96 protein-coding genes and 2 pseudogenes (2 of these 98 running past the window's edge) are annotated in these 115,343 nt (G+C 62.1%); 47 read left to right on the forward strand and 51 right to left on the reverse strand.

Annotated features, from left to right (window positions below; all coding sequences use genetic code 11):
• On the reverse strand, positions 1–97 hold the 5' portion of the coding sequence (locus AAA989_RS01965) for a hypothetical protein (protein WP_338240790.1). The gene continues 440 nt to the left of window position 1, outside the view; 97 of the gene's 537 nt are visible here — the first part of the coding sequence; its start codon is at positions 95–97; its stop codon lies off the left edge, out of view.
• Between the two features lie 370 nt (positions 98–467).
• Here AAA989_RS01965 and AAA989_RS01970 point away from each other — a divergent pair, with 370 nt between their 5' ends.
• The 4 genes from AAA989_RS01970 to AAA989_RS01985 all read left to right on the forward strand — a co-directional run bounded on the left by AAA989_RS01970 (position 468) and on the right by AAA989_RS01985 (position 5,123).
• Positions 468–2,420, forward strand: coding sequence for an outer membrane protein assembly factor BamB family protein (locus AAA989_RS01970; RefSeq protein WP_338240791.1), 1,953 nt, complete (start codon positions 468–470; stop codon positions 2,418–2,420).
• Between the two features lie 128 nt (positions 2,421–2,548).
• The gene (locus tag AAA989_RS01975; protein ID WP_338240793.1) at positions 2,549–3,310 is read left to right on the forward strand and encodes a hypothetical protein; all 762 of its coding nucleotides are present in this window, start codon (positions 2,549–2,551) and stop codon (positions 3,308–3,310) included.
• Between the two features lie 82 nt (positions 3,311–3,392).
• On the forward strand, positions 3,393–3,818 hold the full coding sequence (locus AAA989_RS01980; RefSeq protein WP_338240794.1) for a DUF6152 family protein: 426 nt from the start codon (positions 3,393–3,395) through the stop codon (positions 3,816–3,818).
• 123 nt (positions 3,819–3,941) lie between these two features.
• Positions 3,942–5,123 carry an esterase gene (locus AAA989_RS01985; protein ID WP_338240795.1) on the forward strand — a complete coding sequence of 394 codons (1,182 nt, stop codon included), beginning with the start codon at positions 3,942–3,944 and terminating at the stop codon, positions 5,121–5,123.
• A 176-nt stretch (positions 5,124–5,299) separates the two neighbouring features.
• Here the strand turns inward: AAA989_RS01985 and AAA989_RS01990 are convergent, their stop codons facing one another.
• Positions 5,300–5,911: a LuxR C-terminal-related transcriptional regulator gene (locus tag AAA989_RS01990; RefSeq protein WP_338240796.1), complete on the reverse strand. Its 612-nt coding sequence runs from the start codon at positions 5,909–5,911 to the stop codon at positions 5,300–5,302.
• 198 nt (positions 5,912–6,109) lie between these two features.
• Here AAA989_RS01990 and AAA989_RS01995 point away from each other — a divergent pair, with 198 nt between their 5' ends.
• Positions 6,110–6,976 carry an HpcH/HpaI aldolase/citrate lyase family protein gene (locus tag AAA989_RS01995; protein WP_338240797.1) on the forward strand — a complete coding sequence of 289 codons (867 nt, stop codon included), beginning with the start codon at positions 6,110–6,112 and terminating at the stop codon, positions 6,974–6,976.
• 9 nt (positions 6,977–6,985) lie between these two features.
• Here AAA989_RS01995 and AAA989_RS02000 read toward each other — a convergent pair whose 3' ends face one another.
• Genes AAA989_RS02000 through AAA989_RS02010 form a run of 3 tightly spaced genes read right to left on the reverse strand, consistent with a single transcriptional unit; the run spans position 6,986 to position 11,486 of the window.
• Complete coding sequence (locus tag AAA989_RS02000; RefSeq protein ID WP_338240798.1) at positions 6,986–8,263, reverse strand: spinster family MFS transporter; 1,278 nt, start codon at positions 8,261–8,263, stop codon at positions 6,986–6,988.
• The gene (locus tag AAA989_RS02005) at positions 8,260–9,117 is read right to left on the reverse strand and encodes an alpha/beta fold hydrolase (RefSeq protein WP_338240799.1); all 858 of its coding nucleotides are present in this window, start codon (positions 9,115–9,117) and stop codon (positions 8,260–8,262) included. The genes AAA989_RS02000 and AAA989_RS02005 overlap by 4 nt, the downstream gene beginning before the upstream one ends.
• Before the next feature lie 26 nt (positions 9,118–9,143).
• The gene (locus AAA989_RS02010; protein ID WP_338240800.1) at positions 9,144–11,486 is read right to left on the reverse strand and encodes a TonB-dependent receptor; all 2,343 of its coding nucleotides are present in this window, start codon (positions 11,484–11,486) and stop codon (positions 9,144–9,146) included.
• A gap of 111 nt (positions 11,487–11,597) precedes the next feature.
• On the opposite strand from AAA989_RS02010, the gene AAA989_RS02015 reads away from it, so the two are divergent.
• Positions 11,598–12,218, forward strand: coding sequence for a TetR/AcrR family transcriptional regulator (locus AAA989_RS02015; protein ID WP_338240802.1), 621 nt, complete (start codon positions 11,598–11,600; stop codon positions 12,216–12,218).
• 22 nt (positions 12,219–12,240) lie between these two features.
• Here the strand turns inward: AAA989_RS02015 and AAA989_RS02020 are convergent, their stop codons facing one another.
• Both AAA989_RS02020 and AAA989_RS02025 read right to left on the reverse strand, forming a co-directional pair.
• A complete protein-coding gene (locus AAA989_RS02020; RefSeq protein WP_338240803.1) occupies positions 12,241–15,462 on the reverse strand; it encodes an amidohydrolase family protein in 3,222 nt (1,073 codons plus the stop codon).
• Positions 15,463–15,539: 77 nt separating this feature from the next.
• Positions 15,540–16,334 carry a citryl-CoA lyase gene (locus AAA989_RS02025; RefSeq protein ID WP_338240804.1) on the reverse strand — a complete coding sequence of 265 codons (795 nt, stop codon included), beginning with the start codon at positions 16,332–16,334 and terminating at the stop codon, positions 15,540–15,542.
• A gap of 70 nt (positions 16,335–16,404) precedes the next feature.
• Between AAA989_RS02025 and AAA989_RS02030 the strand changes: the two genes are divergently transcribed.
• The 4 genes from AAA989_RS02030 to AAA989_RS02045 all read left to right on the forward strand — a co-directional run bounded on the left by AAA989_RS02030 (position 16,405) and on the right by AAA989_RS02045 (position 20,298).
• Complete coding sequence (locus AAA989_RS02030; protein WP_338240805.1) at positions 16,405–17,529, forward strand: CaiB/BaiF CoA transferase family protein; 1,125 nt, start codon at positions 16,405–16,407, stop codon at positions 17,527–17,529.
• Positions 17,530–17,606: 77 nt separating this feature from the next.
• Entirely contained in the window at positions 17,607–18,158 is a 552-nt protein-coding gene (locus AAA989_RS02035; RefSeq protein ID WP_338240807.1) for a VOC family protein, read from the forward strand.
• Complete coding sequence (locus AAA989_RS02040; protein WP_338240808.1) at positions 18,158–19,180, forward strand: 5-methyltetrahydropteroyltriglutamate--homocysteine methyltransferase; 1,023 nt, start codon at positions 18,158–18,160, stop codon at positions 19,178–19,180. Before AAA989_RS02035 ends, AAA989_RS02040 begins: the two co-directional genes overlap by 1 nt.
• Positions 19,177–20,298: a cobalamin-independent methionine synthase II family protein gene (locus AAA989_RS02045; protein WP_338240810.1), complete on the forward strand. Its 1,122-nt coding sequence runs from the start codon at positions 19,177–19,179 to the stop codon at positions 20,296–20,298. Before AAA989_RS02040 ends, AAA989_RS02045 begins: the two co-directional genes overlap by 4 nt.
• A gap of 7 nt (positions 20,299–20,305) precedes the next feature.
• On the opposite strand, the gene AAA989_RS02050 is transcribed toward AAA989_RS02045, so the two are convergent.
• From AAA989_RS02050 to AAA989_RS02060, 3 genes are read right to left on the reverse strand one after another with little or no spacing between them, the layout of a single operon-like run.
• On the reverse strand, positions 20,306–21,292 hold the full coding sequence (locus tag AAA989_RS02050) for an SMP-30/gluconolactonase/LRE family protein (RefSeq protein WP_338240812.1): 987 nt from the start codon (positions 21,290–21,292) through the stop codon (positions 20,306–20,308).
• Positions 21,289–22,080 (reverse strand): hypothetical protein, encoded by a 792-nt coding sequence (locus AAA989_RS02055; protein ID WP_338240814.1) that lies wholly within the window; start codon positions 22,078–22,080, stop codon positions 21,289–21,291. The genes AAA989_RS02050 and AAA989_RS02055 overlap by 4 nt, the downstream gene beginning before the upstream one ends.
• Positions 22,080–22,454: a DUF6152 family protein gene (locus AAA989_RS02060; protein ID WP_338240816.1), complete on the reverse strand. Its 375-nt coding sequence runs from the start codon at positions 22,452–22,454 to the stop codon at positions 22,080–22,082. The genes AAA989_RS02055 and AAA989_RS02060 overlap by 1 nt, the downstream gene beginning before the upstream one ends.
• Before the next feature lie 318 nt (positions 22,455–22,772).
• Here AAA989_RS02060 and AAA989_RS02065 point away from each other — a divergent pair, with 318 nt between their 5' ends.
• Positions 22,773–23,285 carry a PilZ domain-containing protein gene (locus AAA989_RS02065; protein ID WP_338240818.1) on the forward strand — a complete coding sequence of 171 codons (513 nt, stop codon included), beginning with the start codon at positions 22,773–22,775 and terminating at the stop codon, positions 23,283–23,285.
• A 54-nt stretch (positions 23,286–23,339) separates the two neighbouring features.
• Here AAA989_RS02065 and AAA989_RS02070 read toward each other — a convergent pair whose 3' ends face one another.
• The 4 genes from AAA989_RS02070 to AAA989_RS02085 form a co-directional block, all read right to left on the reverse strand.
• Positions 23,340–24,044: a LuxR C-terminal-related transcriptional regulator gene (locus AAA989_RS02070; protein ID WP_338240819.1), complete on the reverse strand. Its 705-nt coding sequence runs from the start codon at positions 24,042–24,044 to the stop codon at positions 23,340–23,342.
• 240 nt (positions 24,045–24,284) lie between these two features.
• Entirely contained in the window at positions 24,285–24,971 is a 687-nt protein-coding gene (locus AAA989_RS02075; protein ID WP_338240821.1) for a PIG-L deacetylase family protein, read from the reverse strand.
• A complete protein-coding gene (locus AAA989_RS02080) occupies positions 24,971–25,870 on the reverse strand; it encodes a methionyl-tRNA formyltransferase (protein WP_338240823.1) in 900 nt (299 codons plus the stop codon). The genes AAA989_RS02075 and AAA989_RS02080 overlap by 1 nt, the downstream gene beginning before the upstream one ends.
• Before the next feature lie 4 nt (positions 25,871–25,874).
• Positions 25,875–27,080 carry a glycosyltransferase family 4 protein gene (locus AAA989_RS02085; RefSeq protein WP_338240824.1) on the reverse strand — a complete coding sequence of 402 codons (1,206 nt, stop codon included), beginning with the start codon at positions 27,078–27,080 and terminating at the stop codon, positions 25,875–25,877.
• 329 nt (positions 27,081–27,409) lie between these two features.
• Here AAA989_RS02085 and AAA989_RS02090 point away from each other — a divergent pair, with 329 nt between their 5' ends.
• The 4 genes from AAA989_RS02090 (at position 27,410) to AAA989_RS02105 (ending at position 32,802) form a co-directional block, all read left to right on the forward strand.
• Complete coding sequence (locus AAA989_RS02090) at positions 27,410–29,539, forward strand: polysaccharide biosynthesis protein (protein WP_338240826.1); 2,130 nt, start codon at positions 27,410–27,412, stop codon at positions 29,537–29,539.
• Positions 29,539–30,771, forward strand: coding sequence for a DegT/DnrJ/EryC1/StrS family aminotransferase (locus AAA989_RS02095; protein ID WP_338240827.1), 1,233 nt, complete (start codon positions 29,539–29,541; stop codon positions 30,769–30,771). The genes AAA989_RS02090 and AAA989_RS02095 overlap by 1 nt, the downstream gene beginning before the upstream one ends.
• Before the next feature lie 220 nt (positions 30,772–30,991).
• Positions 30,992–31,567, forward strand: coding sequence for a polysaccharide biosynthesis/export family protein (locus AAA989_RS02100; protein ID WP_338240828.1), 576 nt, complete (start codon positions 30,992–30,994; stop codon positions 31,565–31,567).
• 98 nt (positions 31,568–31,665) lie between these two features.
• Positions 31,666–32,802 (forward strand): outer membrane beta-barrel protein, encoded by a 1,137-nt coding sequence (locus AAA989_RS02105; protein ID WP_338240830.1) that lies wholly within the window; start codon positions 31,666–31,668, stop codon positions 32,800–32,802.
• Between the two features lie 15 nt (positions 32,803–32,817).
• Here AAA989_RS02105 and AAA989_RS02110 read toward each other — a convergent pair whose 3' ends face one another.
• Both AAA989_RS02110 and AAA989_RS02115 read right to left on the reverse strand, forming a co-directional pair.
• Positions 32,818–34,002: a glycosyltransferase family 4 protein gene (locus AAA989_RS02110; protein ID WP_338240831.1), complete on the reverse strand. Its 1,185-nt coding sequence runs from the start codon at positions 34,000–34,002 to the stop codon at positions 32,818–32,820.
• A 46-nt stretch (positions 34,003–34,048) separates the two neighbouring features.
• On the reverse strand, positions 34,049–35,029 hold the full coding sequence (locus AAA989_RS02115) for a sulfotransferase family protein (RefSeq protein ID WP_338240833.1): 981 nt from the start codon (positions 35,027–35,029) through the stop codon (positions 34,049–34,051).
• Positions 35,030–35,204: 175 nt separating this feature from the next.
• Between AAA989_RS02115 and AAA989_RS02120 the strand changes: the two genes are divergently transcribed.
• The 8 genes from AAA989_RS02120 to AAA989_RS02155 all read left to right on the forward strand — a co-directional run bounded on the left by AAA989_RS02120 (position 35,205) and on the right by AAA989_RS02155 (position 46,328).
• Positions 35,205–36,557, forward strand: a complete 1,353-nt coding sequence (locus AAA989_RS02120) for an O-antigen ligase family protein (protein WP_338240834.1) — start codon at positions 35,205–35,207, stop codon at positions 36,555–36,557.
• Positions 36,554–37,918: a lipopolysaccharide biosynthesis protein gene (locus AAA989_RS02125; protein WP_338240836.1), complete on the forward strand. Its 1,365-nt coding sequence runs from the start codon at positions 36,554–36,556 to the stop codon at positions 37,916–37,918. Before AAA989_RS02120 ends, AAA989_RS02125 begins: the two co-directional genes overlap by 4 nt.
• A 316-nt stretch (positions 37,919–38,234) precedes the next feature.
• Positions 38,235–39,272: a glycosyltransferase gene (locus tag AAA989_RS02130; protein WP_338240838.1), complete on the forward strand. Its 1,038-nt coding sequence runs from the start codon at positions 38,235–38,237 to the stop codon at positions 39,270–39,272.
• Positions 39,273–39,308: 36 nt separating this feature from the next.
• Complete coding sequence (asnB, locus tag AAA989_RS02135) at positions 39,309–41,273, forward strand: asparagine synthase (glutamine-hydrolyzing) (protein WP_338240839.1); 1,965 nt, start codon at positions 39,309–39,311, stop codon at positions 41,271–41,273.
• Between the two features lie 250 nt (positions 41,274–41,523).
• Positions 41,524–43,887: a GumC family protein gene (locus AAA989_RS02140; protein WP_338240841.1), complete on the forward strand. Its 2,364-nt coding sequence runs from the start codon at positions 41,524–41,526 to the stop codon at positions 43,885–43,887.
• Between the two features lie 146 nt (positions 43,888–44,033).
• The gene (locus AAA989_RS02145) at positions 44,034–44,600 is read left to right on the forward strand and encodes a sugar transferase (RefSeq protein ID WP_338240842.1); all 567 of its coding nucleotides are present in this window, start codon (positions 44,034–44,036) and stop codon (positions 44,598–44,600) included.
• An 83-nt stretch (positions 44,601–44,683) separates the two neighbouring features.
• On the forward strand, positions 44,684–45,655 hold the full coding sequence (locus tag AAA989_RS02150) for an ATP-grasp domain-containing protein (protein ID WP_338240844.1): 972 nt from the start codon (positions 44,684–44,686) through the stop codon (positions 45,653–45,655).
• The gene (locus AAA989_RS02155) at positions 45,648–46,328 is read left to right on the forward strand and encodes an HAD family hydrolase (protein WP_338240845.1); all 681 of its coding nucleotides are present in this window, start codon (positions 45,648–45,650) and stop codon (positions 46,326–46,328) included. Before AAA989_RS02150 ends, AAA989_RS02155 begins: the two co-directional genes overlap by 8 nt.
• Positions 46,329–46,359: 31 nt before the next feature.
• Here AAA989_RS02155 and AAA989_RS02160 read toward each other — a convergent pair whose 3' ends face one another.
• The 3 genes from AAA989_RS02160 to AAA989_RS02170 all read right to left on the reverse strand — a co-directional run bounded on the left by AAA989_RS02160 (position 46,360) and on the right by AAA989_RS02170 (position 50,001).
• Complete coding sequence (locus AAA989_RS02160; RefSeq protein WP_338240846.1) at positions 46,360–47,493, reverse strand: nitroreductase family protein; 1,134 nt, start codon at positions 47,491–47,493, stop codon at positions 46,360–46,362.
• A gap of 127 nt (positions 47,494–47,620) precedes the next feature.
• On the reverse strand, positions 47,621–48,838 hold the full coding sequence (locus AAA989_RS02165) for a polysaccharide pyruvyl transferase family protein (protein ID WP_338240850.1): 1,218 nt from the start codon (positions 48,836–48,838) through the stop codon (positions 47,621–47,623).
• A 323-nt stretch (positions 48,839–49,161) separates the two neighbouring features.
• Positions 49,162–50,001, reverse strand: coding sequence for a sulfotransferase family protein (locus tag AAA989_RS02170; protein WP_338240851.1), 840 nt, complete (start codon positions 49,999–50,001; stop codon positions 49,162–49,164).
• A gap of 557 nt (positions 50,002–50,558) precedes the next feature.
• Here AAA989_RS02170 and AAA989_RS02175 point away from each other — a divergent pair.
• Positions 50,559–51,635, forward strand: coding sequence for a glycosyltransferase family 4 protein (locus AAA989_RS02175; protein WP_338240853.1), 1,077 nt, complete (start codon positions 50,559–50,561; stop codon positions 51,633–51,635).
• 26 nt (positions 51,636–51,661) lie between these two features.
• Here AAA989_RS02175 and AAA989_RS02180 read toward each other — a convergent pair whose 3' ends face one another.
• Both AAA989_RS02180 and AAA989_RS02185 read right to left on the reverse strand, forming a co-directional pair.
• On the reverse strand, positions 51,662–53,119 hold the full coding sequence (locus AAA989_RS02180) for a pectate lyase family protein (protein ID WP_338240854.1): 1,458 nt from the start codon (positions 53,117–53,119) through the stop codon (positions 51,662–51,664).
• Positions 53,120–53,194: 75 nt separating this feature from the next.
• Positions 53,195–54,001, reverse strand: coding sequence for a class I SAM-dependent methyltransferase (locus AAA989_RS02185; RefSeq protein WP_338240855.1), 807 nt, complete (start codon positions 53,999–54,001; stop codon positions 53,195–53,197).
• 314 nt (positions 54,002–54,315) lie between these two features.
• Between AAA989_RS02185 and AAA989_RS02190 the strand changes: the two genes are divergently transcribed.
• Positions 54,316–54,723 carry a protocatechuate 4,5-dioxygenase subunit alpha gene (locus AAA989_RS02190; protein ID WP_338240857.1) on the forward strand — a complete coding sequence of 136 codons (408 nt, stop codon included), beginning with the start codon at positions 54,316–54,318 and terminating at the stop codon, positions 54,721–54,723.
• Positions 54,720–55,574 carry a class III extradiol dioxygenase family protein gene (locus AAA989_RS02195; RefSeq protein ID WP_338240858.1) on the forward strand — a complete coding sequence of 285 codons (855 nt, stop codon included), beginning with the start codon at positions 54,720–54,722 and terminating at the stop codon, positions 55,572–55,574. The genes AAA989_RS02190 and AAA989_RS02195 overlap by 4 nt, the downstream gene beginning before the upstream one ends.
• A 97-nt stretch (positions 55,575–55,671) precedes the next feature.
• Here the strand turns inward: AAA989_RS02195 and hemN are convergent, their stop codons facing one another.
• Genes hemN through ccoN form a run of 10 tightly spaced genes read right to left on the reverse strand, consistent with a single transcriptional unit; the run spans position 55,672 to position 64,954 of the window.
• A complete protein-coding gene (gene hemN / locus AAA989_RS02200) occupies positions 55,672–56,985 on the reverse strand; it encodes an oxygen-independent coproporphyrinogen III oxidase (RefSeq protein WP_338240859.1) in 1,314 nt (437 codons plus the stop codon).
• Positions 56,986–57,017: 32 nt separating this feature from the next.
• Positions 57,018–57,251 (reverse strand): hypothetical protein, encoded by a 234-nt coding sequence (locus AAA989_RS02205; protein ID WP_338240860.1) that lies wholly within the window; start codon positions 57,249–57,251, stop codon positions 57,018–57,020.
• Positions 57,248–57,403 carry a cbb3-type cytochrome oxidase assembly protein CcoS gene (gene ccoS, locus AAA989_RS02210; RefSeq protein WP_338240861.1) on the reverse strand — a complete coding sequence of 52 codons (156 nt, stop codon included), beginning with the start codon at positions 57,401–57,403 and terminating at the stop codon, positions 57,248–57,250. Before ccoS ends, AAA989_RS02205 begins: the two co-directional genes overlap by 4 nt.
• Positions 57,400–59,514, reverse strand: coding sequence for a heavy metal translocating P-type ATPase (locus tag AAA989_RS02215; protein ID WP_338240862.1), 2,115 nt, complete (start codon positions 59,512–59,514; stop codon positions 57,400–57,402). Before AAA989_RS02215 ends, ccoS begins: the two co-directional genes overlap by 4 nt.
• Positions 59,511–59,972, reverse strand: a complete 462-nt coding sequence (locus tag AAA989_RS02220) for a FixH family protein (RefSeq protein WP_338240863.1) — start codon at positions 59,970–59,972, stop codon at positions 59,511–59,513. Before AAA989_RS02220 ends, AAA989_RS02215 begins: the two co-directional genes overlap by 4 nt.
• Positions 59,969–61,423, reverse strand: a complete 1,455-nt coding sequence (gene ccoG / locus AAA989_RS02225) for a cytochrome c oxidase accessory protein CcoG (protein WP_338240864.1) — start codon at positions 61,421–61,423, stop codon at positions 59,969–59,971. Before ccoG ends, AAA989_RS02220 begins: the two co-directional genes overlap by 4 nt.
• Positions 61,410–62,321, reverse strand: a complete 912-nt coding sequence (gene ccoP, locus AAA989_RS02230; protein WP_338240865.1) for a cytochrome-c oxidase, cbb3-type subunit III — start codon at positions 62,319–62,321, stop codon at positions 61,410–61,412. The genes ccoG and ccoP overlap by 14 nt, the downstream gene beginning before the upstream one ends.
• A complete protein-coding gene (locus tag AAA989_RS02235) occupies positions 62,314–62,484 on the reverse strand; it encodes a cbb3-type cytochrome c oxidase subunit 3 (RefSeq protein ID WP_338240867.1) in 171 nt (56 codons plus the stop codon). The genes ccoP and AAA989_RS02235 overlap by 8 nt, the downstream gene beginning before the upstream one ends.
• Complete coding sequence (ccoO, locus tag AAA989_RS02240) at positions 62,481–63,287, reverse strand: cytochrome-c oxidase, cbb3-type subunit II (RefSeq protein WP_338240868.1); 807 nt, start codon at positions 63,285–63,287, stop codon at positions 62,481–62,483. The genes AAA989_RS02235 and ccoO overlap by 4 nt, the downstream gene beginning before the upstream one ends.
• A gap of 11 nt (positions 63,288–63,298) precedes the next feature.
• Positions 63,299–64,954, reverse strand: coding sequence for a cytochrome-c oxidase, cbb3-type subunit I (ccoN, locus tag AAA989_RS02245; RefSeq protein WP_338240869.1), 1,656 nt, complete (start codon positions 64,952–64,954; stop codon positions 63,299–63,301).
• 214 nt (positions 64,955–65,168) lie between these two features.
• Between ccoN and AAA989_RS02250 the strand changes: the two genes are divergently transcribed.
• Positions 65,169–65,849 carry an OmpW/AlkL family protein gene (locus tag AAA989_RS02250; RefSeq protein ID WP_338240871.1) on the forward strand — a complete coding sequence of 227 codons (681 nt, stop codon included), beginning with the start codon at positions 65,169–65,171 and terminating at the stop codon, positions 65,847–65,849.
• A 200-nt stretch (positions 65,850–66,049) separates the two neighbouring features.
• Here the strand turns inward: AAA989_RS02250 and AAA989_RS02255 are convergent, their stop codons facing one another.
• A complete protein-coding gene (locus AAA989_RS02255; protein ID WP_338240873.1) occupies positions 66,050–66,871 on the reverse strand; it encodes a DUF6544 family protein in 822 nt (273 codons plus the stop codon).
• Between the two features lie 229 nt (positions 66,872–67,100).
• Positions 67,101–67,619, reverse strand: a complete 519-nt coding sequence (locus AAA989_RS02260) for a MarR family winged helix-turn-helix transcriptional regulator (protein WP_338240874.1) — start codon at positions 67,617–67,619, stop codon at positions 67,101–67,103.
• 175 nt (positions 67,620–67,794) lie between these two features.
• On the opposite strand from AAA989_RS02260, the gene AAA989_RS02265 reads away from it, so the two are divergent.
• The gene (locus tag AAA989_RS02265) at positions 67,795–70,215 is read left to right on the forward strand and encodes a TonB-dependent receptor (RefSeq protein WP_338240877.1); all 2,421 of its coding nucleotides are present in this window, start codon (positions 67,795–67,797) and stop codon (positions 70,213–70,215) included.
• Between the two features lie 718 nt (positions 70,216–70,933).
• Here AAA989_RS02265 and AAA989_RS02270 read toward each other — a convergent pair.
• Entirely contained in the window at positions 70,934–71,872 is a 939-nt protein-coding gene (locus AAA989_RS02270; protein WP_338240879.1) for a hypothetical protein, read from the reverse strand.
• A gap of 162 nt (positions 71,873–72,034) precedes the next feature.
• Between AAA989_RS02270 and AAA989_RS02275 the strand changes: the two genes are divergently transcribed.
• Positions 72,035–74,083 carry a TonB-dependent receptor gene (locus tag AAA989_RS02275; protein WP_338240880.1) on the forward strand — a complete coding sequence of 683 codons (2,049 nt, stop codon included), beginning with the start codon at positions 72,035–72,037 and terminating at the stop codon, positions 74,081–74,083.
• Positions 74,084–74,175: 92 nt separating this feature from the next.
• Positions 74,176–75,681, forward strand: a complete 1,506-nt coding sequence (locus tag AAA989_RS02280; protein WP_338240881.1) for a winged helix-turn-helix domain-containing protein — start codon at positions 74,176–74,178, stop codon at positions 75,679–75,681.
• Between the two features lie 6 nt (positions 75,682–75,687).
• Here AAA989_RS02280 and AAA989_RS02285 read toward each other — a convergent pair whose 3' ends face one another.
• Positions 75,688–77,007 carry a surface lipoprotein assembly modifier gene (locus AAA989_RS02285; protein ID WP_338240882.1) on the reverse strand — a complete coding sequence of 440 codons (1,320 nt, stop codon included), beginning with the start codon at positions 77,005–77,007 and terminating at the stop codon, positions 75,688–75,690.
• A gap of 3 nt (positions 77,008–77,010) precedes the next feature.
• The gene (locus AAA989_RS02290) at positions 77,011–77,772 is read right to left on the reverse strand and encodes a HupA family protein (RefSeq protein WP_338240883.1); all 762 of its coding nucleotides are present in this window, start codon (positions 77,770–77,772) and stop codon (positions 77,011–77,013) included.
• A gap of 757 nt (positions 77,773–78,529) precedes the next feature.
• Between AAA989_RS02290 and AAA989_RS02295 the strand changes: the two genes are divergently transcribed.
• A complete protein-coding gene (locus tag AAA989_RS02295; RefSeq protein ID WP_338240885.1) occupies positions 78,530–79,204 on the forward strand; it encodes a HupA family protein in 675 nt (224 codons plus the stop codon).
• 393 nt (positions 79,205–79,597) lie between these two features.
• Positions 79,598–80,671 carry a CapA family protein gene (locus AAA989_RS02300; RefSeq protein ID WP_338240888.1) on the forward strand — a complete coding sequence of 358 codons (1,074 nt, stop codon included), beginning with the start codon at positions 79,598–79,600 and terminating at the stop codon, positions 80,669–80,671.
• A gap of 3 nt (positions 80,672–80,674) precedes the next feature.
• Here AAA989_RS02300 and AAA989_RS02305 read toward each other — a convergent pair whose 3' ends face one another.
• A complete protein-coding gene (locus tag AAA989_RS02305; RefSeq protein ID WP_338240889.1) occupies positions 80,675–81,556 on the reverse strand; it encodes a dienelactone hydrolase family protein in 882 nt (293 codons plus the stop codon).
• A 363-nt stretch (positions 81,557–81,919) separates the two neighbouring features.
• On the opposite strand from AAA989_RS02305, the gene AAA989_RS02310 reads away from it, so the two are divergent.
• The 6 genes and pseudogenes from AAA989_RS02310 to AAA989_RS02335 form a co-directional block, all read left to right on the forward strand.
• The gene (locus AAA989_RS02310; protein ID WP_338240890.1) at positions 81,920–83,122 is read left to right on the forward strand and encodes a DUF1611 domain-containing protein; all 1,203 of its coding nucleotides are present in this window, start codon (positions 81,920–81,922) and stop codon (positions 83,120–83,122) included.
• On the forward strand, positions 83,122–84,840 hold the full coding sequence (locus tag AAA989_RS02315; RefSeq protein ID WP_338240891.1) for an ABC transporter transmembrane domain-containing protein: 1,719 nt from the start codon (positions 83,122–83,124) through the stop codon (positions 84,838–84,840). Before AAA989_RS02310 ends, AAA989_RS02315 begins: the two co-directional genes overlap by 1 nt.
• Before the next feature lie 88 nt (positions 84,841–84,928).
• Positions 84,929–85,870 (forward strand): DUF481 domain-containing protein, encoded by a 942-nt coding sequence (locus tag AAA989_RS02320; RefSeq protein ID WP_338240892.1) that lies wholly within the window; start codon positions 84,929–84,931, stop codon positions 85,868–85,870.
• 652 nt (positions 85,871–86,522) lie between these two features.
• Complete coding sequence (locus AAA989_RS02325) at positions 86,523–86,873, forward strand: DUF983 domain-containing protein (protein ID WP_338240894.1); 351 nt, start codon at positions 86,523–86,525, stop codon at positions 86,871–86,873.
• On the forward strand, positions 86,854–88,215 hold the full coding sequence (locus AAA989_RS02330; RefSeq protein ID WP_338240896.1) for an aminotransferase-like domain-containing protein: 1,362 nt from the start codon (positions 86,854–86,856) through the stop codon (positions 88,213–88,215). Before AAA989_RS02325 ends, AAA989_RS02330 begins: the two co-directional genes overlap by 20 nt.
• Positions 88,216–88,325: 110 nt before the next feature.
• A pseudogene (locus AAA989_RS02335) lies at positions 88,326–88,956 on the forward strand (tyrosine-type recombinase/integrase); the annotation flags it as partial.
• A 156-nt stretch (positions 88,957–89,112) separates the two neighbouring features.
• Here the strand turns inward: AAA989_RS02335 and AAA989_RS02340 are convergent.
• Genes AAA989_RS02340 through AAA989_RS02350 form a run of 3 tightly spaced genes read right to left on the reverse strand, consistent with a single transcriptional unit; the run spans position 89,113 to position 94,353 of the window.
• On the reverse strand, positions 89,113–90,345 hold the full coding sequence (locus tag AAA989_RS02340) for a TolC family protein (RefSeq protein ID WP_338240898.1): 1,233 nt from the start codon (positions 90,343–90,345) through the stop codon (positions 89,113–89,115).
• Positions 90,342–93,449: an efflux RND transporter permease subunit gene (locus AAA989_RS02345; protein WP_338240900.1), complete on the reverse strand. Its 3,108-nt coding sequence runs from the start codon at positions 93,447–93,449 to the stop codon at positions 90,342–90,344. The genes AAA989_RS02340 and AAA989_RS02345 overlap by 4 nt, the downstream gene beginning before the upstream one ends.
• A gap of 10 nt (positions 93,450–93,459) precedes the next feature.
• Positions 93,460–94,353 carry an efflux RND transporter periplasmic adaptor subunit gene (locus tag AAA989_RS02350; RefSeq protein ID WP_491844620.1) on the reverse strand — a complete coding sequence of 298 codons (894 nt, stop codon included), beginning with the start codon at positions 94,351–94,353 and terminating at the stop codon, positions 93,460–93,462.
• Between the two features lie 302 nt (positions 94,354–94,655).
• Between AAA989_RS02350 and AAA989_RS02355 the strand changes: the two genes are divergently transcribed.
• Both AAA989_RS02355 and AAA989_RS02360 read left to right on the forward strand, forming a co-directional pair.
• Positions 94,656–95,312: a response regulator gene (locus AAA989_RS02355; RefSeq protein WP_338240904.1), complete on the forward strand. Its 657-nt coding sequence runs from the start codon at positions 94,656–94,658 to the stop codon at positions 95,310–95,312.
• Entirely contained in the window at positions 95,309–96,676 is a 1,368-nt protein-coding gene (locus AAA989_RS02360; RefSeq protein ID WP_338240906.1) for a sensor histidine kinase, read from the forward strand. Before AAA989_RS02355 ends, AAA989_RS02360 begins: the two co-directional genes overlap by 4 nt.
• Positions 96,677–96,760: 84 nt before the next feature.
• Here AAA989_RS02360 and AAA989_RS02365 read toward each other — a convergent pair whose 3' ends face one another.
• Together AAA989_RS02365 and AAA989_RS02370 are read right to left on the reverse strand one after the other, a co-directional pair.
• Complete coding sequence (locus tag AAA989_RS02365) at positions 96,761–97,474, reverse strand: CPBP family glutamic-type intramembrane protease (RefSeq protein ID WP_338240907.1); 714 nt, start codon at positions 97,472–97,474, stop codon at positions 96,761–96,763.
• A 248-nt stretch (positions 97,475–97,722) separates the two neighbouring features.
• The gene (locus tag AAA989_RS02370) at positions 97,723–98,673 is read right to left on the reverse strand and encodes a homocysteine S-methyltransferase family protein (protein ID WP_338240909.1); all 951 of its coding nucleotides are present in this window, start codon (positions 98,671–98,673) and stop codon (positions 97,723–97,725) included.
• Between the two features lie 213 nt (positions 98,674–98,886).
• Here AAA989_RS02370 and AAA989_RS02375 point away from each other — a divergent pair, with 213 nt between their 5' ends.
• Both AAA989_RS02375 and AAA989_RS02380 read left to right on the forward strand, forming a co-directional pair.
• Positions 98,887–99,504 carry a TetR/AcrR family transcriptional regulator gene (locus AAA989_RS02375; protein WP_338240911.1) on the forward strand — a complete coding sequence of 206 codons (618 nt, stop codon included), beginning with the start codon at positions 98,887–98,889 and terminating at the stop codon, positions 99,502–99,504.
• Positions 99,505–99,795: 291 nt separating this feature from the next.
• Positions 99,796–100,212: a hypothetical protein gene (locus AAA989_RS02380; protein ID WP_338240913.1), complete on the forward strand. Its 417-nt coding sequence runs from the start codon at positions 99,796–99,798 to the stop codon at positions 100,210–100,212.
• Positions 100,213–100,398: 186 nt separating this feature from the next.
• On the opposite strand, the gene AAA989_RS16400 is transcribed toward AAA989_RS02380, so the two are convergent.
• Complete coding sequence (locus AAA989_RS16400) at positions 100,399–100,779, reverse strand: UrcA family protein (RefSeq protein ID WP_353527001.1); 381 nt, start codon at positions 100,777–100,779, stop codon at positions 100,399–100,401.
• A 464-nt stretch (positions 100,780–101,243) separates the two neighbouring features.
• The gene (locus tag AAA989_RS02385) at positions 101,244–101,411 is read right to left on the reverse strand and encodes a hypothetical protein (RefSeq protein ID WP_338240914.1); all 168 of its coding nucleotides are present in this window, start codon (positions 101,409–101,411) and stop codon (positions 101,244–101,246) included.
• A gap of 7 nt (positions 101,412–101,418) precedes the next feature.
• Between AAA989_RS02385 and AAA989_RS02390 the strand changes: the two genes are divergently transcribed.
• Both AAA989_RS02390 and AAA989_RS02395 read left to right on the forward strand, forming a co-directional pair.
• Entirely contained in the window at positions 101,419–101,721 is a 303-nt protein-coding gene (locus AAA989_RS02390) for a hypothetical protein (RefSeq protein ID WP_338240915.1), read from the forward strand.
• A complete protein-coding gene (locus AAA989_RS02395) occupies positions 101,718–103,652 on the forward strand; it encodes a TIR domain-containing protein (protein ID WP_338240916.1) in 1,935 nt (644 codons plus the stop codon). The genes AAA989_RS02390 and AAA989_RS02395 overlap by 4 nt, the downstream gene beginning before the upstream one ends.
• A 12-nt stretch (positions 103,653–103,664) precedes the next feature.
• Here the strand turns inward: AAA989_RS02395 and AAA989_RS02400 are convergent, their stop codons facing one another.
• Together AAA989_RS02400 and AAA989_RS02405 are read right to left on the reverse strand one after the other, a co-directional pair.
• Positions 103,665–106,145: a CHAT domain-containing protein gene (locus tag AAA989_RS02400; protein ID WP_338240917.1), complete on the reverse strand. Its 2,481-nt coding sequence runs from the start codon at positions 106,143–106,145 to the stop codon at positions 103,665–103,667.
• A gap of 53 nt (positions 106,146–106,198) precedes the next feature.
• On the reverse strand, positions 106,199–106,390 hold the full coding sequence (locus tag AAA989_RS02405; protein ID WP_338240918.1) for a hypothetical protein: 192 nt from the start codon (positions 106,388–106,390) through the stop codon (positions 106,199–106,201).
• 200 nt (positions 106,391–106,590) lie between these two features.
• Here AAA989_RS02405 and AAA989_RS02410 point away from each other — a divergent pair, with 200 nt between their 5' ends.
• Entirely contained in the window at positions 106,591–108,441 is a 1,851-nt protein-coding gene (locus AAA989_RS02410) for a hypothetical protein (protein WP_338240919.1), read from the forward strand.
• A gap of 445 nt (positions 108,442–108,886) precedes the next feature.
• On the opposite strand, the gene AAA989_RS02415 is transcribed toward AAA989_RS02410, so the two are convergent.
• The 3 genes from AAA989_RS02415 to AAA989_RS02425 all read right to left on the reverse strand — a co-directional run bounded on the left by AAA989_RS02415 (position 108,887) and on the right by AAA989_RS02425 (position 111,639).
• On the reverse strand, positions 108,887–109,681 hold the full coding sequence (locus AAA989_RS02415) for an alpha/beta fold hydrolase (RefSeq protein ID WP_338240920.1): 795 nt from the start codon (positions 109,679–109,681) through the stop codon (positions 108,887–108,889).
• A gap of 284 nt (positions 109,682–109,965) precedes the next feature.
• The gene (locus AAA989_RS02420; RefSeq protein WP_338240921.1) at positions 109,966–111,129 is read right to left on the reverse strand and encodes an MFS transporter; all 1,164 of its coding nucleotides are present in this window, start codon (positions 111,127–111,129) and stop codon (positions 109,966–109,968) included.
• Between the two features lie 240 nt (positions 111,130–111,369).
• Positions 111,370–111,639: a hypothetical protein gene (locus tag AAA989_RS02425; protein ID WP_338240922.1), complete on the reverse strand. Its 270-nt coding sequence runs from the start codon at positions 111,637–111,639 to the stop codon at positions 111,370–111,372.
• Here AAA989_RS02425 and AAA989_RS02430 point away from each other — a divergent pair.
• Positions 111,626–112,366 carry a TorF family putative porin gene (locus AAA989_RS02430; protein WP_338240924.1) on the forward strand — a complete coding sequence of 247 codons (741 nt, stop codon included), beginning with the start codon at positions 111,626–111,628 and terminating at the stop codon, positions 112,364–112,366. The genes AAA989_RS02425 and AAA989_RS02430 overlap by 14 nt on opposite strands.
• Positions 112,367–112,408: 42 nt before the next feature.
• On the opposite strand, the gene AAA989_RS02435 is transcribed toward AAA989_RS02430, so the two are convergent.
• Positions 112,409–114,397 (reverse strand): BCCT family transporter, encoded by a 1,989-nt coding sequence (locus AAA989_RS02435; protein WP_338240926.1) that lies wholly within the window; start codon positions 114,395–114,397, stop codon positions 112,409–112,411.
• Positions 114,398–114,804: 407 nt separating this feature from the next.
• Here AAA989_RS02435 and AAA989_RS02440 point away from each other — a divergent pair, with 407 nt between their 5' ends.
• Entirely contained in the window at positions 114,805–115,074 is a 270-nt protein-coding gene (locus AAA989_RS02440) for a hypothetical protein (protein WP_338240927.1), read from the forward strand.
• Between the two features lie 215 nt (positions 115,075–115,289).
• Here the strand turns inward: AAA989_RS02440 and AAA989_RS02445 are convergent.
• A pseudogene (locus tag AAA989_RS02445) lies at positions 115,290–115,343 on the reverse strand (DUF5681 domain-containing protein); its annotated part runs 225 nt beyond the window's last position; the annotation flags it as partial.

Genomic DNA, 115,343 nt, shown 5'->3' on the forward strand with positions numbered 1-115,343 from the left:
GCAGGCGGTTGAGGCCTGTCGTCTCGATCCAGAAGGCTGTTTCGAGCAGAAACGTCGTCCGCAGCCATTCCGTCAATCCGAAAAAGAAATCACCCATTCCCCATAATCCTCATCTCAAACCTCTCTGTGTGGACAGATTGATCCTGTCCGGAGCGTTTCCGCCTTGATCTGGCGCAAATCCGCTAGCGGTCAATTCCTCGTTCGCCAAGTGTTGCAGTCCGTCCGATACCCGTTTCGGGACACCGCCAGCGCGGCTTAATCCCTGTTTTTCCGGCATTTCCGACCTGCAAGGCCCCGCCTTTTCATAGGCTTAGCATCCCCCGGCAATGCCCCTCGCCCGACCCGCCCGATAACGGGTGGCGCGAGGCATTGTCAAAGCCATGCAGGATGTTTAGGACAGAATCAACAAGAGCGATGCCGCCTCATGGTATCGTCATTCAATTGAAGTGATTCGGGAGAGATCGGCGATGCAAGCCAGCGCGGCGTACAAACTGGCCATCCTGCTTGCCTGTACCACGGCCTGCACCACCGTTACCCCCGGCCCGCTGGCAGCGAACGATCACGTCGAAGGTCATGCCATGCCCGATGGCGACTGGCAGACCATTCACCGCGACCTGGCGTCCACCCGCTACTCTCCGCTGGCGGACGTGAACCGGTCCAACGTGGCCGACCTGCAGCAGGCCTGGGCCTATCCCTACCGCGCATTCAATGTCGCCGTTCCGCTGGTGATCGACGGCGTCATGTACTTCCCCGCGCAGAACCGCATCATCGCGCTGGACGGCGCGACCGGCGAGGAAGTGTGGGTCTACGAGCACGAGTTCCCCGCCAGCGACCGGCCCGGACCGCCCCCCAGCTTTGCCGCGCGCGGCCTCGCCTACTGGCCGGGAGACGATACCCACGGCGCGCGCCTGCTGGTGACGGCGGGATCGACGCTGATGGCCTTCGATTTCGAAACCGGGCAGCCGGTCGCCTCGTTCGGCGAGGATGGCGCGGTGGCGATCGATCCCGGCTACAGCGGCACGCCCACTATCACGGGCAACATCGCCATCATCGGCGCGGCCAGCCTGGAAAACCCGCAGGGCCCGGAAGGCAATCCGCGCGCCTTCAACGTGATCACCGGCGAGAAGGTCTGGGAATTCGATACGACGCCGGGTGAAGGCGAACCTTACAACGACACCTGGGGCGGCGGCGCCGAAGGTCGCGGCGGCACGAACATGTGGGGCTTTGCCGCCACCGTCGACGAGAGCACCGGCACGGCCTACCTGCCCATCGCCGGCCCGGCGCACAACTACTGGGGCGGAGATCGTCCCGGTACCAATGTCTTCGGCAACTCCGTGGTGGCGGTGGATGCCGAAACCGGCGAGTACAAGTGGCATTTCCAGACCGTGCACCACGATCTGTGGGATATCGACATGAGCCATGCTGGCACACTGATCCCCGTGCAGGCGCCCGACGGTCAGCAGCACATGGCGCTGGCCAACGTCGGCAAGTCCAGCCTGTTCTACGTGCTCGATGCGCAGGACGGCGAACCGGTGCTGCCGGTGGAGGAGCGCCGCGTTCCTCCCGGTGACGTGCCCGGCGAATACTATCACCCGACGCAGCCCTTCCCCGTCCTCACCCCGCCGCTCAGCCGGGTGGAGATGACCTATCAGGATATCGTCGGGCCGGAGGACACCACGCCCGAACATTCCGAGGCCTGCTATGCCATGTGGGAACGGGCCGGCGGTTTCCTGAACCTGGGGCCGTTCACCCCCTTCATGTACCGAGCCGAAGGCCAGCCGCCGCGCTCCACCATCCAATTGCCGGGCGGCATCGGCGGCGTGAACTGGGGCGGCCCCGCGGCCGATCCCACCACCGGCATGGTCTATGTCAACGCGCTCGACACCTCGCTGGTCGGCTGGGTTGAAAAGGTAGAAGGCGACGAGCCCTATTCCTTCGATACCAGCGCGGAAGGCCCGCTGCCCGAATACGATCGCGCCAGCGTGGACGGCAAGGGTCCGTTCTTCAGTTTCAACGCCCCTCTGTCGGGCGAGTACGACGACAACGGCCGCCCCGTCGGCCCTGCCCTGCCCTGTTACAAGCCGCCCTGGGCGCGGCTGACCGCGGTAAACGCCAACACCGGCGAGATCGCCTGGGCCGTGCCGCTGGGCCAGTACGACGAGCTGCCCGAGGGGCGCCGGGTGCTGGGAAATGCCGGCAGCGCCGGACCCAGCGTGACGGCGGGCGGACTGGTTTTCGTAGGTGCGACCAACGATCGCCGCTTCCGCGCCTTTGACGCGGAGAGCGGAGAGCAGCTATGGGAAGCACAATTGCAAGGTAACGCCAACGCCAACCCGTTCTCGTATCGGGGAAGTGACGGCAGGCAATATGTCGCGATCAATGCCGGTGGGCAGATCGTGTCTTTTGCCCTCGAAGAATAGTAGCAAACAACTGCAAGGTCTGAGGAGAGTATATGCGGGGTCTTAAACATCTGGCGGCTGTGGCTGGTGTAGCCATGGCAATGGCAATGGTTCCGGCGACGTCGTCGCCGGCCCAAGCTCAGGAAGAGATGGAGCGCATTGGCGACCATCCCAACTTCAATGGCGTGTGGCAGGTGATGAACAGCGCCAACTGGAACGTGGAGCCGCACAGCGCGGGCCCCAATCCGCTGGAGGCAGGCGATCGCCTGCTGGGCGCGATCGGTGCCGTTCCGGCCGGGCTCGGCGTCGTGGAAGGCGGGGAAATCCCCTACAACGATGCCGCGCAGGAGCGCCTGCAGTACAACCGCGACAACGTGATCAACTACGATCCCGAAGCCGCGTGCTACCTGCCCGGTATTCCGCGCGCCACCTACATGCCGCATCCCTTCCAGATCGTGCAGGGTGACGGCGACGATATCCTGATGGTCTACGAATATGCTTCGGCCAACCGGGTGATCCACATGGAAGAGGTCGGCATTCCGCCGATCGATACCTGGATGGGCACCAGCTACGGCCAATGGGATGGCGACACGCTCGTCGTCACCACGCTGGCGCAGGGCCCCGGCCTGGTGAAGCTGCCCGAGGGCGAAATGGTGGAAGGCGTGACCTGGCTCGACCGGGCCGGCAACTACCTCACCAACCAGGCTACCGTGACGGAGCGCTTCACGCTGCGTGAGGGCGGAAACCACATCGACTACCACGTCGAGATCGAGGATCCTTCGATCTACAGTCAGCCCTGGGAAATGAACATGGTGCTCTACCGTCACGTAGAGGACGACGCGCAGCTTCTGGAATTCAAGTGCGTGCCGTTTTCCGAGCGCCTGCTCTACGGCGACTTAATCGAAGAGTAATGTAGGATTTGCTATTCGGACAAAGTCAACGTAAGTATTTCCGTCTGACAGCATACAAGTTTTTAAATCGAGGAGTTCAACCATGCAGATCAAGAAGCTCAGCGCTGCCGCAATCGGCGCCGTGCTCGCTGTGACGGGCGTGGGTGCCTATGCGCACCACTCGTTCGCCACCGAGTTCGATCGTAACGCCCCGATCCGGCTGGAAGGCCAGGTCGTGATGTTCGAATGGGTCAACCCCCATAGCTGGATCCACATCGATGTGGAGCGCAACGGACGTACCGAGCGCTGGCGTATCGAAGGCGGCGCACCGTCCGCCCTGCTGCGTCGTGGCTGGAACAGGAATTCGCTGCCCGCGGGCACCGACATCATCGTCGACGCCTTCCAGGCACGCGATGGCGACACCCGCGCCTCGGCTGCGGAAATCCGCTTCCCGAACGGTCGCGAGCTTTCGCTCGGCAACCCGACCACGGAAGCCGTGGCCGCCGCACGCCGCCGCGCAGGCAACTAAGTTCTCCGACACAATCGGAACACGGCAAGGGGGTCCTCGACGAGGGCCCCCTTTCCTTTTGGGAATATTGACTTTTCGCCGCTCATCGCGCCACGTTGTCGGGTGAGAGGAGAATTCACGACCATGCGTTTCGCGTTACTGGCCACTGCCGGCCTCGCCCTGGGTTTCGCCGCCCTGCCCGCCGCTGCACAAGAGGAAACTCCCCAGTCGTGCCTGCCGCAGGGGGCTTTCGCCCAGCCCGACTATACTTCGGTAGAGCCGCTGCCCGATGGCAGGGTCACCTTCCGGCTGTGCGCTCCTGCCGCGGATAACGTGCGCGTCGTCAGCAACGACCTCGACCCCGCCATTCCCGCCGGCTTCGGCGGAGGAGAGCGTGGTCTCCCCCTCACCCGCGATGCCTCCGGCCTGTGGAGCGTCACCACGCAGCTGCCGATCGCGCCCGACACCTATCGCTACAATTTCGAGGTGGACGGCGCCCGCGTGCCGGACCCCATGGCGGTAACCTTCAGCCGCGAACGCAGCGGCATCAATTCGACCTTCGAGATGCCGGGAGAGGAGGGAGCCTTCCAGACCTTCCGCGAAGACGTGCCCCACGGCATCGTCAGCCGCGTGGAATATGTCTCCGGTACGCTGGGCGCAAAGCGCGAGGCTTTCGTCTACACGCCGCCCGGCTACATGGATGGAGACGCGCGCTATCCCGTGCTCTACCTGGTCCACGGCGCGGGGGATTCAGCCGACAGCTGGACCAGCGTGGGCCACGCCCACTACATTCTCGACAACCTGCTGGCGGATGGCCGCGCCAGGGAGATGATCGTGGTCATGCCGTTCGGCCATACCCCGACGCGGGAAGGCGCGGCCATGCTGACCAACACCGACTTCGGCGAAGACCTGCACCAGGATCTCATCCCTTTCATCGACTCCACGTTCCGCACGCTGGCCGACAGCGACAACCGCGCCATGGCCGGGCTTTCGATGGGCGGCGCGCACACGATCCGCTTCGGACTGCCAAGGCCCGACGTCTTCAGCCACATCGGGATATTCTCGATGGGCCTCGGGATGCAGGATGGAGACGTTGCGAACTACACCGCTCAGAATGCAGATGCTCTGCGGCGCGCAGCCGAGGACATGGACCTGGTCTACTACGCGATGGGAACCGACGATTTTCTCTACGGCACCGTCGCGCCGACGCGCGGCATGCTCGACGAACATGGTATCGAGCACGTCTACAACGAGAGCGATGGCGGGCACACGTGGATCAACTGGCGGCGATATCTGCACGATTTCGCGCCGCGCCTGTTCCGCTGAGCGGACGCGCATCCTGGTGAGGCGCATCGTAGCCGGAGATGTGTGGGATGGAGGAGATGCGAGGCGGAGGGGGAAGGAAAGAGAGGCCCCGCTTCCGGCTACGATGCGAGTTCCATCTAGCCCTTCCGCTGGCAAATAAAATACGGGCTTTGGCCCAGCCTGCCCTAAAGGCGGCCCTAGATACCCGCCTCGACAGCTAGCCGGATCATCTCCGCAGAGCTTTGCGCGCCCAGTTTTTCCATCGCTATTCCGCGATGCATCTTGATGGTCTTTTCAGACAGGCCCAGTTCCCAGGCGATCTGCTTGTTGCGCAGGCCGCTGGCGACCATCTGCAGCACTTCCAGCTGGCGCTTGGACAGTTCCTTCACCTTTTCGGTCGCACGGGCCCTGCGCGTCAGGCTGGGGCCCTTGGCGTCTTCTTCCAGTTCCACCTGCGAACCGAAGAAGTAGGTGAGCTCGCCATCGTCATCGAAGATCGGAGCGACCACCACGGCATTGCGGAAAGGCGTGCCGTCCTTCTTGTAGTTGAGAATTTCCACCATGATCGGCTTGCGATCCCGCACACCCTGGCGGATCGTTTCCGTCAGCCACGGTTCCGTTCCCGGCCCTGCCAGGAACCGGCAGTTGCGACCGATGATCTCGTCCTCGCCATAGCCGGTCAGGTCCATGAAGGCCTGATTGCACGCGATGAGCGGATTGTCGGGCAAGCGCGGATCGCTCACCACGGAAGCAATCGGATTGGACTCTATCAGGTCCATGACCGAGGGATCGGATGACTTCATTTTCATTCCCACGACATATCTTTAGCGCGGCAATTCCAGCAAGCAAAGCCATCTGTCGAACTGTTTGGACAGCGCTTTCCCCAGACCGCTTGCTTGCGCGCGGAAATGGTCTTGTCCGCGCAATCCCGTTATAGGATTGCGCAACGCCTATTCCCATTCGATCCGAGAGGCCCTTCATCGATGTCACATCAACCGCAGCGTCGGATGCGTTCCTGGCTGTTTGCCCCCGGCGACAGCGAAAAGAAGATGGGCAAGGCCCACGACAGCGACGCCGACATGGTCATCTTCGACCTGGAGGATGCGGTCGCGCACGAGAACAAGATGCAGGCCCGCGCCCTGGTCCGCGAGTTCCTGGGGCGGGACGAGACGGATCACCAAAAGGTGTTCGTGCGCGTCAATCCGATGGACGGACCGTGGACGCTTGACGATCTTGCCGCCGTAATGCCGGGCAGGCCTGGCGGCATCATGCTGCCCAAGGTCGGCAGCAGGAAGGATGTCGAGGTGCTCGACAACTACCTTTCCGCACTGGAGGCCGCCAACGGCATCGAGCGGGGCAGCACGTCGGTCATGATCCTAGTGACCGAGACGGCCGGAAGCATGTTCCATTGCGGCGACTTTGCCGGTGCCCCGCGCCTCGTGGGAATGACCTGGGGGGCCGAGGACCTGGCCGATTCGATCGGCGCGTCCGGCAATACCGACGAGCATGGCAACTACGGCTTTACCTACGAGCTCGCGCGAAGCCTCTGCCTGCTTGGCGCAAGCACGGCCAATGTCCCGGCCATCGATACGATCCACGGCGATTTCCGCGATCTGGACGGGCTCGAGAAGCGCGCGCGCCGGGTTCGTCGCGAGGGCTTCCGCGGCATGCTGGCCATCCACCCGGCGCAGGTGGAAATCATCAATGCCGCCTTCACTCCCGATGCGGAGGAGATTGCCGAGGCCCGCGAGATCGTCGCCCTGTTCGAAGCCCATCCCGGTGTCGGGGCCATCGGCTACAAGGGCGGAATGGTGGACCGCCCTCACCTCTCGCGCGCCCGGCAATTGCTGGCCCAGGCGGGAAGCGAGGGGTAATCCCCTCGCCTACTCGGCGACCCAGTCCTTTCGCAGCGCGGGGCCAGCCAGGGCCATCAGCAACGCGGCCAGGCCGTAGAGCGCGAGGCCGTAGAGCATCGAATAGCGCAGGGCCTCGTCGCCGTAGATGGGCGTGAGGAAATCCGACAGCGCGCCCAGCGCGTAGATGCCGCCGCCAAGGCCGATCAGGTTGTTGATCAGCAGGAACAGCGCCGAGGCGGTCGATCTCGCGGCAGGCACGACCAGGTGCTGCACGGCCGAAAGCACGGGCCCGAGCCAGATATAGGCCAGAGCCTGCGGCAACAGGAACAGCACGAAAGCCAGCTTCCAGTCGGAGCTCAGGATGCCCGCGGCGAACAGGGGAGCACCCAGGAAGAAGGCGACGCCGGGCACCCAGGCGAAGAAGGCGCGGTCGCGCCCGCCCAGCCGGTCCGCCAGTAGACCGCCCGCCAGCACGCCGATCACGCCGCCCAGCAGCAGGACAGCCCCGAAGAACCGCGAGGCCTCGACCAGATCGAAGCCGAAGCTGCGGATCAGCAGGCTGGGGAGCCAGAACGCGATGCCGTAGCCCAGCATGGATGAACTGGCCGCGCCGAAGGAAAGGAACCAGAAGCTCTTCTTGCGCGACAACAGGGCAGCCGTCTCTCGAAGGGTAGGCGCTTCGGGCAGCGGGCCCGGATTGTCCGCCGCCACCTTCGGCTTGGCCTTGTCGCGAACCAGGAACTTGAAGATCGGCACGATGACGACACCGGCCAGACCGACTGCGAAGAAGGCCGCGCGCCAATCGACGGTCGCGGCGATATAGCCGCCCATCAGGACGCCAAGGCCCGATCCGATGGGGATGCCGAGCGAGTAGATCGAGAGCGCGGTCGCCCGCCTCTCGCTGGGAAAGTAGTCGCCGATCAGGGCGTAGGACGGGGCTACCCCGCCAGCCTCTCCGATGCCGACGCCCAGCCGGGCCAGGAAGATGTGCCAGAAGTTCTGCGCCAGGCCGCACAGCGCGGTAAAGCCGCTCCAGGCGGCGAGCGATACGGCGATCACCCAGCTGCGACTGGTCCTGTCCGCCAGCGCCGCCAGCGGCACCGCCATGGTGGAATAGAGCAGCGCGAAGGCGAGGCCGCCCAGCAGGCCCATCTGGGAATCGTCCAGCTGCAGCTCTGCCTGGATGGGCGCGGCGAGGATCGAAAGGATCTGCCGGTCGACGAAATTGAAGATGTAGACCACCAGCAACATGGCCAGCACCACGTTGCGGTTGGGATCGGGCTTGCTGGCGGTCTGCGTGGTCATTTCACATGCTCGCCCAGGAAATCGTGGATGGCCGCCAGGGCAACCGGCTCGTCAAGCATGGGGGCGTGGCCGCGATTGGGAACATCGACATGAACGAACGGCCCCTGATGGCGCTGGCGCATTTCGCGGACAGTATCGGCAGCGAGCAGGTCCGACAATGCGCCGCGAACGACAAGCACCGGCGTCGTGCCGAGCGCGTCCCACAGGGGCCACAGGTCCGGCTGCGGTTCCTTGCCGATGTCGGCAAATCCATCGGCAATGGCGGGGTCGTAGGCAAAGGCGATGCGGCCATCGGACAGGACGCGGCAGGTGCGCCGCGCCCAAGCCTGCCAGTCGGCATCGGTGAAATCGGGGAAGGCTTCGCGGTTGATCGCCGAACTGGCCTGCGCCGCGGCATTCCAGTCCGCGAAAGGCTCTCCGCCGCCGACGTAGGTGCCGATCCGCGACAGCCCCGCCGGGTCAAGCACGGGCCCCACATCGTTGAATACGATGGCCGGGAAGCTGCCGGGCTTCATGGCATTCATGACCATGGCCATCAGCCCGCCCATCGACGTGCCGATCAGGCCGGGTCGCTCGACGCCAAGGCTGTCGAGCAGCGCGAACATGTCGCCGGCGTATATATCGGGCCGGTAGTTCGATGCATCGGCATCGTCCTGCGAAAGCCCCCTGCCCCGCTGGTCCGGCACGATCAGGCGGTAGTCACCTGCAAGATGCCGTGCCAGCGGCTCGAAATCCCCGCTGTTGCGGGTCAGGCCGTGCATCAGCAGCAGCGGCGGGCCGTCTGCGGGGTAGTCGCGTGCGAACAGCTCAAGCCGTCCGCACGCGCTTTGGTAACGGTGCTCGCGATAGTCCATCGTCATAGTCCGTCCGCAATCGCGGATCAGAACTCGATGGTGCCCGTGAGGTAGATCTGACGCGGATTGCCGTAGAAGGCGGTTAGAGTGCCCTCCGTACCCAGCGTGGGGATCGGCAGGCCGTTGTTCGTGAGAAGTTCGCCCGTCACCGAATCGGCCGCCACGAAGGTATAGCCCGAGGTCTTGTATTCCTTGTCCGTCAGGTTGCGACCGTAGAGGCCGAGGCTCCAGCCTGCATCGCTGTTGTAGACGATGCTGGCATCCCACAGCGCATAGCCGGGCTGGTCGAGGTACGGGTTGGGAACCTCGAACTGCGTCGTCTCGCTGCGATAGGAAACCGTCGTGCCGAGATAGAGATCGCCGGTGCCGACGGGGGTCGTGTAACCCACTGTCGCACTGCCGCTCCATTCCGGCGTGTTCTGCACTTCGCGGAAATCGGAGACGTCGGTCGGCACGCCGCCGATATTGGTGACGTACTCGGTATACTCGGCATCGATCCAGCCCAGCGAGCCCTGGAAGCGAAGCTCGTCGCCGGAGGCGAACATGTCGCGTCCCAGACGGGCATTGGTCTCGAACTCCACGCCCTTGAATTCCGCGGCACCCGCGTTCGACACGATGCCGCAGAAGGTCTGGATACCCCCGACGCTGCAGGCCACCGAACCGGGGATCTGCACGTCGGTGTATTCGGCGTAGAAAGCGGCCAGCGCGACAAAGACTGCATCGTCAAGCAGGCTGCCCTTGTAGCCCACTTCGTAGCTGTCGACCGATTCCGGCTCGAAGCTGAGGAAGTCCGCCACTTCTTCGTCGGTGGGCATGCCCGGTGTCGCCGAGGGCGCGTTCACGCCCACGCCGCGCGGGTCGAAACCGCCGCCCTTGAAGCCCTGCGAATAGCTGGCGTAGAGGTTGTGGTCCGGCGTCGGCTGATAGCTGAGCGAAACGCGCGGGGTGAACTTGTCGAAATCCGCGCTGCCCTGGAAATCGGTGCTGGGTGCGCCGAAGGGGATGCCCGCGCCGCCGAAGACCGGCGAACCGCCACCCAGGTAGTTCTGACGCAGGATATCGGCCTGGCGTTCGTCCCAGGTATAGCGACCACCCAGCGAGAGGCTCAGCTGTTCGGTCAGGTCATAGGTGAAGTCGCCGAAGACCGCGAAAGTCTCGGTATCGACGTTCGCCTCGGTAAACGCGGTGAAGCCGGCGAAGGTGGTGAACAGACGCACGTCGAACTGCGTGTCGGCCTTCGCATCGAGGTAGTAGCCGCCGAGCAGGCCGGTGAACGGGCCGCCATCGTCCCAGATCAGCTGCAGTTCCTGGCTGAACTGCGAGTTGCGGTAGAACGCGGGGACATCGAGGTCGACGGCAGGAAGCGCGTCGAAATCGATGGGCGATGCGCTCTCGTCTTCACGATAGGCGGTGATGGAGCGCAGGGTGAGCGCGGTCGACAGGTCGAAGCGGCCGTTGAGCGCCACGCCGGAGGCTTCCACGTCCTGGTCGGGATCGGTCAGACCGCCACGGGTGTCGAAAACGTCGTCGAGAACGGGTGCACCGGAGGCAGCGCCGGGGATCAGTCGGTGGCCGCCACGAGCGTTGGACTTGTCGCGCGTATAGTCGCCCGAGAAGCGCAGCAGGTAGTCCGCGCCATTGCCGCCCACCTCGATAGTGCCGCGCGCGGCCCAGATATCCTTGTTGTAGTTCTCCTCACCCGTGGTGAGGTTTTCGCCGAAGCCGTCGCGCGAGAGACGCGCGACCGAGGCACCGACGCGCACGACATCGGCGACGGGGGTGGAGGCGGTGACGACGCCTTCCGCCCGGCCATAGGTGCCAACGGTGCCGCGCAGGCGCAGGTTGAGCTCGTCGGGCAGTTCACGCGTGACGTACTTCACCGCGCCGCCGATGGTGTTGCGGCCATAGAGCGTGCCCTGCGGACCGCGCAGAACCTCGATCCGCTCGACGTCGTAGATGTCGAGGACGGCGGCCTGCGGACGGTTGAGATAGACGTCGTCGAGGTAGATGCCCACGCCCTGCTCGAACCCGGAAACCGGATCCTGCTGACCGATGCCGCGGATGAAGGCGGACAGGGTGGAGTTGGTGCCGCGCGATTCCTCCAGCGTCGTGTTGGGGGTCACCTGCGCGATATCGGTGATGTCGACGGAGCCGCGCCGCTGTAGTTCCTGCTCGCCAAACGTCGTGACGGCCACAGGAACATCGACCAGGCGTTCCTCACGGCGACGCGCGGTGACGATGATGGTGCCGGCCTCGGCTTCTTCCGCCTGCGGTGCTTCATCGCCGGCCTGCTGCGCGTGTGCGGGTACGGCCAGCGCGCCCAGGACGAGCGCAGAGGCAGTGGATTGCCAGAAAATGGCCTTGGACATCGATTTTCTCCCGGAACGTTATCTGTTCTGGGAATGCCCAATATTGAAAGTTGAACCACCTTTCAACTTTATTCTTTGCGCTGGTCGTGGAAAGCCGTTAGCCCATGCCAAATGGCAACACCGCAACCTGACGCTTCCGACAGCGAACCGAAGGCGCCGCGCACCGCGCGCGGTCGGCAGACGCTGCGAAAGCTGCTGGACGCGGCGGCCAAGGAATTCGGGGAAAAGGGCTTTCACGAAGCCTCGATCAGCGGGATCACCCGCCGCGCCGGGACGGCGCTGGGCAGCTTCTACACCTATTTCGACAGCAAGGACGAGCTCTTCCGCGCGCTGGTGAAGGACATGAGCGGCCAGGTCGCCGCCCATGCCGGCAAGGCCGTCACACCCGACCTCGCACCTTTCGAGGTGGAGCGCGCGGCCCTTCGCGCCTTTCTGGAATTCGCGCGCGAGAACAGGGAAATCTACCGCATCATCGACGAGGCGGAGTTCGTCGACCCCGCCAGTTTTCGCGAGCACTACGAGACCACGGCGGCCCGTATCCTCGACCGCTTGCGCAGCGGCGAGGCGGCGGGCGAATTCCGCGAAGGCATGGACGAGGCGCACGCCTGGGCGCTGATGGGCATGAACGTGTTTCTCGGACTGCGCTATTCGGTGTGGGACGAAGGCGCGCAGGCGGAGCGCATCGCCGACATCGCCAACGAAATGCTGCGCAGGGGGATCGGGCGAAGCTAGTCCGCCCGATCCCTGCCCTCGCCTATTCCCACCAGTAGGGCCGGCGCTCCTCGTCGCCGGTGACGATCTCGTTCATCGTCGTCGCATCGTAGGCCCGGCCACCCAGCACCACGGTTTCCACACGCTCGGTATTGCGGATGTTCTCCAGCGGATCGCCTGCAAGGATCACCATGTCGGCCAGCTTGCCGACCTCGAGCGAACCGATCTCGCGGTCCATCCCCAGCGAACGGGCGGGCACGATCGTGGCGGCACGCAGTGCCTCCAGCGGCGTCATCCCGCCGCGCACGAACGACCAGATTTCCCAGTGCGCATCGATCCCGGCCTGCTGGCCGTGCGCGCCGATGGAAACCAGCACGTCACGCTCGGCAAGGCGAGCGGCCTCGCGCGCGATGTCGTCATCCACGAAATCACCTTCGGGCGCGGTCGTGCGCCGGGCCGTCTGGGCACGCAGAAGGGCGGGCGGCGTGTGCGCCATCAGCAGCGGCTGCTCGAACACGTTGGTCGCCTGCCGCCAGTAGGGATCGCCTGCCAGGCCACCGTATCCCACCACCAGGGTGGGGGTGTAATTGGTGTTCGACTGGCTGAAGAACTGCAGCACGTCCTCGTACAGGCGCATAACCGGCACGTTGTGCTCCAGCGTCGAGTTTCCGTCGGCGATCAGGTTCATGTCCATGCCGAACAGCGATCCGCCTTCGGCCACCACCAGCATGTCTTCCTGCCGCGCGGCTTCCACCACCATCTGCCGCTGATCGCGGCGGGGCTGGTTGTAGTTCTTCACGCTCGGCGCGCCTTCCGCCTTCAGGCGGCGAACGTGATCGAGGGCGTCCTCCAGCGTGTCGATCTGCGCATAACCGCTCGGATTGCGCGCGCCGTAGATGACGCGCCCTGTGCTGAACATGCGTGGGCCAAGGATCATGCCGGCCCGCTGCATGTCTTCCGCGACGAAGAACGGTGTGTTGCTCGACGGATCGTGGATCGTGGTGGTCCCCAGCGCCAGCATCTGGATGAGGTTCCAGTTCTGCTGCGGCACCACCTCGGAAGCGGCGTAGGAGCCGTGGGCATGGGCATCGACCAGGCCCGGAATGATCGTCTGGCCCGTGGCATCGATCGTGGGCGTGCCCGACGGGATAGTGACGCTACCCGCTTGGCCGATGGCGGCGATCACGTCGTTCTCGACCAGGATCGTGGCATTCTCGATGATGCCGCCGTCCTCGCCGGCCATGGAGATGACGCGCGCGCCTGTAATGGCCAGGCTTCCCTCGTGCCGGTCCGCCTCGACCGTGCGCAGCATGGAGACGCCGCTTTCGGGCTGCTGAAATCCCGCGTCGTCGCCGTCCTCGTCCGTTGCAGGAGGGGCGTTGTCGAACATCGAGGCAAGCGAAGCGGAGTAGAGCGTGGGCCCGAGCGACCAGTTGAGCGTGTCGCCGCCTTCCGACCAGTGGATGTAATGCGCGCCGGAATCCGACACCTCGACAACCGGCAGGTTCTTCGCGTCGCTGGAGATGGTCACGGTCTGTCCGCCCGGCATCAGGGGCATGGCGAAGGCATCGTAGTTCTCGCTGAAAGCGACGTAATTGCCCGTCGGCGAGACGTGATAGCTCGTCACCAGCTCGCCCTTAGCATGGGTGCGGGCGTCGTTGCCGTCGAGATCGGTGGACACGAGAGTCTGCTGGCCGTCTTCGGACCCGGTCATGAAGACCCGGTCGCTACTCGCACCGAAATGCGGGTTGAGCATGCCGCGTATCACCAGTTCGGGCTGCCCGCCGCTTGTTGATACGCGGTAGATGCCCGGATTTTCCGAATATTCGGGAGCCGTCAGGTAGCCGCCCTCTCCCTTTTCGAAGACCACGGTATCCCCATCGGGCGAGAAGCGCGGGCGCGTGTAGTGCCCCGGCGCGCTGGTGAGCGTGCGCGCGCCGCGCCCGTTGCTTCCGATGGTGCGGATTTCGCCGAGACCATCGTCCGTCCAGCGCACGTAGACGATGGAATCGCCGTCGCGGGACCAGCTGGGGAAGAGTTCGAGAGCGTCCGTCTCGCCCGTCAGCGGCCGCATGGTGCCGCCCGATGCGGGCATGGTGTAGAGACGCCCCAGGCTTTCGAAGACCACCGTATCGCCATCGGGCGAAACCTCCGCGAAGCGCGCCATGGTGACATCGACCGTATCGCTTGCCACCGGAATGACCGGATGCGGCGCCGGAAGGATGCCACGCGTATCGTCCACGGCGAACGGGATTTCGGCGGCGCCCGTGCCGTCGGCGTTCACGCGGCGGATCTTGCCGCCCGCCCAGAACACGATGGACCGGCTATCGGGCGTCCAGTCCATGTTCGGATAGACCCCGGTGATGGCCCAGGTCTCCTGCACGTCCTGGTCGAGGTCGGCATAGATCATCCGCTCCTCGCCGGTTTCCATGTCCTTGACGTAGAGCTGCGAACGCGTGTTCTCGCGCCGCACGAAGGCCATCATGCGGCCGTCGGGCGAAGGCGTCGGACGAACCGCGCCGCCAAGCCCGCTGACGGCGGTCGTCACTTCGCCCGTCTCCAGGTCGTAGCGTTCGATGTTGAACAGGTCGGTGTTCGAATCCTGAGCGTAGATGAAGGTGTTACCCGGCGTGATGTTGCGGGTGTAGTAGATCGCGCTGCCGTCGGAGGCGTAGATCGGCTCGCCCAGTTCCTTCTGCAGATCTTCGTTGGCCCGCTCCACCAGTGCGATGCCGCTGCCGCCGCTGACGTGGTAGAGCCACACTTCGCCGGTCCCCAGCGACCTACCGGTGGTGAAGTGCTTCTTCGCCGCGATGAACCGGCCGTCGGGCGACCAGGTCGGCTGGTTGAGCAGACGGAAGGTCTCGTCGGTCAGCTGCCGCTTGTCGCTGCCGTCGACGTTCATGATCCAGATGTTGTCGCCGCCGCCACGATCCGAGGTGAAGGCGATGCGGCTGCCGTCGGGCGAGAACCGCGGGTGTACTTCCCAGGCCAGGCCTTCCGCGATCCGCGTCGGCGTGCCGCCGCCGATCGGCATGGTGTAGATATCGCCCAGCAGCGAGAAGGCGACCGTGCGGCCGTCGGGCGACACGTCGATATCCATCCAGGTGCCTTCGTCCACGCGGATCGGCACCTGGGCAATCTCCACCCCCGGCGGATTGTTGACGTCCCACTCGGCTTCTTCTCCCGTCGCATCGGGTTGCTGCGCGGCGGTCGCGGTGGCCAGCATGCAGGTGGACGTGAGGAGAAGAAGTTTGCGGATCATGTGCGGCCCTCTGGTTTGGAAAGCGGGCACCCTTACGCAAACTGGTAGCTACTGCAACCAATCACCATCGGGAATTGTCAGCTATTCGAAGGCTTTCCGTCATACTCGATGGCGGCGGACGCTGCGCCGCTCATGATGAAGCCCACCGGGCGCTCGGCCTCTTCCGCCAGATGGCCGATCAGGCTGCCGGTGCGCGACAGCAGGCCGATGCCCTTCAAGGCCGCCAGCGGCCAGCCGATATCGAGTAGGATGGCCGGGATCGGTCCGTTGACGTTCACCGGCAGGTCCCGCCCGATCGTTTCCGGCAGGGCCGCCTGCAACGCCCGCACCATCGCCACGTGCTCCCCGCTCGCACCGCGCTCGTCCGCCAGCTCGAGCAGCCTGAGCGCGCGCGGATCGCCTTCGACATGCTGCCAGTGGCCGAAACCCGGCACGGCCTTCGTGTGCTGCCGCCAGCGTTCGATGTTGCGCACGGCCACCTGATCCACCGGATCGCCGGTCTCGCGCTGGTCCGCCACGCATTCGGCGTAGAACCTGCCGGCAATCTCCGCGCTGCCCAGCGCCACCGATCCGCATCCCAGGATGCCGGCGGCCACAGCGCCCTGCACCGCTTCGGGCGCGGCGGCCAATGTCATGCGCGCAGCAGCAACCGAGGGCACCATGCCGTGCTCCGCCAGCGCCACCAGCGTCGCGTTGAGGAAGAAGCTCTGGTTCTCGTCGGGCTCCTGCCCCGTCACCAGCAGCCAGAAATAGCTGGAGAAGTCGACCTTGCCGATCAGGTCCTCGCACAGGTCGCGCCCGCGCACGGTGATGGAAGTGGCGTCCGACGTGCAGATTGCCGAATAGCCTGTGTCCTGCTTGCTGGTGCGCAAAGCCTGTCTCCTGTTGCAGCCTGTGCGACCTGCCTATAGCCATGCCACGCTGACGCAAGGGAGAGATCGATTGGCCAGACCGCTCGAAGGCATACGCGTGCTCGACATGGGCACCTTCATCACCGGACCGGCGGCAGGCATGCTGCTGGCCGACCTGGGGGCGGAAGTCATCAAGGTGGAGATGCCCGAGACCGGCGATCCATTCCGGGCCTTCAAGGGCGACCTCTATTCGCCCCACTACCAGACCTACAATCGCAACAAGAAGAGCATCGAGCTCAACACCAAGGCCAACCCGGAGGACCTGGAGGCGCTGGACGAGCTGGTGAAGACCGCCGACGTCTTCATCCAGAATTTCCGCCCTGGCGTGGCCGAGCGGCTGCATGTTCATGCCGAGCGATTGCAGGGCATCAATCCGCGCCTCGTCTATGCCGATATCTCCGGCTTCGGGAACGACGGGCCGTGGAAGGATCGCCCGGCATTCGATACCGTCAGCCAGGCGGCCAGCGGTTTCCTGCGCCTGCTGGTGAACCCCGGCAATCCGCGCGTCGTGGGCCCTGCCATCGGCGACGCGGTGACCGGGTTCTACACCGCCTACGGCGTGCTCGCCGCGCTCTACGAGCGCGAGAAGACCGGCAGGGGCCGCAAGGTGGAGACGTCCATGTTCGAGGCCATGGCCCACTTCAATCTCGACGACTTCACGCACTATCTCAGCGTGGACGAGGTGATGGGACCGTGGAGCCGCCCGCACGTCTCGCAATCCTACGTCTTTCAATGTTCGGACGGTGGCTGGATCGCGCTGCACATGTCCTCTCCGCCCAAGTTCTGGGAGAACCTCGCCACGGCAGTCGGCCAGCCCGACATGCTGGAAAGGCCGGAGTTCGAAAGCCGCGAGGCGCGCATCGAGAACTACGAGAAGGTGATCGAATTCCTCGCTCCGCTCTTTGCGGAAAAGCCGCGCGATTACTGGGCCGATCGCTTGGCCGAATGCGAAGTGCCGCATTCTCCCGTCTTCAGTTCGAAGGAAGTGCTGGATGGCGACCTGGCGAAGCATCACCGGCTGGAAATCAGCGGCGAAGGCCAGCGCGGCACCTTCCGCACGATCCGCAATCCCATCCGTTTCGACGGCGAGATAGAGGACAGCGTCAGCCCGCCCCCCGAACTGGGTCAGCACAACAAGGATATTCTCGGGCGCTAAGCCGCATTTGCGACCTTCGCGCGGTTTGATACAGTCGAGAAAAGGGGCCCGAGAGTCGGCCCGGAGGGAGAGAAGAAATGGGCCACCTGCCAAATCGTCTGCACCATACCGCCTATGTCTCGAAGGATCTCGAGAAGACGCGACATTTCTACGAAGACATTCTCGGCTTTCCGCTTGTCGCGACCTGGTGCGAGCAGGAGGAGCTGTTTGGCAAGGAGCGCACCTATTGCCACTGTTTCTTCGGAATGGAAGACGGCAGCGCGCTGGCATTCTTCCAGTTCGCCCATGACGACGACCAGGCCGAATTCGGCCCCGAGCTCGCCGCAAGCCCGTTCCGCCACATCGCGCTGAACGTCGACGAGGAAGCGCAGGCCGAGATCGAGAAGCGCATTGCCGATGCGGGCATCGAACTGCCGCAGACCTACGTGCTGGAACACGGCTATTGCCGCAGCGTCTATGTCGTCGATCCGGACGGCATGATCGTGGAATTCTGCTGCGATGCCGAGCACGCCGACCAGATCAACGAGCTTCGCAAGAAGGATGCCCATTCGGAACTGAAGCGCTGGCTGGCGGGCGATCATTCGCCCAACAACGATGTGCGCCCGTCCGAGCTGGCGAAAGCCGGCTGATGCTGCTTCCCACATCGCTGGTCGGCTCCTATTCGCAGCCCGACTGGCTTATCGACCGGGCGAAGCTGGCAGGCCGCTTCCCGCCGCGCACGCGCGCCATGGAACTGTGGAAGGTGGAGCCGGACCTGCTTCAGCAGGCATGGGACGATGCCACCATCGTCGCCATCCGCGAGCAGGAGGCCGCCGGGCTCGACATCATCACCGATGGCGAGATGCGGCGAGAGAGCTATTCCAATCGCTTCGCCACGGCGCTGAACGGAATCGACATGGAGAACCACGGCACCGCGCTGGATCGCAGCGGGGAGCCGGTGCCGGTGCCGCGCGTGTCTGGTGCGATCAGCCGGAAGCACCCGGTGCAGGTGAACGACGTCAAATTCATGCGCCGCTTTACCGACAAGCCGATCAAGATCACCGTCCCCGGCCCCTTCACCATGAGCCAGCAGGCGCAGGACGATCACTATGGCGATCCCGAGGCCCTGGCACTGGCCTATGCCGCCGCGGTGAACGAGGAGATCAAGGACCTGCACGCCGCCGGCGCTGATGTGGTGCAGCTTGACGAGCCCTACATGCAGGCCCGCCCCGATGCCGCGCGCGCCTACGGCCTGAAAGCGCTGGCCCGCGCGCTGGAAGGCGTGGAAGGCACGACGGCCCTGCACATCTGTTTCGGCTACGCGGCGCTGATCCATGAGCGGCCCGAGGGCTATTCCTTCCTCCCCGAACTGGAAGGCTCCGCTGTCGACCAGATCAGCATCGAGACGGCGCAGCAGAACCTCGATTGCACGGTGCTGGAAAGCCTGCCGGACAAGACCATCATCCTGGGCGTGCTGGACCTGTCCACGCACGATGTGGAAACGCCCGAAACGGTTGCCCGGCGCATCCGCAAGGCCCTGCCCCATGTCGATGCGCAGCGCGTGATCGTGGCGCCCGACTGCGGCCTCAAATACCTGCCGCGCGATGTCGCCTTCGCCAAGATGAAGGCCATGGCCGATGGCGCTCGCATCGTGCGTGAGGAGCTTTCGTGAACGGCTTCGTCACGACGCACACGGGCAGCCTTCCTCGCCCAGAATACCTGCTGGACCTGATGTTCGCCCGCGAAGGCGGGGACAGCGTCGACCAGGCCGCGCTGGACGAGGCTATCGAGCGGGCGACGGCGGAGGTCGTGGCCCGGCAGAAGCAGGCGGGCATCGCCGTCATCAACGACGGCGAGATGTCGAAGCCGAGTTACGCCACCTACATCAAGCATCGGCTTTCTGGCTTTGGCGGAGAGGCCGGACAGTACGAGTTCCAGGACCTTGAGGACTTTCCCGGCGCGAAGGCGCAGGTGTTCGGCAACAAGGGCCGGGCCAAGCGCTCCGCCCCCGCGTGCACCGGCCCGATCGAGGTGATCGACATGGACGCGCCGCGAAAGGATGCCGAACGGCTGGTGCGGCTGGCCGATGGCCACGCCACCTTCATGTCGGCAGCCAGCCCCGGCGTAACCGCGCTGTTCTTCCCCAACCAGTACTACGCCAGCGACGAGGAATACGTTTTCGCCCTCGCCGAAGGGCTGCGGCATGAATACGAAACCATCGCCGCGGCGGGCATCGCCCTGCAGGTCGATTGCCCGGACCTCGCCATGGGCCGCCACGTGCAGTTCACCCAGCTATCGGACGAGGATTTCCGCAAGCGCATCGGCATGAACGTGGCGGCGCTCGACCACGCGCTGCAGAACATTCCGGCGGAGCAGTGCCGGATGCATCTTTGCTGGGGCAACTACCCCGGCCCGCACCACTGCGATGTGGACCTTGCGCTGATCGCCGACATCGTCTGGCAGGCAAAGCCGCAGACCGTTCTTCTCGAAGGCGCAAACCCGCGTCATGCGCACGAATTCGCCTATTTCGAGGCGAACCCGCTGCCCGACGACAAGGTGCTGTGCCCCGGCATGATCGAGCCGCAGAGCCCCTATATCGAGCATCCGAAGCTGATCGCCCAGCGCATCGGTCGCTATGCCGACCTGCTGGGGCGCGAGCGGGTGATGGCGGGTGTCGACTGCGGCTTCTCGGTCCATGCCGGCAGCAACAGCCTGGACCCCGAGATCGTCTGGGCGAAGCTGGCCGCGCTGGCGGAAGGCGCCGCCATCGCCAGCGAGAACTATTGGTAACCGCCGGTCAGTTGCCGCTGGCAAGCATGTCCAGCTTGTAGACCGTCATCGCCACGTTGCGCACGCCTTCGGGCGTTTCCCAAGGCTCGCCCGCGGGCGTCACCGCTCCCATGGCGCCGACGTAGAGCGTCTGCCGATCCGGACCGGCGAAGGACAAGGTTATCGAACGGCGCGGCACCGGGATCACGCCCAGCTTCGCCCCATCGGGCGCGAAAACGTACACGCCCGCATCGCCGGTGACGTAGAGACGACCCGCGGCATCGACCGCCATTCCATCGCCGCCAAAGCCTTCGGTGTCCTCGTCCAGCGTGGCAAAGACCCGCCCGTTCGAGGGATTGCCCTCGGCGTCCAGATCGAAGGCACGGATCGTGCGCATGTCTGTCACATAGAGCCGTGAGCCATCGGGGCTTGTCACCACCCCGTTGGTGAAGGCCTCCGGCTCGTACACCAGGGTGACGTTGCCCTGCCCGTCGATATGCCAGAGGTTCCCTTGCGTGACCCATGCCCCGCCCTGACCATCGGCATGAAGATCGTTGAGGCGACCGAGCGTGCTGCCGTCGGCCATGCCGTCTGCAATCACGCGGCGTTCGGGCCGCAGCTGCACCAGTGCACTGGGCCGGCTGCATTCCAGTTCATTCAGGCCGGGATCGGTGCAACCGCGCTCCACCGCCAGCAGGCTACCGTCGGGCGCAGAGGAAGCGGCCCCTGCGCCCAGTACATAGGGCACTTCCACGAAAGCCCGGCCGTTGGGCCAGAGCGACCAGACGGCATTGCTCTGTTCCTGCGCAAACAGCAGCCGGCCATCAGGCGCGGTAGTCATGCCGTCCGCCGTCATCGGGCCGGACCAGGCGATTTCCCACGTCGCGTCGCCGGCAACCACGTCTTCGATGGCGACGATGTCCACGGCTTCCTCGCCGGGAAGCAGGTCCTGCGCAGCGACGGAGACCGCCGTGGCCAGAGACAGGGCCGCAAGGCAGATAAGAGACCAGATCATTCCACCACCTCGTCCTCGATCGTGTTCACGCCGTTCTCGTCAACGCCCGTGCGATCGTTGTCCCAGTCGATCTCGATCATGCGGTCGAAGCCCTCGTCCCTGACCCAGCTGACCTGCGTCACGAACGGTTCGGTGAGGGTTACGGGATCGGTGATGGTGACATCGGACACGAGCCTGTCGCCTTCCATGCGGAGACGCTCGACATAGCGCGCCTCTTCCGAAAACGGTGGCGCGCCGTGGAAGTACTCGATGGGAGAACGCACCATGATCGTCTCGATCACCAGGGTGTCGCCTTCCCAGTGCCCCACCGAGGTGCCGCGCACCGTGGGCCACAGGTCGAATTCGTCTGGCATCTCGCGGTCGGTATAGACGAAGCGCACTTCGCTGTAGGCGTTCACGATCAGCACTTCCTCGGGCGTGATGGTGAACTGGATCGGCGTGGCCGCGTTCATCATCATCGGAAAGCCCCAGCCCGTCGCCTTGCGCCCGGCGTTGATGGCCCGCGCTTCCTCCAGGCGGCGTTGGCCCTCCTCGTTCCACGACGCGTTTGCTCCGCGCAGGTTCATGTAGTTGTCGGGAAATTCGCCCGTTTCGCGAGCTTCGAGAATGGATGGCGCGATACCTCCGATGGTGGTGCCCGCCTGTTCCTCGCTCACCCAGTAGCCCGGCCAGTAGGGCAGCTCGGCAAATTTCTCGACGCGTTCGGACTGGTCTTCATGATGGTCGGCCAGCGCAGGTGTCGCCGCCAGCGCGAGACCGAGGGCGGTTGTCGCCGCAAGAGCCCGCATCACTGGTTCGTCCCGATCTCGTTGCCCCGGGCATCGACGACATCCAGAACGACGCCGCCGGGCCGGCCGTTGCGCAGCGGGTAGGCGCGCACCGTGATCTCCGAACCCGGGCGAAGCGTGCGCGGGCGCCAGCCGCGTGCGTAGAGATACATGGGCGAACCCATCTCCATGCTCCATTCCACTTCGTTGCCGTCGCTATCGGTGGAAACCATCTGGATGTAGGCGTGGGGGTTCGACCACTGGAACTGCGTTACCGTGCCAGTCACGCTCACTTCGCGGGAGCTGTCGAACATGGACATGGAATGGTGCGCGGCGACCGTGCCTGCGCCGATGGGGACAAGAAGGGCCGCGGCAATAGCCGTTGCGATACGCATGATCCGAACTCCCGGTATTTATTTATCGTTTGTCGCCACGATAAGACCAAGTCGGACCAGGTATCAAACATCTTTGCAGAAAATTGCGTCCGCCGTCGCTGATCGGACGCTCCGGGCACGCTGCGAGCCCTAAAATCCGTGGATAGGTACTTGTCGGGAGTTCCAAGTCAGCTTCCAAATTGTGGAAGACTCGCTATGAAAGCTGCGATTGCTGACGAGGTGTGCCAAATTAGCGACGAAGATGCTTTACGCGTCGAGATTAGGCAGAATAAGGCGATTGCAGGGGTCCGCGTCACGAAGGAGAAGTGAGAGCGTTTCATGGCAGCGTCTCGCCAGCCGCTTATTGCTCAAATATTGAAAGATGAGCGCGGCTCCGTCCGGTGCACCATCAGGCTGTCTGCAGACGTCGCCAGTACGTCCGCCCAGTCACGCACGCTGATCCACGACCTGTCTGAAACCGGCCTGAAACTCACGAGCAATACGGAGTTCGAGATCGGCGAGTTGCTGACGGTCGAACTGCCCCTCGTGGGATCGGCGGAAGCCCGCATCGTCTGGAACAATGAGAATTCCTATGGAGCAGAATTCGTGAAACCCGTATCGAAGGGAACGGTGAGCGCCGCTCTTCTCAGCTCGCGTCCCTTCCTGCCCATCAGAAGCGATGAATCGGCCATCGAGGAGCTCGTGATCGGATTAAATCCGTCTCTCGATGAGCTTGCGGATTGGGCTTACGAGTTCGAGCAGACCAAGGGTGCCAGAGGCTACAGGCTGCTCGGCTTTCGCCAGTCGGACGATGGCATAATCAGCGCGTGGTGCTCGCCAGCGAGCAGCTAGCCTGCCTGGTCGGAATGCACGGCTAGAGAACCGCCGACGCGAACGGACCTGACCCTATCTTGCGATGGCGGTGCCCGCGTGGCTTTCCGACTTCACCCGGTCCGCCTCGTTGGCGGCGATCATATCCGGCTGATTGAGCTCGATACCGTTGTTGACCGCCCAGATTGCCGCTTGCGTGCGGTTCTGGGCGCCGAGCTTGCGCAAGATCGCCTTCACATGGACCTTCACGGTCGCCTCGCTGATGTCGAGATGACCCGCGATGACCTTGTTGGGTGACCCCAGGATAAGATACCGCAGCGTCTCGATCTCGCGTTCGGAAAGCTGGGCGATCGCCTCGCGTTCGGGCATGGAAGGCAGCACCCTGCCCGTCCAGCGCGCGGGAAAACCGCTGGCAAGCTCGCTCGGCATTACCTTCTCGCCAAGATGCACGAGCTTGAGCGAACCGATCAACGCTTCGCAGTCGATCCGCTTGACGATGTAGGCGTCGACGCCCGCCTTGAAGGCTTCGAACATCATGTCGAAGTTGAAGTCGTCGGTGAGGACGACCACTTTCGCATCCGGCAAGGCGCGCTGACACGCTTCTACCTCGGCGACGTCGCACTGGTCGGTGCCGTTATCGATGATCACGATCGAGGGCCTTGCGCGGCGCTCCTGGGAATTGGCCAAGCCTCGGCTCGACGCATGCGATTCCACGACAGTGAGTTCGTCACCTTCGAGGATCCGTCGCAATCCTTCTCGTGCGAGCGTGTTGTCGCTCACGATAGCAACAGAGACGGGCGAGCTGTTAACCATTTTAAGTTACCCCCTTGAGTGGTTCGCCTGCGACCCGAATGAAACGCGCCGTTAGTCGACCGGGCTCCTACCTCGCCCGCTTCGCCTAAAGACCGTCCCAATCCTTATCTCTTGTTATGTGCTCATAATAACCAAAGGGGGGACGATTCGTCGAGTCCTAAAGCTGGACGATCAGAGGGTGTGTCATTTTGTGACTATTCTGGGTTACTAGCAAATTTCCCTTAGAAGCATGAATCCTTCCGCTGATGGTAGGTAAACGGTCGACCCTCTTACGGTCGCGAGCGCCTCGATTGTCTTAAGCGAACGCTCATCGGGGAAAGGCTTTACCTGACTGGCGAAGCAGGAAAAGGCTTCCAGCTTCCGTTCGATGGTCTCGCTGATGTCGAAATAGACGTTCGGCGCGAAGATCTCCGTCAGCCCCGGTGCGGCCCAGTTCGTTTCCGAAAGAGTCTCGTAGGCATAGATCCTGCGTGGGACATCGGCACTTCTCGGCCGCGCGGCGACCAGGCCCGCGGTGAAGATCAGCTGGTGATCGCGGTGAATGTCGCCAAGGAACGGCAGGAAGAGGGTATCGGGCGCAATCGTCTGAACCAATCCGCCGATCGCCGCATTGAGCTCAGCTCCGGGCAAGGTATCGAGAGCCGCCGCGGGCAGATCGAGGAAATGGCATTGCGTCACGCCGAGAACCTTGTGCGCTTCCGCCAGTTCCGAACGTACCTTCGCAACGCCTTCCTCGGAAAAGGCCGGTTCGTAGCCCCGTGTCACGATGGCGACGTTAACTTCCTGCCCGCTGTCGGCAAGGCGAGCCATGGTTCCGCCGCATCCCAGGACTTCGTCATCGGGATGCGGAGCTACGATGAGCGTCTTTCCCAGGTGAGCGAGATTGTTCTTCATTATCGTCCCAATACTTCATGATTGCGGATCGAGGTAATCCCCTCCCCTTCCCACTCCTCGACGCGGAGCAACCCGGCTCCTGTCAGGACATCGAACCCGTCGCCTTTCACGTCCACGATCTGACCGGCGATCCCGTGATAGGCGTGGTGATCGACGAAATTCGCGCGCCAGATCCCTAGCTGTTTTCCGGAATAGGTGGTAAATGCCCCGGGGTATGGCCGGCCAACCGCTCGGATCAGTCGGTCGACCTCCCGTGCGGGAGCGGTCCAGTCGATCCTCCCGTCCTCCGGCCGGCGCCTGGCAGCATAGGTGGCGCATGCCTCGTCCTGCTTCGTGAACACAGGCTCTCCCGCGGCAAGCGAGGCAAGGGCGGCCCGGATCATCGATTCCAGTGCCAGCATGTGCTTGTCGTAGAGGGTGCGCGCGGTCTCGCGCGGGGCGACATGAAAGAAGCGTTGCTCCAGAATGTCGCCCGTATCGACACCGTCATCCACCAGGAACAGGCTGCCGCCGGTGATCTTCTCGTCGTTCAGGATGGTCCAGGGCAAGGTCGCCCGCCCCCTCAGGCGAGGCAGGGCAGCGGGGTGGTAACCGATCATCCGCCCGGGCGCGAGCTGCATGAACTCGGGCCCGCAGATCTGCGACCAGCCGACAATGAAGATGTATTCCGGAGATGCATCGCGAATGGCCGCGATCGAATCCGCATCGTTGACATTCCGCACGCGCAGGACCGGGATATCGTGCTCCGTGGCCGTGGGCTCGAGGTCGACGAAATCCGAATGCCGTTTCGACAGGTCCTCGGTCAAGGTGACGACCAGCGAAGGCGGTACGCCTTCGGCAATCATCGCGCGAAGCGCACGCAACGATCCCTCCACCGCTCCGACGAGTGCGATCTTCATTGGCCTATTTCGCCCCCTGGAAAGCGCCTGGCCGGCCGGGCGGTGTGGTCACGGACCGGTCAGGGATATCGGCGCTCGCCCTGCCATTCCCCAGAAGCTCCATCTCCTTCATCAGAAGCGCATTGACCTTCCTGACATCGTAGACCTCTTCCGCCAGTCCTCGCGATCGGTCGCTCATCTGCTTAACGAGACCCGGTTCCGTAACCAGATTCTCCATCGCCCGTGCGAGGTTCTTCGCATCGCGGGGAGCCACCAGAAAGCCGTTTACCCCATCGGTCACGGCATCGCGGCAGCCGGGGGTGTCGGTGGTGACCACGGCGCGGCCAACCGCAAGCGCCTCGAGAATGGTTCGCGGCAGGCCTTCGCGGTAATAGGTCGGGAGAACGAACACGTGGCAGCTTGCGAGGAAAGCCGGCACGTCGTCGGTCTCGGGTATCACTTCGACAGGCGATTCCCTTTCCAGCCGCAAAATGTCGGCCTCGTTCAGCCCGGTGGGGTTGCTTGGCTCGGGTCGACCGATGAGGCTGAAGCGGACGCCTTCGTGCCGCGATGAAATATCGGCCGCAGCCTCGGCAAACTCCCACACTCCCTTGTCTCGCATGAGCCGCCCGATCATCAGGAAGTGGATCGGACCTTCCGGCAGCGGAGCGTGCTGAAACCGGTCGAGATCGACGCCCGAGCCAGGCACTTCGACGACGGGCGAAGACCTGTCGACGATATTGGCCGTGATCATGTCGGGACGATCGTCGGAATTGAAGACGAAGATCCTCTTCGCGCCCTTCAGGCCAGCGCGGTACAACTGGCAGAACAGGCGCTTGAGCATCCGCCGGTCCGATGCGGCCTCGCTGAACAGGTAGCCGAGGCCGGACATGAGCGCGTAATACCGCTTCACGCCGACGATGCGGCAGGCAATGCCCCCGTAGATGATCGGCTTCTGCGTGTAGGCGACCACCGCGTCCGGCCGTTCTTCGCGGAGCAGCTTCACGTAGTCCCGGATGGTGCGCAGATCGGACAACACGTTCGTGCCTGTCCTAGCCATCGAGACGGTTCTGAAGCCGACGCCGATTTCCTCGAGCCTGGCACGAACTCTCCGGTCCTCGTCAGGCGCGACCGCGACCACTTCGTGCCCCGCGTTCCGCATTTCCTCGAGCAATTTCCCGCGAAAATTGATCAGGGAAAAGGCCAGGCTGGAAAGCACCAGAACTTTCAATGCTGTGCTCCTGTCGAACGCGTTGAACTACGGCACCTTCCCTGCCCGGTTCGGCAGCGAAAGGAAAACCGTATTCGGTCTGATCGGCGAAAGATCAGTTGCTTCAAGTTTGAAGGATAGGGGAGCTTTCGGGAGAAGGCAGCACCCTCTTCCGAGAGCGTGAACCCTATCCCTTTGGTGCAATCACCATCTCCTGTGGGGGAGAGATACTGATCCGCAGGCCCTTATGGCTGATGCTACGATGCGCAAGTGCAGACGCGCCCGGGAGCGGGTAATCGGAGTATCGAGAAGATCCCAGAGTTTTGTTTGGCAAGGGGAAAGGCCAACACATGGCGCAAACTAAGACAGGCTACACAGAGCTTGCCGAAAACGATGCAAACGAAGTGTCCGACAACTTCGTCGATGACAGCGCCGGTCGGCTGACTCGTCTATCGCGTTACTTTGCCTCGCGCTTTGGCATGGCTTCGGCATTTCGCTGGAAGAAGATCATTCGCCTCGTCGGCGTGATGACCCTCGATTTTGCCGCCATCAGCGGTGCTCTCCTGCTGATCATGCCGCTTCTCCAGGATCGCATCGAGACCCAGGTCGAATTCCTCACCCTCCCGCTCTTCGCGGTCGCGGGCAGTGCGGTCGCCGTTCTCATCCTGCTTGTCAGCGGTCTCTACAAGCGCAACTGGCGGTTCACCTCGCTCGCCGACTGCCTTGTCCTGGCGATGAACATCGCCGTGGTCATCGGGCTTCTGTGGACCGCAATCTGGCTGGTCTTCGAGCCGGTGAACCTCGGCCAGTTCCTCATCCTGGCGACGCTCCATTTCTGTCTTTCGCTGTTGATCATGCAACTGATGCGCATGTCCCGGCGCGCCGTCGTCCGCCTTCCGTTCTTCAACTTCAAGCGGGATGCGTCGTCGCCTGACCTGACGAACAAGGAGAAGGTCGTTCTGGTCGGCCGGGCCGACTGGGTGGATTCCATGATCCGCATCACCCGGATGGACCGGAACTCGCCCATTCACGTGGTCGGCATCCTCCTGCCCGAGGCAGATGGGCCGATCTCGCTGGTCCGCGGAGTTCCGGTTCTCGGCTTCCCGGAAAATCTGCTATCCGCAGTCGTCACGCTGGAAGAGCGCGGCCGGCGACCGGACACGATCATCATGTGCGACGATGCGATCAACCTCAGCCCGCGCGCCGTCGCATCGATAACGCGCCGCACACGCGACCTCGGAATCGAGATCGTGCGCGTCGGAGACGACTGGGGGCACCTGCTCGGTCGCAAGAGCCCGGCAGCGCTGGACAAGCTCTCTACGACCGATCTTCTCGGAAGGCGCGAATTCGAGCTGCGGGAAGCGACGATTTCCAAGCAGGTCGCTGGCGAAACGATCCTCGTGACGGGTGCCGGCGGCACCATCGGTGGAGAACTGGCCAGGCAGCTGGCGGCGTTCAAGCCGGCCAAGCTCGTCCTTCTCGATCACAGCGAATTCAATCTCTACACTATCGAGCGACAGGTGCGCGAAGCCTTCCCCGAACTGCCGCTTGGCGTTTCGCTGTGCGACGTAAGGAATTTCGCGGAAGTCAGGCGCGTGTTCGAGAGCTTCAAGCCCGCGATCGTCTATCATGCGGCGGCGATCAAGCACGTGCCGATTGCCGAGGCCAATCCTTGCGCCGGTGCCCATACCAATATCATCGGGACTAAGAACGTTGCCGATGCCGTCTGCGAATTCGGTGCCCGCGCGATGGTGCAGGTCAGCACAGACAAGGCCGTGAACCCGGTCGGGATCATGGGGGCGAGCAAGCGTGTGGGAGAACTCTATGCCCAGTCGCTCGACCTGTGCGGCGTGGACGATCCCGATGCCCCGCGCTTCATGACGACGCGGTTCGGAAACGTCCTGGGATCTTCGGGTTCGGTCGTGCCCCTGTTCAAGAGCCAGTTGCTCGCCGGCGGGCCGCTGACGGTGACCCATCCCGATATCAAGCGCTTCTTCATGACGGTGCGCGAAGCGGTGCAGCTGATCCTGCAGAGCAGTTCGCACGCCCTCGAGGACGGCACACCGCGCGGACGGATCATGGTGCTCGACATGGGCGAGCCGGTGAAGATCGTGGATCTGGCAAAGCGGATGATCAGGCTTCACGGGATGGAGCCCGATGTCGATATCGAGATCAAGTTCACGGGCCTTCGTCCCGGCGAGAAGCTGTTCGAGGAACTGTTCGACAGTTGCGAGATACAGCAGGCGTCCTCGATCCCGGGCATCTTCGAAGCCCAGTCGCACCCCATTCCGCTGCCGCTCATCACCCGCGCAATCGAGCAGATCGGCCGGGAAATCGAGAAGGGCAACGACGGCGACGTGCGGCGCATCACCTATCACCTCACGACCCTGCCCAGCAGCTCCCCCACCCTTGCCGGGTTTGTCGCCAACTCGAAGACCTTCTGGGGGCGCAAGTCGCTGAACGTCGGGGAGGCCAATTGATGGCGCATCGGACCGGAATGGCCCGGGAACTGGAACCCGACTTGCCGATGGTGACGACGTCCCGTTGGCCCCGGCACGAGGCCGACGAAATCGATGCCGTCCTCGAGGTGCTGGAGTCGGGGAAGGTCAACGCCCTTGTTCACGGTTTCGAGAACCGCGCGTTCGAGGAAGAATTCGCACGCTACGTCGGCGTGCCCCATGCCATAGCCGTCAGCAACGGCACCGTTTCCATCGAACTTGCGCTGCGTGCTCTGGGCGTTGGCCCCGGCGATGAAGTCATCGTCCCGGCGCGCAGTTTCTTCGCCACGACCAGCGCGGTCGTGGCCGTGGGCGCCCTGCCGGTGTTCGCAGACATCGAGGCGGATACCCAGAACATCGATCCAGGCTCTGTCGAGCGCCTCCTTGGCAAAAACACGCGGGCGATCATTTGCGTCCATCTCGCCGGACAGCCTTGCGACATGAGCCGCCTATGCGAGATCGCTTCAGCGCATGACCTGTTCCTTGTCGAGGACTGCGCGCAGGCCCACGGCGCGACGTGGAATGGACAACAGGTCGGATCGTTCGGCGATGCGGGAAGCTTCTCGTTCTGCACCGACAAGATCATGTCGACCGGGGGCGAAGGCGGCATGCTGGTGATGCGCGACGAAGGCATCTGGCGTGCGGCCTGGGCCTACAAGGATCACGGCAAGGACCCGATCCGCATGCGGACACCGTCAAACGCGGCGCCCGGCGAATTCCGATACCTCCACGACGGCTTCGGCAGCAACTTCCGGATGACCGAGATGCAGGCCGCCATCGGACGAAAGCAGCTGGCGAAACTGGACACCTGGCTCGCGCGCCGCCGCGAGAATGCCGAGGCATTGCTGGCCGAAGCCTGCAAGAGCCCCGCCGTACGACCGATGCAGCTGCCCGACGCGGCGAGCCACGCCTACTACAAGGCCTATGTCCGCCTCGACCTCGACCGGCTTTCCGCCGACTCTTCGCGGTCGGACATTATCGGTGCGCTGATGGACGAAGGCATCACCTGCGGCAGCGGATCATGCCCTGACATGAGCCGGGAGGCGGCCTTCGCCGATCTGGAGGTAAGGCGTGACGGCGACCTTCCGAACGCCCGCCGGCTGGAAAGCGAAACGGTCATGTTCCAGGTCGATCATACGCTCTCGCCAGAGCAGACGGCCCACATCGGGCGCCGTCTCGCTGAAGTCGCGGACCGGCATTCGGCAGTACGATGACGGGAAAGCCGGGCCTTGATTTCATGATCCGGCCGGACACCGGTGCAAAGGATTTTGTCTACTTGCGCTTAACAGAAACCTGCTAGACCTTGTAATTGAATTAGCCTTTTATGGTGACTTGTGAATGGATAAGATCCCGGGGGGAACTTTCGAGCTGGCGACGATCGGACACTGCACTGGCTTCTGATCAAAGGACGAGTTGCAAAGAGAGGGGTTACGCATGACCAGGTTTCACAGAGGAATTCACATCCTTGCGGCGGCGACTTGCCTCGCGCTCACGGCGGGATGTTCGACCGGACTGGGCAATCTTCCGCCGCTGGAAAGCGTCGGAGTCTCCGAGGTCAGGCTGGCACCCGGGGACAAGGTTCGCATCGCGGTGCAGGATCTCGATTCCATGACGGGCGACTACATCGTCGACGAAACGGGTTCCATCCCGCTGCCGCTGATCGATCAGGTGGCAGTCGCCGGAATGACCTATACCGAAATGCAGAGCGCGATTGCCGCGCGGCTGGTGGAGGAAAGCGTCCTGAACGATCCGAACGTGACCGTTCAGCCGCTAGAACTTCGACCGATCTACATCATGGGGGAAGTCCGCCAGCCGGGCGAATACGCCTATCGCCAGGGCCTGACCGTTTTCGCCGCCATCTCGATGGCCGGCGGGTACACCTACCGTGCCTCGACCGACGAGGTTGCAGTCACCCGTATGGTTGGCGACAGGCCCACGACCGCTGTTGCCACCGAGGATAGCGTGATCCTGCCGGGCGACCGCATCCGTGTTTACGAGCGCTGGTTCTGATGCGCTTTACGATTGGCCGACAGAAGGTCGGCGTAGCTTTCGCGCTGGGACTGCTCGTTTCTTCGACGAGCGCGCTTGCCCAGACCACTCTCGCCCCGTTGATCCAGGGGGATGATGCCGAATACGATATCGAACCGATAACGGTCGGTCCGGTGCGCGTAAGGCCGCAGGTGCTGGCCAGCGTGGCCTATGACAACAACGTCTTCGCCAATCCCGATGGCTCGGAAGTGGAGGACGTGGAGTTCATAGTCCGGCCCGAACTGAACGCTCAGACGGGTAACGACAACATCCGGTTCGACCTTGACGCATACGGCGAATTCTCTCGCTTCGCCGATCTCAGCTCCGAGAATTCCAATTCCTACGGAGCCAGCGGCAGGTTCACCTACGGGCCCAGCGCGACCGACCAGTTGACGGTCGATGGCGGCTACGCCCGCCTGGTGGAGGATCGCGGCGACCCGGAAGCACGTGACCTGATCGCCCCAGGACCGCGCCTCATCGACACCACTTTTGCGAATGTGGGCTACAGCCGGGCCGGAGGCCGCACCCTGCTGTCCGTGACCGCCGGTTACAGGAACCTCGATGCCGTGTCGCCCCTCGATGACGATCGCGATTTCGAGACCTTTACCGGCTCGGCGACGGTCGGATACCGGGTCAGCGGCCCCGTATACGCAACGGTGACCGGCTTTGTCGCCGCGAGGGACTTCCGGCTGGAAGACACCCTCCCGGGTCTTGACCGCGACTCGGCGACCTATGGTGCGCAGCTCGGCGTCAGCTTCGTCGAAAGCGAACGGCTGAGAGGGCGAGCCCGTCTGGGCTTCTTCCGCTTCGATCCGAGCGATCCCATGGTGGACTCGCGCACCGGCCTCTCGGCAGACGTCTCGGTAATCTACCTTCCGACCCGCAGGATCGCGGTTATCCTGGATGCGTTCAACGGCGATGTCGCAACATTTCGTGGCGGCGCCCAGGCCCGTACGGATACTCGCGTGTCGGTTACCGGGCAGTTCGAGATCAGGAACAACCTCTATGGCCGCACGGGCATAGGATGGTCGCGCAATCGCTTCATCGGCAGCGGTATCGAGGAAAGAACCATCGCCTCGAATATCGCCCTGGAATTCCTGGCCCGCCGTCGCCTGTCGTTCATCGCCATGCTCGAAGCGGCCGACCGGTCGAGCGATGACCCGACCCAGGAGTTCGACAAGTTCCGGGCCAGCCTGGGGGCGCTCCTCCGCTTCTAGAAGGGCGCTTTCGCCTTACTTCAGAAGTTCGGTGTACACCCGCCTGATCGTCTCCGCGTGGCGCGCTTCGCTGAAGCGCTCACGCGCCGAGATCGAGGCGTGTTCGACCATCTTCCGCGTCGCAGCCGGATCGTCGACGACGGCTTCGACGCCGTCGGCAAGGGCGGCTGCGTTCTCCGCCTCGACCAGCAATCCGCATTCGCCGGCCAATGCCTCCACGTTGCCGCCTGAGCGGGTCGCGACGACCGGTGTTCCGACCAGCATCGCCTCGACAAGCGTCCGGCCGAGCGGCTCGCTTACGGCTGGCACGACCAGTTGGTCACATCCTGCGATCCACTCGTGTCCCGGAGACTGGAACCCCATCAGCCGGACCGCGTCTTCCATCCCCTTGTCGCTGATGTGTTTCCGCAATCTCCGATCCCATTCGGGTATCTTCGCTTCGCCGAACATCAGGCCGTAGATCGGCCTGTCATGGCGGGATCGTAGCTCGGCGATGACGTCCACGAACAGCAACGGCCGTTTGCGCGGAACGAAGCTTCCGAAATAGCCCAGCACCAGCGCGTTTTCGGGAAGGCCAGCCTGGTCGAGGATGCGCCGACGCGCTTCGCCGCGATCCGCCTGGATGGACGTATCGAAGGGGCTGAAGACCACCTCGGCCTTGTCGGCCGCGCTCCAAATCTGCTTCTTGGGTAGGGAGAACTGCGAGACGGTGAGGACCTTGCTGGCGGCGAGCGGCGCCAGCAATCGCAGGCCGAGAGCGTCGGGATCGGCGCGGTGGTGCCACAGGAAGCGAGCCCCCGCCAGACGTGCAGCCAGGGCCCAGACCGCGTGGGTCCGTCCGTCGTTCGAATGCACGATGTCCACCCCTTGCTCGCGCAGAAAGCGTGCCCGAGCCGGAATGCCGGAGAACGTGCTGAAGAACTTGGCCGAATTGAACTTTTCGCCTGGCGTGAAAGGCACTGCCCTTCTGGCGGGGTCTGCGATCTGCTCAAACCCGGAAAAATGTGTCGCGATCTTGCCGTTCGGAACCTCGGGAACGATGAGAACGCGGTATCGCGCGGGATCGAGGTTGTTCAGCAGTCCGCGAAGGGAGAAGTGACTGCCCCCGATGCCGTCACCGGCGAAGGGGTAACAGATCGTGATCTGCGGGGATCGGGTCGCGCCCCGACCGGCAGACGGAAAGGTCTCGACAACGCTCATTCGGCGCCCGCCCCGCGAAGGAAGGCGTTGGTGATCGCGGGCAGCCTCATGTCAGCTCCTTGGGGATACGACTATCGCGTTCGCGCTCGCTCGTGCCCTGGCGAGGCGGGGATCCAAAATATCCGTATTTCGCAAGAAGCGGCGCCGCGAGCGCCGAAAACACGGTCTGGTCCGAGCGCGGCATCTGGGAGGTCCACCCGATATCCCTGCGCAACCTGATTTCGTTCTGCATGCGGCTGCGGTTCCCCGCGATCTGATGCTGGGGCTTGATCAGGTCCGCACCGTAGGGCGGCTGTACGTATTCCTCGCCCGCGAAATCGAGGATGGACTTCACCTTCCCTCCCGGATCGGCGACGAAGTCCTCGTAACGAACCCGCATGCTACGCTCCCGCGGAAGGCGCAGTCGCACGATCTCCGCCCCGATATTGACCGTGAACCAGCGCACGGCGGCCTGCCAGAGCGGCTTGGGCTTCACCTCTTTCTGCAGACCGGCATCCACGGCCCGCTTGTAGGGCTTCATCATGGACCAGGCCACGCCCCGCCCGTCACGCACCACGTGGACTACATAGAGCTCGATCCCAGGGACAGACATGAGCGCGGAAGCGCGCCCGGGCAATTTCGAGGAATCGACGATCACCGTGTCACCGGAAGCCTCGGCGATCTCCCGGAACAATGCGGCCGTCTCCTCGCGGTAGGCCCGCGCTTCCCGACCAGCGCCGAAGCGCCACAGAAGACGTCGGGGATCGAACAGCCACTCCGATCGCGCCAGGCGCTTGCCATAGGCATCCATCGCGCCCGACTTCCTGCCTTCGAGCCAGGAATTCACCACCCGGCCCCAAAAGCCGCATTCGTCCGCCTTTTCCCGGCAGGCGCAGAACTCGCGCTCTTTCCAGACGTGGCGAGCAAGCGCCGTGATCTCGCCCGCACCGAAAACTCCGGGCTGCTGGCCAAGCGCAATATCCAACAGTGTCGTCCCGCTGCGACCGTAGCCAGCGATATAGATGACTTTCAGTTTTCCTTGCGGCACAGCAATACTCCGCTTTCACCAAATCAAGTATTTCCCACCCGCAGCGTGTTCCATCAAGGTATCATTGGTATATCAACCCATCCAATTCCTGTGAGGTTCGAATAGCCCCAATGCGCTGCGAACTGGACTTATACGCCGTTGTTCCGGTGCGCCGCGGCTGGCAGATATTGTCTCGATGAGTGATCCCACCAACCCGCAAACCGTACCCCAGCACGGCTTCTCCGGCGGGTCGGCCTATGACGATCGCGACGAAGACGGTTTCGTGTTCGATACGATGCCGCGCGGAAAGCTTATCCTGCCGGCCAGTCCGATACTCCGATTGATCAGGGCGACCCTCATCATCGGTGTCTTCTTCTGCGGTTGGGCGCTCCTTCGCATCGGCCAGATCAACCTGACCTTGAGCGACCTCATGCTTTCGGTGGTCTTCGCCGCAATGCTTTATCGCGGCGAGATCAACATCAAACCGTTTGGCGATCTGACGTTGTTCTGGCTGCTCGGTCTTGGGGCAATGCTCCTGGGACTTCTGATCGGAACCGTGATCAACGGCAGCGTCGATCGCTGGCTCGTCGCCGGTGCCCAGTATCTCTTCGCTTTCATGCTGATCCCGATGCTTCTCACGGGACAGCAACATTCCCTGACACGGATGCTCCCGGCATTGTTCGTTCTGGGCATTTCGGTCTCGCAGCTCATCGGCATCTCGGCCAGCCTGCTGTTCGAACATGGGGACACCAAGGATCTGCTCGGCTCCGGCTTCATCACCGGCAACGGCCGCTTGGGCGCGATGACGGGCGAGCCGAACCCCAACGGCGCGATGATCGCGTTCTCGATACCCATGCTTCTCTATTCCGTCCGCCGACGGATCATGCCTCTCGGCCTGGGCCTGCTGTGCGGCGTGCTGCTGGTCTGGGGACTTCTCGCCAGCGGCTCGTTCACGGGGTTCTCGGCAACCCTGGTCGCCCTTGCCGTCTACCTCGCCGTTTCGGGGATCGGACTCCTTATTCGCGTAGCCTTTCTCGCCGTAATCGGCGCTGCCCTGTTCCTTGCCGCGGGACTACCCCTGCCCGCCGCGTTCGAGGACCGGGTGGCGGGCGCGCTGACGACGGGCGATCTCAACGAGGCCGGAACCTTCGCAGGCCGTTCGGAGCTGATCGACGAGGCTTGGGAAATGGTCGACGACAACAGTCTCATCGGTCTCGGCGTCGACCAGTACAGGGTTATCAGCAGTCACGGCGCGCCGGTCCACGAATTCCATCTTCTGATCTGGAACGAGGGCGGTCTTCTCGGTTTTGCCGGCGTCGTGATCCTGCTTCTGACAATGTTCGCAGCGGCTTTCTCGGCAATCTCGCGAAGTCGCTTCGAAGGGGCCATGATCTTTGCGGTCGTCGTCGTATTCAACGTCTACGCGTTCTCCGTTCCGCACATGTACTCGCGCGTGTGGATCCTGCCGGTCCTCCTTGCGATGGCCACCTACTTCGCCCGCCGCGACGTTTCTGAAGCGTCCCCCAGCCAAGCCATGCCATATAGATGACGCCCGAAGAGATCACCAGGCTGTCGCCAGCCAAGGCCGAGGGCAACATCTTCCTGTCGAGGCTCGGCAGCATCGCGCACCTCCTGACGGGAAGCTTCGCGGTTGCGGCGGTAATGGCCTTGAGCACTGTCGTCGCGGCCAGGGCCTTGGGGCCGGAGGCCTACGGGGTTCTCGCCCTCGTGCTGACCATTGGGCGCATCTGCGAGAGGTTCATCCGTTTCGAGAGCTGGCAACCTATCATTAGGTTCGGCACTCAGACCGATATCGAGGAAAATCCCGAGGCGATGGGAAGGCTGTTCCTGCTCGGCCTCCTCCTCGACATTGGCTGCGCCCTGCTCGCCGCCGCGGTGATGCTGATCGGAGGATTCTTTATCCTCCCGTATATCGGGCTCGAGCAGTCGGACTTCTACCTTCTTGCCATTTTCGCACCGGCCATCGCCCTGAACATCAGCGGCGTACCCACCGCCGCCTTGCGACTTGCGGGCCAGTTCAAGCTGCTCGCCTATTTCCAGCTGTTTTCCGCCGTCCTGCGCCTGATCATGGCGGGGATTGCCTGGGCCATGGATGCGCCGCTCCCGATCTTCCTGGCGATCTGGACCCTTGCACAGATAATCAACACCGTCGTTTTCGGCCTTCTCGCGGCCCGCGCATTCAAGAATCTGGGGATCGCCAACCCGCTGCGCGCCGAGGTGAAAGGTCTTCTCGCCCGCTTCCCGGGCTTCATGGGCTTCGCATGGTCCACCAACGCCTCGAGCGCGCTGCGCACGCTCACGCACGAGCTCGACACTCTCCTTGTCGGTGCCTTTGCCGGCCCGGTCGCGGCTGGCTCCTACCATATCGCCAAGCGGTTCGCGAAAGTTGCCCAGCAGGTCGCGGCGCATGTTCAGGCGGTCATCTATCCCGACATGTCGCGCATGTGGGCCCGCAACCGCCAAAGCGAGGTTCGTTCCATCAAGGCCAAGATCCAGCTGGGCCTTGGCGGAGTGGGGCTTGCCGCCACTCTTGGCGTCGTAGCCGTGGGAAAACCCGGCATAGAATTCCTTTTCGGAGAGGGCTTCGACCTGGTTTACCCGCTCCTGGTCACGCAGCTCATAGCGGTCACCTGCATCATGATCGGCGCGCCCACGCGCTCGACCATGCTGGCCATGAACCGGCCGGGAACCGTCCTGATGATCGCTGTCCTGGCCACGGTCGTATTCTTTGCGACCGCGTTCATTGCGATCCCCGAGGTCGGAGCGATCGGAGCAAACTATGCGCATATCGGGTTTGGCCTGCTCACGGTGATCCTCCTCGAGATCACTTTCCGCATGGCCTACAAGGCGGACCAGCCGAATCCGCCCGTCCAGCCGGAGGGGACATGAGCGGTGCCTTCAAGAGCGCGAATGTTTCGCGGGACCTTGGGCAGGTCCGGTTTTCGAGGATCGGCTTCCACGGCGGCTCTGATCCGCTAGACTCCTCGAGGCGGCAGCTAGCGTACGCGCCAGTGGGCGGAAGCGCCGCGCGGAAAGACAATTTCATTCAGATTCATGAGGACAACAACCGTCGGTCGCCGATTCGTCGGCCTTCCGTTTCACGTCTTCGACCAGGCGATCGTTATTCTGGGGGACAGGGGTGCAATCTCGCGAAACCGTCATGCATGTGGTTACGGACTTTTCGTCAGCTGAGGGAGCGCAGACCATGCTCGCGCGCCTTCTCCGCCTGTCCACCGAACAGCGTGTCGTCGTGGTTCCGCTGATCGGACTTTCCGAACGCAATCGCCAACTGGCCGACAACCCGGACGTCATCTACCACCCGCTAGGCATGCGCTCGGCGCTCGGTCTTCCGGGTACGCTCGCGAAACTGACCTCGCTCATCCGGGCCGAGAAACCGCGCGTGATGCTGTGCTGGATGTATCACGCCATGGCTCTTGGCGCGATTGGGGGACGCCTGACGGGGACGCCGTTCTACTGGACGGTTCGTCAGTCGCTTGAAGATCCGGCTGCCTTCACGAGAAGCACGAGGATGGCCGTTTCCACCTGCCGGGCAATGGCGCGCTGGCCGGAAGGCATCATCTACAACTCGGCCCGCTCGAAAATCCATCATCAGGATTACGGCTACGACAACCCGAACTCGATCGTGATACCGAACGGGTTCGACCTCCCCGATGTCACGCCCCCTGCGCCGTCCGCGACTGCCAGGGTCTTCGGGATCGCCGGCCGCCTCCACCCGCAAAAAGACTATCCGACATTCTTCGCGGCCGCGGCCCGCGCCGGACGGGATCATCCTCATCTGCGCTTCTGCATTGCCGGCAAGGGAATGACGGCGGACAATCCGGAAGTCCGGGCCCTGATGGACGCTGCCGGCGCAAGCCCGGAGCAATTCGATCTTCTCGGGGAACTCAGCGACATGGCGCCGTTCTACCGGCGGATCGATGCACTTGTCCTGTCGTCTCGCACGGAGGGTTTTCCGAACGTCGTCGCGGAGGCGATGAGTTACGGCAAGCCTGTCGTCACCACCGATGTCGGCGATGCAGCAGACATCGTGGGAGACACCGGAATAGTCTGCCCTGCCCGCGATCCCGAAGCCCTGGCAGCGGGAATCGCCTTTTTCGCCAACGCCTCGTCCGAAACCTATTCCGAAAAGTGTCGGGCAGCGCTCCGTCGCATCGAAGACAACTATTCGCTGCCGAAGATTTACGAAACCTATCGTCGCTTCCTGGATGGCCGGGACGGCTGACAGAACGACAGTTCGACAAGACCGAGGACAGACGCAATGTGCGGAATTGCCGGATTCATCGACTACCGCCCCAAGGGCAAGGCCTCGGCAAGTGCCGCGCTACAGCCCATGATCGACAGCCTTGTCCATCGTGGCCCGGACGCCGACGGCGTCTGGGTGGATGACGAGGGGCGTGTTTCGCTCGGTCACCGGCGGCTCGCCATCATCGACCTTTCCGAGGCCGGCGCCCAGCCGATGAACTCTTCGAGCGGGCGATATTCGATCGTCTTCAATGGCGAGATCTTCGGATTTCTGGATACCCGCAGGAAACTCGCGGAGGCTGGCGTCGCCTTCAGGGGCCACTCCGACACCGAGGTGCTGCTCGAGGCAATCGAGCGCGAGGGCATCGAGACGGCCATCGCCAATTCGCCGGGCATGTTCGCCCTCGCCCTCTACGATCGCAAGACACGCGAAGTCACTTTCGTCCGCGACCGGCTTGGCAAGAAGCCCCTCTATATCGGGGTCGGCAAGGACGCTCTCTTCTTCGGGTCGGAGCTGAAAGCGCTGCTCGCCCATCCGGGGTTCAGTTCGCCATCGCTCGACCAGGAGTCGCTGGGCCTCTACGTGCGCTATGGCTACGTTCCCTCGCCAAGGTCGATATTCGAGAACGTGATCAAGCTTCCGCCGGGGGCCTGCCTCACCGTCTCCGTCGATCGCGCACCGGCGTCCAGCGCGGAATTGCTGGGAATGGCGAAGACATACTGGACTGCGCATGACACGGTGGCGAGCGGGCTGAAAACCCGCATCGCCGACGAAAGCCAAGCGCTGGAGGCGTTCGAGAGGGTTCTCGACCAGGCCATCCAGGAACGCCTGGTGTCGGACGTTCCGCTCGGCGTTTTCCTGTCCGGAGGCATCGACTCCTCCCTGATCGCGGCAAAGACCGAGGCCCTCACGCGGGAGAAGCCGAGGACGCTCACCATCCGCTTTGGCGAGGACCGCTTCAACGAGGCGGATTTTGCGGCCGATATAGCGCGACATCTCGGGACCCAGCACCTTGAACTGACGCTCACTCCGCAGGCGGCGCTCGATGCCGTTCAGGAGATGCCCGATGTCTTCGACGAGCCTCTTGCCGACCCCTCCCAGCTTCCCACGCTTCTGGTCTCCCGCCTGGCGCGAGAGCACGTGACCGTGGTCCTTTCGGGCGACGGCGGAGACGAAATTCTCGGCGGCTATGGACGTTACGCCATGATGCTGAAGATGGAGCGGCTGGCCCGGCGCGTGCCATCATTCCTGCCGAAACTCGCGAATGCCGCACCCACCGCCCTTCTCGACGGAGGATTGCGCCTTGCCGGCCGCGCTCTGCCGCAAGGCATGCGCGAACAGGTGTCGGGCGACCGGATCGGCAAGCTGGCCGAGATCCTGCGACATGGCAGCTTCCGCGAACGCTATCGCGAATTCATATCCCAGTGGCATCCAGATGACCTCCTGAAAGCGGATTTCGAAGAAGCCGGCTGCGCCTACGGAAGCGCAGAAGTGCCCGCGGGTTTGGACCACCTGGCCACGCTGATGTATCTCGACACCGTCGCATACCTGCCGGACGACGTGCTGGTGAAGGTAGACCGGGCCTCGATGGCATCGAGCCTGGAAGTCCGCTCCCCGCTGCTCGATCACCGGGTTCTCGCGATGGCCTGGCGTATGCCCGAGCCACTCCGCGTTTCGAGCGACGGGGTGGGCAAGATCGCGCTTCGCCGGATACTGGAGAAATACGTTCCAAGGGAACTGTTCGACCGGCCCAAGCAGGGATTTTCCGTTCCGATCAACGACTGGCTGCGAGGTCCGCTACGCGAGTTCGCCGGCGACATGCTGTCGTCGGATCGTATCTCGAAAGCCGGCCTTTTCGACCATCGCCTGGTCGATCGCCGGTGGTCGGAACATCAGTCCGGACAGCGCAATTGGGGCCAGCATCTGTGGACGCTGATCATGTTCGAGATGTGGAGGGACCGGTGGGGCGTCGGTTCCTAGTTCCACCGATCCGACGGGCGAGGAATTGAATGAATCGAGCGCCGGACGGTTTGAAAAGTTCAGCGCAAGAAAGCAGTTAGGCGGGCGAAGTCGCGGTTTCGGCGACACGAACATCCACCAAAGGGGTTAGTCGAAAGAGCACCCTACACCCCGCAATAGCATCTACCGCGTGCCCCCCTTCTCCTATAACCTCTTTGCTATTGTAGTAGAGAACCAGTGACCCGCTTGACAGCCGGCAAGGGAGAATACCGTGAACGATGTCGCCCTCAATCAGCCGAGCGAGGGTCTCCCAGTGCCGCGGCGGAATTATCTGGCGCAACAGAATGCACCCTATGTGCAGCCGGACCCGCCCGAACGTTTCGGCCTGATAGACCTGATCCGGATTTTCGAGCGCCACCGGATGCTGGTGTTCGCGATCGTGATCGTGGCGACGCTCGGTACGCTCGTCTGGCAGCTGACATCGCCGAACCTCTATCGCTCGACGGTGAACATCCAGGTCGAGCTTATCGACGCGACGGGCACCAACCAGGCGGACGTTCTGGCGCGAAATTCCCAGCGCATCGCGAACGAGAGCAAGCTGTACCAGTCGCGAAACTCGGCGCAGCACGTGGTCAACATCATGAACCTGCTCGAGAATCCCGATTTCCTGCGCGAAATGGGTATTCCGCCGGATTCCGATGTCACGCCAAGCATGGGTGCCGCCATTTCCACGCTCCTGAACATGACAGGCGTGGAATCCGAAGATGCATCCGACCTGATCGAATTCACCGCCGTCTCCCGTTCGCCCGAACTCGCGGCGGAAATCGCGAATACCTTCCCTGAAGCGGTCCGCGACCTCAAGGAGGAACGCAACTCGGCACGCCGCCAGCAATTGCTGGACGAGCTGGATGTGGAGCGTGAGGAGCGCATGGAGCGCGCAATCTCGGCGGCCGAGGAGCTTGCCGAGTTCAGAGTGCAGAACCAGATGCTCGTCGGCGCCGGAGGGTCTGAGGACCTTGCCCAGATCAACCGGATCGCGAGCGAGGCCGCATCGGCCGCAGCCATGGGATCGGGCACCGCTGCCCAAAGCGCGGGGGTTTCTCGCGCGGCCAGCATCAATTCCACCGCCGGGGCAACGTCCGCCGCGGTCCAGCAGTTGCAGCGCCAGGAAGCCGAGCTGAGCGCCGAATCCGCGCGCCTTTCGCAGACATACGGCATCGGTTACCCGGAACTTGCGCGAGTGCGGTCCGAATTGGACAACGTTCGCTCCGACCTTGCGCGCGCCGAGGAAGCGGCCCGGCAGGCCGCCCAGGCACAGGCGAATGCAGAATCGGCTCGGATGCGCGAGATGGCCCGCGCCGAAGCATCGCGCGACGCGGCACGCGCCGGACAGTTGCAGGCGGTCGTTTCATCGCTGACTTCCCGCGCATATCAGAACGCAGCCAACACGCCCCTGCTCGAACAACTGGAACGGGAGGCTGTTGCGACAGCGGCCGCGGTGGCGGAGATCGCCAACCAGATAACCCTCGTCCGGTCCGAGAAGCTCGTTGAAGGCGTGACGTCGAACATCATCTCGCCCGCCATTCCCAATGACCAGCGCATCTCCCCGTCTCCGCTGAAAGTCACCTCGGTGGCAATGATCGGTGCGGCCATTCTTGCGATGATGATCGCCTTCACAATCGACGTGCTCGACGATCGCCTGCGCACCGTGGATCAAATCCGCAAGTACTTCGGCCTCCGGGTCTTCGGGATGCTGCCCGCGCTGGACGACGGCATATCGACCAAGCTCCGCGAGTCCCCCGTCTTCATGCGGCCACAGTCGCTCTTCTCGGAAGTCGCGCGGTCGATCTATTCGGAAATCCGAGCTCTCATGCCGCTCAACCAGTCGCAGAGCGTGCTCATAACCTCTCCCCTTCCCGGAGACGGCAAATCGGTCATCGCCCTCACCGTCGCCGCCGCAGCGGTCGCGATGGGCAAGCGGGCGGTCATTCTGGATCTCGATCTGCGGCGCTCGGGAATCCTTCAGGATATCCAGCAGAACATCGACGCGCCCGAGCTGATGGACGTGGTTCGCGGCAACGTGGACCTCCACGCACTTACCGCCCCCCGGGACCCCAAGACGACCGAAGGCGATCAGAAGATTACCGACCTGGTGATTCCCAACGATATCGACGACATGCTGAGCCGGTTCATGCTGCTCAGCGCTTCGCAGCCGGTGGCAGAGCCTGCTGCCGTTCTCGGGTCGTCGCGTTTTCGCCAGCTCGTGCTCGAACTCAAGGCGCGCTTCGATCTGGTGATCGTGAATGCGCCTGCCGTTCTGGCCGTGCGCGATGCCCGCTCCATGTGCGACTACACCGACGACACGCTGCTCGTCGCGAAATGGGGCGACACGACGATCGAGCAGTTCCGTGCGGCGCTGGAATCGCTCGGCAGCGGGAACGTGGCCGGCTGCGTCTACAACCACGTGGACTATGCCGAACATGCCCGTCGCAAGTACGGCGACTCGATCCAGTTCTACTACGAAACCGCAAACTACTTCAGCGAAGGCGTGCCCAGGAAGCTGTCGGCCCGCGAAAGGTTCGCCCGCCTCTTCCGTCGCATGCCGTTCTCCACAATGCGCAGCGCAGCGAACTAACGGACGAGGTCGTGCGTTCCGATGTGATCAGCGACGTTTCCTCGCTTGTCTTGCCATGTCCCAGGTGCCCCCGCGAGGCCGCACCAAGCCGAGCTTCGCGGCAGGGATCAGGAGGATCTGAGGCAGGGATCAGGAGGATCTGAGGCATGACCCCGACCTCCTTCTTCGCCCGCATCTGCGCCCTGGTTCTCCTCGTCGTCCTTTCTCCCTTGCTGATCGCGCTCTGGCTCATCTGCCTGGTCGCCCACGGTCGTCCGGTCATGTTTCGGCAGTTCCGCGCGGGAAAGGATACGAAGCCTTTCCGGCTGCTGAAGTTTCGCACCATGTGCAATTCGCGCGACGAGGATGGGAATCTTCTTCCCGATGAGCAGCGCGTCACCGCAGTCGGCACGTTCCTGCGCCGGACGCGGATCGATGAATTGCCGGGACTGGTAAACGTCGTGCGTGGCGACATGGCCTTTGTCGGACCGCGACCGCTATTGCCGGAGACGATCGAGGAACTGGGCGAGCGCGGACGCAAGCGTTGCGCGGTCAAGCCCGGCCTTACAGGCTGGTCGCAGGTCAACGGCAACACGCTGCTCACCCTCGACCAGAAAGTCGCTCTCGACCTATGGTACATCGATCATCGCGGTGCGCTTCTCGATCTCAGGATATTGGCCCTTACGCTCTTCGTGGTGGTTGCCGGAGAAAGGATACGATCCGGTACCGCCTGACCTTCTAGCGGGATGCAGCGATCATGGCTGCTGTCCGGCCAGGCGAAGCCGATCTCGAAGCCTATGAAAGGGACCAAAGCCCAATGACTTCCAAGCCCCTATCGGTTCTTTTCACTTCGGCCGGCAGACGGGTTGAACTGGTCAACTGCTTCACCGCGGCAGCGCAGAAGCTTGGCGTTTCGATCTCGACCCACGCCTGCGATCTGAAGCCGGAATTGAGCGCGGCATGCCATGTCGCTTCCCAGTCCTTCGCCGTTCCGCGCTGTGATACGCCCGACTACGTCGAGAGGCTTCTGGAATACTGCGACCGGCACAAGATCGACCTGCTGATCCCGACAATCGATCCCGAATTGTATCCCCTTGCCCTTGCCAAGCGGCAATTTGCCGAGGTCGGCACCAGGGTCCATGTCAGCGGGCCGGAAACGATCGAGATCGTGCGCGACAAGGCCCGGACAACCGAAGTCCTGCAAGACCACGGCGTGCCTGTCCCCAAAACGGGCAGCGTCGAGGCAGCGAGGGAGCACCCCGAGGACTGGGAATGGCCGGCATTCATCAAGCCATCGGGCGGGAGCGCCAGCCGGGGCATCGATATCATCGAGAGCCCGAGCATGATCGCCGATTCCTACGACGAACCGATGATCCTTCAGCAGTTGCTGAAAGGAGACGAGTACACGATCAACATGATGGTCGATGAAGACGGCGCTATACGCGCGGTCATTCCGCACAGGCGCCTGTCGGTAAGGGCCGGCGAGGTCGAGAAGGGTGTGACGGTCCGCAGATCGGACATCGATGATATCGCCGCCCGGATCGTGGAGGCCCTGCCAGATCCCGAAGGCGTGATGTGTTTCCAGCTGATCGCCGACGAACGCACCGGGCCGCGCGTCTTCGAAATCAACGCCCGGTTCGGGGGCGGCTACCCCCTTGCCGATCGCGCCGGAGCGCGCTTCGCCGAGAGGCTGCTCTATCAGCTCGGCGACGGAACCGGGTGGACTGACAGCCCATGGAAGGAGGGCGTGACCATGCTCCGGTATGACGCGGCGGTTTTCCTTGATTGAGATCGAAGCCGAGGTCCTGGTCTTCGATCTCGACGATACCCTCTATCTGGAAAGGGACTTCGCCGAGAGCGGCTATCGTTCCATCGCCCGGCATTTCGGCGACGAGGTGGGTGGAGACCTGTTCGCTTCCGAGTGTCGCAGTCTCCTGGCCAAGGGCACGAGAGGAAACATCTTCGACCTCGCGCTGTCGCGCTGTCGCATCGAGTCGACGCCCGAGCTGATCGACACGCTGGTACGGCACTATCGAACCCATTCCCCGGAAATCGCCTTCTGCGAAGATGTCTCGCGCTTCTTCGATCGCGGGGTCGACATGCCGACGGGTCTGATTACCGATGGCCCGAAGGAGGGACAACGCGCCAAGATCGCGGCGCTGGGACTGGACAGGACCATCGATCACGTGGTGGTGACCGGAGAGTGGTCGAAGGAATTCTCAAAACCGCACCCGAGGGCCTTCGAATTGATCGAGAGCCTCACCTCGTCTTCGAAGCACAATCTCGTCTATATCGCTGACAACGCGGCGAAGGATTTCATCGGTCCCAGGCAACTGGGTTGGCAAACTGTCCAGATCGTCCGTTCCGGCCGCATCCATGACGGATCGCCCGCCAAGCCCGGACACGAGGCGGACCACGTCGTCACGTCTTTCGACGAGCTCCAGATCAGATCCAGGGCCTGAAGCAGGCGCCCACGCGCTTCGTCTCGCGGAATCACATCGGATTTACGGGCGGATTGTATTCGCGCATCACGTCGAGCGGGCGTTTCTGCGAATAGGCCACCATGGCATCCGGGTCGGGGTAGCCCACACCCATGAAAAACACGGGCCTCTCGTATCCCTTCAGGCCGAGGACTTTCTCCGCCCTTCTTTCGTGGGCCTCGAGATCGGGCCAGTTGAAGATGCAGGAGGCCAGTCCGAGCGTTTCCAGAGCATATGAAAATGACATCGCTGCAAGCGATCCGTCGATGTAGGGAACGTGCCGGTCTTTCTCGTCGTAGAACGCGTCCAGCGTTCCCAGGACGATCACGATAACCGGAATGTTGTGCTTGAACCCGGAGGTGCCACCCGGCAGCGAGGCCACCGTGTCGATGACATCGGGATCGTCGAAAACGAGGAACCGGAAGGGCTGGCGGTTGCATGCGCTCGGAGAGAGGCCGGCAACCGTAAAGGCCTTGTCGAGCAATTCGCGGGGAACCGGCTTCTGCTCGAACCAGCGCACCGACCGTCTCTTGACGGCCAGCTTTTCCAGCTGTTCGTAGGTCACCGGATTTTCGTCGAGGAGGCGCTTGTACGGAATGCGCTTCACGGTATCGACGCAGCCGTCTTCAGGTGCGGGACATTGCTCGAAAACCTCGCGGGCGTGGTCCACTACCGGGTCGGAGCCCACGGCATTGAAGTATTCCTGAAGCACATCGTAACCCCAGCGCAGAGAATCGAGAGACCTTTCCTGCGAGCGAGCCGGGTCGGCGACGATCTTGCGATAGACGTTTACTGTCTCGAGAATGTAGTCCTTCGCGAACACCGGGCGCCGGGGCCGCATCAGCAGGCCCTTTTCCAGCCGATGGACGTTGCGGCGCATCAGGAAGATGTTGGCGTCGTTCTCCTGAAGTTCGGCATGATACTTCGCGATCCCCAGGAGCACCCCCCGTTCCTCTCGCTGGAATTTCCACGAAAGCAAAGAGTAGTAGGCCGAGGCCAGGGGCTTCATCCTCGACGATAGTTTCCAGAAGGCGGTCTGCGCCGAAGTGGCCAGTCGGCTCGTCCCCGATTCCCTGAAAAACAGCCGCGCATCGCGCAGCCGATCAACATGATGGTCGGACAACATCTTTTTAACGAGCGGTTTCATTACAAAGATTCTCCATGGAAACGCCGCGTCCAGCCCTGGGAAGGGCTGGGGCGCAAAATAACTCCTCACGAATCTATTGAATTCCAATTCGGTCTGGAATTTCTGCTTAAAACTTTCTGGCCATTGTTCAATCGTTCAGTGCTTCAAGTGCATCCTTTACAACAGAGCTGGATTGGATCTTCGCAAGACCTTCTTTTATGCGCTTCGATTCTTCAGAATACCTGACGCTCATTTCATCGATTTTCTCGATGATCTGATCGAATCCCGGATTTCTAACGTCGAAGACGTAGTCCTGTTGCTGGAAATGCGCCGCAAGGTCGGTGTACTTTGCCGCCCAGCCGAAGATGATGGCCGGGACACCGCTCCTGTAGGCGAAAATAATCGAGTGGTAGCGTGATGCGACCACGTACTTGAACCGGCTGATCATCTCGATCAGCGTGGGGCTGGAATAGTCCCCGGTGATTACCGTGACCTTGTCCCTGTTCTTCGATTCCTTCAGGATTTCTTCGGTGAGATCCAAGTCCGCCGTAGAGGTGTTGAGGAAGTAGACCTTCTCCCCGCTGTCCACCAGCTTGTCCAGGATGCGCGCATAAAGCGCGCGGACCTTCGCGGGATCGCCGATCCGGAAGAGATTTTCATTCACGATGAAGCCGACGGAATCCTCATCCGGATATTCGATCGACTGGGCGGAGCCGGATTCGAGAATGTCGCTGCTTGTCGGGAAAGGCTTCTCCCTGAGGACGATGTCGGCGGACAGTTCGACGTTGTTCAATCCCAGCGCCTTCAGGCACTCGTAGCCTTCCCTTTCACGCGCGTAGACCTTCGAACAGTAGCTCAGTTCATGCTTCACCCGCTGGAGGTATTCGGCGTCATCGTCCTCCCCCCAGTCGAACGGTCCGAAACTCTGCGGCATGAGGACGATCTTCTTGCCGTAGCGCCTCGCCATCCTGATCGTGTCCAGCAGGCGTTCCCCTGCTCCCTTGCTCCATCCGGAGCCGAGAGTGTATCCGCTCGCATCGAAGATGGCGTCCGCTTCCTGCAGCGCCTTGTTCATCTCCGCGATCTTGCCGTTCCACTTGTCCGTCTTTCTCATGAAGGCGGCGAGGCGGGTCAGGAAATGTGTGAGGAACAGGGTCCGGTCGAGCTTATACTTGAAGACGAGACGGGTGTAATCGTCATGCGGCAGGAGCTTGAACGCGTATTGGTCGGGATCGTCCGTCTTGAAGGCGAAGCCGATGACCTCGCAATCCGCGTGACGCGCCTTGAGAGCATAATAGAGCGAAAGAAACATGGCCTGGGAGCCTTTGTTTCGCATTTGTATGCCGGTTACGATGAACTTCTTCATGGCGCGTAATCATCTCGTTTCTTCACGCAGAGCCAGGCTGTGGACGTGCTCGTCAGCTTTTCCAGTCCACCTGTTCACTCCGTGCGCAGGACCGGTCGGGTCAGCGCTGTTGGCAAATGCTCCTCACGCTCTTCGCAATTGCAACGAAGTCCGCAAGTCACGTGACAAAGGCCATCGTTGTTGACGACGTCTTCATCCGCAGGCCTACCATCCGGCATGCTGCGGCGCAGTTGCTAAAACGGACTAACTCATTATCGGTGGGGCCCAGGCCCGGTGCGAACGGACCGATGCCCTTCACCGTGCAGAGCCTAGCCGTCAGCGTCTTACCTCGCCCGATCCATCGGCCGGTACCAGTGACTGAGCGAATGGCCGCTCATCTTCTCCAGTGCCTCGATCGAAGGGCCGAAGTAGTCGTTGAGCCGCTTGCGCAGATCCTCCGTCAGCGGAGGATATTCCGTTTCCCTCGCCAGCGACGCCCGAATGGTCTCGAACGCGCTCGTGCCCCGCAGCGGACGCACAATCGGCTTCATCCATCCAAAGCGCTTGCGCACCTGTGCGGGAACGACCGGTTCGGCCTTGTCCTTCACCTTCCTGCGTGCAGCTGGCGCAAGCTGGCGTGGCGGCAGACCCAGGTGATCGCGTACCCGTGAGATCTGCTTTTGGGGGTCTTGCAAAACCCCCTCGAAGAACAGGATGAGCAGCCGCTCACGACCGAAGAGGTCGATGTACCCTTGCAGATGCGACGCGAAATTCCCGGCAACCAGCAAGCGGAAATTCTCGCTCTGCACGGGATCGAGGTAGGATTCGATATCCGATCCGACATCGCCCCGCCTGAACAGCATGCAGTAGTTCGAATAGGCGCGCTCGACCGGATTGCGCAGCTGGGCAATCAGCTTCACGTGAGGCATCACGCGGTGCATGCGTTCCGCTGATTGGGACTCGTAAAGGTAGGAATTGGATTTCTCGCCGACGGTTTTCCCGCTGAGATCGCCATCGAATTGCGACAGATACCACTCTTCCCCGCGATCATACTCCCTGGAGAAGTAGTGGAGTTCGGGGTCGGGCATGTAGATCGCCGGGTCCGCCTGCAACTGGGTCTGCAGCCAGGTTGTCGCCGATTTCGCAGCGCCTACGACGACAAAGTCGATATCAGTGAACCGCATCAGCAAGCGAACCCTTCGAATGACTCGTCGAGACGGTTCCCTTCATGCCAGAGTGCAATCCACGTCTAGGATCGCGCCGGACGAAAAGTTCGACCATCAGGCTCAATGCTAGAAAGATGGCCGAGTAAAAATCCCTTTGCAATCATCCTCATGGATAGTGTGCCTTGCTCTCTCAGGTAGGTGGCCGCCGCTAGAACCCGGTCTGCCGCGTCTATCGGGGCGCAACGCCTTGCAAGACGAGGCAAACCCGCCGGAATCGCTGGAACCGGCCGCCTCGCCCGGACCATCGAAAAGGTGTTAGTCCGTTTTCCCAAATGCAGCGCGACTGGCCTGCTGGTAGTCCGCCACCCGACAAGTGGTTTCCATGAATGGCGTTTTCCACGTCTGCCCGAGCCCCGTGATCGTGATGCAACGTGCCCCAACGAGGGACTGGTGCAGAGGAAAAAGCGCGGAAGCGGAATAGTTGAGGCAGACCGGCGCGAGGGGGGGGAAGGATGGAGTTCAGCGAGATAAGAAAGCCTGTCGCTCCCCGTGCCCCGGATGCCCGAATTCTCTTCGTGCTGCCGTCCCTCGGGGCAGGCGGAAGCGAAAGGGTCGTCACGACCCTCGCGAATTTCTGGGCAGGCCAGGGTCGGCAAGTCGGCATCGCCAATTTCGACGCGCCGGATTTCGAACCATATTACCCGCTAGCAGAGGAAGTCGCCCTCTTTCGCCTCGATCTGCCCGCCCCTGCGAGCCGCCTGCCAGGCCAGATCAAGCAGACCTTTCGCCGCATCCGGGCTCTCGAACGCGTCTATCGCGAATTCAAGCCGGATGTGGTGATCAGCTTCCTGACAAAGGCCAACGTGATGGCCATCCTGGCGGCCAGGCGGGTGGGCGTGCCGGTCATCATTTCCGAACGCAACAACCCGACGTTGCAGACCTTCAACGCCTTCTGGCGCATGGCACGCTCGTACACCTACCCGAAGGCATTCTCATTCGTGACGATGACGAGGGGCGCGGCGGAATATTATCCAGAGCGCCAGCGGCCGCGCACGACCATAATTCCCAACCCCGTCAACCTGCCCGAATCCTGGTCCGATCGTCGCGGCGGCAATACGATCACGGCCGTGGGGAGGCTGACCGGCCAGAAGCAATTCCACCTGCTGATCGATGCCTTTGCCAGGATCGCACCGGAGTTCCCGGAGTGGAACCTGGTGATCTGGGGCGAAGGCGATCGGCGCGGCGAACTCGAAAGTCAGCGCTCACGGCTGGGGCTCGATGATCGGATTGCCCTGCCCGGCCTTACCGATTGGCCGGGACAATGGATCGAGACGGCCGATGTGTTCGTACTTTCTTCGGCCTACGAAGGCTGGCCGAATGTCATTGTCGAGGCCATGGCGGCCGAACTGCCGGTCGTCGCATTCGATTGCGAGCACGGCGTCTCCGACATGATAGAGGATGGCGTCAACGGCAGGATCGTCCCGTTGAATGACGTCGCCGCGCTCTCCGATGCCTTGGCAAGCGTGCTGGGAGACACCGGACTTCGGGAAGGCCTGGCACACCGGGCGCTGCAGGCTTCGGCAAGATACAACACCGGCGCGATTGCCGATAGGTGGATAGACATCTTCGAGGACGCGATCGCTGTGCGGTAACGCTCGTTCAGCGCACTTCGGCCGCGTCAGGGCATCGGATCGCCCGCCAGATAACTCAGATATTCCTCGATATTCGACCAGCCATCGGAGTCCCGGTCCTGCCAAGTGTCGGACGGATCGCCGGGATCCAGGCCCTCCCGGGCTTCCTCCCAGGCATCGGGCATTCCATCGCCGTCGCTGTCGGGCGCGCCGCGTTCCACCGCCAGATCGGGCCATCCGCCCACATCGCTGGGATCGTTGATCCTGCCGCCCTGGCAGCTTCGCACATTCTCGATGACGGCGGCGTCCAGCCGATCCAGTTGTCTTTCAGGCCCATGCCGCGCTCCCGCATCGGTCAGGACGGATTCGTAGACGACAGCCGACGGCAGCGGTGACACCGACAGCGGCGTGCGAGGTTCCGAAACCAGATAGGCCCGCGCATCGTCGTCGGCGATCGGGCGATTGCGCGAACGATCGCACAACATGTCCATCTGATTGGCGAGATGCAGATTGTCGTGCTCGTACACCTCCATCGTGAATCCCTGTTCCTCGCCGAACGGCAAGACCTGGAACGCGACGGGCGGCGGTGTTTCCCTGGTGCTTGGGCCGGGAAGAACCACGTTGCCCACGTAGCTGATCCAGGTGTCGCCGTAGAGGTTCCTGAATTCCCCGAATTGCGAAGTCGCATCGTAGAAGACGTTGTTCACGATATCGACGGGGCCAGCGGGGGACGAGGCTATGTCCGGGTTCCGGTCGCGGTTGTGAGCAAACAGGTTCCCGTACAGGGTCACCCTGCCGCACATGCTGGCCGACCCGTCATCCGCGCACAGCAGCGCACCCTTGGAATGGCGGCCGCGCGGGTGGTTCGCCTTGTCCAGCGAAAGCGACGTGATGCTACGCGCGATGGTGATGTCCTCGCTCGCCAGGTCTTCCGTTCCCAGGCTCAGGTTCTCGTCGGTGGCGAACTGGGCGGAAACCCGGTCGACATAGATGTTCGAGCTGCTTTCGATGGCAAGCGCATCGACGTTGGAGGACGGCTCGCGACTTGCTCCCGGCCGGAACTTGAGGTTGCGCAGCAGGACGTCGTGCGCCTCGAAGATCATCAGCGGCGAGCTGCGCCCGTCACCCAGCCTGATCTGCACGCCTTCTCCCGGCGCAGTCTGGCCCGCGATGTAGGTGTTTGACGATACCCGTATCTGGTCATCGACCACGATCGTACCCGATATGTCGAACACGCAGACGCGAGCGGGGCGATCGTGCTCGGCACAATCCCGCAAGCTTCCGGGCCCCTCGTTCTCCAGGGTCGTGACATGATAGATCTCTCCGCCACGCCAGCCGGTCGCGTTTCGGCCATATCCCACGGCGCCGGGGAACGCGATCTCCGCTGTCGTGTCCTGACCGGCCAGGCTTTCGCCGGGAGCCATATCGTCGGTGCCGGCCATGCAGGCCTTGGCTGAGAGCATGATGCCGAAGACGACAGGGGCATGTCTCAAGAAATGATGCATACCTCCCACCTCTTACAGATAATCGCGCCTAGCAAGTGTTGCCGCGTCGATTGATGTCATACCGGATTTTCGGAGCTAAGTCTGCAATCTATAGACGAATTCGTCGCACCCCGAACCGAATATTCCAAGCTCCTTGGGACGCGAGAACTCTTTCTCCTTCACGAAGCCCAGCGGAGCCAGCATCGTTTTTAACCCGTGCGGCGACATCGATTCGTACGGGTATCCCCCCAGCCAGTCATGCACATCGTGCCAGTAGTCCATCCCCCGCCGCCTGTCCGACTGCTTCTTTCGGCCAGTCACCAGGCATGCAAAACGAAAACCGGCATCGAACACCTTCTTTGCCCTGTCCTGCGCCGCGGGCGATGCCGACTTGTACCAGCGCTTCTCGGCTTTCCAGAACGGGTCCAGGTACGTAGGGCGATACAATGCGAGGACCAGCAAGCCGCCCTTCCTGACGAGAGATGCCGCCGCCCTGATCGCCGCATCCTGATCGCCGGTATGATGAAGAACGCCCCAGGAATAGACGACATCGAACTGCCCATCCTCGGCAGGCGACATGTCGAACACGCTCCTTTCCTGAACATCGTACACGTCCGGAGACAGGTACTGCGACAGTACGGTCCTGGTGGTTTCGACGCTCTTGGGATCGACATCGACCGCAGTGACGTGGCGCGCCCCGAGCATTCCTGCAGCGCAGCTGTGCAGGCCGGAGCCGCTGCCGATGTCGAGGAATGTCGAACCCCTGATCTGATCTTCGCTCAGGAGCTTCAGGAGCCCTTCCTTGGCCGATGCGATCCTGTCGTCGTCGATCAGCTTCGAGTACTCGTTCCAGTTTCCGCCGAAGTCGAAGTGCTCTTCGACTGACCTTAGATTGGTGCTCATTTCCAGACCTCCGGGGCAGACCCAACTATGGCGAAAACAACAAGATCGTTGGTTAATCGCCTGTAACGATGCCCTACTACATGTGTATTTTCAAGGAATTGAAATTTTCGACTGGCCCTCCCACTCTGGGACACAGTTCAACTTCGCAGTCTTTCCGACCCTTGGAGTGGAAGCGAAATCGCGCACCCGAAGCAGAACCCTGCAGGACCAGTGTCAGGGGATGTGCCTGACCCATCCTGGCGATTTGATCTCGAACAATGCTTCTGGCGCGCCGGCAATACTAGACAGATCTCACAACCGAAGGAGATCTGGCCATGCTTCCCTCATCGAAGCTCTCGCCTAGCGGAAAGCGCTCCATACCGGGAACGGTGGTGTTCGACGGTGACGCTGCCCGGTCGGGCTATGCTTTCAACGCCATGTGCTATTCCTTCAACGATGCGAACAACCGCGCGGCGTTCGCTGCCGACGAGGAAGCCTACATGGATCGCTTTGAGCTGTCCGACGCCCAGCGCCAGGCGGTGCGCGACCGCGACGTTCCCGCCATGCTGGCGGAGGGTGGCAACGTCTACTACCTCGCCAAGCTGGCCGGCATTCTCGGCCTGAACGTGCAGGATCTCGGCGCGTTGCAGACGGGCAAGTCGCTGGAAGATTTCAAGGCAGCCCTGATGAGCCACGCCGTAACCGAAACGCGGGTGGCCGACGACAGGAGGATCTCGGCATGAGCCAGGTTTGCGGAGGCATTTTCACCAGCCACGTTCCCGGCATAGGCGGTGCCATCGCCAAGGGACTGCAGCAGGACCCGTACTGGAAGCCGTTCTTCGACGGTTTCGATCCGGTGCACCGTTTCCTCGCCGCCGAGAAGCCCGACGTTGCCGTGGTCTTTTACAACGACCACGGGCTGAACTTCTTCCTAGACAAGATGCCGACATTCGCCATCGGCGCGGCACCGGAATACCGGCACGAGGACGAAGGCTGGGGCATCGCTTTCAGGCGGCCCTATCCCGGGCAAACGGACCTTTCGTGGCATATCATCGAGCAGGTGGTGGAAAGCGAATTCGATCCCGTCATGTGCCAGTCCATGCTGGTGGACCACGCCGTGGCCGTGCCCTTCGAACTGTGCTGGCCGGGCGATGCTCCCTTTGCGACGAAGCTCGTGCCAATCTGCATCAACACCGTGCAGCACCCGCTGCCCAGCCCGAAGCGCTGCTTCGAACTGGGAAAGGCAGTCGGCCGCGCCATCGAGAGCTTCGGGAGCAACGAGAAGATCGTGGTCTTCGGAACGGGCGGCCTTTCGCACCAGCTGGAAGGCGAGCGGGCCGGGCATATCAATGTCGACTACGACAAGTTCTGCCTGCGCAACATCGCTCCCGATCCCGAAGCGCTGTTGCAGCACGATACGCTCGATATCGTCGAATTGGCCGGCAGTCAGGGAGTTGAGATCCTGAACTGGATTGCCGCGCGCGGTGCCATGCTCGGCAGCGTTCGCGAACTGGCAAGCAACTACCACGTGCCGATTTCCAATACCGCGGCGGCAACAGTGCTCCTGGAAAACCGGACGACCGTCAGCGCCTGACCAGGGACGGGCCTCCACCGTCCGTTACCCGTCCCCAACCTGGCCCTCGCATCGAAATTGCGGGGGCCCGTTTTATGCGCTGCCTATTCGGGAGGAATCAGATCGCAGTGCTGAACTGTCGGGCGCTTTGCCGCCTGTAGGGATCGAACGCGGCGGCGATGCTGCGGGCATAGGGCACTCCGTGGCTCGCGATCACCACGGCCCCGTTATCGATCGAGCACAATCCTGCCTCGAGGTATGGCGTGAGCCGGTCGATCGCTGCCTGCTGCGACGCAGCATCCACCCGCGCGCGGCCGCGGCACAGCAATTCCTCGATGATTGCGCCGCAGCGGCGATCCTCAGTACTCCGCCGCTTTCCGCGCACTGCCGGCAGCTCGCCTTGCGAAAGCGACATGCGATAGCGACCCGAGTTTTTCTCGTTCTGCGCCAGCAAGCCGGGGAAAGAACTGATTGCGGACGCGCCCAGTCCGATCAGCGCAGGTGCCTGGTCCTCGGTGAAACCCTGGAAATTCCGGCGCAGCCTGCCTGCGCGCGATGCCATCGCCAGCGGATCGTCCGGCAAGGCGAAATGATCGAAGCCGATTGCGTGATAGCCTGCGGCGACAAGGCGGTCGTGACCCATCGCGGCCATCTTGAAGCGCATCTCGTTCCCCGGCAGATCGCTCGCATCGATCTGCCGCTGGCGCGGAAACATGCCAGGCACGTGAGCATAGCCGAACAAGGCAATGCGATCCGCGCCAAAGCGTCGCGCGTAATCCAGAGATTCCTCCAGATCGGCCAACTCCTGTCCCGGCAGGCCGTACATCAGGTCGAAATTCATCGAAGTGATGCCGGCACCGCGCAGGATTTTCACGCCCTTGTCGATCATCTCGATCGGCTGCACGCGGCCAATGGCTTCCTGCAGGTCGGGCGCGAATGTCTGCACCCCCATGCTGGCGTGTGTTGCCCCGATGCCGCGCAGCACGGACTGCCATTCGCTCGTCAGCGTACGCGGATCGAGTTCTATCGATACCGTCGGCGAATCCAGCGGGAACTTGATCACCAGGTGATCGAACAGGCGCACGAAATCGACAGGAGCCAGTGCATTCGGGCTGCCGCCACCAAAGGCGATGCGCGTTACGCGTGCATTCGCGGGGAGCAGCGCGGCCACCAGCGCGATCTCGCGGTAGAGAGCCTCCATGTAGCTATCGAGACGCTGCTTGCGATTGGCAGCGGCGGTATTGCAGCCGCAGTACCAGCATATCTTCTCGCAGAACGGGATATGGATGTAGAGCGAGACCTCGCCCATGGCAGTCGAGATCGCATCGGCAAGATCTGCCGGTCCAACATCGTCACCGAATTCCGCTGCGGTGGGATAGCTTGTGTAGCGCGGAACGGGCGTTGCGAGCAGGTCGGGATGATAGGGCCACATGCAATTGTCCCTCTCCTGTCTGGCCTCTGGTTTCATTGCTCTGGATCAACGGGATCGCGTTTTTCGCGGCGTTGACACCCCTTGGCGCAGCAGACGGTGGCAGGAGTGGCCGGCTCGTTCGCGGGCGTGAACGGAATGGCGATCGTACCGCCCTGGCAAAGCGCCAGGATCAACTCCGCCGCCCCGCCCTCCTCGGGCAGCGTTATTGCCCCGGCCATGGCAGGCACCAGCGCGAAAAGCCCGAGCGCTTGCCCGAACATGCTCATTCCGCGCCATCCTCGTCATCGTCGATCAGGATGCGCGCCGCCGCGCCATCGGGATCATCGAACTGGTTGTTGCGCAGGGCCCAGAAGAACGCAGCAAGGCCGGCCAGGCCGAGCAACAGGGCGATCGGCAGCAAGATGAGCACCCCGTTCACTTCGCAGCCCTCATCAGGCGCAGCGAATTGGCCACTACCAGCAGCGAACTCGCCGACATGGCAACGGCCGCGAACAGCGGCGTGACAAATCCCGCGATGGCCAGCGGAACGGCGAGAACGTTGTACAGGATGGCAAGAGCGAAATTCTGCTTAACCACCTGCATGGTTTGACGCGCGGCTCGCACGGAACGCGGCAGGGCGGAGAGAGAGTCCTGCACGAAGACGAAATCCGCCGCCTGCAGGCCAACGTCGCTGGCAGTCCCGGGTGCGATCGAGGCATCGGCTGCCGCGAGCGCAGGACCGTCGTTCAGGCCGTCCCCCACCATCAGCACCTTGCGCCCGGAATGGCGCAGCCTGGCCACCAGGGCCTGCTTGTCCTCCGGACGGGCATTGGCCTGAGCGGTGAGCCCGGTTTCATGCGCGATGCCCGCCACGGCTTCTGCGGTGTCGCCGGAAAGGATCGAGCATTCGATGCCCTGCGCCTGCATATCCGCGATGGCCTGCCGAACATCGGGACGCAGCGCATCGGCGATCGGGATAAGCCGGTCGGCACCGGCACCTGTCTCGAGCAGCACGGCGGTGGTGCCGGAACTGTCGGGCCGCCGGAGTGCGACCGGGCGGCCATCGCACGTGCCGAACACCCCCTCGCCTGCGCGTTCCACGACGTTGGCAAGGGCAGCAGGCGCGACCCCCTTGGCGATGAGCGCCTTTTCCATGGCGCGCGACAAGGGATGGCGGCTGTGCGAGGCGAGCGCGAGCGCGATCGCCGCTTCCTCGTCGCTCAGCATTTCCAGCGCCTGCGCGTCGGGCACCGGGCGCCCCAGCGTCAGCGTGTTGGTCTTGTCGAGCAGCGCCCGATTGACGGTGGCGAGACGCTCGAACGCGGAGCCGTCCTTCACCATTACGCCCGCGCGCATCAGCGTTCCGCTGGCGACGACCTGCGCCACGGGCACTGCAAGGCCCAAGGCACAGGGGCACGTGATGATCAGGACGGCGACACCGATCACCAGCGCCTCGTATAGCGTGGCGCCAGCGACCAGCCAGCCTGCCACCGTCACCAGCGCAAGCGAGTGAACGGCGGGCGCATACAGTCGCGCAGCGCGATCCGCGATGCGAACGTAGCGGCTGCGATCCTGCGTGCTCGCTTCCATCAGCCGCGCGATTTCCGCGAGGGTGGTGTCCTTGCCTGCGCTGCTGACCCGAACGTCTACCGGCGCCTCGAGGTTCAGCGTGCCGGCCAGCGCCTTTTCGCCCCGAGCCAGCGCGACCGGGCGGCTTTCGCCGGTCAGCAGCGATTGGTCGAACCGGGTCCGCCCGGCGATGATCTCGCCGTCGGCGGCAAGGCGCTCGCCAGCGGCAATGCGCATCACCATCCCGGGTTCGAGATCCTCTGCGGCAACATAACCTAGCGATCCGTCGGGGTGGACGACCTGCGCCCCCTTTGCCGCCTGGCTAACCAGCGCCTCCACCCCGCTGCGGGCCTTGTCGCGCATCATGGCGTCGAGCACGCGGCCCGCCAGCAGGAACGTAAGCAACATCAATGCGCCGTCGAACCACGCATGTTCGCCGCCGACCCAGGTCTCGTAGAGACTCAGTCCGCAGGCGATTATCACGCCGAGCGAGATCGGCACGTCCATGTTGGTGCCGCCATGCTTCACCGCGTTCCATGCGGATTTGAAGAAGGGCTGGCCGGCATAGCCGATGGCAGGCAGCGCGATCAGCGCGGAAATCCAGTGAAACAGCTCGCGTGTGGAACCCTCCGCACCGGACCATACGCTTACCGACAAGAGCATCACGTTCATCGCCGCAAAGGCCGCCACGGCCAGCGGAGCCAGCAGCGGCTTCACGGCGCTGTGGAGTTCTTCGGTCTGCTTGCGACGGGGCTGCGCCTCGAAACCTGCCTCGGCGATGAACTGCGTGAGATCGCCCAGGTCCACGCTGCCGTCATGCGTGACGGTAACCATGCGCGAGGAAAGGTTCACGCGCGCCGAGAACACGCCGTCGTGCCCCAGCAGGCCGCGCTCGACCTTGCTCATGCAGCCGGCGCAATGCATCGCCGGCACCGCGAGTACGCTGGTCTGCTCGGAAGGCAGCTGGCGCGCCGCGCTCACGACAGGTCATCCTCGCGCCGCCAGGTGGAGACACCGTCGCTCAGCTCCAGCCGCAGCGTCCAGCGACCCTCGGCCAGTTCGCCGTCGGAAAGGTAAGTGCCTTCCGCGATGCGCGTGAAGCCCAGCGCCTGATCGGGCCTGCGACCCAGTGGATGCCGGGCCGTAGCCCTTACCGTGAGGTAATCCGGAGCATCGCTGGCCGACACGACCAGCCGTCCATCGGGCCGCCAGGTGGTCACGGCCTGCCAGCCCAGCGCCTCGCTTTCGCGTGCCTGTTCCAGCCAGCCGTTGAATTCCTGGCTGGCGACATAGGAATTCTCCACCACGATGCCGCCAAAGGTGGAACTTGCGTAGCTGGCCATGGTGAAATTGACCGCTGCCACGCCGCCGAAGAATGCAACGAGAATGCCGGTCATGTGCCAGCCGGTGAAACGCCTTGCGGGACGCTGGGCCATCATTCGTCTCCTGGAGTCACGAAGCGGACTTCCACCGCGTCGGTTTCTGCCTGTTCGTCGAGCGACACGACCGAGAGGCTGAAATCCTGCGCGTCCGTACCTTGCGGAGCGCGCACATATAGGCGCACCGTCTGCGTGGCGTCTGCAGGCACCGGCACGTCGACCGTGCGGGCGGCATCGTTATTGCTCATCGCATCGGTCCACATCACGGCGCCAGGGAGGCCTTCTATGCCGACCCGCATCTCGCGCGGACGGGCTTCCATGTTGCGCAGCTTCACGGTGAAGTTGTTGCGCACGGTTCCATCGCTCATCAGCATGTAGGGAGGATTGCGATCGGGCGCGGCGGCGATTTCGGTGTGCGTGCGCGCCGACAATGCGAACAACAGCCCAAGGCCAATGCCCGCCCAGACGAGGAAATAGAGGACCGAGCGGGGACGAAGCACCTTCTTCCAGGTAGGGCGATGGTCACTGTCCTTCACCTCGCCTTCGGCATCCTCCAGCGTCAGATAATCGATCAGGCCGCGCGGGCGGCCCACTTCGTCCATCACCCGGTCGCAGGCATCGATGCACAGCGCGCAGGTGATGCAGGATATGTCCGAACCCTTCCGGATGTCCCAGCCCGTGGGGCACACGGCAACGCACTGGTTGCAGTCGATGCAGTCGCCAAATTCGCCCGGACTCTTCTGGGCCTTCTTCAGGCTGCCACGCGGTTCCCCGCGCCAGTCCTTGTAGGTTACGGTCAGCGATTTCTCGTCCATCATCGCCGTCTGGATGCGCGGCCAGGGGCACATGTAGATGCACACCTGTTCGCGCATGAAGCCGCCGAAAATGAAGGTGGTGGCAGTCAGGATGCCGACAGTCGCATAGGCGACGAAGGGCGCTTCCAGGCTCCAGAATTCACGCACCAGCGTGGGCGCATCGGCAAAATACATGATCCACGCGCCGCCGGTCCAGAAAGCGATCACGAGGTAGATGGTCCACTTGAACAGCCGTCGGGCGATCTTGGCCGCCGTCCACGGCGCGGCGTCCAGCCTCATGCGCTTGTTGCGGTCGCCATCGACGAAACGATCGACGTGCTGGAACAGGTCGGTCCACACCGTTTGCGGGCAGGCGTAGCCGCACCACGCGCGGCCCACCATACTGGTGAGGAGGAACAGGCCGACGCCCGCCATGATGAGAAGGCCCGCCACGAGATAGAATTCGTGCGGCCAGATCTCGATGTTGAACATGTAGAATCGGCGATTCGCCAGGTCGACCAGCACCGCCTGATCGGGTGCATACGGGCCACGATCCCAGCGGATCCAAGGCGTTCCGTAGTAGATCGCCAGAGTGACGAGCATGATCAGCCACTTGAAGCGGCGGAAGAACCCGTCGATCCGCTTGGGATGCACCGTCCTGCGGGCCTCGTAGGTACCCAAGAGGCTATGGTGGAGCTTGGGATCAGGGTTGTTCATCGACCTCGACCTCGGGATCGTCGGCGACTTCGATGAAGTCCTCTCCGCCCCCCAGCGAATGAACATAGGCGGCCAGCATCGCGATGGTGACCGGATCAAGACGCCCTTCCCACTTGGGCATCATGCCCATCTTCGGGTTCAGGATCTGCGCCGCGATCGCCTCCCGGCTGCTACCACGCAGCCAGATCGCATCGGACAGGTCGGGCGCGCCGAACTGGCGCATGCCCTCTCCCGCAGGACCGTGGCAGATCGAGCAATTCTGCTCGAACAACTGCGCACCCACGGCATTGGACGGCCCCTGCCCGCTCAGCGACAGAACATGGTCGACCACGGCGTCGACCTGCCCACGGTCCAGAATTCCCTCGAAGGACGGCATGATGCTCTGTCGCGTCTCCGGATCGCCGGGCTGGCGTATGCCGTGAACCAGCGTGTATTCGATGGCGCGTATATCGCCGCCCCACAGCCAGTCGTCGTCGTTCAGGTTGGGGTAGCCCAGCTCCTGACTGCCTGCCGCGCCCGACCCGTGACACTGCACGCAGTGGATCTGGAACGCCGCGCGGCCGCCGGCCACCGCCTGCTGCATCAGCGGGGCATTTTCGGAAAGCCGCTCCAGCGGAACCCGCGCGATTTCCTCGCGCACGCTGGCGCGGGCAAGATCGGCTGCTTCCATTTCATCGGCCAGCTCACCTCGGCTCGTCCAGCCGAGCACGCCTTCGGTGCCTTTTTCGATCAGCGGCCAGGCCGGGTAAAGGATGACGTAGACCAGCGACCAGATCACTGTGGCGTAGAAGGTCCACAGCCACCACCGCGGAAGCGGCGTGTTTAGTTCCTCGATGCCGTCCCATTCGTGGCCGACAAATTCGGTGCCGGTGGGCTCGTCGACGCGCTTGTTACCCATCGTTCTCATCCTTGAAGATCACATTGGCGGCATTGTCGTGATGGCGTTTCGCACCGGGCCGGAATGCCCAGAGGCCAAAAGCCAGCCACAGCACCACCATCGCCAGCAGGCCCCAGCTGTCGGCGACCTGGCGGAGGAATTCGTAGGTGGAATGTTCGGTCATCGGCCCGTCTCCGATGCCAGTTCTTCCTGAGCGGCGGCGCTGTTCACATCCACCAGGGTGCCGAGCATCTGCAGGTAGGCGACGATGGCATCCATCTCGGTCACACGCGTGGGATCGCCGTCGAAATCGCGCACCTGCGCGCCGGGATAACGCTCCTCCAGATCACCGGCAGGCACATCGGGATCGGCCTGCGCCACCAGGTCCCTTGCTGCGTTCTCGAGATCGGTGTCGGTGTAGGGCACGCCCACGATGCGCAGCGCTTCCAGCATCGCCTCGGGGTCGGGCACCGTCAGGCTGCGCTCGGAAAGGAAGCTGTACTGCGGCATGATCGAGCGCGGCACCACGCTCTGCGGATCTTCCAGGTGCTGCACGTGCCATTCGTCGGAATAGCGGCCGCCCACGCGCGCAAGGTCAGGCCCGGTGCGCTTTGAGCCCCACTGGAAGGGGTGGTCGTACATGCTTTCCGCCGCCAGCGAGTAGTGACCGTAGCGCTCCACCTCGTCGCGGAAAGGGCGTATCATCTGGCTGTGGCAGGTGTAGCAGCCCTCGCGCACGTAGATGTCGCGCCCGGCCTGCTCCAGCGGGGTGTATGGGCGCATGCCCTCCACTTCCTCGATCGTGTTGTCGATCCAGAACAGCGGCGCGATTTCCACAATGCCGCCGATGGCCACCACCACCAGCGAAATCGCGCCCAGCAGGGTGACGTTGCGTTCCAGCCGCTGGTGGCCCTTCACCGTGGCCGCGACATCAGGCGGCACTTCGGATAGCGGCGGTGCGGACGTTGCGTTGTCTTTATCGGTCATGTCCGTCTCTTTCATTCGGCAGGCGTGGCGACGAACGGGCGGTCTGCCGCTTCGTCGTACTTGGCATCGTTCATGGGAGCCTCGACGCGCAGCTTGCCGGCGATGGTCATCCAGACGTTGAAGACCATGATCAGCGCACCCGCGAGGTACAAGAGGCCGCCCAGAGCCCGCAGCAGGAACATCGGGTGGAGCGCCGCCACGGTGTCGACAAAGCTGTTCACCAGGTATCCGTCGATGCCGTATTCACGCCACATCAGGCCCTGGGTGATGCCGGCCACCCACATGCTGGCGGCGTAGAAAACGATGCCGATGGTCGCGAGCCAGAAGTGCCAGTTGACCATGCGCAGGCTGTAGAGCCGCTCACGGCTCCACAAGCGCGGCACCAGGAAGTAGACAGCGGCAAAGGTGATCATCCCGTTCCAGCCCAGTGCGCCGGAGTGGACGTGGCCGATGGTCCAGTCGGTGTAGTGGCTGAGGCTGTTGACCGATTTGATCGAGAGCATCGGCCCCTCGAAGGTGCTCATCCCGTAGAAGGCCAGCGCCATCACCATCATGCGGATAATCGGATCGGTGCGGATCTTGTCCCATGCGCCGTTCAGCGTCATCAGGCCGTTGATCATGCCGCCCCAGCTGGGCATCCACAGCATGATGGAGAACACCATGCCCAGCGTCTGCGCCCAGTCAGGCAGCGCGGTGTAATGCAGGTGGTGCGGGCCCGCCCAGATATAGAGGAAGATCAGCGACCAGAAGTGGATGATCGACAGGCGGTAGCTGTAGACGGGACGCTCGGCCTGTTTGGGCACGAAGTAGTACATCATGGCCAGGAACCCGGCGGTCAGGAAGAATCCGACGGCGTTGTGGCCGTACCACCATTGCACCAGCGCACCCTGGACGCCTGCGAAGAGAGGGTAGCTCTTCGATCCGAGCAGGCTGATGGGCATGTCGAGATTGTTGACGACGTGCAGCATCGCCACGGTCAGGATGAAGGCGAGGTAGAACCAGTTGGCGACGTAGATGTGCGGTTCTTTCCGCTTCAGGATCGTGCCCACGAAGACGACCAGATAGGCGACCCACACGATGGTCAGCCACCAGTCGACATACCACTCGGGCTCGGCATATTCCTTCGACTGGGTGACGCCCAGCAGGTAGCCGGTCGCCGCAAGCACGATGAACAACTGGTAGCCCCAGAACACGAACCGGGCCGTGCCGGGAAAGGCCAGACGCGCGCGGCAGGTGCGCTGCACCACGTAGAAGCTGGTGGCGATCAGGGCATTGCCACCAAAGGCGAAGATCACTGCACTGGTGTGCAGCGGGCGGACGCGGCCGAAATTCAGGTATGGCTCGAAATTCAGCTCTGGCCAGACAAGTTGCAGGGCGATGAAGAGGCCGGCCAGGAAGCCGGCAATGCCCCAGAACACCGTCGCGATGACGCCCCATCTCACCGGAGCATCGTCATACCGCCCCTCATCGACGGGTAGGCGCAGCACATCGCGCGTCCTGGCGTCGAATTCGGTATTCCATACGGTCACGATCAAGCCGACGAAGGCCGCGATCGAGATAACCAGCATGTGCACGGAAAAGGCCGCGTCCTGCGCATTGGCCAGCGCCATCAGGCAGAGCAGCAGGATGACGAACCACGTGCCGGCGCGGGAGAGTGTAGCGTCCATGTGTTGACCCCTTGGAGAACAAGGGGCCTGTGCGGCACCTGCCGGTCGGTTTCGTTGATCGTGGTCAAAAAGATCGTTTCGCCGCGAAGAAATTTTCGTGCGCCAAATTTGCGATTGATCAAGGTATGCCGGAAGCGACGGGCGCACATCGCCATCACGCCGCGGGAATGAGGCCGAATTCGTCGGCCGTGGCGGCGATGATGGAGTAATCGAAATGAACGATGCTATGGTTTCGAAGGCGTGCGGCATGGCCCTCGCCGCTGCTGCCGGACTGGCTGCACTGCCCGCCGTTGCGCAGGAAGCCGGAGATGTGCAGGTCAAGGTGATGGCCACCGCCGTACTCCCCGACGGCGAGATCGATCGGGTCCACATTGACGATGTCGGCCTGCCCGCCGGAACGCAGACAGAAGCAAACGACAATGTCGTTCCCACGGTGGCAATCGAATATTTCGCCACGCCCAACTTCTCCATCGAGACGATCTGCTGCGTGACCCAGCACGACGTCGACGGGGTCGATGGTGCCGCAGGCACCGAACTGGTGGCCGATGCCCTGCTGCTGCCCGCCACCGTCACAGGCAAGTTCCACCTCAACGCGGGCGGCGTGTCGCCCTATGTCGGCGCGGGCGTCGCCTATTTCATCTGGCTGGATGACGAGCCGGGCGCCACCGCCGTCGCCCTCGGTGCAGACGATTTCTCGCTCAGCGACGAGCTGGGCTTCGTCCTGCAGGCCGGTGTCGATGTCCCGGTGAGCGAGAGCTTCCTCGTGTCGGTAGATGCGAAACGCTATTTCATCGACACCACGGCCACCTGGTATGCCAACGGCACGCCGGTGATCCAGACCGAGCACAACCTCGATCCCTGGGTGGTCAGCGCAGGTGTTGGCTACCGGTTCTGACCGGAACGTGCCGGACTGACCCAGCAACATTCACCATAGCCGCTCGGTCGAGGATTTCGACCGAGCGGTCTGCTGGAAAATCGGTCATGCGGATACGCTTCAGTGCGCTCGTCTGGCCGCTGAGGACCACGCACTTCCGAATACTTCCCGACGTCATCTGCGGAAGGCAGCCACGACAAAAGCCGTGCGCCGCCTAATCCCTAGCGCGCCTCATATCCCGTCAGTCGAAGATGGCCGTAGGTAAAAGGCCCGTCCGGCGTGTGCCATATGGCATCGCCCTCGCTTGCGAGACGCCAGCCGTCGAATTCGCGGTAATTCCCCAGCGGAGTGGTCCAGCGTGCAATTGTCAGGCTTCCGTCCTTTTCCAGCATGCCACGGTCATCGGACACGAAATCGACGAGTTCGCCCGCCTCGTTGAAGACGAGTTCGGCAGAAACCGTATTCGGGCCGAGAGTGAAGTCGACCCTGGCGCGCCTGTCATCGATGGCGGTCCATGAGAGGCGCGGATCGGTCAGCCGCGATGGTGCGAAGAAGGCTAGATCATTGAGGATCGTGACGGTCTCTGTGCGGGTCAGGTCCGGCCCTTCAACATCGACGACATTGACCAGTCCTGCCGCGCGCACTCGCATCGACGCCTTGTCGCGATTGAAATCGTGCAGCACTGCGATCGGCAGGCCCTTCATCCTGGTAGTCATGAAGAAGAGGCGGTGCGGCGCATCGAACCGCTCGTATTGAACGACCGGCCCGCTCATTCCGGGCGCATCGGGAGCCTCGTACATCACGGCGTCGAAGTGCAGCACGATTTCGGTGACCACGGGGCGGCCCACCGATCCCGTAAGCGAAACGTAGCGTTGCACCGGCTCGGGAAGCGAAGCGAGATCATCCTGGGTCAGGACAGGCGTCTTGGCGAGCGGTTCGGCGGCCGCGGCGGCACGGCGCGTGTCAAAATCTCGCGAGAGACTGTTCGACCAGGCGTAGATTCCGGCCCCGCCGATCAGCAAACCAGCACCAAGCAACCACATGCTCACCTTCCTGTTCATCAGATTGTTCAAGGCCCGATTTGGCACGCGAGGCGGTACAACAGCGTGAAAGGAGCGGAGGGGCGCCCTGCCCTGCACTCTAGCTCGGCAGTCTCCTCACGCGTTGATCACCATCAATTCGTGAAAAAGCGTCCGCCTGTGGAAATTGCAGCATGTCCACTTCCTGCCGGAACCGCAGGCGGCTGCTCTCCAGGTTGGAGGCGAAAGCCTTCTACTTGGCCGTGTCGTGCTCGTTCGAACGGGTCTGCCGATCGTCACGGTCAGTCCCGTGGATGATCTTTCTCAGCGCCTTGAGGAGCGTCTCCAGTTCGAATTCCGTCAGCGATGCTGTCAGCGCCTCATCGTGACGGGCAACCTGGCGCCGCAATTCGGCCAGTATTTCCTCCCCGTTCAGCGTCAGGTGGACACCGCGTGCCCTTCCATCTGCGGGTGTCCTGCGGCGAGTCAGGCATTTGCGAGTCTCCCAGAAGTCGATCGCCAGCGTGGCGGCTGGCTTGCTCAGTCCCAGGACTGCGGCGAGCTGGACAGGCTGTAGTCCGGGATTTGCGCCAACCAGCTCCAGCACGGAATAGCGTAACGGAGTGATGGACCGATCGCCGATCTCGTCTGAAAAGGTGCTGAAATCGACGAGGCTGGCCCGGCGCAGGTGAAAGCCGATCAGCCCCGGAAGCTGGCCATAGTTCAATGAGTGATCGAAAACCGAAAGTTTTCTGTCGGGTACTCTCGCCAATGTCGTTCCTCGCTTGCAGGCCCTAACCGAGGCATTCTTGCGGTACGCGGCCAGTTTCACAAGCCGGCCTTGGGCAAACCCCGACACAAACAGTTATTGACGATAATCATATTTTTTTGCAACGCAGCTGTAATATGGGACCGAAGATTCCATCGACGGGAAGAGGAACGATCCAATGATTACCCGACTGAAGGTAGATTTCCTTTCACGCGCGGCCTTCGCGGCTCTCGCTGTTGGCGCTGTCGGCCATGCCGGCCCGGCGCTGGCTCAGCAGGCGACGACGCAGGGTGTGCCAGGCGAGGATGAGCAGGCCGGCGAGGCCCCGCCTCCTGAATCCGTTATCGTGGTGACCGCCCGCCGGCGCGAGGAATCACTGCAGGAAGCGCCAGTTGCGATCTCCGCATTCTCCGCCGAGGTGCTGCAGGATCGCCAGATTCAGCAGACGTCCGATCTGGAACGCATTACGCCAAGCCTGCAATTCAAGCCTGCCGGTCAGTTGTCGGGCAACAGCGCTTCCTCGGTGGTCTTCATCCGCGGCGTGGGGCAGCTTGACCCGACGGCGGCCGTCGATCCCGGCGTGGGTATCTACATCGACGAAGTCTACGTCGGTCGCGCCGTCGGCGGCACGATCGATTTCGGGGACATCGAGAGTGTCGAAGTGCTTCGTGGACCGCAGGGCACGCTGTTCGGTCGCAACACGATCGGCGGCGCCATCCTGGTGCGAACCCGCGAACCCGAGTTCAACGAATTTTCCGCGCGCGGTCGCTTCCGCGTGGGCGAGTACGACCTGGTCGAGGGCTTCGCCGCTCTCAACCTCCCGATTTCCGACACGATCGCGGCGCGCGTCTCCGGCGGGTTCCGCAATCGCGACGGCTACGTCATCCGTGCCTTCGACGGGCTCGACCTCGGCAATGAAGACAGCGTGACGGTCAACGGCGCGCTCCGCTTCGAGCCCACACCGGATTTCGAGCTGCAGGTGCGGGCCGACTACACCAAGCGTGACGAGAACGGCGCGCCTTTCGTGTTCGCCGGCATCAACGAGAACGCGCCGGTCGCGGCCATCGTCAGTGTTGCGGCTGGGTGCCCGGGCGCCACGATCCCCTTCGCGCCGTTGCAGCCGGGCGATCCTCGCTTCGGTGCGCCGAACGTGCCGCTGATCGACGATGCGCGCTGCGCCAACGACTTCCAGAACCGCGGCAATTTCGTCAACGGCGGCACGGCCGATGTGCTGAGCACTTCCGAGGTGTGGGGCGTTTCGGCCACGGCCACCTACGATGTATCGGATAGCGTGCTGCTCAAGAGCATCACGGCCTATCGCTCCACCCAGTCGCGCGGTATCCGCGATGCGGACAACACGCCATTCCTGCTGATCACGACCGACGTGGGCGGTGAATCCGACCAGTTCAGCCAGGAACTGCAGGTGCAATACGATGCCGGGCCGCTCAATGGCATCCTTGGCGTCTACTACTTCGACGAGGACACTTTCGAACGCGCCACCGTTCCGCTGTCCTTCCCGCCCTCGCCTCCGGTCATCGGCTCCATCCTGAATGGCGGACCCGGATCGCGCGACCTGCAGCTTTCGAACCTCGAGACCCGCTCCTGGGCGGTTTTCGGAGAGGCTTCCTACGAGCTCTCTGACGGACTCCAGGTGAGTGGTGGCCTGCGCTACACTGAAGATCGCAAGACTTTCCAGGGAACGGTGCTGAACCTGTTTCCGGCCACCCTGCCCGATCCCGATCCGCTACCCGACAGGGCAATACCCGATGGCGGGCCGCTCTTCATCTACCCGACGCCCAACCGGGAAACGTTCAGCGCGCTGACCGGGTCGGCCAGCGTCGCCTATGAGGTTGCGCCCTGGCTCAACACCTACGTTTCCTATTCGCGCAGCTTCAAGTCGGGCGGTTTCAACACTCGCTACAACGCTCCGCCGCCGGGATTCCAGCCGGTGCCCTTCGATGAGGAAACTGTCGACAGCTACGAAGTCGGTGCGAAAATCGAGGCGGGGGATTTCCGCCTGAACCTCGCCGCTTTCCAGGCAGACTATGGCAATATCCAGCTGGTCTTCCGTCAGGGTGTGGTGCCGCTGCTCTTCAACGCGGGTGAAGCGCGCATCCGGGGCTTCGAGGCAGAGGCAAGCTATCGCCCGTTCGACAACGGCCTCTTCATAGATGCCGGCATGAGCATTCTCGACGACGAGATCCTTTCGATCACCGAAGTGCCTGGCGCCACGGCGACGGTACAACCCGGAGACGAATTGCCGCTGACGCCCTCCTTCCAGGGTAATATCGCGTTCGGTTACAACTTCGAGATCAATGACGGCCTCGTCGTGACGCCGCAGTTCGACGGCTCCTACACCTCGGACGTGGTGTTCATCACCGGCAGCGTGCCGGAGATCGAGCAGGAAGGCTACTTCGTGGCCAACGCGTCGATTCAGGTGGAGATCAACGACCGCTTCGAGGTGCAGGCCGGCGTCATCAACCTGTTCGACAAGGAGTACCTGATCCAGGGCAACGCTTCGCTCGGCACGCTCGGCTATGCGGAGAAGATCTATGCTCGTCCGCAGAGCTGGTACGTGCAGGTTTCGGCGGAGTTCTGACGCCGACACAAGGCCTGTTTGGCAGGCCTGAATGCAAATGATTGCGGCCCTGCGGCTGCCGCTGCGTGGCGGAAGGCATTTCGTCATGCGCGGCAGCATCGGGCTTGTTAACCCGATTGCTCCTGATCGCAGCGCTCGCCCCGCGCGGACAACATGTATCGAACACGGCTCCAGCCCTGACCTGCGAGCGCATGGTTCTGCGGCCTTTCGGCCAGCCTTTGCAACTGGAGACAAGTGCTGGAAGTGATTGGCGGAGAGGGAGTCCGCATAAATAACTCTCTGAACTGCTGAAACAATTATGTTTTTCTAAAGACACCCTCTATTCTCCCACACTTCTTACCTCATTGGGTGTCTGCCACCACAAGGTAGCCATCACGAGATAGTGGGGTTCCGCGTAGAAGCTTCCGACGCAGGTTCCTCGCGCGCCCCGGGCGAAAAATTGTGTTAGCGATCATAGGCCGGTTCCGAACGGTCCTAGGGGCGTTTCCGCCAGGTCTTTGACCCCCTCCCCATGTCTGAGATGAGAAGACAAGCGGGAGGTCCGCTGTTGGCAGATATTTTCGAAGTCCTAATGTCCGAAATTGGGCGGAAAGCGGACGTTACAAGGCGCTGACCGTTTGTGGGCCGGTAGCGGAAGTTCTGCTTTCGATGCCGGAAGAGCCTAAGCGGACATTCGGCTAACAACCCGCTAGCGGACATTTGCGCAAACCGACCGGGGTTACTCCTCGTCAATCGGGAACTGGATCGTCTTGGGGCCGGTGCGTCGCGGCCGTTCCGCCATCCAGATGTCCGGAAAGGGCGTTTCGCTTCCTGCCCGATTTGACGAGAAAAATATCTGGCTCTCGTCCCAGCTTATCCAGGGCCGCAGATCCCCTGCCGGAGAGTTCAGTTCGGGCAGCGTGTAGGCGGGGCCGAAAGGTTCCTCGGTCGTCTCACGCTCGGCGAACCAGATGTCCGGTCCACCGAGCCCTCCGTTGCGCGTGGAGTCGAAAGCGATGAAGCGCCCGTCGCGCGATACCCACGGGCGATTGTTGGACCCTTCGGCATTGGGTCCACCTTCCACGGGAACGGGCAGGGCACCGGCAACGCTCTGCAGGATCACCCCGCCTGAACCGTCGGGGTTGCGGCGGGAAAAGATGGCGACCTCGCGTCGCGCATCGTCCTCGAAGACGTTGACGGATTCCTCGAGGCCAGGCGTGTTGTATAGCCGGTTGAATGGCTGGGCGGCTTCCCAGTCTCTGGAATTGCGGCGACTGACGAACAGGTTTCCCTGATCGGAGCCCTCGCTTCTTAGAAAATGCAGTTCGTTCCGTCCGATAATCGTCGGGCAGGCTTCGTTTGCGCCCGTATTGACAGTCGGTGGAAGTTTTTGCGGAGCGCCAAATCCATCCGAGGTGGTTTCCCGTCGAGTGACGAAGAGGTCGGCGCTCCCGTCGCGGAAAGAGGTGAAATAGAGCTCCAGGCCATTGCGCGAGAGGCTGACGCAGCCGTCGATGGAAGGCGAATTGATCGCATCGGAGGAGCCTAGGAGAGCCTCTAAGTTGATCGGCGTGCGCCAGTCTCCGATGGGCGGATTTCCCAGCGCGCTCCCCGAGAGACTCAGAGCCCCGAGTCCGACAGTTGCCAGTGCAAGCGAGTTGACGAGACGAACAGACATGACGCGGTACTCCTTTGAGAGCGGAAACTGTACGCGCGATCATGCTCCTCGAAGGCCTCACCGCCCATGACGGTTTGCCGATGAAAGCCGATCTTTTGCTGATGGTTTACCGATATACGTGCTAAATCCCTGCAACTGGGGCATTAGGTGAGTACTTGCGACATGAAGTTGCAACGCCTGAACAACTGGATCTGGGGGGGAGCGGGTGGCTTTTTGGTCGGTGCCGTTCCTGCGCTGGCGCAGGACACTGGCGCTGCACCGATCATCGTCACCGGCGAACGGCTGAACCGGACACTTGCCGAAACCGCCTCGAGCGTGACGGTCATAACCGCCACCGATCTGGAACAGCGACCCGACCTCGCCCGGTTGGACAGCATCCTTCAGACCATTCCCAATGTAACGCTCGGCTCCGGCGGACTGGGGCCGACCATCAGGGGGCAGGATACGACGGGTGTCCTGCGAGACCTGCCTGCCTTCCTCGGCGGCAACCGGCCCCGCACCACCCTGATCGTCGACGGACGACCGGTTACCTACAACGAATTCGTCTTCGGCGCCCAACCACTGTGGGACGTTGCCAGGGTCGAAGTGTTTCGCAGCCCGCAAACGACGACCCTGGGACGCAATTCAATTTCCGGCGCCATCATCGTGGAGACGGAACAGGCCGAGGACGTTTTCGGGGCAAGTGCCAGAGCATTTGTAGGAGCTTATGACACGCTCCAGCTTTCCGCTTCGGTGACCGGCCCCATCCTGCCGGATCAGATCACCTTCAGGATTTCAGGAGACCGGCATCGCAGTGTGACGTCGAGCGAACTGAGCGGCGGTGAACAGACGATCGATCCCAACGAGGATCGCTACGACCACGTCAGGGCAAGAATGCTTTTCGATCTGGCACATATCGATCCGCTAAAGCTCGAGGTCACATACTCACACCTGCAAACGCAAGCAGTGCAAATTGAAGGCGTTCGAGAGCCATTTCGAGAACGCCGCGACCCATTCGCGCGTTATGGCGTGTTTCGCACAAACATCGACAGCGTCACTTTTCGCCCGGAATGGCAGTTCGACGAAACAACTTCGATCAGGGGTGTCGCATCGGTTGGCTGGGGCGAGATTCACCGTTTCGCGCCGCCAGGCCTCGGAGAGGCGGATACTTCGAGTCGAGACCGCACGTTCGAACTGTCATTTCGTCATCAAGGACGTGATTCCGGCATGATCGTCGGAGCCGCGTACAGCAGGGTCAACCAGACCCAGTGGATCGATGTCACGACTGTCAGGCTGGGCACAGGTTCATTTGCCGATCAGCAGACCAGCTTCGGCCTGTTCGGCGAAGCGATAATCAGCCCGCTGGACAACGTCTCCGTCACAGTCGGCGGGAGGTTCCAGACTGACCGGCAGGTTCGCGAGGGCATGCTGCTTACACCCGCGGGTTCGAGATCGCTCGACTACGATGGAGAGTTTTCGTGGCTTCTGCCCAAGATCTCGCTGTCTTTCGAACCGTTCGAGGGGCTGACCACCGGGATCCTCGTCCAGAAGGCTGCCAACCCTGGCGGCACGACCCTGCTCGCCGACACTGGAGAACAAGATCGGTTCGCGCCCGAATCCTTGTGGGACTTCGAACTTTTCGCACGTGGCGAGGCAGCTTCCGGCAGCCTGCATTACCAGGCCAACCTGTTCTATTACGACATGACTGACGCGCAGCGCTCTGTCACGCGCACGATCCAGACACCGGGCGGCCCGTTCTACCTCGTCGAGATCGGCAACGTGCCCAAGGCCTGGAGCGCGGGCGCGGAACTGCAGTTCGGCTGGCGCGTGACCGATGCTCTCGATATTTCCGGCTCGATCGGTGTGCTGGATGCAAGGATCAGCGAGGTGGTGGATGACGATGATCCGCTGCTGGGAAACGAATTCCAGCGCTCACCGCACATGACCGGATCGATGGCCGCAAGCTGGCAGGCGGACAAGCACCTCTCGTTCCACGTCAGCCTCTCCGTTCGTTCCGGCTATTACGACGACGACCTCAACACTCCGTCCCTCCGGATCGACGGCACCAGCGTCCTCGATGTTCGCGCATCCTGGCAGCACGGACCCATCAGGCTCATCGCCTACGCGCGCAATGCCTTCGACCGATTCTACCTGACCAGTCTCTCCGAGACCGGATTGGCGACAGCAGGCGATCCAAGAGAAATCGGCGTTGGTGTCGAGGGACGCTTCTGACAGCGAACCCGATTGTCGAGAAGTGGCATGGGCTGTAATCATGTGCGCCCTGGCCATGGCGGCCGGGTGGGGTACTACAGGGATGCACGTGCGTGATCGACACTGTTGACCTGGCTCGCAGGGCCGATCTTTCGATTGGCGAGACGCGGGTTCGCCCGTCGCTGCGCACGGTTGTCGGGCCGGCGGGAACCGCGACGGTCGAGCCTCGCGTCCTGCAAGTTCTCCTAGCCCTGCATGATGCGGACGGTGCCGTGCTGAGCCGGGACCAATTGCTTGCCACGTGCTGGAGCGGGGTGGTGGTCGGCGACGACGCAATCAATCGCACGATCGGGGAAATTCGCCGCGTCATCAAGCAAACGGGCGCAGGGTTCGAGATCGAGACAATTCCGCGTGTAGGCTATCGATTCCTTCACCCGTCATCCACTCAGGAAGCTTCCAGTTCACAAGCGAAGCCAGGTTTCCGGATTGACCGAAGACATCTCATCGCGTCGGGCGTTGCGACCCTTGCTGTTCTGGGTGCGGGCAGTGCGGCGTTCATCTCCTCGCGCCGTGATCGGGAGGTCGATGCGCTCATCGAACGCGGCAAAATCGCTCAGGCGTCCGGGACGAGTGATGCCGACGAGCGGGCCGAGAGGTTGTTCAGGCAAGCAATCGAGATGGATCCGGCAAGGGCCGATGGCTGGGGATGGCTGGCACGAACCGTAGCCGACCCGGAACAGGCCCGGGAATTCGCTCTTCACGCGCTCGAACTTGATGGGAAGGAAGCCAACGCCCGGGCGGTGCTGGCCATCCAGAGCCGGGACCTGATCTCGTGGTTCGAATGGGAAAATTCCCTGCTGGAGATACTCGAGGAACATCCCGACAATACGCTGTGCCTGGATTATCTTTCGGTCTTTCTGCAGGGCATGGGACGCTGCAGTGCATCGTGGGACGTCAACGAGCGCGCGTCGAGCCTCGAGCCCTTCAATCCGATAAATCATCAGAAAAGATCTCTGAAGAACTGGATCTTCGGCCACACGGGAACCGCAGACCGGATCGCCGACCAGGCAATCGAAATGTGGCCTCGCAACGCCTATGTCTGGAACGCGCGCCTCATTACCTACGCATTCACCGATCGAGCGCCGGCCGCACTGGCGATGATCGAGGATACGAATAACAGGCCGGCCAATCTCACCGAGCCAAGCATATCCTCCTGGCTTGCCGCGCTTCGCGCAATCGCGAGCAGATCGGCCGGAGACATTGCGAGGGCGATCGAGACTTGTACGGAGACAGCCAAGCTTGCCCCGGGCCTCGCAGCAAATGCCATCATGGTATTCTCGTACCTCGGGGAAACCGACGCCGCATATCGCGTCGCCGAAGGACTGTTCGATCGCAGGGGCTCGATCGTCCAGCAGTTCCGTGGGAGTGGCATCAGGGACATGTATTCGGAAAAAGCTTGGGGCAACTCGCAGTTCGTCTTCACGCCCGCTGCCAGCAATTTCCGCTCCGATCCCCGCTTCACTTCCCTGTGCGAGAGAACAGGCCACATGGCTTACTGGGAACAGCGGGGCATCTGGCCCGACCAGTTTGTCCGCGGATCCCTGAAAGTGCCTGCTTGAGCGCAATCAGAAAGCGCGGGTGACACCAAATTCGCCACGCCACCGCCGGTAATCGTAGATTTCGATCGGACTTGAATTCTGTTCCCGCGAAATCCTGATCTGAGGTGCCCAGCCCTGCCAGCTCAGCTGCCTGAAAGTCGCACCCGCGGCCAACAGCAGGAAGTCCTCCTGGCGGCGAACCGGATAAAGAGCCAGCCGCGCGTCGCCTTCCAGTCTGCGGTAGGACGCCGATGCGAAAACCGTGGTTCGTCCGAGGTCGCGCCAGAGCGTTGCCGAAACGTGGCCACTGCTGGTCGAGTAGGCCGCATCCGATGCGACTTGCCGTGCTGCTCCCAACGTGATGCTCCCGCCAGTGCGTTCGTCGAACGCGCGTTCGTAGGTTACCGAGCCTGTGAACGAGTGCCCGTCCTGAAGGTCGTTGGTGCGAAAATCGAGCTTCGAATACCCGAGGAGGGTGCGTAGCTGCGATCGTGGCCCGTGCGGCCTCTGCCATTGCAGGCTGGCATCGATGGCGTCGTAGAAGCGATTACCCCCAAACCAGCGGCGCTGCGCGCCTCCCAGAAGCGTCGCACGGCCATCCAGCAAGGGAAACTCCGGCCCGACGGACGCGATGGCCAAGATGTCGTTGAACCGTCCTGCCCGATACAAGTCAGCGGAAATCCCGCCACGAACGAGGATCGAAGTCTGTGCACCGATCGGATGGCGAAAATAGCCCTCGGTACTGAGCGAAAGGCCCAGGCCCGAAGATTGCTGCGCATCCTCGTCGAGCGCGAACTCTCCGATGACCGTCCCCAAGGTATCCGACCTCGTTGCCCGGTTGATATTGGAATCGGGTGCAAAGGCGATCCTGGCATTTATCCCGAATGGCTTGCGCTCGCGCAGGGCCGCCGAAAACCGCTCGACAAGGCGGGCAACCTCCGGGGGAAGACCCCCTGCCTGCGCCTCACGCAAGGTGCGGCGGGACGCCTCGATCTGTCCCATCTCCGCCTGCACGCGCGCGAGTTCGAGCCTTGCACGCTGGGCGCCGGGTTCCTCATCCAGAATGGCGCGCAGGTAGGTTCCCGCCTGGGCCCATTCCTTGCGCCTCATGCCGATCATCGCCAGCCGGAAGCGGGCTTCGTTGCGAATGGTCAGATCGTCATCTGCAAGAAGCGCGCGAAGGATGTCCAGTGCCGTTTCGACCTGCCCCCGGGCCAGGGCGCGCTCGGAAAGGGCGAGAAGCTCGCTCGCGCTCACTACGATTTCGCGCGAAGCCGGTTCGGCCGTGCTCTCCCGCTCGGCAACCTGCGGAGGCTGCATCAGGAGCAGGAGTGCGAGATGCAGCAAGGTTCAATCCTTCAGCCCCACCCAGATCCCCGACATCGTGCCGGTTCCCTCGTCCAGCATGTACGGCGCGTGCCAGCGCGCCATGATTTCCGCAGCCTGCGGCCCGTTGAATACTCCTTCGAACCACGAAGGAACGACTTCGCCGTCAATCGCGAACTGACCGGAAAAGGAAGTGCTGCCCGTCGAATAGACGGTTTCGACGAACGTGTAGGTGCCGAGCGAATAACAATCCCACGGACACACGGCCGGCTGCATCTCTCCCTCCAGCGTCCCTGCGGCAAAGTCGAAGCTAAGCAACGCAAGACCGTTTATGTAATCCGTGGTGGGTAGACTGCCTTGGGGGTATGCGTTGTCGCTGTTGCCGATGACCCTGGCCGTGTAGCTCGCCGTGCCCGTTGTCGGCACGTCGCCCGCCTCGGTCGGAATACCGTAGGCAAAGGTACCTTGCGTCCCTGAAGAAGCGACGCCATCGACATCTGGATCGTCCCACCAGCTTCCGTACGACGTGTAGGTCAGTTGCTCGTCCGGGTTGAGCGTCCCTTTGGGCCATTTCAGTTCGACCTGCGCGTCCTGTCGCCCGGTGTCGCCATCACGCAATTCATTACCCGTTCCATAGACCGCCAACCAGGAAGTACTGTCCGTGTAGCTGCCGTTGTAATACTGCGTGAAAAGTGTTCCCGGGCGATAATTGGGCAAGGAAATCACGTATGACCCGTCGGAACCGCGATAATGGAATGAGACATCTGCCCTGACCGCTTCGTCCATGACAAAGTTTCCATCAGTGCCCTTGGAATAATCGGAAGACACCGCCAAGACCGCGAAAGGCTCACTGGACACCAGGCCGATGGGCCCCGCTGGCGGCGGCGGCGGCGTGGGAGTGGGTGCCGGCGGATAAAGTGGCGGTGCCGGTGCCGGGCGAGGACTTGCCACGAGAACCGGCGGCGAACCCGAACCGCCACATGCGGCGAGTGCCAAACAAAGAACAAGCGAATTGCATAGTGTTGACATGCGAGCGCGCATTGATGCCTCCCTGACTTGATTGCCGGGGAAGGCTGTCGAAAAGACGATCAGCATTCCATGATGGGTTGCCGATGATTTGGCGATTTTTCGCCGAGTTCGCGAGGGTTAGAGCCGGCGCGGTTTCACGGCGGACTTCCAGGGCGCCTCATCGGCAAAATATCGTTGCCCCATCATCGCAATTTGCTCCTGGCGATGCCAGCCTCCCTCTCGTCAAAAAGCTGAGGAGGCAGAGATGATCACTGCTGGAGGAATATGGCCGTCTGCCGGACGGGCTGCGCTTTTGCTTTCCGTTTGCCTGGTGCTGCCAAGTTGCGGTGGAGGGGGTGTGATGGCTTCTGCGAACCTGCGGCCCCCTGCCCCACCCGCAGCCTCGCCCCCGCCAGCACCGCCAGGAAGCGCGCTCGGGCAGCCCCAGGAATTTGTGACTCTTGCAGTTTCCGCGTTCGAAGAGCGCGACGCTACAGGATCGGAAGTAACCGCTTCGCAGGCAGGGCTGACAGAAGTGAGTTTCCGCTACCTTGGCGAGGGCCAGGGTTATCGAATCGAGTTGCCCGGCTCTCGCTCCGGCAGTCTCAATTTCACGTACGAAACCAACGGCAGCGATCGATACACGATTACCGACGAGGGAGGCGCGCTACTGGATGCGGTGGTCTTCCTTCGCGCACAGGACGGATCTGTAAGATACACCTATACGGACCTGGCATTCTGGATCGCGGGCGCCAATGATCCCCGGAAAACCGAAGCGGGCTATTTCGTTTATGGCGTGCCGACCGATCAGACGGAGATACCGCTAACGGGGCGTGGGAAGTATCAGGCGCAGGTCTTCGGACAGACCAGCCTCCACAACGACGTAGGCGGAGATGCGACGCTGGAGTTCGATTTCGCCGCCGGGCAGCTGACTGGCTACATGGATCCCGTCCTGCTGAACAAGACCGGCTTCGGCTTCGACACGGTGCTTCCGCGGTACGAATTCACCGACACGCTATACGCGAGCGGGAGCACGCGGTTCAGCGGGCGTTTTGACGTTGCCGGGGCGATCAGCGATTCCGCGTTCAAGGGGATATTCGCGGGACCGGGCGCTGCCGAGCTGATGGCACAGTGGTACGCGCCCTTCCAGAATCCCGGATCGCAGGAATGGGACATGATGTACGGCGTTTGGATCGGAAAGAGGGACTGAGTTGTCGCTTCCGCCCTTTATGCGGATTCAAAAGCTGAAATCGAAATCCGCATTTCAGCTCCCGGGAAATGAATATTGCGACCGCCAGGATTAGCTTCCGATTGAGCGGGTGTTTAGTTCGACTATTGCATTTGAACTTCAAGACCCGCGACTATGAGCGCCCCGCGAGTGTCCCGGATGAGGACCTTTCTCAAGATGCTCTCCCCCATTTGCAGAGTTACAGCTACCGAAAGCCAATGCTATTGGACGATTGTAATACATCGAGGCCTCGATCCTGCGGAAATGCCGATGAGTATGTGGCTGGGGAATAGATTTCGGAGTGCCGTAATTGCGGTTGCTTCCTTAGCGCTAGCCGCATGCGGCTCTGACGACGCGCGCGGCGATGCTGCTCCGGTGGCCGCAACAATGCTTATAGGCGGAGACCTTCATTTCGCGGAAAGTTATGAAAGGACGAAATCCGGAAAACTCAAGGATGGACCGCATACCTTCGAAGGGCGCTATCGCGACAGCTTGAGGGGACTGATGCCGTTGATCTCTCGCGCCGATCTGGCTGTCGCGAACTTGGAAGGTCCTCTTGCGCTCAACCAGCCTGACAACCCTCTGGCCGACACAAGAAGGTACTTGCACTGGTCACGTCCGCTCGAGGCCAGCGCGGCAGTCAAATACGCCGGCATCGACCTCGTGAGTCTCGCAAACAACCACGGAATGGACCAAGGAACGATCGGGCTGGAGCAGACAATTACTCAACTCGGGCTCAATGGAGTTGCTCATTTTGGCGGTGGAGCTGATCTGGCAGAGGCGCGCAGCCCATACATTTACAAGTTCCCGCGAGGCGACGGCAGTGAGGCCGCAGTTGCGATCTTTCCAGCCTTTGCCGAGAGTTCGCCACCGGAGGACGGTTTCGACCCCTTTGCCGGAGAGCGACGGCCAGGTATCGCTCCTATCGATCTGGACTATCTTCGCGACGAGACTGCCCGCCTGCGACGGGTGCACCCGGATTTGTTCGTGATTGCCTATCCCCACTGGGGGCGCAATTACTCCTGGGTCTATGGCAATGAGGTCCGATTGGGCCAGCAACTGATCGATGCAGGCGCCGATATGGTAATCGGACACCACGCGCATACGATTCAGGAGATCCAGAGGTATCGCGGCAAGTGGATTCTATTTGGAATAGGTAACTTCGTTTTCCTCGCTCCGGGTCGTTTTCGGCAGTTTAACAAGGTGCAACCCTACGCCTTCGCAGCCGAACTGGCGTTTCCCGAAGCAAGCCTGGGACAACCCCGCGTGCGTCTCTTTCCGATTGCCGCGGATAACCGGGTGACCGGCTTTCAACCCCGTCTTGTTGATCTTCGTGAAGCACGCCGAGTAATGAGCGCGGTCCAGTCGCGAGAGGGCTCGCGTGGACTTTCCGGCACCTTCGGCGAAACTGATCTGGGCGCCTATTTTCAGCTTGATCCAGAAGTATAATCGCTAATCGCGATGCACCAACCATGCGGCACATGCCCGCGCTGCCGAGCGACTGCTGTGGGTCGTGTCAGGCAGAATGGCCATATTCCAATTCATAGGTATCTCGTTGCGTCGCGCAAATTCGGCACATTGCGAGAAGTAATTGATGCCTCTTTCCAGCCTGTGCGCACCCTGGCTTTGCGCGAGCCTGCTTCGGCGTAGCTGGTCGGATCTCGGATTGTCGTCTTCCTCCCCCAGCAGGAGGAGGCCCTCGCGGAGCAGCATCCTCTCAAAGTCCACCTCGTCGACCGAGACGTTTGCCAGCCCGTAGGGCCATGTAAGACGCTCTTCCGGCAAGGTGTACCATCCAGCCATGGACGCTACTGTGCGCCTTGCCCTTGCCTCTGGCTTGAAGAGCAGGAACCGCTGGACGAACTGGGCTCCTGCGGAATGCCCGAAGATCGAATAGCTCGATGCGCGTGCGCCAGTGGTTCTGCGAAGGAGATCGAACAACGGCTCTATCGCGTTGAATGCTGAACCCGTCGGTAAGTTGCCGCGTTCCACGCCTCCGAGCGAGAACTGCCTTCCCCTGAACGCCTGGGATGTGAAATGCGGAATGACTGGCATGAAGCCAAGCGACTGCGCCAGGGGCAGCCAGGTAGACATAGTGTATCTGAGGTTCCGTTTGGCTCCGTGCAGTATTATCACGACGGGCCAATCCGGCGTCCACGCTGCTGGACGACCAAAATATGCATCGAGCTGCGGGCCTCCCCATCCGGAGAGGCTGACACGCTCGAACGACTGCATAATTCCCTTCGGTGTAGAAGGCATCTCGCCACCCAAACATCCGCCGAGAAGCGCCAAGCTTACAAACCCGAATTCGCGGCGTGACCAGCTATCAATCATTTGCCATTCGCGTCCTCGGCAACACTCGACCCTTGGCGGTCGTGTGAAAAGACAGCGCGCGTTTACCAGGCCGCAAGTGCTTGTCGATCCATGCCGCCATACGAAACCGGCGCAATTCACGGGAGTGCAAGATCGGGCCCTCTCGATAGATAAAAAGTTTCCCTAATCGATACAGTAATTCCAAATCCATATGATTCCGGAACATTTGCGTTTACCTTTTTGAATAGGGGCAAGGAGAGGTCCGAGTCGTGCGGAAGTTTGCCCCATTCTTGTGAGGCTGCAATGCACTTTGAGCGTTTCTGCGATACTGACAGCCCCGAAGACGGCTCACCAGATGAGATATGCTCGCCGAAGGCTGGTAGCGTGGCCAAGTTGGCCGATGATCGTACGAAGGTTCGGATAACCCAAGAATTTCCGATTGAGTCTCCTGCTTCCAGCCGTAAGTTGAAACGGCGTCTCAGCATTGTCGACATCGATCAAGTTCGCCTGGCTGAAGCGCGACAGTCTTTCGCCACCCGTCGGGTTGATATCGACCAGGTCGCGAAGCTCATACACGGCCCCATTCGGCCTCGGCCTGGCGACGTGGTCCTCGCCCGGGTTGACCGCATTCGCTACCATCGGCGCCTGGAACTGGCCAACGGTCGAAAGGCAAACCTGCATTCAGGCGACGAAATCATCGTTGCATATGGCGATCGCTACGCAACGGATCAGTTCGAGGGTGTCGTTCCCATTGACCTCGGCCCGACGAACTTGATCGCGACCGGAGGGGTTGCGGCAACCATGGCGTCGCGAACAGTAGGAATGAGGCCAGCGACCGAGATAACGCCAGTTGGCTTGCTTGGAAACAAGCGTGGCGACCCAATCAACCTTCGCGATTTTGCCGTCAGGCTTGCCGTGCCCAAGAGAAAGCGCCCGCAAACCATCGCTGTCCTCGGCACTTCGATGAATTCGGGCAAGACCACCGCCTGCAAATCGCTCATTCGCGGCCTACGCGCGGCTGGCAAGAAGGTGGCCGGGCTCAAAGTCACCGGCACGGGGTCGGGCGGTGACTACTGGGCCATGGCCGACGCGGGAGCGCACCTCGTCGCAGACTTTTCTGATGCCGGCTACGCTTCCACTTACCGGCTGAGCCAAATCGAACTGGAATTGATACTGTTCGAGTTGCTGGCGCTTGCCACCGCGGCGGAAGTTGACGTTGCCGTCATCGAAGTGGCCGACGGAATCTTTCAGGAACAGAATCGCCAATTGATCAGGTCTTCGGCGTTTCAGACAGCGATCGACCGGATCGTGTTCTCGGCAGGCGACGCGATGGGGGCCGAACAGGGTCTGTGGACGCTAATGAAATGCGGACTTCCCGTGGTCGCGTTGTCGGGTCGCGTAACCATGTCGAGCCTCGCGATGCGCGAGATACCCGATAAGTGGCCCTTGGCGGTACTTTCGAAACATCAACTTGAAGCTCCCCACCTTGCTCTGTCCGAGGTCCTCCAGGCACCCGTATCTCACCATCAGATTGGAGCGGAGGAAAGTGGTGCGGCGAACCAGAGCGTCTTCGACTGGACCTCCTGATGGCAGACCTCGCGCCTCGCACCTTGAGATTCCGCGACTGCCTGTCGCGAGGCGAGATCGCGATCATCCTCTGCCTGGCCTTGGCTACGGCAGTAGCTACGGCCCTGCTGATCCTGGCCGTCCGTGAAATTCTGCAGATCCTCGAGACTGCGGTGGTGGAGCGATCGCTTTCACCATTGGTCGCGCCGCTGGCGATCCTGGCGGCGTCGGCTGCCCTTTTCTCACTCCTGAGAGGGCTCGAATTTTCCGTATCGGAAGCGATAGGCTTCCGATCGACCCACCGGTTGAGAATGCTGGTCTACGAGCACATGTCTGGCATGGCGCCGAACCAGATACAGCATCGGTCGCGCGGCAGCCTGATCCTGCGCCTCACGGGCGATCTCACCATGTTGCGGACGTGGCTTTCTCGTGGATTTGCACGCGGTCTTGTCGCACTCTTCTCGGCGATCGGCTGTCTTGCTTCGATCGGCTATTACAGCTGGGTGCTGGCGTGCGTCGTTTTCGCGACATTCGCTTTCTTCGTCTGCGTCTCGCTGATGCTCGGCAATCGCCTGCAGGACTGGACCCGGGCCGTCCGTCGACGACGTTCGAGGCTGACTAGCAATGTTGACGAACAGGTCAGTGCCTTGGCGGTCGTGCAGGTTTTCGGGCGCAGCGACGGGGAAGCCTCTCGTATGCGACGGCAAAGCAAACAGCTTACCGATGGGCTCATCGTCGAAGCACGTTATCGCGGGGTTCTGAGAGGGCTCAGCGACTTGGCGGGATGGATCGCGATGGTCCTCGTTCTGGTTGCAGGCGCGAACATGGTGCTGGACGGATACTTCGATCTTTCTTCGATGTTCGTCACGCTTCTCGCCATTCGACTGATGCAGGGCTATGTCCGTTCGCTGGGAAATGCCCACGAGTATTGGCGCCGCGCCGCGATTTCGCGAAAGAAGCTCGAAGATTTTCTCAACAGTTCGAGCCGTCCGCTAGCCGACGCCTCAGCAGAACCCCTACGCCACCGGCGTGCCGCGATCGTCTTCGAGAATGTCTCGGCAGCCGGCTGCCTTGAGAATTTTACTGCACGGGTAAATGCCGGTCGCCATGTCGCGATCGTCGGTCCGAGTGGGAGCGGCAAGTCGACGCTCCTCGGCCTAGTCGCCCGGCTGGTCGAGGTGGACGAAGGTGCGATCCACATCGGCAGCCAGTCGGTCGCCCAGTGCCAACTCAAGACGATCTATCAACAAGTCAGCCTAGTGGGCCCGCAGCTTCCGCTCATGCGGGGTACGCTCCGCAGGAACCTGACTTACCGCAACCCCAAATCGACCGATAAGCAAACGCAGGCCCTCGTCGACGCTTGCCATCTCAACGACCTGGTGGAGAGCTTGCCCGGCGGCCTCGATTTCTGGCTCACAGAGGGAGGGGCCAATCTGTCGGCGGGCGCCGCGCAGCGTATTCGGTTGGCCAGGGCCTTGTGTGGCGGGCCGCCAATCCTGTTGCTGGATCGCGCAATGGACAATCTCGACGCAGCCAATCGGACTGTCTTCAGGAGCGTCCTGGCGCGCTATGCCGGTACGATACTTAGCGTCACCGACCACCCGGACGACATCGCGATCGCTGACGTCGTCTGGCAGATCGAAAAAGGTCGCCTCGTTTCAGAATCGACATCCAGCGAATACCTGCACGATTTGAAACCGGATCTGCCAGCTTTCCTGACGCTGTCGTCGGTAGCCTGAGCATCATTTTTACACGCATTGTAATGTACGTTCTTGTTTCTGTGCCAAGAAGCGTCGGTTGGGGCGCAAGTGGAAGAGGGGGCCGCAGATGATCCGTTCGGGCAATAAGCACCGCCGCGTATTGAGCGCAATCATGCTCACAAGCCTGCTGCTGAGCGCTCCGGCAATAGGCCAGGATGAGACTGACGACGGTGCCGGGGAAGTCCGCAACCGTGCCGCCATCGACCTGTCGTTGACCGGGGTTGCCGCCTCGGGTGCCTCGATCGATGCAAACGAGGACGAGGACCGCTCCGGCGGCATTGCCGAGATTGGGTTGGACTGGGATCGCGATTCCGGAGCCAATCATTTTGATCTCGATGCCCGCAGTTCCTATTACAAGTACACCGATGCCGACCGGGATGACCGCTGGAGCAACGCGCTCTCGCTCGCATATAGCCGTGATCTTTCCGACACGATCCGCGTCGGTGTGCGCGCTCGCGGGGCAACGCGGCTGTCGACCCTTGAAAGTCGCGAGGCGGATGAAGCGCGGCTTCAGGGCCGCATTGAATTCAATGACCGCACTCACCGGATCAGGCTGACAAGCGGGTGGCGTTGGCGCAATTATCAGGACCGGGACACCGGGACTGGCGACGGCGCAATGGCCGATCTGGATTATCGCTACCGCATCAGCCGGGGTAATTTCATCTTCGCCGAAGCGACCTATGACGAAATCACCTCGGATATTCCACGCCTGACCTATGAAAGGGTAACCTTGCGCGGTGCAGGCCGGATGCGAATTAACGAGGATCTCGACCTCGAGCTCGGCCTCAAATGGCGGGACTGGAAGAATGAAAATCGCTTCATCGGTTCGGAACGACGGACCGCCAGCTCCATCGCACCAGAACTAAGGCTGGGCTATGAATTTGGAGACGATTGGTCGCTCAACGCCGAGGGCACGGTAATCTGGCGTGAATCCAACGACCCGGGCTACGAGCGCACTGTTTATCGCGCCTTCCTCACGTTGGAAAAACGCTTCTGGATTGATCGATAGGAAGAGATCCTCGGGTCGGCTGAAATGCCGAATGTGCAATTCGAGCAGCTCGGCCAGCTAGACAGTCCGAATCCAAAGCGATTTCGCCCATCGGCCCGCCGAGGGCCTTTAGACCTCGGCTGCGTCGAGCAAATCTCCGAACGGCCGGGAAAAAGGTAAGTGGCGGTGGGCGCAGTCGTCCCACAACTTGTCTCGGACTTTTGTCCGCTTCGCGCCCCATTCCGGTCGTTCCGATACTGACAAGGAGATTCCTAAAGCGGTCAATCGCGCGGTTGGAATAGCAGGGCGGTTTCGCGCCCCAGCCCCAGCCGTGCCGGCTCCGCATTTTGGGATTCGAAGGCTGCCGGTGTTCAGGGGCCATTTGAACAACCTGTTTTCGGGGCTTCCGGCGCCCTCATCTTCCTATGGTTGATCTAAGCGACCATCAGGATGACGGCATAAGTTTGCCTGCGCATCTCTCGAGGCTTTGTATGGATGCACAAGGATCAGAAGATTAAACCTATTGGCATTCCCTGCAGCTTTGTTCTCCATATGTATGGATATTGCGACTTTATGTAGGGATACTATTTGTGGAAGTTTCCGAGCGAAGCAAACGAGCGTGGGTTTTTGAAGCGGGTGGAAGGGGTTATGTCCTCGTTGCGGAAAAGGCGACATGTTCCGCTCTTGGCTCAAGGTCACCGACAAATGCGAGCAATGCGGTCTCGACTATCGGTTCGCATCTCCTGACGACGGACCAGCCTTTTTTTCCCTCTGCTTCGTCGCACCCCCATTGCTTGCCGTGATCGTTTGGCTTCAGGTCTCGCTTGGACTTCCGACCCTAGTGCTTTTCGTGATCGGCCTCCCCCTGTTGGGGATCGGCTGCCTTTTGCCGTTGCGTCCGATCAAGGGGTGGCTTGTGGCCTCGCAGTTCGTCAACAAGGCTGTCGAAGCCGGCACCGAGAAACTGTGGGCGGAAATGCATGAGCGAGAGGATGCGTCCAGAGATGACAGACTGGGTTCCTGATCTAAGGGGGAAAACTGGCCCGAAGTATCTTGCGCTCGCGGAATCACTGACGAATTCTATCGGGACTGGCGAGCTGAAGCCTGGCGCGCGATTGCCGCCGCAACGCGAATTGGCACAGGCGCTCGGCTTTGATCTGACGACCGTTACCCGTGCCTATAATGTCGCTCGGCAGCGTGGGTTGATCGATGGCCGGGGGAAGGCCGGGAGCTTCGTGCGGGACACTGCCACGCATTCGATCTACGCAGCGGCGCAAGTGGATACCGGATTGAATACGCCGCCCGTCCCATCGGACGGAATTCTTCAGAAAGAGATGAAAAGAGCTTTCGATCTGGCTCTTGGCCAGAACGCGGGCTCGTTGCTTCAATATCAGTCCGCAGGCGGTGATCAGGCAATCATCCGGGCTGGAGCCGACCTTGCGGCGCGCGTCGGGCTGAAACCGGCTATGGATCAGGTCGTCATGGCGGCCGGCGGCCAGAACGCACTGCTCGCTGTCTCGCGGGCGGTACTCGCTCCTGGCGCCAAGGTTGCCTGCGGCGAGTTTGTCTACCCCGGCTTTCGCGCAATTGCTTTGCGCCTGGGCCTCAAACTCCTGCCCTTGCAGACGATGAACGCTGACGCGCTGGAGAGTGCCTGTCGGCATAACGATGTCTCCGCACTCTATGTCGTTCCTACCAATGACAATCCCACGGCAACCACCATTCCCGTGTCGGAACGTCAGAGAATTGCCGAGGTCGCTCAGCGGTACAAGCTGCAGATCATTGAGGACGATGCCTATGGCCTTCTGCCAAAGAGTCCGCTGCCGGCCATTTCCAGCCTTGTTCCACAGCAATCGTGGCATATCCTCAGTATGTCAAAAATCATCTCGCCGGCCCTCCGGATCGCCTTCGTAAGCGCGCCCACCGTGGCGGATGCGCTGCGACTGGCGGCGGAGGTGCATGACACCGCCGTGATGCCGCCTCCGATCAATGCGGCGATGGTCGCCATGTGGTTGCGCGAGGGGACCTTTGACAGCCTGGTGTCGGCTGTGCGGACCGAGGCCGAATGGCGTTCGGATCTCGCGGGCAGGATCTTGAAAGATCATTCAATCTGCCACCAGCCTCAGGGTTACCATGTCTGGCTTCGGCTGCCGGCAGGAGCGTCGGTCTCCATGCTTTCGCAGCAGCTTGCTGCCGCGGGTGTCGGAGCGATTCCGTCGGACCGGTTCGCAGTAGGCAAAGTTGCAGCGCAAGCGCTCAGGGTCTCGCTTGGCGGCACGGCCCCTCGAACAACCGTCGAGGCAGCTTTGAGGCAACTCGCGGGCCATCTCTCTCTACTCGACGTAGAGCGGGCTGACATCGTCTAGGCGGCTTCAGCCGCTGCTCTTGCCCAAACCTGCAGGTCCGGTTCCGGCCCAAAGACCTGCGGTGCCTTCCGCGTTATCGAATTGGCCAATCACGGCCGAGGAGAAGTGACATGGGATATTCGAAATTTGACCCTGCCATGCAGGCTCAAGCAGCGTGGAAGGCTGGTAAGAACGCTGGAACGAAGCGACCTCTAATCCATAAGCAGATATGGGCGATCCGCTTCCATCTTGATCGCGAAGGACGTCTAAGGGACAAAGCCCTTTTCGACCTCGCCATCGATGGCAAATTACGCGGCTGCGATTCTGGTCAAGATCAAGATCGGTGACGTCGTCGCGTGCAACGACGTCCGCAATCGTGCGATTGTCAGCCAGCAGAAAACCAATCGGCCAGTTCAGTTCGAACTCACTGCTGACGTCCGCTCCACCCTAATTGCATGGCTGGCGCGGCGTGGTGGCTCGACAAGCGATTATCTGTTTCCCAGCCGCGTCGATCGACATGGCAAAATGAGCACTCGCCAATATGCCCGCCTGGTCGACGAATGGGTGACTGCCATCGGATTGCGTAAATCGGAATACGGAACGCACTCGCTGAGCCGTACGAAAGCTGCAATGATCTATCGGGAAACGGGAAGCATCCGCGCAATTCAGATTCTGCTAGGCCACACCAAGGTTGAAAACACCGTCCGGTATCCCGGTGTCGATGTGGAAGATGCTTTGCTTCTCGCGGAGCGGACTGAAATCTGGGTCATCTTACGGTCGACCGGCAACGCTGGTCGACCGCTTTCATGGCGCGAACTGCGCGAGGTGATCGGCTATTGTGGGGTGAAAAGCGGAACTCTCCAGAATGTCTTTCGCAGCGCTTAAATTGCTTTCCGGAAGGAGGTGGATCGCGCGCTGCTAGTCGGCAAGCCATAGCTCGTGACTATCGATCCGCAACTGGGTGATAGCCCGCTGTGCCTGGGCGCGGGCTTCCACCTCCATGATGAAGGCATCGTGCGTCATGCGTTCCGCCAGCAGCAGGTCGGCAAGGTCAATCTCGCCCAGCTCATGCCCCCGCCGCATGCGTGTGAGCACGGCCATCTGCGCGCGCAATCCCTCGCGGGCGCGCTGCCAAGACGCGATCCGGAAACGCGCCTGCGCGAGGTCGGCGGCGGAGGTTTCCTGCACGGCGAAGCGCGCCATGCGGGCATCGGCCAGCGCGGCATCGGCCTCGGCCATGGCCTGGTCTGCAATGGCGCCGCGGCGGCTGCCGCCAATCGGCATGGAGAACACCAGGCCCGCACCCGTTTCCGCCCCGCCCCGCTCGGAGAACACCCGTACTCCCAGCGACGGATCGGCCACGCGGTCCAGTCGAGCGCGGGCGGCGGAAGCTTCCACCGCCCGCGCTTGCGCTTCGGCGGCGGCGATTTCGTGGCTGTTCATCACCACCAGCCCGGAAAGGCGCGACAGTTCGTCAGGGGCCATCTGCGGCACAGGGATCTCGGGCGCTTCGGTAGGCAGGGCGAGTGCCGGAAAATGCGTGGCGAGGCGGGTGCGGGCAAGATCCGCCTCGCCTGCGGATTGTGCCGCGCGCACGCGCGCAGCGCCCAGAGCCGCCTCTGCCTGATCGGCATCCAGCGACGCCGCATCACCCAGTTCAATCCGCCGGTGAATTGCCGCCAACGCCGCCTCGAAATTGGCGACTGCGCGCTGGTCCACCTGCGCCACCGCGGAGGCGGAAAGCCAGTCCCACCAGTGCTGCGCCAGCACCAGGGCCGCCTGGTGACGCGTATCCTCGGCTACGTTTTCCGCCGCATCGACAAGGTGAGTGCCGATCTCGCGATCCAGCCGGGCCTTGCCGGGCAGACGAACGCCGCGCATCAGCTCGGCATCGAACTCGTCAAAGTCGCCTTCGAAATCGATGCTGCGGCGCGTGTAGCCACCGGTGACGCTAAGATCGTGTGGACTGGCGGCACGCGCGCGAGCGGATGAGCGGACCGCGCTGACGCGCTGCTGTGCGGCTTCCACCGCCGGATAGGCATCCAGCGCGATGGAAACCTGTTCCTCGTGCGGCAGGCCGGGTTCGGCCGTGGCGGGTAGAGCCAGCGCCAGCAGCGGTAGGATCGGGGCGAGGTGTTTGGGGCGCATCATGTTGCTTCTCCTTCACCCATGTGTTCTTCCTCGTGCTCGCCCTCGCTTTCGCCGAAGCGTTCGTAGAGGATCGGCAGGAGCACCAGCGTGAGCAGCGTGGCCGAAACCAGCCCGCCGATCACCACGATCGCCAGAGGCTTCTGGATTTCCGATCCCGGCCCGCTGGCGAACAGCAGAGGCACCAGACCGAAGGCGGCGATGCTGGCCGTCATCAGCACCGGACGCAGGCGGCGCTCGGCCCCTTGGTGCACTGCCCGTTGCAGGGAAACGCCGTCGCTCCGCTGCTGGCGGAAGTATGTAACCATCACCAGTCCGTTGAGGACGGCGATGCCCATCAGGGCGATGAAGCCAACCGATGCGGGCACGGAAAGGTATTCGCCTGACACGGCCAGGGCGATCATCCCGCCCACCATGGCGAAGGGAATGTTAAGCAATATCAGCAGCGATGCCCGCAGCGAACCCAGCGTGAAATACAGGATGGCGAAAATCAGCAGCACCGAGATCGGCAGCACGATGGCGAGGCGCGCGCTGGCGCGCTGCTGGTTCTCGAACTGGCCGCCCCATTCGAGGCGATAGCCCGCCGGAAGCTCCACATTCCGGGCGATATCCGCGCGGGCCTCCTCGACATAACCGACGAGGTCGCGCCCCGTGACGAACGCCTGCACCAAGGCAAAGCGCGATCCGTTCTCGTGCTCCAGCTTCACCGGGCCTTCCACCAGGCTGACGTTCGCGACATCGCTGGCGCGCACCAGGGGACCGGCAGGCGACTGGTACGACTGGTCCGCGAAAGCCTGGGGCGTCTCGGCGCCGCGGCCTTCGCCGCGCACCACGATGGGTATGCGGCGGTTGCCGTCTGCCACGACGCCCGCATGGATGCCCTCCACCTGGGCGCGCATCATGTCCTGCAGCTCCGTCACCGGCATTCCGAGGCGCCCGGCGGCTACGCGGTCGATATCGATCTGCATGTAATCCACCGTGTCATTCGCCACGGTCATCGCCTCGCTGGTGCCTTCGATGGTCTCAAGCCGCGCCTGGATTTCACCCGAGAGGCGCGAGAGTTCGTCCAGATCCGACCCGAACAGCTTGATCGCCAGATCGCCCCGCGCACCGGTCAGCATTTCGGACGTGCGCATGTCGATGGGCTGGGTGAAGCTCGGCTCGATACCCGGGAAGCGCTGCATCACGGTGCGGATCCGGTCGACCAGCCATTCCTTGTCGGGCACGCGCCATTCGTCACGCGGGGCAAGCTCAAGAAATGCGTCGCTTTCGTTCAGACCCATCGGATCAAGGCCGATCTCGTCCGAACCGACGCGAGCGATGATCGCCTGCACTTCGGGCACCTCTCGCATGATCGCGCGCTCGACAGCGAGATCGCCTTCCACCGAGTGGTCCAGCGAGATCGACGGCAGCTTGGCCAGCTGCATCACGACCGAACCTTCGTCCATCACCGGCAGGAAAGTCTTGCCCGTCACCGAGTAGGCCACACCCGTCAGGACGAGCGAGACGCCGGCAATGCCGTAAACCAGCTTCTTGTGGGCAAAGGCTCTGTCCAGCAGTGCGTGATAGCGCGGCGCGATCTTGCGCATGAGCCAGGGCTCGTGCTCGCCTTCCCTTACTCGCAGCATGTAGAAGGCGATCACCGGGATCAGTGTGAGCGAGAGCACCAGCGCCGATACCAGCGCCAGCACGATGGTGAGAGCGACGGGGGAGAACAGCTTGCCCTCCAGCCCTTCCAGCGTCAGCAGCGGCAGGAAGACAAGGGCGATGATGGCAAGACCCGAAGCGACAGGCTTCGCCACCTCCACCGTGGCGACAAGGATGTTGTAGGCCTTGCCCTGCTTAGCGTGCCTAGGATCGGCTAGGCGTTCGACAACATTTTCCACTACCACCACGGCGCCGTCCACCAGGATGCCCACGGCTATCGCCAAGCCACCAAGGCTCATCAGGTTGGCCGTCAGGCCGATAGCGCGCATGAAGATGAACGTGAGCAAGGCGGCCATTGGAAGTGCCAGCGCCACGATCAGCGAGGCGCGGAAATCACCGAGGAACAGCAACAGGAGCAGCACCACCAGCACGGTCGCTTCCAGAAGCGCACTTTCCACCGTTCCCACCGCGCGCTCGATCAGATCGGAACGGTCATAAAAGACGTCCACCACCATTCCCTCGGGCAGGCTGGGTGTGATTTCCGCCAGGCGTTCTTCCACGCCGGAAACAATCTGCGCCGCGTCCGCTCCGCGCAGGCCGATCACCAGGCCCTGCACCGCCTCGTCCGTTCCATCCCTGGTGACCGCGCCATACCGCGTCAGGCTGCCGGTGCGCACTTCGGCAACGTCGGCAAGACGCACAACGCCGCCACCATCGCCGGTGCGCAACACGGTGTTGGCGAGATCATCCAGCGTGCGGATCGCCCCGGTGGACCGCACGATCAGCGCCTCCTCGCCCGTTGTCAGGCGACCAGCACCGTCATTGCGGTTGCCAGTATCTATGGCAGCGGCGATGTCCGCGGTGGAGAGCCCAACGGCTGCCAGTGCGCCGTTGTCAGGGGCTACCTCGAAAGTCTCGACGTAGCCGCCGAGCGCATTCACGTCCGCCACGCCCGGCACAGTGCGGAGCGCTGGGCGGATGATCCAGTCGAGAACGCGGCGCTTCTCGGCCAGGCCTTGCGGGCCTTCCAGCGTGAACATGTACATGTCGGACAGCGGCGTCGAAATCGGTGCCATGCCGCCCTCCACGGTGGAGGGCAGGTCCGTCATGACGGAGTTCAGCCTCTCGGACACCTGCTGGCGCGCCCAGTAGATGTCCGTTCCATCCTCGAAATCGATGGTGATGTCGGCGATCGCGTACTTGGCGACGGAGCGCAGCACGGCCTGGTCCGGGATGCCGAGCATTTCCATTTCGATGGGGGTGATGACGCGGCTTTCCACCTCCTCGGGCGTCATGCCGGGCGCGCGCAGGATGATCTTCACCTGTGTGGAACTGATGTCCGGGAAGGCGTCGATCGGCAGGCGATTGAACGACCATGCGCCGATGCCTGCAAGGATCAGCGCCAGCGCCAGTACGGCAAGACGCAGTGACAGCGCCTTTTCAATGAGGGAACGCAACATCGCCCGCGCCCTATTCCGCCGAAGCGGCCTTGAGTTCCGCGATAGAACTGGTTGCCACCACATCGCCTGCGACGAGTCCTTGGGCAATCACCGCGCGGCCTCCGGCATCGGCCACCACCTCGACGGCGCGCGGCACGAACTCCTCGCCCTCGCGCAGGAATACGTGCGGTTCCCCGTCGATACGGCTGACGGCGGAAGAAGGTACCGAAACACCCTGGCCGGCCGCGGAACCGCTGATGGCGACCGTCACGTTCTGCCCCGCGACGAGCCCGGGTGCGGAGGAGATGCTGGCCACGGCCATGACCGAGCGCGTATCCATTTCGATTGACGGTGCGACCGAAAGTATCCGCCCGCCTACCGGCGCATCCTCGGGTCCACTGCCGGGCAGTTGCACTTCCACGCCCATGCCGGGGCGCACCTGCCGCGCCATGCGCTCGGGCAACTGAAGTTCGATGCGCAGCGGGCCGGACGCTTCCACGATGAAAGGCGCGGGGCCATTACCCACCATCTCGCCTGTATCGATGCCGACGTGGGATACACGCCCGGCAATGGGCGCGCGCAAGGTCATGCTGCCATCCGGGCCGGTGCCGGTAAGAGCGACGAGGCGCTGTGCCTCGGCCACACTGGCGCGGGCCTGGGCGAGCCGGGCATTTGCCTCGTCCGCGCGGGCCTGCGCCACAATACCTTCCTCGGCAAGCTGCCGCATCCGGTCCGCCTGCGCTTCTGCCACCGTCAATTCAGCACGGGTTCGGGCAAGCTCGCCGCTGATTGCCACCGGCTCCGTCGCGCGCACCAGCGCCAGCGGATCGCCCCTGCGTACCGGCTGCCCTTCGATCACGTAAACCCTGATGGCAGCGCCCGGGTACGGAGACGTCACGGCGTGACGCGCGTCGGGGGGCAACATTATCCGCCCCGGAACGCTGCCAAGGGGTACGCCGCTAGCAACCTCGGCTTCGGCGGTCTCTATCGCGAGGCCAGTTCCCTCCTTCGCTTCATCCAAAGCTGCACCTGCTTCGGGAACAGATTTCGAACAGGAGCACAGGCCAAGCGCAAGCAGCGCGGGAAGGATGAGAGAGCGAGCGGCGCGTTTCATGGGAGGCAGAAATGCACTCCCAAGCTGACAACAACTTGTCAGTTTGCCAGCTTCTTGTCAGTTTCGCGTCCTAGGCCATCGGGTATGAAACGCCCGCATCAGGAAGGCCGCCCATGCGCGTGCTGCTTGTAGAAGACGATCCCGAGCTCGGCCAGAGGCTGGGCGATCGTCTGCGTGCCGCCAATTACGCGGTGGACCTGGCCACCAACCGCGCCGAAGGCGAGGACTGGCCCGATCTGAATACAATGGCCGCAATCATTCTCGACCTGGGCCTGCCCGATGGTGACGGGCTGGACCTGCTGCGTCACTGGCGCGCTCAGGGCGTAGACTGCCCGATCCTGATTCTCACGGCGCGCGGCAGTTGGCAGGACAAGGTTGAGGGCCTGAACCTGGGGGCAGACGATTTCCTGGTAAAACCGGTGCGTTTCGAGGAATTGCAGGCGCGGCTTCAGGCGCTCTTCCGCCGCCAGATGGGCAAGCGGGACAACACGCTGAAAGCGGGCAGCCTGGTGCTCGACCCACTGGCTCGCACGGTGGACGACGATGGCGAACCAGTTTCGCTCAGCCGCCGGGAGTTCGGCCTGCTTCACCTGTTTATGCGGCGCGCGGGGCAAGTGCTGTCGCAGGGCGACATACTCGAGGATCTCTACGATCTCGACGCTGAGCGCGAAATCAACACCATCGAGGTGCTCGTGGGGCGTCTGCGCCGAAAGATCGGGAAGCAGCGCATCACGACATTGCGCGGCATGGGATACCGATTCGAGGCATGAGCGAAGCGAACGCCCCTTCCTCCGGCAGCCTTAGGCTGCGGTTCCTGCTGGCAGTCACCTTGTGGGTAGCGCTGGGCATTGGCGGAATTTGGTTCACCGCAACACGCGTCTTTGCGACCCATATCGAGGATATGTACCACGAGGAACTGGAGGTCCATGTCCGCGAACTGGCGCGGTTGACGCGGCTGGGTGCCGATGGCACGCCGTTACTCGATCGTCCGCTTTCCGACCCGCGCTACGAAGAGCCGCTTTCGGGCTTCTACTGGCAAGTAAGCGTGCCTGGACGGCCAGTTCTGAAATCGGGAAGCATGCTGTACGGCGGGCTGGACGACACTATTGCCCATTCGCCGGATATCGCACACGTCGTAGAGAATGGCCCCACCGGCCCCGCGATCACTTACGGACTGCTGGAGATCGCCTCGGGCGGCGAAGAACTGCACATTGTTATCGCAACCGACCAGAGCGAACTGGATGACGACATCGCAGCCTTCACGCGTGATCTAACGGTCTGGATGGCAAGCCTTGCTGCGCTGCTGCTGGCGACGGGGCTTGCGATCATCTCATTCGGCTTGCGCCCGCTCCATCGCCTCGGCGAAGGGATCGCCCGTTTGCGGGCTGCCAAGGCCGATCGGCTGGAAGGGCGCTACCCAAGCGAGATCGCGCCGCTGGTGGGTGATCTCAATGAATACATCGCGCAGAACAGCGCCATCGTAGCGCGCTCACGCGTGCAGGCAGGCAACCTCGCCCATTCCCTGCGCACTCCGCTGGCGGTAATTGCCGATGAGGCAGAGCGACTGAGTGAGGGCGACACCTGTGCTTCAAGCGGGCGGGTATTGCTCCACCAGACGGAAGCGATGCGGCAGCAGATCGAATACCAGTTGGCGCGCACCCGCTCTGCGATCGGTGTTCACGTACCGGGCAGCAAGACGATGCTTCCTGAACTGATTATACCGATACTAAGTGCCATGCGTCGGCTCCATCCGGACAAGGAGTTCGATTTCGAGCCGCTCGACGCCCCGGCCTCGGTTTCGGCCGATCCCGCCAATCTGTCAGAACTTCTTTCCATCCTTCTGGACAATGCCGGTAAGTGGGCCCGAACAAGGGTTTTCTTAAGTCTGGAAATCGAAGGCGATGACGAGTTTGAAATCGAAGTCCGGGATGACGGACCAGGGATGACGCAAGGGCAAATTGAACGGGCCTACGAAATCGGCACCCGGTTCGATGAAAGTGTGCCTGGGTCTGGCCTCGGTTTGGCGATTGCGCGCAACCTTTGCGCCGATATGGGCATCGAACTTCAGCTATTCTCTGGACCTGACGGCCTAACGGCTCGCGTTACTTCTTCGGGTGCTCAAAGAAAGTCGTGAGATGTCCGCAAATCGGGGCGTCACCTGCCGGAGAGCCATAGCGCGGCAAACATGACCGCTTGTAGGTGGAAAGCGGGATCGCTCCTAGCTGGCGAGCGCGAGCCATGGCTGTGAAAGAAGGATAATTAGCATGTGGCAAAACACGACGGGCAAAAGGCTTCCTCGTCCGCTTTGAACCGACCAGGCATAGAAAACACCGAGCATGAAAGTGCCAATGAGAGGCGAGAATGTCGCCCATACACCCTCGCCGACATAGCCAACGTGGATGGCTGCGAAGAGCAAGCCAGATAAGAATATCTGCGCGAGCCTAGGAATTCTGGCACGTGCCAATCGGATGAGCACGTATCCGCGAAATAGAACCTCCTGTGTCCAGGCGTCGGTAGCAGGAATGGCGGACAGGATCAGATTTACCGAAGATGCCTCCCACACCCGCTCGGGCTGAGGGAGATACACAAGCACTGCGGTGCCAACATGTATGGCTGTCGCAATTAGAGCAATCGTCCAGGCCTGGCGGGTGGAACGCGAGAATGTCTTGCTGATTGCGAAGCGCAGACTCGTCAATCCAATTAAGTATGCGCCCAGCAACACGAGTGACAGCTGGACCAAGGCGCCCACCAAAAAGCCGCTGCCAACAGTTCTTTGGGCCGAGGGCCAGCTCTCCGGAAAAACGAACGACAAGTCGATTGTTTCGACCGCAGCGATGCTGACAACGATGTATGCGGCGGCAACCGTTGTCACCTCCGCCACAGCCAAGAACGGACTTGGTGGTCGCACGACTTTCATGCCGCCTTGTGTCATTTGATTACAATGTCCTCTAGCTGGTCGTTACCGGCTGATCCCGTTTCTAGCCAGGACGGCAGCAAGCAGACGGTCGGCTATCAGTGATGCCGCCGCGTGGCGACAGGGGCCGCTTTTGGATCGATAGCGGAGGTTCCGGTCCTGGCGGCACACAGGGTTGTAACCAAGACCTTTTAGACCGAGAAAACGCCATCCACGCTCAAACTGACGCCGACGCAAAATCTTGGCCGGCGTCAGTCAGGTGCATATCAACAAACGGGCTGCTCGAAGATCAGTTCTGCGGAAACGCAGCGCACATGTCGAGTGTCGGTGCCACAACAACCGCCGACAACCCTAAGGTTGGGCAGCAGTCCTGCCAGATCGCCATGCAGCAAGCCGAATTCCTCCGGATCGCCTTGGTCGAGTTCTTCGGCACCGTCCAGCTCCTCATGACTCAGGCGCGAGGCATTGGCCCGCAGTCCGCCGATGCGTTCGATCCAGCGTTCCTCGCTGGCAATCGCATTACGGAAGTGGTCCGGGTGAGCGCAGTTGATCATGTAGTAGGCGGGCGCACCGCCGGTCGCCGCGTCGACGGCCTCGATCGCTTCGCCCAGCAGGTCACCCGTCGGTAGGAGGCCATCGGTTTCCACGGTGAACGAGACGACCACCGGCAGGCCGACGGAGACGGCATCGGCGACTATGCCCACAGCTTCACCGATGTTGGTGATGGTGATCGCGGAGATCATGTCGACACCGGCGTTCGCAAGCGCCTCTATCTGCGGACGATGCAGGTCCGCCGCGTGCTGCGCGCTGGGTACTTCTCCCGGGCGGTAGCCGTCGCCGGCCGGTCCGACCACGCCGTTGACGAGGATCGGATCGACGCGCGACTGCCATCGCTCGCGGACTTGGTTTGCGAATTCGACCGAGCGACCGGTCATGGCGAGCAGTTCGTGCTCGCTCACACCGAGCCGTTCGGCCCACACGGTGCATCCACGCCAGGTCGTGGTGTCGAGCACGAACCCTGTTCGGGCTTGCTCTGCGAGAGCCAGGAAGTCGTCGAAGTACCTGTCGAGAGCCGCTCTTGCGGCAGAATCGTCGATTACCGCCAATGCAGCGAATTCCGGAGCTTCGAAACCCTGCTGGAAGAACAGCCAGGTTTCCAGTCCGCCGTCGGTAAGGAATGGCTTCCTCGTCTTCATCAATTGCTCAAAAGCTGACACCTTCAATCTCCTTTCTTCCGATTCCTGTGTGAGGCGATGATGAAGGGCCGGGCGGGTCCGGCCTAGCCGACCCGTGGTACACTGCGGCAATTTTTGAAAATCTCGATGATACAATGCCTTGACAATCGACCGGCAGGCCCCGGCGCTATCGCTTGGGCAAAAACCGTACCGCGAGTACAGTAGGAGCCAGCACTGCTATTGAGGGAGGGCGACGTGGCGCGCGGCTACGATACTCGCGAGAAGATCATGGATGTGGCCCAGGAGGCCATTCTCGCCAAGGGATTCGACGCCACGTCGATCGAGGAAATCGTGGCCAGCGCCGAGATCACCAAGAGCGGCTTCTTCTACCATTTCAAGGACAAGAATGCCCTGGCGCACGCCCTGATCGAACGGCACATCCTGATCGAGGACGACTTGTTCGACGGCCTGTTCGACCGCGCAAGGGAACTGAGCGACGATCCCCTGCAGGTCATGCTGATCGGCCTGAAACTGCTGGCCGAGTTGATTGAGGACATGCCGGGCGGCCATCCTGGCTGCATCGTTGCCACTGCGGCCTATCAGGATCGCCTGTTCGACCGCAGCGTGCGCGAGGCCAACAAGCGCGCCGTGCTGGGATGGAGAAGCCGGTTCAAGCGCATGTTTGAAGAAATAGATCAGGTCTACACGGCCAACGACGACGTCGATCGACGTGCCCTCGCGGACATGGTCAGCACGCTGCTGGAGGGCGGCATCGTCGTCGCGCGGGCGCTCGATGAACCGCTGATCACATCGCAGCAGGTCAATCTCCTGCGATCCTACGTGAAGCTGCTTTATCAACCGGGTCTGAACTGAGCACCCTGAGAGCCCATGTGGGTCGTTAGCGGCTGGATCGGTTTCGGTGCGAACCGCGGCAAAGCTGCCAGTCGGCTTTCAGGCAATCGTCCACGGCTACGCAAGGTCCGCAAATGGGTGGAAAGCGGACATTCACTTCCTGGGACAAAGTCCTTTGGCGTTGGCTTCGTGGCCTCCCTCTCTTGGATTAGTCAAACCCTATAGCCTTGCGCATTCTATGCTCGCCAGTCATGCTGACCGGACTGGAACAATAGTCTCGAATTTTTGGTCCAATTAGACAGGGGGGAATTTATGAAGAAGATTGTATTAGTAGCTGCCGGATTGGCGCTGGTTGGATGTTCTGGGGCGGATGAAGCTGAAACAGCCCCAGAAGAAGAGATGGTCGCAGTCGAAGAAGTCTCTCCAAGCGATCCTTCCGCTTGGATGACAGCTGACGAGGTCGCGGGTTCTTATTCGCTGGTTTACGACGATGGGACAGAGGGTGTTCTCAATCTCAGGGCAGATGGCACAAGCGATGGAGTTATCGGCGGTGAAGATTTCGCCGCTACCTTTACGGTTACGGCTCCCGGCACAGTTTGCTATGAGAATCTTGAAGGTGAAATTGGCCTTCCTCCACAGTGCTGGGTTAACTCCGCCGCCGAAGCAGATGGCACGTGGACTGCGACTGGAGACGATGGAACGACCGTAGTGGTCACACCGATCGAATAGTGTTCGTATAGGCGAATATCATGCGAGGGACCGGAGGCTTGTTTTTCCGGTCCCTTTTTCTTGTCAGGAGATAGCCGCTGGCATGAAATTGCGAGTGACCACACCTGGATGGGGAGCGGGCCTTAACCTGCTGTCTGCACCAGCTGCTGGCGACGTGGCACGATGCGACCTATTGGTCTTTCGCGGTTACTTCCTAGCTCTAGGCGTCGAAACCATGTTTACAGCAAGGCTTCGAGGGAATTCTTCACTTGAGAATAGGGCTTCCCTGATTTCTGCGAGTTGCAAGTCTGCATCTTGCCAGGACTCCTGACGGCAGAGGCGAGAATCTGGATACATCTTGACAGGTCCTTCAATCCGATTCGGGCACAGCCTTCGGACAGCCCTATCAATGCGCGCGCGAAGGCGCTGCATATCTTGATTATCTGCGAGGTTGAGGTCCGCAAGACTTACCACGATTGATCGCGATGCATCTTCGCGGGGGACGAAGTCTTTTGCGCTCGCGTCCAAAGTCATGCCAAGCGAAGCGATAAGCGCAGCGGCGATGAAGCCTTTGGCGACGTGTAACATGGGGTTTTCCTCAAATGTTTAGATCGAGCAATCTGCACATTCTTTATTGAGGAATTGAGCGGGGGAATCCTGATCTCGTCCTGATGTTTTCCTGAGGGAAATTTGATTAATCGCGTGACACGCCCGAGTTTGGGTGTCGCCGGGCCACTGGGTATAGCGATGGTTCTCGCACCCTCTGTGAAACGCCGCTTCGTCCATCCGTGCTTAGTAGACTGCCACTCTCCCGGCAGGCCAATCATGCTCACGCGTGCATCCTGACAAACAATGGACTGAAGAGTCCGCCGATGTCCGCAATCGGGTCGTCACCGGCGGGATCGTTTCTGGGCCAGGACGGTAGCAAGCAGACAGTCGGCTATCAGCTATGCCGCAGCGCTGCGATAGGGGCCGCTTTTGGGTGAAAAGTGGAACTCGCTTGAATCTGCAGCGCGTTCAACGACATCGATGGGCAGGTGGACTGCGCGTCGCTAGTATTCAAGACATAGCTCGTGGCTAACGATCCGCAACTTGGCAAAAGCCCGGGGTGCTTCGGCGCGTGCTTCAACTTCTGTACTGAAGGCATCGCCCGTCATGCGCAAAGCCAACAGCAGATCGGCAACGGCGTGGAATTTGCCGCGCCAGTTGAAGATTGCCATGCATCCCGTGAAATTCGCGATCCGCATAGTCAGCAAGTTCCCACTGTTGTATTTGGGCGAACGCATTAAGATCGGGGGCCATGATACTTATTTCGATCGCCATTGCCGTTATGCTGCTGGCATCGACTATCGCAGTCACTACGAAGTCTTGCGCACCCCGTCGGGCCGGATGACGCACGTGCGCTTTTTCCCGCGAATGCGAATCATGCTGATGCACACCGCGGCGCTGTTCTCCCCCCTCGGCCGCACCGCATCCACGACTTACATGCACGAGGAAAAGTTCTGGCATTTGCGAAGCAAGAATCGATGAGCGAGGCGACGCCCGAGATCTTTGTCAGTTATTCACGCGCGGACGAGGCGAGCGCGCGCATGGTGATCGATTTCCTCCAAGCGCAGGGATTTTCCGTCTGGTGGGACGGAATGCTGGAAGCGGGGACGGTGTTCACGCGCACCACCGAGCAGGCGCTGGAACAGGCGAAGGCCGTAGTGGTGCTGTGGACCTCCACCTCCGTGGATTCGCACTGGGTGCGGGACGAGGCACAATCAGGGCGGGAAAGCGGGCGGCTTATCCCCGTGTCGCTCGACGGCACCCTGCCACCGTTGGGATTCCGGCAGTTCCAATCGGTTGATCTGTCAGGATGGCGCGGCTCACCCGAGGCACCCGAAATCCGCAACGTGCGTGACGCGGTGGCAAGGTTGGTCGTCACAGTCTCCACGCCACAGCCAGGCGCGCCCAAACGCACTTACCGCTCACCAGCCAAGGGCAGGACTAGGTTTCCCGTGGTTCTGGCAGGAATCGTCCTGCTACTGGCGGCCATCTTTGCCTTTGCCTGGTTCAACAGGGGTACCGGTTCCGACAGCGAGCAGCCCAGCCTTGCCATATTGCCGTTCGACAATCTCAGCGGCGATGCCGAGCAGGCCTATTTTTCCAATGGCCTTTCCGAGGAACTTCGGCAGGTCCTTAGCCAGGATGCGCAGCTGCAAGTGGCGGCGCGAACTTCCAGCGAGGAGGCTTCGCGTGGCAACGCAGGGGCCTCCGAGATCGCCTCGCTGCTGGGGGTCGGCTACTTGCTTGGCGGTAGTGTGCGCAAGGCAGGCGATCAGGTCCGTGTGTCGGTACAATTGATCGACGGCGCGACCGGTTTCGATGTCTGGTCGGAAGTCTACGAACGCTCGCTCGACGACATTTTCGCAGTGCAGAGCGATATTGCCCAGCGCGTGGGCATGGCGCTGGAACTGCACGTGGGGGAAGATACCGCCATCAGGTCCCGCCAGGGCGGAACAGACAATCCGGTGGCGCTCGATGCCTACCTGCGCGGCAAGGCGCTTTACGACCTGGCGCTGGACGAGGAGACCGATCGTGCTGCGCTGCGCCAGTTCAAGGCCGCGGTAGAAGCCGATCCTCTTTACGGCGCGGCCTGGGCGATGCTGTCACGTACGCAGACCCTCATTGCCAACAGCTATCCCAGCGAGGCGCCCCTGACGCAGAGCTATGCGGAAGCTGTAGAAACGGCTCGACGCGCCGTTGAGGTTGCGCCAGACTTGGCCGCCGCCCGGGCCGCGCTGGGCTTTGTGCTTTTTAATGGCCGTCTCGATGCGACAGCGGCGCAAGAACCGATGATGGAGGCCTACCGGCTGGGTCAGGGTGATGCAGATATCCTTCAGCTCTACGCCACCTATGCCGCCCGCACCGGCGATTTTGAAAGCGCGCAGCAGGCCATCGAGCGCGCGATCAGGCTGGACCCTCTCAACGCAGTTGCTCGGCGCACGCAGGCGACGATTTACGCATCGACCGGGGACTTCGCCAAGGCGCGCAGCGCAGCTGCGGAGGCGCTGCGCCTGAATCCGGACATGCGCGTGGTTCACCGCATCTTGGGCGATATGCACTATCTGGAAGGCAACTATGCCGAGGCGGCGGCGGAATTCGAGGCGGAGGGGAGTATGCTCAGCCGGCTGCCGGGCCTCGCCATGACGCTGCCCAAGCTTGGTGACACCGCCGGAGGGCAGCGCGCTTTCGAGCAGCTTGAGCGCGAGTACGGGCTGAACGGATTTTACCAGCAGGCACAGGTGCTGGCGCAGACAGGGCGTTCGGCACAGGCGATGGACACTCTGGAACAGGCCTACTCGGTCAACGATGCCGGGCTCGTGCTGCTGCGCTACGACCCACTGTTCGAGGATCTGCATGACGAGCCGCGCTTTGTGGCGCTGCTGCGACGCATGGGCTTTACCGCGCCGGACTGAGGCGCGGCTACCTCAGTAAATGATGTCGATCCGTGTATCCTGATCGTCAGCCAGGCAGGAGCCGCTCACGATCATCGGAAAGACCATGCCTGGGGGTGCGCCGATATCCGCGCCCACCGCGTTGGCGGTGGCCTGCAGCCACGCAAGGTCCTCGCCGCCGGGCATCTCGGCCGCATCGCGCATTTGCAGCGCCACCACGACAGGTCTTGGCTGCTCGGGCGAGCCGGGATAGGCCCTTGCCTCCTGCCCCGGCACGTAGCTTTCCCCCGGCAGCAGGGTGTCGGCGATCTCGAAATCGTCGGGACAGTAGAAGTCCAGATACACTTCCGCGCGGCGGTTAGCCGGTTCCTCAACCTCATCCGCCGTGGGCACGACGGGGTAATCTTCGGAATAGGCGTTGGCATCGCGGGTGACGAACATCTCGCCGTATGGCTCCATTTCGCCGATGACGTTCATCGCCCGCTCCAGCGACACCGCCATGTTCAGCATTTCGGAGCCGGTGGTATCGGTGAAGCCTGCCACCACCAGCTTGCTGCGCGGACAGGCCAGTTCCTGCGCATAGTTCTGCAGGCGCTGCTGGTCCTGCATTATGGGAACGGTGGCGCCAAGGTCGAAGTTGACCGTGAGCGCGAGACCTTCGCAAAACACCGGCAGGCGCTGTTCGTCCAGCATAGACAGGTACACCTGCGGATTTTCCGGCGTCGGCAGGAATTCGCTTGCCCAAGGCTCGCCAAGCCCTTCGCCGCCGCCCAGTTCGGTAACGGGTGCGGGCGCTCCCGGTCGCTCGAATATGCCGCCAGCGATGTAGGGGGGCGGCGGCGGTGCCGGTTGATAGGCCGCGGTGTAGGGCTCGTCCGGCATAATGGAGTAAGCCTGCTGCGTGTCCGGCTGGCTATCGGGATCAAGCGGCGCTGACCGGACGGCCCGCCGCGGAACTGGCTGGTTTTCGGCCGGGGTGACGGGCTGGGCGATCGGTTGGCCTACTGCGACTTGGGGGTTCGGCTGCGCCGGTCGTCTCGGCGGCGGAGCGGGCACCACCGTTGCCTCGGGCTGGACGTCCGGCGCGACTTGCGCGTCATCGACCACCCCGTCCCTGTCGCTGTCGGGCTGCTTCGTCGGCAGCGGTGCGGGCAGTACCTGACCATTGGCCGCAACCTGCGGAGCAGGGACTGGCTGCGGATCGGGCGCCATCCACTGCCACACTCCGAAGGCCGCAGCGCCGATGGCCGTGACAGAGCCGATGATGCTGGCCACCTTCTTGGTGCTGGAATCGAGCGAGGCGAGAAACGACTCCTTTTCCTCGTGCCCGGCGGGCGCGGCAGCCGTCGCAGCCGCCACGACGGGTTCGGCTCTCTCTGCAAATTGCAGCCGTTCCGCATCGCCAGAGGTGTAGAGCACGGGCGTGATGAGTTCGCACTGCGTCAGCACGTCGGCATCGTTGGCGATGCCGCAGCGGCCCATCGTCACCGCGCTGGCGACAGTCTCGCCCGATGTCAGCGCCGTGTAGAAATCCTGCGAGAAATTGATCGCCGCATCGTCGGACACCGGCTGCTGCATCGCCACCACGAACGGGATATTGAGCCGCTGAAGCAGGTTCTGCGCCATGCCGTTCATCGGCGCGTCGCGCGATGTCGCGCCGCTCTGGCAGGAATTGAGGACCACCAGCCAGGGCCGCCGGTTCAGCAGCATATTGCGTAGCACCTCGGCACTGACGCGGTCCGACTTGCCCTCCTCCTCGCTCTCGAAATAGAGGCACCCTTCGGAGCCGTCGAATGAGCTGTGGCCGATGTAGTGGATGATGTGCGGACGCCATTCGTTCACCTTGCGGCGGAATTCATCGCGCTTGGCATCGGGCATGGCGACGACCTGGAAGTCGCTGTCGCCCTCGGCCACCATCTCATCGATGCGGCGCTGGATGTTGCCCAGTTCGACATCGGTATCCAGATCCTCGCGCGGGTTCGCTGCCACCACCAGGATACGGATCGGGCGCTCGATCGGCGGTGGGAGTTCGGCCTGCGCGTCCAGCTTGCGCACGATGTTGGATGAGGTGCCGATGGCGAGGAAGCGGTCGCGCGATCGCAGGTAGAGCGATTCCCACGGGATGGAGGACAGTTCGGCCGTCTGCGACAGGTCGAATTCCAGCTCCACGCCCTCGGCATCGGCGATCCGGTCTTCTAGCGCGCCGATGATCTTGGGGCCTTCGGCGCTGTTCTTCAGGTCGAACAGGCAATCCAGCACCCGCTCGCCAATGTCCTTCAACGTCGGCAGGTCTGCAGCCTGAAAAAATCGCTCCTCAGGCGAAAGTGTGGCAGCATTGCTGCTGCGGAAAGTGCGTGTCGTACCGGTTTTCTCGGACGGCTCTTCCCACAGGTCGGAAATGTCGGGTGGCAACTTTGTCTCGAACCGGTGAACCGCACCCGAACGCCTGATTTCCAAGCGGTAATTGCCTTCGCCAGCCGGAGAGAAGGCGATGGTCCAGCGCTTCCGGCTCATCCTCCGTCAGGCCCGAATTGACCAGCTTCGCTCACATCGCTGGTCAAGCCGCGTCACCTGTCGCCGTCGTTCCCACGCATGGTTCGGCGGTCGCCGTCGTTGCCGCGCATGGTACGACGGTCGCCATCGTTGCCGCGGAACTTGCGCTTGGGAGCTTCGTCTTCGCCAGCTGGCTTGTGCTTTGCCGGGTCGTCTTCTGATCCGGACGGCTGGCGGTTGTCTGACTGATCGTTACTATCGGGCATGAAATTTTCTCCCTCGCGATACAAGTTACCTCATTCTATATCTATCGGCAATCGGCGTGTAAGTTTTCAATAATTCGCGTAAACTCAAGGAAATGCATATTACAAGCGCGGAAGAAACGTCCCTGCCCACGAGCCGCATTTCTGTCGGACTGACGGGACATCGATCAATTCATCCGGCGTATCCCGAGGACGACTCGCATTTGCGGAAGGCTCTCGAGAATATATTTGAGATTGTCGACTCAGCATCTCCGGGTGCGGGCGCAACGAACCGGCTCAACACGCTGCTGGCCGACGGCAGCGATGCGGCAGGTGCGGAACTAGCACTAGTGCGCGCGTGGGACCTAGTGGTGCCGCAGCCCTTCGGTGAGAAACTTGCCCGCGCCGTTTCCGCCCTTCCTGCCTCCGGCGACGTCATCGACGAACTTCTCAACACTGGTCGTACCCATGATAGCGAGGTCGCAGCGCGTCTTGCACCGCTTCTCGAATTGGAAAGCCGGGGGCGCGTCTTCCGCATAGCCGACCGTGACGACCAAATTGCGCAGCTGGTGAGCGAACACGCAGCCTCGCCCGATAATGCCCCGCTCGCATCCTCGACTGCGTTCGAGCTTGGCCGGCGCTTCGCAATTGCAGGGCGGATGCTGATAGAGCAATCCGACCTCATCATCGCGGTATGGGACGGCAAGACCCACGCCAATCTCGGCGGCACGGGCGATACGGTGAAATCCGCGCTCCACGCCTCGATACCGGTTGTGTGGATCGAACCGGCCCGGCCCGCTGACTGGTTAATCCTGCGGCAAAGCGAGATGCTGGGACTGGAGGCAGGGGGGCTGGTCAAGGACCGCCGCGATGCGGAGCTGGAATCCCTCGTTCGCGACGCCCTGGGCGAGAACAGGGAAGAGATGGCGGCTGCGCTGGCGGCGGAACGCTACCGTCCCCGAAGCGCGCTACGCTACCATGCCTACCGGCGCTTGGAGACGCTGTTCGGCAACAAAGGCGGCGCACGCTTTGCCTCGGTCCGGCAAACCTACGAGACGCCGGAGGGAATTGAGAAAGGCAGCGCCCGCGAAGTGCTGGGTACACTCAAGATTCTGGAAGGTGAGGACGAGACTTTTCCCGACCGGTTGCGCGACGGCATTTTCAAGCGCTTTGCCTGGATGGATGCGATTGCGACCTTCCTGTCCGACCGCCACCGCTCCAGCATGATCGTCAATTTCCTGCTCGGCTCGATCGCCATCATTGCAGGCGTACTCTATCTCCCACTTGGCGGTCCGGATCATAAATGGATTTTCGCCTCGATCGAGCTGGTCGTTCTGCTGATCATCGTCGTGAACACCTGGCGCGCGCGCAACCTCGATCTTCATTCGCGCTGGTTTGCGACCCGGCGAGCGGCGGAATACCTGCGGAGTCAAGCCTGGATGCTGGCGCTGGGAGTGGCCCGGCCACGGGGGGAATGGCCGAGCGGAGAGAACAGCGGCTGGCCAGAGACATACGCACGTCACGCCGCGCGAGAGGTGGGCCTGCCGCAGACTACGATCGACAGTCGCTGGCTGGCAGCTATGCTCCGTGCATTGGAGCGCCTGCTTATCGTGCCGCAGCTGGAATATCACCGAGCGAAGGCCCGGCGACTGACGCGCGTCCATCACTCGCTCGACAAGGTTTCCGAGCTGCTGTTCGCCGCCGCCATCGTCAGCGTTGGCTGCTACCTTGCCGTCGCGGCCCTTTTGTACGCCGGATTGATCGACCCCCTCCTTGTCGAGAAAATCGGCAAGTGGTGTACCGTGCTCGGCGTCGCCTTCCCAACTATCGGCGGCGCGCTGGCCGGAATGCGTTACTTCGGTGATTTCGAGAGATTCGCCGATATCTCGACGGTCACCGCCCAGCGCCTCGAAGCGGTGCTCGAACGCATAGGAATCCTGGAACAGGCCCAAGAAGAGACGCTGCAATATTCAGACGTGGCCGAGATCGTCCGATCGGTCGATGCAGTCGTCATGGCGGAACTTGAGAGCTGGCAGGCTGTGTTCAGCGGGAAGAAAGTGGCAGTCCCAGTCTGATTTCGGTTTGCTGACCGACATCACGCAGCGCCAGAAGCTCCTAACCTGAGAGAGATGGTCGCCGTCTTTTCGCCTAGGAGTTGATAGGGTGACGGCCACATCGGTTGTACGCAGTCTTCGATCTCCAACTCAAAAGGGAGACGGATTCGCCCGCGAAGGTGCCCTCGCCCAAGGATAGGATGACCAATTCGGGAAGCCAGACGGTGCCTGGCTGCGTCCAGCTTCCGTCTGAATGGGCAGCTTTCGGTATTTCCGGCGTGCCGAAGTGACCGGTCAGAAGACGCCAGGGTGACTAGACGTCAACGTCCGCAATCGGGTCACTAGCCGAACGGCTGCTTCTCGCGACGCGGAAGCCAAAAGCAGACAGTCCCCAAGCGGCCGACAAAAGACCTTACAGTGGACTAGCCCCTGCATAAGCCCTCGATTTGCTAACCGGCCAGTTGCACTATAATTTCAATCTCGAGACGCTTGTTGCATCCAGAATCACGCGGACGGTCTCCTCTGGCTGATCCCACATCGGGAAGTGTCCGCTACGCTCGAACCAGTGCAGCGTCGCTTCAGGGAAGGCTTTCATCGCGCGATCCGCCTGCTGCGGTAGACACAGCCGATCCTTACGGCCCCAGCCGATGACAACCGGTGCAGCCGTTCCCGCAGGTCCCTCTTGCATTGCGCCGTTGGCGAGATCCTTCACAAGCGAATTGACGGTGCGCGTATCAGCCAATGATTTCAGCTCGCGCGCGACGAATGCCGGGTCCAGCGCCCAAGGCCTCGCTGAGAGCTGGGCCATCAGCGCTGTTCGCCCTGCGACATTTCCGGTGATGGCAGAAAGCGCCGGTCGCAGCGCGCGAACCAGGGCAATCGATGGCGTTATGGTGGCTTTGAAGAACGTCCGCTCCCACCCATGCCAGAATCCGCCCGGATCCAGTGCGACGACCGCGCCCGATTGGCCGCGGCGCGCCATCTCGAGCACCAGGCGAGCGCCTAACGAACTACCCACCATATCGACCCCGATGAGATTTTCGGTGCGGAGCCAGCTGTCCAGACTGCGCGCAAGTCCGTCGAACGTGCCGCTATCGGCCTCTTCGGGTGTCTGCCCGTGGCCGGGCAGGTCCACGGCGATTACCTCCCTGACTCGAGAAAGCGCAGGCGAGATCGTGTCCCACGAGCCGCAGGTTGCCCCCAGTCCGTGGACAAGGAGAAGAGGTTTTCCGCGCCCCGTGCGCGTGTAGTGCATGGTCATGTAATGGTAACGTCTCGCACTGACTTATGGGCCCGTGGATGTCTACATTGCCGAAGGTGAGGCCAAGAGCGGACGGTCCGCTATCGGCCCGAAAACTGACGCTCGAACCAACTTGGACCAAATGTCTGATTATGGGCCGGTTGCGGAAGGGCAGCTTCTGGCGTGTCACCGTTGGAAAGCGGCCTTTCGGCTCACGACCCGATTGCGGGCGTATGTCGAAGCGAGCGGCTCGTCGATTTGCACGACCTGCAATCCCCACACCGCAGGTAGTCCGACCAGTTGCTTTATCCGGGTCGAGAATTTGGTAGCCCTCTCGGCCAGAAGCAGATCAAACACGCAGGAATCGCCGATAGCCAGAACATAGCGCTACTGCCTAATCCTTCGCTCGCGAAACCAGCCAAAACAGGGCCGATTAGGCTCCCGAGTCCCAGCGCTATCAGGGCCACGGTGAAGCCAAGTGTCCCGCGTCCGGGAAACAATCGCAGGCTCCAAAAGGAAACTACTGCGCTTACCGCCATCAAGGCTGCGCCATGCATCCCGCTGGCGACCAGGACAGCTGCCAAATTGCTGGGCGCGTGGGCGATCAACATCATGGAGATCGCGGCGGCCGCAAATATTGCCCGCAGCACGATTGGTAGGCCGAAGAAAGCCTCTGCCCGTCCAGTCAGAAGGCCTAGAAGGCCACACAAGCCATAACTGAGAAACAATATCGCCGGACCACTATCCTTGGGGAGTGCCTGCACACCTCCCGCGTTCGCGATACGTTCAGCTGCGAATGAAATGAACACTGCGTTGGTTGCGCCAAACACGAGGGCCAAACCGTAAAGCCACATCGCTTCCCGGAAAACGAAGCCTGAAACTGAGATGGAATTGGGCCTGTCAGCAGCCGGATGCTTGGGAACCGATGCGACCGTGGCGAAAATGGACAGGATAGCGGCAAGCGCAAAAAGCCACCAAGCACTTCTCCAAACAAGCATGTCCTGAGTGACGGCGAAGGAGAGTCCGGCCGCGAAAGTTACGCCGACGGCCGTACCCGTCGCAATGCTAGACAGGGCATGCGACCGCTGGTCCTCTGCGATTGCATATTCTGCAGCATCGTTGAAAGGCGCCCAACAGAGGGCCGGGCTACATCCGGCAATCACAACCCCTGCAGTCAGGGCCGCGGTATTGGAGGCGGTAGCAATTAAGACAAAGCCGGCAAGCGCGCAGAGGCCCCCGATGGCAACCGGCAAGCGGGCACCGTAGCGAACAGTGAAAAACGCAGATATGAGCAGTCCGGTAAGAAAGGCGCCAAAGCCGGCGCCTGCAATCAATCCCGCCGTGTCCTCGGGAATGCCGAACTCGGCGCTGAATAGTGGCAGAAACAGCCCAAACCCCATTCGCGCTGGCCCGAAACTGATGGCAGTTGCGAGGAAACCTGCGCGGACCAAGCCGCCGGAGGGGGACACATTAAAGAACAATAGCCCAGTGCTTTAAGGTTTCGAAAAATGGTCCGCTAGCGTCAGAAATTACAGGCTCTGTAAGAGTAAGATTTTGGAGGAAGTACAGTTCCCGGCTCGTCGTAGGCGCAGGTATCGAAAGCATTTAGCTTAAGCATACAGGCTTTGGCCGCTTTCCACCCAATAGCGGATGTTGCATAGGCGAAGGCAGATAAAGAATTAGCAACCTCACCTTTTGTTTTGACGAATTCACTCGCGCGGTGGTCCTCTTTTCGGAACATCCGCGGTTTTCACCCGGTTGATCTGCGAGAACACCTGCCCAAGACGCGCCGAGGAAACCGTGAAAAGACTTCTTCTGTCGACCATCGCCATCGCACCTTTTGCGAGCGTTTCGGCAACTGCCCAAGAAAGTGGAACGACGCCTGGTACCGAATCCGTTCCGGCAATAGTCCTGCCGGAGGGTGAGGCATCGCAAGAGAGCAGTCGCATCTCGATCAGCGTGGTTATGGGCGCGGTCACGGAGTACATCTCGCGGGGAGTGATGTTCGCCGAGGAAGTGAGTTTCCAGCCAAGCGCCACCATATCGCTGGACGTGGCAGATGACAAAGGTGGCCTGGTTACGGACGCCAGCGTCTTCGTTGGAACCTGGGCCAGCGTCAAGCTGGGATCGGTGCCCCCGGGCCCGGCCGGACGCCTTACCCGCTTCTACGAAACCGACCTTTACGCAGGGGCAGCGATACAACTGGTCGACAGGTGGAACTTCTCGGCGACCTACTACCGCTACGAATCCCTCGGCGATTCCTTCGAAGGATACAACGACCTGGAATTCATCGCGACCTATGACGATACGGGGGAGTGGGACGGCGTGCCGCTGGACAATTTCAGCCTCTCTCCGTCCCTGCGACTGGTACAGGAAGCCGGGCGTCCGGGAAGGAAGGATGCGCTCTACATCCAGCCATCGGTAACGCCGTCCTTCGACACGAATATCGCCGGCGCGCCGATCCACGTGGCCATCCCCCTGATGATCGGCCTGTCGGACGAATACTATGACGGGATCGACGGCGGAAAGGAGACATTCGGATTCTTCCGCACCGGGATTGTCCTCTCTGGTCAGCCCGCGCCCGAGAGCCTCCCGGGCCTGACCGTCAGCGGCGGCGTCGATCTGTGGGTGCCCAACAACGATGTGGCCAGCGGCCTCGACCAGTATGATGTGGTCGGTCGCATCGGCCTTACCTGGAGCCTCTGAACCGCCCCGCCACATCAGGCGAGCCGTGTCAGGCGAATTGCATTATGCGATCCGTCGCGAATGGCGGAAACGCGCATAGCGGTTGAGGAGGTCGTTGATCAGTTGATCGCGCGAGAATCCTGTCACGTCGTGCGGCGTTTCGCCTTCGGACGTATGCGCCATCGCCCGGTAATGACGCGGCTCGGCTTCGCGTTCCTTGCGCGTTTCGGCCCAGACGAAGCTTGGCAGAAGGAACGGGCGGCTGCGCACGGTATACCTAAACGCGCCGCGCTCTCCGTGCGGGACTGTGAACTCGATACACTCCGTCGTCTGTTCGATCTCGGGCTGGAAGCCGCTTTCGCGCATCTGCTCCGAAACCGCTTCGAGGGCCGGTCGGGCAGTATCGGCAATGAAGGCGTGAATGTCATTCTTTTCGAAATGGCCCATGATGGACGTCAGCCGCTGCTGCCAGGTCAGCTCGGGCATCCGACCCTTGGTCGGCGCCAGCGTGAGGTCTGTCGACGTTCCCGCGGATTCCATGCCCAGTCCGCGATACAGGCCATAGCAAATGAAGATCATGATAACCGCGAAGGGCAAAGCGCTGGCAATCGCTGCGGTCTGGAGGGCCTGCAGTCCGCCTGCCACCAGGAGGACCGCTGCAATCGCCCCGGCACACACGGCCCAGAAGATTCGCTGCCAGACAGGCGGATTCTCCGCCGCCCCGGAAGTGATCATGTCGATCACCAGCGCGCCGGAATCGGCGGAGGTGATGAAGAACGTAATGATGAGGAATGTTGCGATCAGCGAGGTAACTGCCCCCAGTGGCAGTTCCGCTAGTGTCTCGAACAGGGCGACGGGCAGGTTGTCCGCCACCGTCTGCGCGATAGGCTCTGCGCCCGACAGGTCGAGCGAGATGGCGGTATTGCCGAAAACGGTCATCCAGAGGAACGTGAACAGGACCGGCACCAGCAAGACTCCGCCGACGAATTCACGGATCGTCCGCCCGCGCGAGATGCGCGCGATGAACATGCCGACGAAGGGCGACCACGCGATCCACCAGCCCCAGTAGAACAGGGTCCAGTCGGCCAGCCAGGGATTGGGCTCGTACGCGTACATCCGGAAGGTGCGCGGTATCACCTCGCCGAGGTAGGTGCCCACGTTCTGGACGAACGCCTGCAGCAGGAACACCGTGGAGCCCGAGAAAAGGACGAAGCCGAGCAGAAGCACTGCAAGGATGATATTGAGTTCCGATAAGCGCTTCACGCCCTTGTCCAGGCCGAGAAAGACTGACAGCGTGGCCAACAAAGTTATCGCGGCGATGAGGATCAACTGTGTCTGGGGCCCAACCGGCACTCCGAAGAGGTAGTCGAAACCAGCATTCACCTGCAACACGCCAAGTCCGAGCGAGGTTGCAACTCCGAACATTGTGCCGAGCACCGCAAAGATGTCGATGGCATGTCCGATCGGGCCGTCGATGCGATGCCCGATCAGCGGATATAGCGCCGAGCGGATCGTGAGAGGAAGCCCCCGGCGGAAGGAAAAGTAGGCCAAGGAGAGGCCTACGACGATATAGATGGCCCAGGCATGCAGCCCCCAGTGAAAGAACGTCAGCGTCATGGCCTGCCTGGCGGATTCGATCGTGCCGCCCTCGCCTGTTGGCGGGGCCGCGTAATGCTGGATCGGTTCCGCCACTCCGAAGAACACGAGGCCGATTCCCATTCCCGCGCTGAACAGCATCGCGAACCACGACAGGTAGCTGTAATCGGGCTCGCTCTCGTCGGGCCCTAGCTTGATGTCACCGTGGCGGCTCAGCATCAGGTAGACGACGAACAGGAGAAAGCCCGCGACGGCCGAAACGTAGAGCCAGCCGAAATCGCGGACGATGTAGGCCTGGACTTCATCGAATATGCGCGCCGCCTGATCGGGAAGAAAGGCTCCGAACAGCGCGAACGCCAGAATGAGGCTGGCCGATACGAAGAATACCGGCGGGTTGACCTTGATCCTTGCGCTTTCCTCGACCGATGCGGCTTCCGTAAGGACGGGATCGGACATACGTCCCCTCTTTCGTCTGCTCCGTTTCACAAGGCCAACGAACGACGATGCTACAAGTTGCGAGTTTCCCGGAAGCGACGTAGGCAACAAGGGTGGCAATTGTAATTGTGAGCGCACGCGACCCGTCTTCTAACTTCCCCGTTATATCAGAATTGGCAAAATCTCAGACGGACGTTGAGGGCCGCAGATGGCTTGCAAGTCCGCTTTCCACCCATTAGCGGAAACCGAGCATAGCAACCTTCAGCTGTTGCAGGCGACAGAGAGCTGAAACTCAGAGTCCAGCTCAGTTGCTGGCGCTGGGGCTCCACAATGAGCGCATGAGTCATAACCATAGGATGAGGCCAGAAAGGCTGTCCGACCCATAGGCCGCCATTGGCGATCTAGTTCCAAACCTCTATTGCAGGTTAGTGGACCTCGACGACCTTTTATGCCGCTACTTTGCGACCAGTAACATCTCGGAGCTTTCACCTGATGCTCTCGCATCAGGCATCGAGAGATGTCAGGTCGATCTTGGTCTCGAACAGGATCGTGGCAAAAAATTCGCGTTGTGGGCACTTCTACACATGCTGGGCGGAGCGCCCGACTTAGACGTCAGCTTTGAAAGCGAAGAGGATCGGAATGCAGCCCGAAACTTCATGGAATTGCTGGAAGCGTCGCAAGGACTAGCACCAAAGTGATAGGAAAGCCGATGGTAGCTTTCATACAGGAGCAGCCATGACGCCGCACCCCAGGGATCGAGCTCCCAATGAACGCGATCCTTGTCCTTCGGGTACTTCTTGATTGCCAACCCGAGCGGTTGCAGGATCGCGTCCGCACCGCTGCTGATAAACGAGATGATGATCGCGTTGACGTGGTCGTCGTGGCTTGTGTCTGCAGCACGGGCCCGCTCGATAGCTTCGAGCGAAGCGCGTGCGGCCGCGCTGTCACCTGCGAGGCCCTTGCGGGT

The organism is Aurantiacibacter hainanensis (genome assembly GCF_036321025.1).
Lineage (GTDB): Bacteria > Pseudomonadota > Alphaproteobacteria > Sphingomonadales > Sphingomonadaceae > Alteraurantiacibacter > Alteraurantiacibacter hainanensis.

Bases quoted from the DNA above. Each gene is read 5' to 3' on its own strand.
- AAA989_RS01970 (WP_338240791.1), top strand. From the start codon at position 468: ATGCAAGCCAGCGCGGCGTACAAACTGGCCATCCTGCTTGCCTGTACC.
- AAA989_RS01975 (WP_338240793.1), top strand. From the start codon at position 2,549: ATGGAGCGCATTGGCGACCATCCCAACTTCAATGGCGTGTGGCAGGTG.
- AAA989_RS01980 (WP_338240794.1), top strand. From the start codon at position 3,393: ATGCAGATCAAGAAGCTCAGCGCTGCCGCAATCGGCGCCGTGCTCGCT.
- AAA989_RS01985 (WP_338240795.1), top strand. From the start codon at position 3,942: ATGCGTTTCGCGTTACTGGCCACTGCCGGCCTCGCCCTGGGTTTCGCC.
- AAA989_RS01990 (WP_338240796.1), bottom strand. From the start codon at position 5,911: ATGAAAATGAAGTCATCCGATCCCTCGGTCATGGACCTGATAGAGTCC.
- AAA989_RS01995 (WP_338240797.1), top strand. From the start codon at position 6,110: ATGCGTTCCTGGCTGTTTGCCCCCGGCGACAGCGAAAAGAAGATGGGC.
- AAA989_RS02000 (WP_338240798.1), bottom strand. From the start codon at position 8,263: ATGACCACGCAGACCGCCAGCAAGCCCGATCCCAACCGCAACGTGGTG.
- AAA989_RS02005 (WP_338240799.1), bottom strand. From the start codon at position 9,117: ATGGACTATCGCGAGCACCGTTACCAAAGCGCGTGCGGACGGCTTGAG.
- AAA989_RS02010 (WP_338240800.1), bottom strand. From the start codon at position 11,486: ATGTCCAAGGCCATTTTCTGGCAATCCACTGCCTCTGCGCTCGTCCTG.
- AAA989_RS02015 (WP_338240802.1), top strand. From the start codon at position 11,598: ATGGCAACACCGCAACCTGACGCTTCCGACAGCGAACCGAAGGCGCCG.
- AAA989_RS02020 (WP_338240803.1), bottom strand. From the start codon at position 15,462: ATGATCCGCAAACTTCTTCTCCTCACGTCCACCTGCATGCTGGCCACC.
- AAA989_RS02035 (WP_338240807.1), top strand. From the start codon at position 17,607: ATGGGCCACCTGCCAAATCGTCTGCACCATACCGCCTATGTCTCGAAG.
- AAA989_RS02040 (WP_338240808.1), top strand. From the start codon at position 18,158: ATGCTGCTTCCCACATCGCTGGTCGGCTCCTATTCGCAGCCCGACTGG.
- AAA989_RS02050 (WP_338240812.1), bottom strand. From the start codon at position 21,292: ATGATCTGGTCTCTTATCTGCCTTGCGGCCCTGTCTCTGGCCACGGCG.
- AAA989_RS02055 (WP_338240814.1), bottom strand. From the start codon at position 22,080: ATGCGGGCTCTTGCGGCGACAACCGCCCTCGGTCTCGCGCTGGCGGCG.
- AAA989_RS02060 (WP_338240816.1), bottom strand. From the start codon at position 22,454: ATGCGTATCGCAACGGCTATTGCCGCGGCCCTTCTTGTCCCCATCGGC.
- AAA989_RS02065 (WP_338240818.1), top strand. From the start codon at position 22,773: ATGGCAGCGTCTCGCCAGCCGCTTATTGCTCAAATATTGAAAGATGAG.
- AAA989_RS02075 (WP_338240821.1), bottom strand. From the start codon at position 24,971: ATGAAGAACAATCTCGCTCACCTGGGAAAGACGCTCATCGTAGCTCCG.
- AAA989_RS02080 (WP_338240823.1), bottom strand. From the start codon at position 25,870: ATGAAGATCGCACTCGTCGGAGCGGTGGAGGGATCGTTGCGTGCGCTT.
- AAA989_RS02090 (WP_338240826.1), top strand. From the start codon at position 27,410: ATGGCGCAAACTAAGACAGGCTACACAGAGCTTGCCGAAAACGATGCA.
- AAA989_RS02095 (WP_338240827.1), top strand. From the start codon at position 29,539: ATGGCGCATCGGACCGGAATGGCCCGGGAACTGGAACCCGACTTGCCG.
- AAA989_RS02100 (WP_338240828.1), top strand. From the start codon at position 30,992: ATGACCAGGTTTCACAGAGGAATTCACATCCTTGCGGCGGCGACTTGC.
- AAA989_RS02110 (WP_338240831.1), bottom strand. From the start codon at position 34,002: ATGAGCGTTGTCGAGACCTTTCCGTCTGCCGGTCGGGGCGCGACCCGA.
- AAA989_RS02120 (WP_338240834.1), top strand. From the start codon at position 35,205: ATGAGTGATCCCACCAACCCGCAAACCGTACCCCAGCACGGCTTCTCC.
- AAA989_RS02125 (WP_338240836.1), top strand. From the start codon at position 36,554: ATGACGCCCGAAGAGATCACCAGGCTGTCGCCAGCCAAGGCCGAGGGC.
- AAA989_RS02130 (WP_338240838.1), top strand. From the start codon at position 38,235: ATGCTCGCGCGCCTTCTCCGCCTGTCCACCGAACAGCGTGTCGTCGTG.
- asnB (WP_338240839.1), top strand. From the start codon at position 39,309: ATGTGCGGAATTGCCGGATTCATCGACTACCGCCCCAAGGGCAAGGCC.
- AAA989_RS02145 (WP_338240842.1), top strand. From the start codon at position 44,034: ATGACCCCGACCTCCTTCTTCGCCCGCATCTGCGCCCTGGTTCTCCTC.
- AAA989_RS02150 (WP_338240844.1), top strand. From the start codon at position 44,684: ATGACTTCCAAGCCCCTATCGGTTCTTTTCACTTCGGCCGGCAGACGG.
- AAA989_RS02160 (WP_338240846.1), bottom strand. From the start codon at position 47,493: ATGAAACCGCTCGTTAAAAAGATGTTGTCCGACCATCATGTTGATCGG.
- AAA989_RS02165 (WP_338240850.1), bottom strand. From the start codon at position 48,838: ATGAAGAAGTTCATCGTAACCGGCATACAAATGCGAAACAAAGGCTCC.
- AAA989_RS02170 (WP_338240851.1), bottom strand. From the start codon at position 50,001: ATGCGGTTCACTGATATCGACTTTGTCGTCGTAGGCGCTGCGAAATCG.
- AAA989_RS02180 (WP_338240854.1), bottom strand. From the start codon at position 53,119: ATGCATCATTTCTTGAGACATGCCCCTGTCGTCTTCGGCATCATGCTC.
- AAA989_RS02185 (WP_338240855.1), bottom strand. From the start codon at position 54,001: ATGAGCACCAATCTAAGGTCAGTCGAAGAGCACTTCGACTTCGGCGGA.
- AAA989_RS02190 (WP_338240857.1), top strand. From the start codon at position 54,316: ATGCTTCCCTCATCGAAGCTCTCGCCTAGCGGAAAGCGCTCCATACCG.
- AAA989_RS02195 (WP_338240858.1), top strand. From the start codon at position 54,720: ATGAGCCAGGTTTGCGGAGGCATTTTCACCAGCCACGTTCCCGGCATA.
- hemN (WP_338240859.1), bottom strand. From the start codon at position 56,985: ATGTGGCCCTATCATCCCGACCTGCTCGCAACGCCCGTTCCGCGCTAC.
- AAA989_RS02205 (WP_338240860.1), bottom strand. From the start codon at position 57,251: ATGAGCATGTTCGGGCAAGCGCTCGGGCTTTTCGCGCTGGTGCCTGCC.
- AAA989_RS02220 (WP_338240863.1), bottom strand. From the start codon at position 59,972: ATGATGGCCCAGCGTCCCGCAAGGCGTTTCACCGGCTGGCACATGACC.
- ccoG (WP_338240864.1), bottom strand. From the start codon at position 61,423: ATGAACAACCCTGATCCCAAGCTCCACCATAGCCTCTTGGGTACCTAC.
- ccoP (WP_338240865.1), bottom strand. From the start codon at position 62,321: ATGGGTAACAAGCGCGTCGACGAGCCCACCGGCACCGAATTTGTCGGC.
- AAA989_RS02235 (WP_338240867.1), bottom strand. From the start codon at position 62,484: ATGACCGAACATTCCACCTACGAATTCCTCCGCCAGGTCGCCGACAGC.
- ccoO (WP_338240868.1), bottom strand. From the start codon at position 63,287: ATGACCGATAAAGACAACGCAACGTCCGCACCGCCGCTATCCGAAGTG.
- ccoN (WP_338240869.1), bottom strand. From the start codon at position 64,954: ATGGACGCTACACTCTCCCGCGCCGGCACGTGGTTCGTCATCCTGCTG.
- AAA989_RS02250 (WP_338240871.1), top strand. From the start codon at position 65,169: ATGAACGATGCTATGGTTTCGAAGGCGTGCGGCATGGCCCTCGCCGCT.
- AAA989_RS02255 (WP_338240873.1), bottom strand. From the start codon at position 66,871: ATGTGGTTGCTTGGTGCTGGTTTGCTGATCGGCGGGGCCGGAATCTAC.
- AAA989_RS02265 (WP_338240877.1), top strand. From the start codon at position 67,795: ATGATTACCCGACTGAAGGTAGATTTCCTTTCACGCGCGGCCTTCGCG.
- AAA989_RS02270 (WP_338240879.1), bottom strand. From the start codon at position 71,872: ATGTCTGTTCGTCTCGTCAACTCGCTTGCACTGGCAACTGTCGGACTC.
- AAA989_RS02275 (WP_338240880.1), top strand. From the start codon at position 72,035: ATGAAGTTGCAACGCCTGAACAACTGGATCTGGGGGGGAGCGGGTGGC.
- AAA989_RS02290 (WP_338240883.1), bottom strand. From the start codon at position 77,772: ATGGACGAAGCGGTCAGGGCAGATGTCTCATTCCATTATCGCGGTTCC.
- AAA989_RS02305 (WP_338240889.1), bottom strand. From the start codon at position 81,556: ATGATTGATAGCTGGTCACGCCGCGAATTCGGGTTTGTAAGCTTGGCG.
- AAA989_RS02315 (WP_338240891.1), top strand. From the start codon at position 83,122: ATGGCAGACCTCGCGCCTCGCACCTTGAGATTCCGCGACTGCCTGTCG.
- AAA989_RS02320 (WP_338240892.1), top strand. From the start codon at position 84,929: ATGATCCGTTCGGGCAATAAGCACCGCCGCGTATTGAGCGCAATCATG.
- AAA989_RS02325 (WP_338240894.1), top strand. From the start codon at position 86,523: ATGTTCCGCTCTTGGCTCAAGGTCACCGACAAATGCGAGCAATGCGGT.
- AAA989_RS02330 (WP_338240896.1), top strand. From the start codon at position 86,854: ATGACAGACTGGGTTCCTGATCTAAGGGGGAAAACTGGCCCGAAGTAT.
- AAA989_RS02340 (WP_338240898.1), bottom strand. From the start codon at position 90,345: ATGATGCGCCCCAAACACCTCGCCCCGATCCTACCGCTGCTGGCGCTG.
- AAA989_RS02345 (WP_338240900.1), bottom strand. From the start codon at position 93,449: ATGTTGCGTTCCCTCATTGAAAAGGCGCTGTCACTGCGTCTTGCCGTA.
- AAA989_RS02350 (WP_491844620.1), bottom strand. From the start codon at position 94,353: ATGTTGCCCCCCGACGCGCGTCACGCCGTGACGTCTCCGTACCCGGGC.
- AAA989_RS02355 (WP_338240904.1), top strand. From the start codon at position 94,656: ATGCGCGTGCTGCTTGTAGAAGACGATCCCGAGCTCGGCCAGAGGCTG.
- AAA989_RS02360 (WP_338240906.1), top strand. From the start codon at position 95,309: ATGAGCGAAGCGAACGCCCCTTCCTCCGGCAGCCTTAGGCTGCGGTTC.
- AAA989_RS02365 (WP_338240907.1), bottom strand. From the start codon at position 97,474: ATGACACAAGGCGGCATGAAAGTCGTGCGACCACCAAGTCCGTTCTTG.
- AAA989_RS02380 (WP_338240913.1), top strand. From the start codon at position 99,796: ATGAAGAAGATTGTATTAGTAGCTGCCGGATTGGCGCTGGTTGGATGT.
- AAA989_RS16400 (WP_353527001.1), bottom strand. From the start codon at position 100,779: ATGTTACACGTCGCCAAAGGCTTCATCGCCGCTGCGCTTATCGCTTCG.
- AAA989_RS02385 (WP_338240914.1), bottom strand. From the start codon at position 101,411: ATGGCAATCTTCAACTGGCGCGGCAAATTCCACGCCGTTGCCGATCTG.
- AAA989_RS02395 (WP_338240916.1), top strand. From the start codon at position 101,718: ATGAGCGAGGCGACGCCCGAGATCTTTGTCAGTTATTCACGCGCGGAC.
- AAA989_RS02400 (WP_338240917.1), bottom strand. From the start codon at position 106,145: ATGAGCCGGAAGCGCTGGACCATCGCCTTCTCTCCGGCTGGCGAAGGC.
- AAA989_RS02405 (WP_338240918.1), bottom strand. From the start codon at position 106,390: ATGCCCGATAGTAACGATCAGTCAGACAACCGCCAGCCGTCCGGATCA.
- AAA989_RS02415 (WP_338240920.1), bottom strand. From the start codon at position 109,681: ATGACCATGCACTACACGCGCACGGGGCGCGGAAAACCTCTTCTCCTT.
- AAA989_RS02430 (WP_338240924.1), top strand. From the start codon at position 111,626: ATGGGCGCGGTCACGGAGTACATCTCGCGGGGAGTGATGTTCGCCGAG.
- AAA989_RS02435 (WP_338240926.1), bottom strand. From the start codon at position 114,397: ATGTCCGATCCCGTCCTTACGGAAGCCGCATCGGTCGAGGAAAGCGCA.